General features: G+C 62.2%; 109 protein-coding genes, 4 tRNA genes and 2 pseudogenes. 68 read left to right on the top strand and 47 right to left on the bottom strand.

From position 1 onward, the window contains the following. Window positions 1-782: 782 nt before the first annotated feature. Together AC0L2P_RS11810 and AC0L2P_RS11805 are read right to left on the bottom strand one after the other, a co-directional pair. A tRNA-Gln gene (locus AC0L2P_RS11810) sits at window positions 783-856 on the bottom strand. Window positions 857-975: 119 nt separating this feature from the next. Continuing rightward, entirely contained in the window at window positions 976-1,908 is a 933-nt protein-coding gene (locus AC0L2P_RS11805; protein WP_473501366.1) for a putative bifunctional lysylphosphatidylglycerol flippase/synthetase, read from the bottom strand. Window positions 1,909-2,429: 521 nt separating this feature from the next. Between AC0L2P_RS11805 and AC0L2P_RS11800 the strand changes: the two genes are divergently transcribed. Next, window positions 2,430-3,815, top strand: coding sequence for a Ppx/GppA phosphatase family protein (locus AC0L2P_RS11800; protein WP_473501365.1), 1,386 nt, complete (start codon window positions 2,430-2,432; stop codon window positions 3,813-3,815). Further along, on the top strand, window positions 3,812-4,507 hold the full coding sequence (locus tag AC0L2P_RS11795) for an RlmE family RNA methyltransferase (protein WP_473501364.1): 696 nt from the start codon (window positions 3,812-3,814) through the stop codon (window positions 4,505-4,507). The genes AC0L2P_RS11800 and AC0L2P_RS11795 overlap by 4 nt, the downstream gene beginning before the upstream one ends. A 167-nt stretch (window positions 4,508-4,674) precedes the next feature. Here the strand turns inward: AC0L2P_RS11795 and AC0L2P_RS11790 are convergent, their stop codons facing one another. Then, complete coding sequence (locus AC0L2P_RS11790) at window positions 4,675-6,096, bottom strand: MFS transporter (RefSeq protein WP_473501363.1); 1,422 nt, start codon at window positions 6,094-6,096, stop codon at window positions 4,675-4,677. 295 nt (window positions 6,097-6,391) lie between these two features. On the opposite strand from AC0L2P_RS11790, the gene guaB reads away from it, so the two are divergent. Genes guaB through AC0L2P_RS11775 form a run of 3 tightly spaced genes read left to right on the top strand, consistent with a single transcriptional unit; the run spans window position 6,392 to window position 8,913 of the window. Beyond that, window positions 6,392-7,894, top strand: coding sequence for an IMP dehydrogenase (gene guaB, locus AC0L2P_RS11785; RefSeq protein ID WP_473501362.1), 1,503 nt, complete (start codon window positions 6,392-6,394; stop codon window positions 7,892-7,894). A 31-nt stretch (window positions 7,895-7,925) separates the two neighbouring features. Next, the gene (locus tag AC0L2P_RS11780) at window positions 7,926-8,465 is read left to right on the top strand and encodes a hypothetical protein (protein WP_473501386.1); all 540 of its coding nucleotides are present in this window, start codon (window positions 7,926-7,928) and stop codon (window positions 8,463-8,465) included. A gap of 28 nt (window positions 8,466-8,493) precedes the next feature. Then, window positions 8,494-8,913 carry an MAPEG family protein gene (locus tag AC0L2P_RS11775; RefSeq protein ID WP_473501361.1) on the top strand — a complete coding sequence of 140 codons (420 nt, stop codon included), beginning with the start codon at window positions 8,494-8,496 and terminating at the stop codon, window positions 8,911-8,913. 11 nt (window positions 8,914-8,924) lie between these two features. Here AC0L2P_RS11775 and rnd read toward each other — a convergent pair whose 3' ends face one another. Then, on the bottom strand, window positions 8,925-10,076 hold the full coding sequence (rnd, locus tag AC0L2P_RS11770; RefSeq protein WP_473501360.1) for a ribonuclease D: 1,152 nt from the start codon (window positions 10,074-10,076) through the stop codon (window positions 8,925-8,927). Between the two features lie 73 nt (window positions 10,077-10,149). Beyond that, the gene (locus tag AC0L2P_RS11765; protein ID WP_473501385.1) at window positions 10,150-11,397 is read right to left on the bottom strand and encodes an MFS transporter; all 1,248 of its coding nucleotides are present in this window, start codon (window positions 11,395-11,397) and stop codon (window positions 10,150-10,152) included. A gap of 290 nt (window positions 11,398-11,687) precedes the next feature. Between AC0L2P_RS11765 and AC0L2P_RS11760 the strand changes: the two genes are divergently transcribed. The 4 genes from AC0L2P_RS11760 to aspS all read left to right on the top strand — a co-directional run bounded on the left by AC0L2P_RS11760 (window position 11,688) and on the right by aspS (window position 16,746). Further along, window positions 11,688-12,956: an ABC transporter substrate-binding protein gene (locus AC0L2P_RS11760; protein ID WP_473501359.1), complete on the top strand. Its 1,269-nt coding sequence runs from the start codon at window positions 11,688-11,690 to the stop codon at window positions 12,954-12,956. Between the two features lie 68 nt (window positions 12,957-13,024). Further along, on the top strand, window positions 13,025-13,897 hold the full coding sequence (locus tag AC0L2P_RS11755) for a carbohydrate ABC transporter permease (protein WP_473501384.1): 873 nt from the start codon (window positions 13,025-13,027) through the stop codon (window positions 13,895-13,897). 19 nt (window positions 13,898-13,916) lie between these two features. Beyond that, window positions 13,917-14,741 carry a carbohydrate ABC transporter permease gene (locus AC0L2P_RS11750; RefSeq protein WP_473501383.1) on the top strand — a complete coding sequence of 275 codons (825 nt, stop codon included), beginning with the start codon at window positions 13,917-13,919 and terminating at the stop codon, window positions 14,739-14,741. A gap of 214 nt (window positions 14,742-14,955) precedes the next feature. After that, complete coding sequence (gene aspS / locus AC0L2P_RS11745) at window positions 14,956-16,746, top strand: aspartate--tRNA ligase (RefSeq protein WP_473501382.1); 1,791 nt, start codon at window positions 14,956-14,958, stop codon at window positions 16,744-16,746. A 72-nt stretch (window positions 16,747-16,818) separates the two neighbouring features. On the opposite strand, the gene AC0L2P_RS11740 is transcribed toward aspS, so the two are convergent. After that, the gene (locus tag AC0L2P_RS11740) at window positions 16,819-18,012 is read right to left on the bottom strand and encodes a hypothetical protein (protein WP_473501358.1); all 1,194 of its coding nucleotides are present in this window, start codon (window positions 18,010-18,012) and stop codon (window positions 16,819-16,821) included. A gap of 268 nt (window positions 18,013-18,280) precedes the next feature. Here AC0L2P_RS11740 and parC point away from each other — a divergent pair, with 268 nt between their 5' ends. Beyond that, on the top strand, window positions 18,281-20,533 hold the full coding sequence (gene parC, locus AC0L2P_RS11735) for a DNA topoisomerase IV subunit A (protein WP_473501357.1): 2,253 nt from the start codon (window positions 18,281-18,283) through the stop codon (window positions 20,531-20,533). A gap of 274 nt (window positions 20,534-20,807) precedes the next feature. Next, window positions 20,808-22,028 carry an AI-2E family transporter gene (locus tag AC0L2P_RS11730; RefSeq protein ID WP_473501356.1) on the top strand — a complete coding sequence of 407 codons (1,221 nt, stop codon included), beginning with the start codon at window positions 20,808-20,810 and terminating at the stop codon, window positions 22,026-22,028. Here AC0L2P_RS11730 and AC0L2P_RS11725 read toward each other — a convergent pair. The 3 genes from AC0L2P_RS11725 to AC0L2P_RS11715 all read right to left on the bottom strand — a co-directional run bounded on the left by AC0L2P_RS11725 (window position 22,016) and on the right by AC0L2P_RS11715 (window position 24,417). Further along, window positions 22,016-22,912 (bottom strand): DMT family transporter, encoded by an 897-nt coding sequence (locus AC0L2P_RS11725; RefSeq protein WP_473501355.1) that lies wholly within the window; start codon window positions 22,910-22,912, stop codon window positions 22,016-22,018. The genes AC0L2P_RS11730 and AC0L2P_RS11725 overlap by 13 nt on opposite strands. A gap of 131 nt (window positions 22,913-23,043) precedes the next feature. Then, window positions 23,044-23,808, bottom strand: coding sequence for an arginyltransferase (locus AC0L2P_RS11720; protein ID WP_023717252.1), 765 nt, complete (start codon window positions 23,806-23,808; stop codon window positions 23,044-23,046). A gap of 138 nt (window positions 23,809-23,946) precedes the next feature. Then, on the bottom strand, window positions 23,947-24,417 hold the full coding sequence (locus AC0L2P_RS11715) for an RDD family protein (RefSeq protein ID WP_473501354.1): 471 nt from the start codon (window positions 24,415-24,417) through the stop codon (window positions 23,947-23,949). Window positions 24,418-24,628: 211 nt separating this feature from the next. On the opposite strand from AC0L2P_RS11715, the gene sthA reads away from it, so the two are divergent. Then, window positions 24,629-26,017 (top strand): Si-specific NAD(P)(+) transhydrogenase, encoded by a 1,389-nt coding sequence (gene sthA, locus AC0L2P_RS11710; protein ID WP_473501381.1) that lies wholly within the window; start codon window positions 24,629-24,631, stop codon window positions 26,015-26,017. Window positions 26,018-26,026: 9 nt separating this feature from the next. On the opposite strand, the gene AC0L2P_RS11705 is transcribed toward sthA, so the two are convergent. After that, on the bottom strand, window positions 26,027-26,701 hold the full coding sequence (locus AC0L2P_RS11705) for an alpha/beta hydrolase (RefSeq protein WP_473501353.1): 675 nt from the start codon (window positions 26,699-26,701) through the stop codon (window positions 26,027-26,029). A 206-nt stretch (window positions 26,702-26,907) separates the two neighbouring features. Here AC0L2P_RS11705 and AC0L2P_RS11700 point away from each other — a divergent pair, with 206 nt between their 5' ends. Further along, window positions 26,908-28,083: an OpgC family protein gene (locus AC0L2P_RS11700; RefSeq protein ID WP_473501352.1), complete on the top strand. Its 1,176-nt coding sequence runs from the start codon at window positions 26,908-26,910 to the stop codon at window positions 28,081-28,083. 24 nt (window positions 28,084-28,107) lie between these two features. On the opposite strand, the gene AC0L2P_RS11695 is transcribed toward AC0L2P_RS11700, so the two are convergent. Next, entirely contained in the window at window positions 28,108-29,190 is a 1,083-nt protein-coding gene (locus AC0L2P_RS11695) for a LacI family DNA-binding transcriptional regulator (protein WP_473501351.1), read from the bottom strand. 161 nt (window positions 29,191-29,351) lie between these two features. Here AC0L2P_RS11695 and AC0L2P_RS11690 point away from each other — a divergent pair, with 161 nt between their 5' ends. Beyond that, window positions 29,352-29,495 (top strand): hypothetical protein, encoded by a 144-nt coding sequence (locus AC0L2P_RS11690; protein ID WP_473501350.1) that lies wholly within the window; start codon window positions 29,352-29,354, stop codon window positions 29,493-29,495. Between the two features lie 63 nt (window positions 29,496-29,558). Continuing rightward, a complete protein-coding gene (locus tag AC0L2P_RS11685) occupies window positions 29,559-29,702 on the top strand; it encodes a hypothetical protein (protein ID WP_473501349.1) in 144 nt (47 codons plus the stop codon). A gap of 69 nt (window positions 29,703-29,771) precedes the next feature. Here AC0L2P_RS11685 and AC0L2P_RS11680 read toward each other — a convergent pair whose 3' ends face one another. Both AC0L2P_RS11680 and AC0L2P_RS11675 read right to left on the bottom strand, forming a co-directional pair. Continuing rightward, entirely contained in the window at window positions 29,772-30,143 is a 372-nt protein-coding gene (locus AC0L2P_RS11680; RefSeq protein ID WP_473501348.1) for a DUF423 domain-containing protein, read from the bottom strand. A gap of 53 nt (window positions 30,144-30,196) precedes the next feature. After that, window positions 30,197-31,456 carry a multidrug efflux MFS transporter gene (locus AC0L2P_RS11675; RefSeq protein ID WP_473501347.1) on the bottom strand — a complete coding sequence of 420 codons (1,260 nt, stop codon included), beginning with the start codon at window positions 31,454-31,456 and terminating at the stop codon, window positions 30,197-30,199. Window positions 31,457-31,654: 198 nt separating this feature from the next. Between AC0L2P_RS11675 and AC0L2P_RS11670 the strand changes: the two genes are divergently transcribed. Both AC0L2P_RS11670 and AC0L2P_RS11665 read left to right on the top strand, forming a co-directional pair. Then, window positions 31,655-32,317 (top strand): GntR family transcriptional regulator, encoded by a 663-nt coding sequence (locus tag AC0L2P_RS11670; RefSeq protein WP_473501346.1) that lies wholly within the window; start codon window positions 31,655-31,657, stop codon window positions 32,315-32,317. A gap of 123 nt (window positions 32,318-32,440) precedes the next feature. After that, window positions 32,441-32,671, top strand: coding sequence for a DUF982 domain-containing protein (locus AC0L2P_RS11665; protein ID WP_473501345.1), 231 nt, complete (start codon window positions 32,441-32,443; stop codon window positions 32,669-32,671). A 48-nt stretch (window positions 32,672-32,719) separates the two neighbouring features. Here the strand turns inward: AC0L2P_RS11665 and AC0L2P_RS11660 are convergent, their stop codons facing one another. Then, on the bottom strand, window positions 32,720-32,896 hold the full coding sequence (locus AC0L2P_RS11660) for a hypothetical protein (protein WP_473501387.1): 177 nt from the start codon (window positions 32,894-32,896) through the stop codon (window positions 32,720-32,722). A gap of 98 nt (window positions 32,897-32,994) precedes the next feature. Beyond that, window positions 32,995-34,038: an aldo/keto reductase gene (locus AC0L2P_RS11655; protein WP_473501344.1), complete on the bottom strand. Its 1,044-nt coding sequence runs from the start codon at window positions 34,036-34,038 to the stop codon at window positions 32,995-32,997. A 278-nt stretch (window positions 34,039-34,316) separates the two neighbouring features. Between AC0L2P_RS11655 and ppk2 the strand changes: the two are divergent. Then, a pseudogene (ppk2, locus tag AC0L2P_RS11650) lies at window positions 34,317-35,234 on the top strand (polyphosphate kinase 2). A gap of 50 nt (window positions 35,235-35,284) precedes the next feature. On the opposite strand, the gene AC0L2P_RS11645 reads toward ppk2, so the two are convergent. The 3 genes from AC0L2P_RS11645 to AC0L2P_RS11635 all read right to left on the bottom strand — a co-directional run bounded on the left by AC0L2P_RS11645 (window position 35,285) and on the right by AC0L2P_RS11635 (window position 38,231). Continuing rightward, window positions 35,285-35,932 carry a dihydrofolate reductase family protein gene (locus tag AC0L2P_RS11645; protein ID WP_473501343.1) on the bottom strand — a complete coding sequence of 216 codons (648 nt, stop codon included), beginning with the start codon at window positions 35,930-35,932 and terminating at the stop codon, window positions 35,285-35,287. A 355-nt stretch (window positions 35,933-36,287) separates the two neighbouring features. Beyond that, the gene (gene hemB, locus AC0L2P_RS11640) at window positions 36,288-37,319 is read right to left on the bottom strand and encodes a porphobilinogen synthase (RefSeq protein ID WP_473501342.1); all 1,032 of its coding nucleotides are present in this window, start codon (window positions 37,317-37,319) and stop codon (window positions 36,288-36,290) included. An 87-nt stretch (window positions 37,320-37,406) separates the two neighbouring features. Further along, window positions 37,407-38,231, bottom strand: coding sequence for a DUF2066 domain-containing protein (locus AC0L2P_RS11635; RefSeq protein WP_473501341.1), 825 nt, complete (start codon window positions 38,229-38,231; stop codon window positions 37,407-37,409). A 145-nt stretch (window positions 38,232-38,376) separates the two neighbouring features. Here AC0L2P_RS11635 and AC0L2P_RS11630 point away from each other — a divergent pair, with 145 nt between their 5' ends. From AC0L2P_RS11630 to AC0L2P_RS11550, 17 genes are all read left to right on the top strand, one after another. After that, window positions 38,377-39,420 carry an enoyl-CoA hydratase/isomerase family protein gene (locus AC0L2P_RS11630; RefSeq protein ID WP_473501340.1) on the top strand — a complete coding sequence of 348 codons (1,044 nt, stop codon included), beginning with the start codon at window positions 38,377-38,379 and terminating at the stop codon, window positions 39,418-39,420. Beyond that, the gene (locus AC0L2P_RS11625) at window positions 39,417-39,839 is read left to right on the top strand and encodes a DUF6163 family protein (RefSeq protein WP_473501339.1); all 423 of its coding nucleotides are present in this window, start codon (window positions 39,417-39,419) and stop codon (window positions 39,837-39,839) included. Before AC0L2P_RS11630 ends, AC0L2P_RS11625 begins: the two co-directional genes overlap by 4 nt. A gap of 203 nt (window positions 39,840-40,042) precedes the next feature. Beyond that, complete coding sequence (gene ldtR, locus AC0L2P_RS11620; protein WP_023674486.1) at window positions 40,043-40,558, top strand: transcriptional regulator LdtR; 516 nt, start codon at window positions 40,043-40,045, stop codon at window positions 40,556-40,558. Between the two features lie 336 nt (window positions 40,559-40,894). After that, window positions 40,895-42,148: a L,D-transpeptidase family protein gene (locus tag AC0L2P_RS11615; RefSeq protein ID WP_473501338.1), complete on the top strand. Its 1,254-nt coding sequence runs from the start codon at window positions 40,895-40,897 to the stop codon at window positions 42,146-42,148. A gap of 293 nt (window positions 42,149-42,441) precedes the next feature. Next, a complete protein-coding gene (gene glyA / locus AC0L2P_RS11610; RefSeq protein WP_473501337.1) occupies window positions 42,442-43,755 on the top strand; it encodes a serine hydroxymethyltransferase in 1,314 nt (437 codons plus the stop codon). 73 nt (window positions 43,756-43,828) lie between these two features. After that, window positions 43,829-44,410, top strand: a complete 582-nt coding sequence (locus AC0L2P_RS11605) for a hypothetical protein (protein ID WP_473501336.1) — start codon at window positions 43,829-43,831, stop codon at window positions 44,408-44,410. A gap of 153 nt (window positions 44,411-44,563) precedes the next feature. After that, window positions 44,564-45,073: a transcriptional regulator NrdR gene (nrdR, locus tag AC0L2P_RS11600; protein ID WP_473501335.1), complete on the top strand. Its 510-nt coding sequence runs from the start codon at window positions 44,564-44,566 to the stop codon at window positions 45,071-45,073. A gap of 2 nt (window positions 45,074-45,075) precedes the next feature. Beyond that, window positions 45,076-46,206: a bifunctional diaminohydroxyphosphoribosylaminopyrimidine deaminase/5-amino-6-(5-phosphoribosylamino)uracil reductase RibD gene (gene ribD, locus AC0L2P_RS11595; protein ID WP_473501334.1), complete on the top strand. Its 1,131-nt coding sequence runs from the start codon at window positions 45,076-45,078 to the stop codon at window positions 46,204-46,206. Window positions 46,207-46,236: 30 nt separating this feature from the next. Continuing rightward, the gene (locus tag AC0L2P_RS11590) at window positions 46,237-46,854 is read left to right on the top strand and encodes a riboflavin synthase (protein ID WP_473501333.1); all 618 of its coding nucleotides are present in this window, start codon (window positions 46,237-46,239) and stop codon (window positions 46,852-46,854) included. Continuing rightward, window positions 46,851-47,075 carry a hypothetical protein gene (locus tag AC0L2P_RS11585; RefSeq protein WP_473501332.1) on the top strand — a complete coding sequence of 75 codons (225 nt, stop codon included), beginning with the start codon at window positions 46,851-46,853 and terminating at the stop codon, window positions 47,073-47,075. The genes AC0L2P_RS11590 and AC0L2P_RS11585 overlap by 4 nt, the downstream gene beginning before the upstream one ends. Window positions 47,076-47,101: 26 nt before the next feature. Further along, window positions 47,102-47,596, top strand: coding sequence for a 6,7-dimethyl-8-ribityllumazine synthase (gene ribH / locus AC0L2P_RS11580; RefSeq protein WP_473501331.1), 495 nt, complete (start codon window positions 47,102-47,104; stop codon window positions 47,594-47,596). After that, window positions 47,593-48,093 (top strand): transcription antitermination factor NusB, encoded by a 501-nt coding sequence (gene nusB / locus AC0L2P_RS11575; protein ID WP_352456584.1) that lies wholly within the window; start codon window positions 47,593-47,595, stop codon window positions 48,091-48,093. The genes ribH and nusB overlap by 4 nt, the downstream gene beginning before the upstream one ends. Further along, window positions 48,090-49,307, top strand: coding sequence for an MFS transporter (locus AC0L2P_RS11570; RefSeq protein WP_473501330.1), 1,218 nt, complete (start codon window positions 48,090-48,092; stop codon window positions 49,305-49,307). The genes nusB and AC0L2P_RS11570 overlap by 4 nt, the downstream gene beginning before the upstream one ends. 159 nt (window positions 49,308-49,466) lie before the next feature. After that, entirely contained in the window at window positions 49,467-50,378 is a 912-nt protein-coding gene (gene osmF / locus AC0L2P_RS11565) for a glycine betaine ABC transporter substrate-binding protein OsmF (protein ID WP_473501329.1), read from the top strand. A 43-nt stretch (window positions 50,379-50,421) separates the two neighbouring features. Then, a complete protein-coding gene (locus tag AC0L2P_RS11560; RefSeq protein WP_473501328.1) occupies window positions 50,422-51,597 on the top strand; it encodes an ABC transporter permease in 1,176 nt (391 codons plus the stop codon). Beyond that, window positions 51,594-52,532 carry an ABC transporter ATP-binding protein gene (locus AC0L2P_RS11555; RefSeq protein ID WP_473501327.1) on the top strand — a complete coding sequence of 313 codons (939 nt, stop codon included), beginning with the start codon at window positions 51,594-51,596 and terminating at the stop codon, window positions 52,530-52,532. Before AC0L2P_RS11560 ends, AC0L2P_RS11555 begins: the two co-directional genes overlap by 4 nt. Further along, window positions 52,529-53,278, top strand: coding sequence for an ABC transporter permease (locus AC0L2P_RS11550; protein WP_473501326.1), 750 nt, complete (start codon window positions 52,529-52,531; stop codon window positions 53,276-53,278). The genes AC0L2P_RS11555 and AC0L2P_RS11550 overlap by 4 nt, the downstream gene beginning before the upstream one ends. Window positions 53,279-53,304: 26 nt before the next feature. Here the strand turns inward: AC0L2P_RS11550 and AC0L2P_RS11545 are convergent, their stop codons facing one another. Further along, window positions 53,305-53,538 carry a hypothetical protein gene (locus tag AC0L2P_RS11545; protein WP_473501325.1) on the bottom strand — a complete coding sequence of 78 codons (234 nt, stop codon included), beginning with the start codon at window positions 53,536-53,538 and terminating at the stop codon, window positions 53,305-53,307. Between the two features lie 78 nt (window positions 53,539-53,616). On the opposite strand from AC0L2P_RS11545, the gene AC0L2P_RS11540 reads away from it, so the two are divergent. Beyond that, the gene (locus AC0L2P_RS11540) at window positions 53,617-54,117 is read left to right on the top strand and encodes a DUF2165 family protein (RefSeq protein WP_473501324.1); all 501 of its coding nucleotides are present in this window, start codon (window positions 53,617-53,619) and stop codon (window positions 54,115-54,117) included. A gap of 253 nt (window positions 54,118-54,370) precedes the next feature. Further along, window positions 54,371-56,512 (top strand): sodium-translocating pyrophosphatase, encoded by a 2,142-nt coding sequence (locus tag AC0L2P_RS11535; protein WP_473501323.1) that lies wholly within the window; start codon window positions 54,371-54,373, stop codon window positions 56,510-56,512. Window positions 56,513-56,630: 118 nt separating this feature from the next. On the opposite strand, the gene AC0L2P_RS11530 is transcribed toward AC0L2P_RS11535, so the two are convergent. Beyond that, complete coding sequence (locus AC0L2P_RS11530; protein WP_473501322.1) at window positions 56,631-57,164, bottom strand: outer membrane protein assembly factor BamE; 534 nt, start codon at window positions 57,162-57,164, stop codon at window positions 56,631-56,633. A 114-nt stretch (window positions 57,165-57,278) separates the two neighbouring features. Here AC0L2P_RS11530 and AC0L2P_RS11525 point away from each other — a divergent pair, with 114 nt between their 5' ends. From AC0L2P_RS11525 to AC0L2P_RS11485, 9 genes and pseudogenes are all read left to right on the top strand, one after another. Then, entirely contained in the window at window positions 57,279-57,818 is a 540-nt protein-coding gene (locus AC0L2P_RS11525) for a ubiquinol-cytochrome C chaperone family protein (protein WP_473501321.1), read from the top strand. A gap of 41 nt (window positions 57,819-57,859) precedes the next feature. Then, on the top strand, window positions 57,860-58,408 hold the full coding sequence (locus AC0L2P_RS11520; protein WP_473501320.1) for a YceD family protein: 549 nt from the start codon (window positions 57,860-57,862) through the stop codon (window positions 58,406-58,408). A gap of 122 nt (window positions 58,409-58,530) precedes the next feature. Next, window positions 58,531-59,601 (top strand): phosphate acyltransferase PlsX, encoded by a 1,071-nt coding sequence (gene plsX / locus AC0L2P_RS11515; protein ID WP_352449317.1) that lies wholly within the window; start codon window positions 58,531-58,533, stop codon window positions 59,599-59,601. 9 nt (window positions 59,602-59,610) lie between these two features. Then, the gene (locus AC0L2P_RS11510) at window positions 59,611-60,582 is read left to right on the top strand and encodes a beta-ketoacyl-ACP synthase III (protein ID WP_473501319.1); all 972 of its coding nucleotides are present in this window, start codon (window positions 59,611-59,613) and stop codon (window positions 60,580-60,582) included. A 104-nt stretch (window positions 60,583-60,686) separates the two neighbouring features. Next, a complete protein-coding gene (locus tag AC0L2P_RS11505) occupies window positions 60,687-61,010 on the top strand; it encodes an integration host factor subunit alpha (RefSeq protein WP_023674510.1) in 324 nt (107 codons plus the stop codon). Window positions 61,011-61,253: 243 nt separating this feature from the next. Beyond that, window positions 61,254-61,796, top strand: a complete 543-nt coding sequence (locus tag AC0L2P_RS11500) for a MerR family transcriptional regulator (RefSeq protein ID WP_473501318.1) — start codon at window positions 61,254-61,256, stop codon at window positions 61,794-61,796. A gap of 75 nt (window positions 61,797-61,871) precedes the next feature. Then, on the top strand, window positions 61,872-62,213 hold the full coding sequence (locus tag AC0L2P_RS11495; RefSeq protein WP_473501317.1) for a hypothetical protein: 342 nt from the start codon (window positions 61,872-61,874) through the stop codon (window positions 62,211-62,213). A 277-nt stretch (window positions 62,214-62,490) separates the two neighbouring features. Then, window positions 62,491-62,769 (top strand): helix-turn-helix domain-containing protein, encoded by a 279-nt coding sequence (locus AC0L2P_RS11490; protein ID WP_473501316.1) that lies wholly within the window; start codon window positions 62,491-62,493, stop codon window positions 62,767-62,769. A 119-nt stretch (window positions 62,770-62,888) separates the two neighbouring features. Continuing rightward, window positions 62,889-63,348 (top strand): annotated as a pseudogene (locus tag AC0L2P_RS11485) (YbaK/EbsC family protein). 38 nt (window positions 63,349-63,386) lie between these two features. Here AC0L2P_RS11485 and AC0L2P_RS11480 read toward each other — a convergent pair. From AC0L2P_RS11480 to AC0L2P_RS11435, 10 genes are all read right to left on the bottom strand, one after another. Continuing rightward, window positions 63,387-63,581, bottom strand: coding sequence for a hypothetical protein (locus AC0L2P_RS11480; RefSeq protein ID WP_473501315.1), 195 nt, complete (start codon window positions 63,579-63,581; stop codon window positions 63,387-63,389). A gap of 146 nt (window positions 63,582-63,727) precedes the next feature. Further along, complete coding sequence (locus AC0L2P_RS11475) at window positions 63,728-63,958, bottom strand: hypothetical protein (RefSeq protein WP_473501314.1); 231 nt, start codon at window positions 63,956-63,958, stop codon at window positions 63,728-63,730. Window positions 63,959-64,570: 612 nt separating this feature from the next. Continuing rightward, on the bottom strand, window positions 64,571-64,759 hold the full coding sequence (locus AC0L2P_RS11470) for a hypothetical protein (RefSeq protein WP_473501313.1): 189 nt from the start codon (window positions 64,757-64,759) through the stop codon (window positions 64,571-64,573). A gap of 9 nt (window positions 64,760-64,768) precedes the next feature. Further along, window positions 64,769-65,038, bottom strand: a complete 270-nt coding sequence (locus AC0L2P_RS11465) for a hypothetical protein (RefSeq protein WP_473501312.1) — start codon at window positions 65,036-65,038, stop codon at window positions 64,769-64,771. Between the two features lie 379 nt (window positions 65,039-65,417). Continuing rightward, window positions 65,418-65,723 (bottom strand): hypothetical protein, encoded by a 306-nt coding sequence (locus AC0L2P_RS11460; RefSeq protein WP_473501311.1) that lies wholly within the window; start codon window positions 65,721-65,723, stop codon window positions 65,418-65,420. A gap of 1,075 nt (window positions 65,724-66,798) precedes the next feature. Then, window positions 66,799-66,875: transfer RNA gene (locus tag AC0L2P_RS11455), tRNA-Pro, on the bottom strand. A 36-nt stretch (window positions 66,876-66,911) separates the two neighbouring features. Further along, window positions 66,912-68,201: an O-antigen ligase family protein gene (locus AC0L2P_RS11450; RefSeq protein ID WP_473501310.1), complete on the bottom strand. Its 1,290-nt coding sequence runs from the start codon at window positions 68,199-68,201 to the stop codon at window positions 66,912-66,914. Beyond that, the gene (locus AC0L2P_RS11445; RefSeq protein ID WP_473501309.1) at window positions 68,198-69,733 is read right to left on the bottom strand and encodes an undecaprenyl-phosphate glucose phosphotransferase; all 1,536 of its coding nucleotides are present in this window, start codon (window positions 69,731-69,733) and stop codon (window positions 68,198-68,200) included. The genes AC0L2P_RS11450 and AC0L2P_RS11445 overlap by 4 nt, the downstream gene beginning before the upstream one ends. A gap of 123 nt (window positions 69,734-69,856) precedes the next feature. Continuing rightward, the gene (locus tag AC0L2P_RS11440; RefSeq protein ID WP_473501308.1) at window positions 69,857-70,981 is read right to left on the bottom strand and encodes a glycosyltransferase family 4 protein; all 1,125 of its coding nucleotides are present in this window, start codon (window positions 70,979-70,981) and stop codon (window positions 69,857-69,859) included. Window positions 70,982-70,993: 12 nt separating this feature from the next. Then, window positions 70,994-71,557, bottom strand: a complete 564-nt coding sequence (locus tag AC0L2P_RS11435; protein ID WP_473501307.1) for a polysaccharide biosynthesis/export family protein — start codon at window positions 71,555-71,557, stop codon at window positions 70,994-70,996. 255 nt (window positions 71,558-71,812) lie between these two features. Between AC0L2P_RS11435 and AC0L2P_RS11430 the strand changes: the two genes are divergently transcribed. Further along, window positions 71,813-74,062: a GumC family protein gene (locus AC0L2P_RS11430; protein WP_473501306.1), complete on the top strand. Its 2,250-nt coding sequence runs from the start codon at window positions 71,813-71,815 to the stop codon at window positions 74,060-74,062. Window positions 74,063-74,083: 21 nt separating this feature from the next. Here AC0L2P_RS11430 and AC0L2P_RS11425 read toward each other — a convergent pair whose 3' ends face one another. Beyond that, a complete protein-coding gene (locus AC0L2P_RS11425; RefSeq protein ID WP_473501305.1) occupies window positions 74,084-75,313 on the bottom strand; it encodes a GNAT family N-acetyltransferase in 1,230 nt (409 codons plus the stop codon). An 89-nt stretch (window positions 75,314-75,402) separates the two neighbouring features. On the opposite strand from AC0L2P_RS11425, the gene AC0L2P_RS11420 reads away from it, so the two are divergent. Continuing rightward, window positions 75,403-76,461 (top strand): polysaccharide deacetylase family protein, encoded by a 1,059-nt coding sequence (locus AC0L2P_RS11420; RefSeq protein WP_473501304.1) that lies wholly within the window; start codon window positions 75,403-75,405, stop codon window positions 76,459-76,461. On the opposite strand, the gene AC0L2P_RS11415 is transcribed toward AC0L2P_RS11420, so the two are convergent. Continuing rightward, a complete protein-coding gene (locus tag AC0L2P_RS11415) occupies window positions 76,458-76,685 on the bottom strand; it encodes a DUF2842 domain-containing protein (protein WP_352865657.1) in 228 nt (75 codons plus the stop codon). The genes AC0L2P_RS11420 and AC0L2P_RS11415 overlap by 4 nt on opposite strands. Before the next feature lie 151 nt (window positions 76,686-76,836). Between AC0L2P_RS11415 and AC0L2P_RS11410 the strand changes: the two genes are divergently transcribed. Continuing rightward, complete coding sequence (locus tag AC0L2P_RS11410) at window positions 76,837-77,925, top strand: COX15/CtaA family protein (protein ID WP_473501303.1); 1,089 nt, start codon at window positions 76,837-76,839, stop codon at window positions 77,923-77,925. A 134-nt stretch (window positions 77,926-78,059) separates the two neighbouring features. Here the strand turns inward: AC0L2P_RS11410 and argC are convergent, their stop codons facing one another. Continuing rightward, entirely contained in the window at window positions 78,060-78,986 is a 927-nt protein-coding gene (gene argC, locus AC0L2P_RS11405; protein ID WP_473501302.1) for an N-acetyl-gamma-glutamyl-phosphate reductase, read from the bottom strand. Between the two features lie 29 nt (window positions 78,987-79,015). Next, a complete protein-coding gene (speB, locus tag AC0L2P_RS11400) occupies window positions 79,016-80,023 on the bottom strand; it encodes an agmatinase (RefSeq protein ID WP_473501301.1) in 1,008 nt (335 codons plus the stop codon). A 304-nt stretch (window positions 80,024-80,327) separates the two neighbouring features. Here speB and AC0L2P_RS11395 point away from each other — a divergent pair, with 304 nt between their 5' ends. Next, the gene (locus AC0L2P_RS11395; protein WP_473501300.1) at window positions 80,328-81,386 is read left to right on the top strand and encodes a glycerophosphodiester phosphodiesterase family protein; all 1,059 of its coding nucleotides are present in this window, start codon (window positions 80,328-80,330) and stop codon (window positions 81,384-81,386) included. A gap of 106 nt (window positions 81,387-81,492) precedes the next feature. Here the strand turns inward: AC0L2P_RS11395 and AC0L2P_RS11390 are convergent, their stop codons facing one another. Beyond that, entirely contained in the window at window positions 81,493-82,365 is an 873-nt protein-coding gene (locus AC0L2P_RS11390; RefSeq protein ID WP_473501299.1) for an aldo/keto reductase family oxidoreductase, read from the bottom strand. Between the two features lie 94 nt (window positions 82,366-82,459). Between AC0L2P_RS11390 and AC0L2P_RS11385 the strand changes: the two genes are divergently transcribed. Beyond that, window positions 82,460-83,362, top strand: a complete 903-nt coding sequence (locus tag AC0L2P_RS11385; RefSeq protein ID WP_473501298.1) for a LysR family transcriptional regulator — start codon at window positions 82,460-82,462, stop codon at window positions 83,360-83,362. 111 nt (window positions 83,363-83,473) lie between these two features. Here AC0L2P_RS11385 and rpsI read toward each other — a convergent pair whose 3' ends face one another. The 5 genes from rpsI to AC0L2P_RS11360 form a co-directional block, all read right to left on the bottom strand. Continuing rightward, window positions 83,474-83,956 (bottom strand): 30S ribosomal protein S9, encoded by a 483-nt coding sequence (gene rpsI / locus AC0L2P_RS11380; protein WP_473501297.1) that lies wholly within the window; start codon window positions 83,954-83,956, stop codon window positions 83,474-83,476. A gap of 1 nt (window position 83,957) precedes the next feature. Continuing rightward, window positions 83,958-84,422, bottom strand: coding sequence for a 50S ribosomal protein L13 (gene rplM, locus AC0L2P_RS11375; RefSeq protein ID WP_473501296.1), 465 nt, complete (start codon window positions 84,420-84,422; stop codon window positions 83,958-83,960). 256 nt (window positions 84,423-84,678) lie between these two features. Continuing rightward, the gene (locus AC0L2P_RS11370) at window positions 84,679-85,077 is read right to left on the bottom strand and encodes a type II toxin-antitoxin system HicB family antitoxin (RefSeq protein WP_473501295.1); all 399 of its coding nucleotides are present in this window, start codon (window positions 85,075-85,077) and stop codon (window positions 84,679-84,681) included. A 27-nt stretch (window positions 85,078-85,104) separates the two neighbouring features. Further along, window positions 85,105-85,290 carry a type II toxin-antitoxin system HicA family toxin gene (locus AC0L2P_RS11365; RefSeq protein ID WP_473501294.1) on the bottom strand — a complete coding sequence of 62 codons (186 nt, stop codon included), beginning with the start codon at window positions 85,288-85,290 and terminating at the stop codon, window positions 85,105-85,107. A 54-nt stretch (window positions 85,291-85,344) separates the two neighbouring features. Continuing rightward, complete coding sequence (locus AC0L2P_RS11360) at window positions 85,345-85,800, bottom strand: PaaI family thioesterase (protein ID WP_473501293.1); 456 nt, start codon at window positions 85,798-85,800, stop codon at window positions 85,345-85,347. 150 nt (window positions 85,801-85,950) lie between these two features. On the opposite strand from AC0L2P_RS11360, the gene AC0L2P_RS11355 reads away from it, so the two are divergent. The 5 genes from AC0L2P_RS11355 (at window position 85,951) to AC0L2P_RS11335 (ending at window position 89,608) form a co-directional block, all read left to right on the top strand. After that, window positions 85,951-86,772, top strand: a complete 822-nt coding sequence (locus tag AC0L2P_RS11355) for an enoyl-CoA hydratase (protein WP_473501292.1) — start codon at window positions 85,951-85,953, stop codon at window positions 86,770-86,772. Between the two features lie 9 nt (window positions 86,773-86,781). Next, window positions 86,782-87,204: a VOC family protein gene (locus AC0L2P_RS11350; protein ID WP_473501291.1), complete on the top strand. Its 423-nt coding sequence runs from the start codon at window positions 86,782-86,784 to the stop codon at window positions 87,202-87,204. A 73-nt stretch (window positions 87,205-87,277) separates the two neighbouring features. Then, window positions 87,278-87,799, top strand: coding sequence for a CoA-binding protein (locus AC0L2P_RS11345; protein WP_473501290.1), 522 nt, complete (start codon window positions 87,278-87,280; stop codon window positions 87,797-87,799). Window positions 87,800-87,971: 172 nt separating this feature from the next. Further along, window positions 87,972-89,252, top strand: coding sequence for an O-acetylhomoserine aminocarboxypropyltransferase (locus AC0L2P_RS11340; RefSeq protein ID WP_473501289.1), 1,281 nt, complete (start codon window positions 87,972-87,974; stop codon window positions 89,250-89,252). 5 nt (window positions 89,253-89,257) lie between these two features. Then, window positions 89,258-89,608, top strand: a complete 351-nt coding sequence (locus tag AC0L2P_RS11335; RefSeq protein ID WP_473501288.1) for a cupin domain-containing protein — start codon at window positions 89,258-89,260, stop codon at window positions 89,606-89,608. Between the two features lie 34 nt (window positions 89,609-89,642). On the opposite strand, the gene AC0L2P_RS11330 is transcribed toward AC0L2P_RS11335, so the two are convergent. Then, window positions 89,643-90,890, bottom strand: a complete 1,248-nt coding sequence (locus AC0L2P_RS11330; RefSeq protein WP_473501287.1) for a cytochrome P450 — start codon at window positions 90,888-90,890, stop codon at window positions 89,643-89,645. Window positions 90,891-91,084: 194 nt separating this feature from the next. Here AC0L2P_RS11330 and AC0L2P_RS11325 point away from each other — a divergent pair, with 194 nt between their 5' ends. Next, complete coding sequence (locus tag AC0L2P_RS11325) at window positions 91,085-92,299, top strand: NAD(P)/FAD-dependent oxidoreductase (protein WP_473501286.1); 1,215 nt, start codon at window positions 91,085-91,087, stop codon at window positions 92,297-92,299. Here AC0L2P_RS11325 and AC0L2P_RS11320 read toward each other — a convergent pair. Further along, window positions 92,296-92,886: a hypothetical protein gene (locus AC0L2P_RS11320; protein WP_473501285.1), complete on the bottom strand. Its 591-nt coding sequence runs from the start codon at window positions 92,884-92,886 to the stop codon at window positions 92,296-92,298. The genes AC0L2P_RS11325 and AC0L2P_RS11320 overlap by 4 nt on opposite strands. Window positions 92,887-93,231: 345 nt before the next feature. Here AC0L2P_RS11320 and AC0L2P_RS11315 point away from each other — a divergent pair, with 345 nt between their 5' ends. The 4 genes from AC0L2P_RS11315 (at window position 93,232) to AC0L2P_RS11300 (ending at window position 98,588) form a co-directional block, all read left to right on the top strand. Further along, window positions 93,232-93,861 (top strand): ATP-dependent Clp protease proteolytic subunit, encoded by a 630-nt coding sequence (locus AC0L2P_RS11315; RefSeq protein WP_023674655.1) that lies wholly within the window; start codon window positions 93,232-93,234, stop codon window positions 93,859-93,861. Window positions 93,862-94,165: 304 nt separating this feature from the next. Further along, window positions 94,166-95,440: an ATP-dependent Clp protease ATP-binding subunit ClpX gene (gene clpX, locus AC0L2P_RS11310; protein WP_006332719.1), complete on the top strand. Its 1,275-nt coding sequence runs from the start codon at window positions 94,166-94,168 to the stop codon at window positions 95,438-95,440. A gap of 267 nt (window positions 95,441-95,707) precedes the next feature. Then, window positions 95,708-98,119, top strand: a complete 2,412-nt coding sequence (gene lon, locus AC0L2P_RS11305) for an endopeptidase La (RefSeq protein WP_473501284.1) — start codon at window positions 95,708-95,710, stop codon at window positions 98,117-98,119. A gap of 196 nt (window positions 98,120-98,315) precedes the next feature. Then, window positions 98,316-98,588 carry an HU family DNA-binding protein gene (locus AC0L2P_RS11300; protein WP_006201846.1) on the top strand — a complete coding sequence of 91 codons (273 nt, stop codon included), beginning with the start codon at window positions 98,316-98,318 and terminating at the stop codon, window positions 98,586-98,588. Between the two features lie 74 nt (window positions 98,589-98,662). Here AC0L2P_RS11300 and AC0L2P_RS11295 read toward each other — a convergent pair whose 3' ends face one another. Next, on the bottom strand, window positions 98,663-99,685 hold the full coding sequence (locus AC0L2P_RS11295) for an aldo/keto reductase (RefSeq protein WP_473501283.1): 1,023 nt from the start codon (window positions 99,683-99,685) through the stop codon (window positions 98,663-98,665). Between AC0L2P_RS11295 and AC0L2P_RS11290 the strand changes: the two genes are divergently transcribed. Genes AC0L2P_RS11290 through AC0L2P_RS11280 form a run of 3 tightly spaced genes read left to right on the top strand, consistent with a single transcriptional unit; the run spans window position 99,686 to window position 101,186 of the window. Continuing rightward, window positions 99,686-99,874, top strand: a complete 189-nt coding sequence (locus AC0L2P_RS11290) for a hypothetical protein (protein WP_473501282.1) — start codon at window positions 99,686-99,688, stop codon at window positions 99,872-99,874. It abuts the gene before it with no gap. Continuing rightward, window positions 99,871-100,437: an SIS domain-containing protein gene (locus AC0L2P_RS11285; RefSeq protein ID WP_473501281.1), complete on the top strand. Its 567-nt coding sequence runs from the start codon at window positions 99,871-99,873 to the stop codon at window positions 100,435-100,437. The genes AC0L2P_RS11290 and AC0L2P_RS11285 overlap by 4 nt, the downstream gene beginning before the upstream one ends. A gap of 5 nt (window positions 100,438-100,442) precedes the next feature. Beyond that, window positions 100,443-101,186, top strand: coding sequence for a creatininase family protein (locus AC0L2P_RS11280; RefSeq protein WP_473501280.1), 744 nt, complete (start codon window positions 100,443-100,445; stop codon window positions 101,184-101,186). Window positions 101,187-101,230: 44 nt separating this feature from the next. Here the strand turns inward: AC0L2P_RS11280 and AC0L2P_RS11275 are convergent, their stop codons facing one another. The 3 genes from AC0L2P_RS11275 to AC0L2P_RS11265 all read right to left on the bottom strand — a co-directional run bounded on the left by AC0L2P_RS11275 (window position 101,231) and on the right by AC0L2P_RS11265 (window position 105,076). Further along, the gene (locus tag AC0L2P_RS11275; protein ID WP_352449354.1) at window positions 101,231-102,148 is read right to left on the bottom strand and encodes a carbohydrate ABC transporter permease; all 918 of its coding nucleotides are present in this window, start codon (window positions 102,146-102,148) and stop codon (window positions 101,231-101,233) included. A gap of 13 nt (window positions 102,149-102,161) precedes the next feature. Continuing rightward, entirely contained in the window at window positions 102,162-103,283 is a 1,122-nt protein-coding gene (locus AC0L2P_RS11270) for a carbohydrate ABC transporter permease (RefSeq protein WP_473501380.1), read from the bottom strand. A gap of 128 nt (window positions 103,284-103,411) precedes the next feature. Next, window positions 103,412-105,076: an ABC transporter substrate-binding protein gene (locus AC0L2P_RS11265; protein ID WP_473501279.1), complete on the bottom strand. Its 1,665-nt coding sequence runs from the start codon at window positions 105,074-105,076 to the stop codon at window positions 103,412-103,414. Window positions 105,077-105,369: 293 nt separating this feature from the next. On the opposite strand from AC0L2P_RS11265, the gene AC0L2P_RS11260 reads away from it, so the two are divergent. From AC0L2P_RS11260 to rbsK, 3 genes are read left to right on the top strand one after another with little or no spacing between them, the layout of a single operon-like run. Continuing rightward, window positions 105,370-106,428, top strand: coding sequence for an ABC transporter ATP-binding protein (locus tag AC0L2P_RS11260; RefSeq protein WP_473501278.1), 1,059 nt, complete (start codon window positions 105,370-105,372; stop codon window positions 106,426-106,428). A gap of 31 nt (window positions 106,429-106,459) precedes the next feature. Then, the gene (locus tag AC0L2P_RS11255; RefSeq protein ID WP_473501277.1) at window positions 106,460-106,912 is read left to right on the top strand and encodes an RbsD/FucU family protein; all 453 of its coding nucleotides are present in this window, start codon (window positions 106,460-106,462) and stop codon (window positions 106,910-106,912) included. A gap of 4 nt (window positions 106,913-106,916) precedes the next feature. Next, window positions 106,917-107,843 (top strand): ribokinase, encoded by a 927-nt coding sequence (gene rbsK / locus AC0L2P_RS11250; protein WP_473501276.1) that lies wholly within the window; start codon window positions 106,917-106,919, stop codon window positions 107,841-107,843. Window positions 107,844-107,935: 92 nt separating this feature from the next. Here the strand turns inward: rbsK and AC0L2P_RS11245 are convergent. Then, window positions 107,936-108,012: transfer RNA gene (locus AC0L2P_RS11245), tRNA-Asp, on the bottom strand. A gap of 217 nt (window positions 108,013-108,229) precedes the next feature. Here AC0L2P_RS11245 and AC0L2P_RS11240 point away from each other — a divergent pair. Next, window positions 108,230-108,305 (top strand) — tRNA-Val (locus AC0L2P_RS11240). Window positions 108,306-108,744: the final 439 nt, after the last annotated feature.

Below are 108,744 nucleotides of genomic sequence, written 5' to 3'. Positions count from 1 at the left end.
GAAGTCTATTGGCTCTCAACAATGTCCACAATCCACCCCCTCGAGCTCATTTCCACGTTTATGAGTTCACGACCTAGCAGATACGTAACGGAGAACATCAAACTGGAAACTGCATTCGCTAAATTCCCTATTATGTTGGGAGATGGGCGTCAGCAACCGTCACTGAATGTGGGATTGAAAGCGCCCTGGTCTTTTTGGCAGTTTACGGACAGAGCTGCCGTAGATGGGATCTCTGGGCCCGTCGCTGCGAGGGTATTTTTCGGAAACTCCTCGCAGCTTGTGGGGCTGGAACGTGGCAAAAACGTCGCATTGCTAGCGGTGGATGGCAAGAAACCGAGATCTGTCAATCGGAATGCTGTCTCCACCCCGCGTTCTCGAACAGTTGGCGTGGCTCGAAAATCAAAGTCAGTTAGCCAGGCCTCAATTCTCTCGAAGACTGTCACCAAACCGAAGTCGAAGCCATCAAACGTGCCCAGCGGTCAAGGGGGGGCGAATAACGGGGGTCGGTCAAGTGCTGGCGGGCAAGGGGGACAAGGGAAGGGAGGCGAATCTGAAAGCAGCCGATGAGCTGACAATGCCGGTGACGACATGGCCCAGCTTGACGTCACGTCGTGTGCACAGGCCGCTGCTGAAGTACTGCAAACGCTATAAACCAACTCATACGCGCCAATTTTTGTTTGGTCGGAAATGTGTAAGCGCCTATTCAAGGGTTTGTGTTGCAACGCATTCCACCCTAGCAACATCGTGTTGAGGGGTCCGGTAGCTAGGTCATTGAATTTTTGTGGCTGGGGAACCTGGATTCGAACCAGGACTAACGGAGTCAGAGTCCGTGGGTCTACCGTTAACCTATTCCCCAGCAGGCGCGGCTGTTGAAAACCGCGCGGGCAGGGCGACGATGTCGCCGCGCGTGCCTTGTAGCCGCCGCTGGAAAATAGTCAACCCTGTGTCTGGGCTCAATCGTCGGCTTCCGGCGCGTCAACTCTCACTGCGGCTGTATTGCGAGTGCTCGAAATAGAGCACTACGCCGAGCGCGATCAGCAGCGGGATGATCAGGTAGAACAGCCGGAACACCAGCAGCGCCGCCAGCACGCCGACCTGATCCATATGCGACAGTCCGGCAAGGAACACCACCTCGAAGACGCCGAGCCCGCCCGGCGCATGCGAGATCTGCGCGATCGAGAACGACACCAGGAAGACGCCGAGCACGACGAAATAACCGGGATTGCCGGTGGCGGGCAGGGCGAAGAAGATGATCGCCGCCGCCGCCAGCAGCTCGATCGGGCCGACCAGCAATTGCCGCGCCACGATCGGCAGTGCCGGATAGTGCAGCTGAAAGCTGCCGATCCTCAGCGGCCTCAGATGCAGCCAGCTGCCGAAGACATAGGCCGCCACCACGAGCAGCATGGCGAGTCCTGCCGCTTGCGACAGCTTGTGATGCGGCGTCCCGGAAAACCGGTCGATCACCTCGGGCTCGAGCAGCAGGACGATGCTTGAGACAAACAGCGTCGACAGCACGAATGTGATCCAGCAGATCGCCACCAGAATGCCGACATCCTGCCCGGTCAGGCCCCTGGTGCCGTAGGCTCGGTAACGGATCACCGCACCGGAAAATACCGAGCCGCCGATATTGTGCGACAGCGCATAGGTGGTGAACGAGCAGAAGGTGACGAACAGCCACGAGACTTTTTTGCCGATGTGCAGCAGTGCGATGTGGTCGTAACCGGCGAGCGAGGCATAGGCGATGACCGAGCTCAGCGCCGCCAGCACCCAGCCGCGCGCCGGGATGGCGACGATGCCGTCCCAGACGTCGTCGAGCGAGATGCCGCGCAATTCGTGCAGCAGCAGCCACAGCGAGAACACCACCGCGGCGATGCCGATGACGGGCCAGAAATAGCGCCTCCAGTTCATGGCGTGAGGATCATGCGTTGCAGCCTGTCCCGTTTTCCGGTTCGCAGCAGGAAAACCGCCCGCGGTCCCGAATGGTTCATTTCAGAAATGCCTCATTGAAGCCGGCTATTCAACCGGGAAGGCGCGTTGCGGCGCTGGCGCCTTCCCTTCTCCCCTTGTGGGGCCCGAAGGGCGGGCGAGGCCCGTGACTCGCCCCGGGCGGTGGATCGGCGCGCAGCGCCGAGCCGGATGAGGGGTGCCGGAAGAAACTCGGCTCGAAAAAATCGAATGACTTGAACGGATTACATCTTCAACGCCGCGATCCGTCCAGCACCCCTCATCCGACCGAGCTTCGCTCGGCCACCTTCTCCCACAAGGGGAGAAGGGGTCACCGACGTCGCCGCCTTCACGCCGCCGGCAAAATTCGCCGCGAGCACTCTTGGTGATCCGGCCCGGCGCTGATAGTCTGGCCGCAACTTGAAACATGTAAAAGCGCCTGCTGCGTCCGGTCTCCGGTTCGCGCGGCGCCGGAAGGAACGACAGTGGAAGACCACGACGCCGGCGCCGGCGCGCCGGAAGTGGGCGTGTCCAGGGGTTCGCCGCTGCCGTCCGGCCAGGCAAGCGCCGGACGCTACGGCCGTCAGGTGCAGCCCCGGTCCGGCAATGGACAGGCTGGCGACACGTCCCACGATCATAGGGGCCAGAACGGCCCGCATCAGAACGGCAAACCCAAGAAGCGGCGCAAGCGCCGGCGCGGGCGCAAGGTTTTCGCACGCGACGAGGCTCGTCCGCTGGCGGCCGGCGCCTCGGTGCCCGCCGCCAGCGAGGCCCCGGCCGCGCGCACGCCCCTGCCAGCGGCTTACGCGCCTCCGCCCTCAGCCCCGGCAACGTCGCCAAGGCCGGGGCAAGGCGCCCGCACGCCGCCACCGCTGCAGGAATTGCCGGTCTTTGCCGCGCTCGACCTCGGCACCAACAATTGCCGTCTGCTGGTCGCAGTGCCGACGCGCCATGGCCAGTTCCGCGTCATCGATGCCTTCTCGCGCATCGTCAGGCTGGGCGAGGGCCTTACTGCCAATGGCCGGCTCGGCGAGGCTGCAATGGATCGCGCGGTCGAGGCGCTGAAGATCTGCGGCGACAAATTGCGCAACCGCAAGGTCAGGAAGGCCAGGCTGATCGCCACCGAGGCCTGCCGAACCGCCGCCAACGGCGTCGAGTTCCTCAGGCGCGTCGAGCGCGAGGCCGGCCTGAAGCTCGAAATCATCGACCGCCAGACTGAGGCGCGGCTGGCGGTGTCGGGCTGCGGCTCGCTGGTCGAGCGCGACACGCAAGGCGTCGTGCTGTTCGACATCGGCGGCGGCTCGTCCGAAATCGCGCTGATCGACCTCACCGGTCAGCGCTCGCCAAGGCTTGCCAACCATATCGTCTCGTGGACCTCGCTGCCGGTCGGCGTCGTCTCGCTGGCCGAGCGTTTTGGCGGCCGCACGGTTACCCGCGAGATCTTTGGCGCGATGGTCGAGGATGTCGCGATGCGGCTGCGTGCCTTCGACGGGCGCGACCGTCTGAGCCACCTCCTGTCCAGCCCGAAATTCCATTTGCTCGGCACTTCGGGCACGGTGACGACGCTGGCCGGCGTCCATCTCGATCTCGAACGCTACGACCGCCGCCGCGTCGATGGGCTGTGGATGGATCGCGACAGCGTCGACCGCATGGTCGAAAAGCTGGTCGGCTGGGATTTCCAGCAGCGCGTCGCCAATCCCTGCATCGGCGCCGACCGCGCCGACCTGGTTCTGGCCGGCTGCGCCATACTGGAGGCGATCCGTGCCGTCTGGCCGTCGGAGCGGCTGCGTGTCGCCGACCGCGGCCTGCGCGAGGGCATATTGAGCGAGTTGATGGCCGATGACGGCGTCTGGCGGCGAGGCCGGCAATGACCAAGAAACCGGAAAGACCGAGTTCGGCCGGCATTCGCGTGCTGAAGACGAAGATCAAGAAGAAAAGCGGCTTGAAGGAATCGTCGCGCCGCTGGCTGCAGCGCCACATCAACGATCCCTATGTCCAGCGCTCGAAGGCCGACGGCTATCGCTCGCGCGCGGCCTACAAGCTGATCGAGATCGACGACAAGCACCATTTGCTCAAGCCAGGCATGAAGGTGATCGACCTTGGTGCGGCACCCGGCGGCTGGTGCCAGGTCTCCGCCGCACGTACGAAATCTACCGCTGAACACCCGAACGTCGTAGGCATCGACTATCTGGAGATGGACGCGGTGCCGGGCGCGCCGGTGCTGCTGATGGATTTCCTCGATCCCCAGGCGCCTGAGAAGCTGGCCGAGGCGCTGGGCGGGCCGCCGGACATCGTGCTCTCCGACATGGCCGCACCCACCACCGGCCACAAGCGGACCGACCACATCCGCACCATGCATCTGTGCGAAGTGGCGGCCGATTTCGCGCTGTCGGTGTTGAAGCCTGGTGGACATTTCCTCGCCAAGACCTTTCAGGGCGGCGCCGAGAACGAATTGCTGGCCAGGCTGAAGCGGAATTTCCGCTCGGTCCATCACGTCAAGCCGCCGGCCTCGCGTGATGAATCGGTGGAGCTGTATTTGTTGGCGAAGGATTTTAAGGGGTAGCGCCTTGTCCTTCTCCCCTTGTGGGAGAAGGTGGCCGAGCAAAGCGAGGTCGGATGAGGGGTGTTCCAGGGAACGCCGACGCCTCATTTCTTTCAACACCCCTCAACCGTCTCGGCGCTGCGCGCCGATCCACCTTCTCCACAAGGGGAGAAGGGAAGGGTTGTTCCTCAACTCCCCGGCGGGCTCACCGGCTCCAGCGTATTCGGCGGTGTCAGTCGGCCATGTCCCGAGACGGCATTGCCGGCGTCCGGCGCCAGCCGCATGAATGACAGCGAGGCCGCCGCCGATACCGCCGCTACGATGAAGAAGGCGGTGTGGAAGTCACTCAGCGTCAGTGGACCGCCATGGATCTTGGTCGACACTTCCAGGATGCCGCCGGCCAGCGCCACGCCGAGCGCGATCGCCAACTGCTGGAACACCGCCGTGATCGGCGTCGCCTTGCTGGTGTCGGCGGCCGAAATCTCGGCATAGGCAAGCGCGTTGATGCCGGTGAAGAACATCGACCGGATGAAGCCCCCGGCGAGCAGCATGGCGAGGATCAGCCCATAGGGCGTGTCGGGTGTGAACAGGCCGTTGATGGCGATGGACGCGGCAGCGATGAGCGAGCCCAATATCAGCACACGGCGGAAGCCGGCGACCCTGAAGATCAGGGCAGTGACGAATTTCATGCCTATGGCGCCGATTGCCGAGACGAAGGTGATCATGCCGGACTGGAACGGCGTCAGCCCGAAACCGATCTGGAACATCAGCGGCAACAGGAAAGGTACGGCACCGATGCCAATGCGGAACAGTCCGCCGCCGAGCACCGACGAGCGGAACACCCGATTGCGAAACAGCTCGAGTGCCAGCAGCGGATTCTTGGCGCGGCGCGCGTGCAGCAGGTAAAGTACCGCCGATGCCAGCCCAACGGCAACGGTGATAAAGCCGGCAGCGGGCGGCAGAGCCGGCAGACTGACCACCGACAGGCCGAACACAATGCCCGATGCCGCCAGCCCGCTCAGCACGAAGCCGATGAAATCGAGCGGCGGCGTCTCGGCAGGGTCGGTCTTCGGCAGGAAACGCGTGGCCAGCCAAATGCCGATCAGCCCAATCGGCACGTTGATCAGAAAAATCCAGTGCCAGGAGAAATAGGTCGTGATGAAGCCGCCGACCGGCGGACCGACCAGCGGGCCGACCAGAGCCGGAACGGTCAGCCACGACATGGCGGCGACGAGCTCGCTTTTCGGCGTCGCGCGTACCAGCACCAGGCGTCCGACCGGCGTCATCATGGCGCCGCCAATGCCTTGCAGGAAGCGTGAGACCACGAAAGCCGGCAGCGAATTGGACATGGCGCACGCGACCGAACCGATGATGAACACGGCGATCGCGGCACGGAAGACATTCTTGGCGCCGAAGCGGTCGGCCATCCAGCCGCTGATCGGAATGAAGATCGCCAGCGATACCAGATAGGCGGTCAGCGCCAGCTTCAGGGCGATCGGGCTGGTGTGGATGTCGATGGCGATCGCCGGCAACGATGTCGCAATGACGGTCGAATCCATGTTTTCCATGAATAGAGCGACCGCCAGGATAAGCGGAATGGTGCGGTTCACGATGGATCCGGCCTTGAAATATGCGTCCCGATTTTCTTGCCGGCCTTGGGGCCTAAACCGACACGTAGGGCGGTTAGCATGGCTTGGCCCGCATGTCGCATTAATTTGCCGTCACGTTTGTGCGACCGCAAGTCTCGCAGCACCTGGGGCAAAATGCATGGTCGCCACTACGCAACCATCGGCTTTTCAACGCCCACGGGACGTGTTACGAGCCAGCGCCAATCCTGAAAGGGAAGAAGACGAGTCGGCGCTGTCCATCAGGGCGAGCGCCTTTCATGTATTCCGAGGACTGGCCATGGCAAAAATTATCGAGACGTCCACCGGCGCACTGGCGCTGACCTTTGACGACGTGCTGCTGCAGCCGGGTCATTCCGAGGTCATGCCCGGCGAGACCGACATCCGCACCCGCATCGCCGGCGACATCGACCTCAACGTGCCGATCCTGTCGGCCGCCATGGACACCGTCACAGAAGCGCGGCTCGCCATCGCCATGGCTCAGGCCGGCGGCATCGGCGTCATCCACCGCAATTTCTCGCCGGCCGAACAGGCCGAGCAGGTGCGGCAGGTGAAGAAATTCGAATCCGGCATGGTGGTCAACCCCGTCACCATCGGTCCCGAGGCGACGCTTGCCGATGCGCTGGGTCTGATGCGCACCTACTCGATTTCGGGCATCCCGGTGGTCGAGAACGGCGGCACCGGCGGCCACACGGTCGGCCGGCTCGTCGGCATCCTGACCAACCGCGACGTCCGCTTCGCCTCCGATCCGGCGCAAAAGGTCTATGAGCTGATGACCCGCGAGAGCCTGATCACGGTCAAGGAGAACGTCGATCAGGACGAGGCCAAGCGGCTGCTCCATCAGCACCGCATCGAGAAGCTGGTTGTAGTCGACCGGGACGGCAATTGCGTCGGGCTGATCACGGTCAAGGACATCGAGAAGTCGCAGCTCAACCCGCACGCCACCAAGGATGCGCAGGGACGCTTGCGCGCCGCTGCCGCCACCAGCGTCGGCGATGACGGTTTCGAGCGGGCCGAGCGCCTCATCGACGCGGGCGTCGACCTTCTGGTGATCGACACCGCGCACGGTCATTCGCAGCGCGTCCTGGATGCGGTGACGAGGGCCAAGAAGCTTTCCAATTCGGTTCGCATCCTGGCCGGCAACGTCGCCACCGCGGAAGGCACCTTGGCGCTGATCGATGCCGGCGCCGACGCGGTCAAGGTCGGCATCGGACCAGGCTCCATCTGCACCACCCGCATCGTCGCCGGCGTCGGCGTGCCGCAGCTCTCGGCAATCATGTCGGCGGTCGAGACGGCGCAGAAATCGGGTGTTTCGGTCATTGCCGATGGCGGCATCAAATATTCGGGCGATCTCGCCAAGGCGCTGGCCGCCGGCGCAAGCGCGGCGATGATCGGTTCGCTGCTGGCCGGCACCGACGAGAGCCCCGGCGAGGTGTATCTGCATCAGGGCCGCTCGTTCAAAGCCTATCGCGGCATGGGCTCGGTCGGTGCCATGGCACGCGGCTCCGCCGATCGTTACTTCCAGGCCGAGGTGCGCGACACGCTGAAACTGGTCCCGGAAGGCATCGAAGGGCAGGTGCCGTACAAAGGACCTGTGTCTGGCGTGCTGCACCAGCTTGCAGGCGGCCTGAAAGCCGCTATGGGTTATGTCGGTGGCCGCGACCTTGCCGATTTCCGCGAGCGCGCCACTTTTGTGCGGATATCCAATGCCGGACTTCGTGAAAGCCACGCCCATGACGTCACGATTACCCGCGAAAGCCCGAATTATCCTGGCGGAGCCTGACCGTCATGCGTTTTGGCGCAATCTGGCGGCAATGATCCTGCGGCTGTCGCGCCACGCCGCCGCACTCAGTGTCGCCACCGTGGCGGTTTTCATTGTCATGACGGCGATGGAGTTCCTCTATTTTCGCCAATTGAGCGGCGGTCTGCCGTCGCTCGACATGCGCTATGCCGGTTTCACTCCGGATGAGGGCATGGCCTGGCTGACCGCGCTCGGCCGGCGCGGCAGCGAGATCATTCTCGTCTGGCATTACCTGACCTTCGACCTGGTGTTTCCGGCGCTGCTGTCGCTGACGATGGTCAGCCTGATCCTGGCCACGGGGCGGCGGCTGAAGAATTTCCGTGCACTGCCTGCCCAAACCCAGGCGATATTCGCAGCTGTGCTGGTGCTGCCTTACACGCTTGCCGACTATGCCCAGAACATCGCCGTGGCTCGTCTTTTGTCCGATTTTCTGTCGGCCAATCCGGATTCGCTATCCCTCGCCTCGGCGCTGATCGTCACCAAATTCGCCCTGCTGGCGATACCGGTGATAGTCATTGCGGCTTTCACTTTGCTGGCTCAGAAACGGCCTTGAAGGCTGGGTGACAACGACAGGGGGCGTCTTGAACCAGACCGCGATCTTCTGGCCGATGCTGGCGCAGGTGCTGCTGGTCTATGTCGTCTATGTCGTAATGGGCCGGCGCCGCTATGGTGCGGTCAGATCGGGCGAAGCCAAGACCGGCCAGTTCAGGACGCGCTCGACGGAGCCTGGCTCCAGCATCACCGTCGCCAACAATCTGAGCAACCAGTTTGAACTGCCAGTCCTTTTCTACGTCTTATGCCTGACGCTGCACGTGACCAATGGCGTCAATTATCTGACCTTGGCACTGATGTGGATATTTGTCGTCTCCCGCTATCTTCACGCATCGGTCCACTTGACTAGCAATCGGCTAATCCTGCGCAGCAGGGCATTCTACCTGGGCGCGGTAGTTCTCGCACTTGGCTGGATATGGCTGGCGCTGCATCTGCTCGGCTTGGTCTGACCAGATCAAGACTATACCTCGAACACCGCGATCTTGCGTTTGTCGAACCTGATGGCGAGTTCACCGTGCACCAGCTTGAGCGCGGCCTCGCCAAAAACGGCGCGCCGCCAACCTTGCAGTGCAGGCACGTCGGCTTCCTCGCCCTCGGCAGCGATGCGGTCGATGTCGTCGCTGGAGGCGAGTACCTTGGATGCGACGCCTTCCTTTTCGGCAACGATCCGCAGCAGCACCTTCAGCAACTCCGCAGCGGCGCTCGATCCCTCCGGCGGCTGGAAGCTCTTCGGCAGCTTCGGCATCTCTTCCCTGGGCAGGGCAAGGGCGGCGTTTACCGCGCCAAGCAGTGCCGTCGCCGTCGACGAGCGCTCCCAGCCCTTCGGCGTGGTGCGCAGCTTGCTCAGCGCCGCCGCGTCGCGCGGCGCCTGCTGCGCCACTTCGTAGATCGCATCGTCCTTGAGCACCCGGCCGCGCGGCACGTCGCGCTCGCGCGCTTCGCGTTCGCGCCAGGCGGCCACCGCCTGCACGATCGCCAGTTCCTGCGGCTTGCGCAGCCGCATCTTGAGCCGCTTCCAGGCATCCTCTGGATGCGGATCGTAGGTCTCGCGCGAGGTCAGCACGTCCATCTCCTCGTTCAGCCAGTGGGCGCGGTTTTCCCGCACCAGCTCGGCGCTGAGATGCTTGTAGACCTCGATCAGGTGGGTGACGTCGGCGAGCGCGTAGTCGAGCTGCTTTTCGGACAGCGGACGGTGGCGCCAGTCGGTAAAGCGCGAGGACTTGTCGAGCCGCGCGCCAGTGATGCGCTGCACCAGCTGGTCGTACGAAACGCTGTCGCCGAAGCCGCAGACCATCGCCGCGACCTGGGTGTCGAACACCGGATGCGGCACCAGATCGCCGAGATGCACGATGATTTCGATGTCCTGGCGCGCCGCATGGAAGACTTTGACGATCGCCTCGTTGGCCATCAGCCTGAAGAACGGTTTCAGGTCGATGTCGGGCGACAGCGGATCGATCAGCGCCGTCACCCCGGGCGCTGCCATCTGGATCAGGCACAGGATCGGCCAGAAGGTGGTTTCGCGGATGAATTCGGTATCGACTGTGACGAATTCCGCCTTTTCGAAAGCGGCAATAGCGGTCTCGAGTTCTTTCTGGGTGGTAATGACGTGCATCAAATCGCTTTTGGCAAGAAATAGGGTCTCTTTCAATTTCAGCCGCGCGCGCTTTCGTCAAGCGCAAGCACCTCTATCGAGGCTTTGCGGGTTCGTCGGGATCAGCATTCCGCTTCGCCAACCGGGCAAAAACCGTCGATGTGCGCAACAGCGCCGTAAAACGGCTGCGATGGCTTGCCGGCACAGCGGAGCGCGCCTGCATTCGGTAGAGAATAACGGCCACGAAGATCGCATAGACGGTGGCGCTGAACACGAAAAGCGCGCTCGGCCCGAAAAATTGCATCGCAGTCGAGGCGGCGAACGGCCCGCCAATGGCACCGAACGAGTAAAACAGCATCAAGGCAGCGTTGATCAGCACGAACTCGCCCTTGTCGGCGCGGTCGTTGGAATGCGCCGCCGACAGCGAATAGAGCGGCATGGCGAAGCAGCCGAAGATGAAGACGAGCAGGAAGTTGAGGAACGGACTGCCGCCTGCCACGAACGCCAGCGCCAGTGCCGCCACCATCGCACAGCACGTCGTCATCAGCAGCACCGAGCGCCGGTCCCAGCGGTCGGAGAGATAGCCAAGCGGGTACTGGATGATGGCGCCGCCGAAAATGCCGACGCTGACAAAGGTGACGACGTCGGCGACCGACATGCCGATCTGCTCGGCATAGACCGGCGACAGGGTGCGGAAGGCGCTGTTGGTTACGCCGACGGCGATACAGCCGAAGCAGCCGAGCGGCGAGATCCGCCAGACGCGCGCCAAATCGAGCTTGACGTCTTCCGGCGGCGTAGGGTTGGAGCGGTCGCCGAGCGAAACCGGCACCAGCGAAACGGTGATCATCATCGACATGATGGCGAAGATGGCAAAGCCGCCGGCGCCGAAGATCGGGATCAGGAACTGGGCGCCCGTCACGGAGCCGATGTCGACCATCCGGTAGATGGCAAGCACCCGCGCCCGGTCGGTGTTGGTGACGCCGGAATTCAGCCAGGCTTCCATGATGGTGAACAGGCCGGCGAAGCAGAACCCGCCGGCAAAGCGCACGGCGCACCACATCACCGGATCGATGACCAGCACCAGAAGCAGCGTCCCGGCCGAGGCGATTGCCGCAAGTGCCGAAAAGGCGCGCACATGGCCAACGGACTTCATGATGCGGGTAACGGCAAGGCAGCCGAGCAGGAAGCCGGCGAAATAGAACGTGCCCATCAGGCCGATCGAGGAAGCGGGAAAGCCTTCCTGCGCACCACGCAGCGCAATCAAGGTGCTCTGCAGGCCATTGCCGCCGAGCAGGATGCCGGCGGCGATCAGGAGGGGGATCAGCGGGCGGATGGAAGACATGAAGGAAAGCCTGTCGTTGATCCTTTCTTGAACCATTGCCTTCGCCAATGCCAGCGGCAATTCCCGGTGGCGTTGGGGCCAGCCGGGACCTTGGGTGCACTAACGAGGTGGGGAGCTTGCGCTGCCGCGTGGGTCCGGACACTCCGTGTTGGGAACCAAGGCGTATCTTTGTAGTTCAGTGCAGGTGGGCGAATACGCGTTTTGTGAGCTGCCGGTGCGCGGAGACGGTGCCGGGCCATCGACGTCCGTTCTGCTGCCCGGCCTGAAGCTCCAAAGGGAGGTCCGCCATCATGAAATTTCGTCCCGCATTTGCTGCATTTGCCGTGGCCGCGGTTCTGGCGGCCGGGCCGGCGCGGGCTGTCGACCTCGCCATGGTGTCCGGCGACACCGGCAACGGCCAGAGAATCCTTCGCGAGATCCTCGATCAATACGAAAAGAAGACCGGCAACAAGGTTAGCGTCGTTCCGCTGCCGCCCTCGGCGACGGACCAGTTTGGCCAATACCGGCTCTGGCTCGCAGCCGGAAGCAGCGACGTCGACGTTTATCAAACAGACATCATCTGGGCTCCCCAGCTTGCAAGGCAGTTCATCGACCTGACCGAAGCGACCAAGGATGTTGTTGGCGCCCATTTCCCATCGATCATCAAATCGCAGACCGTGGACGGCAAGCTGGTCGCCTTGCCGATATTCACCGACGCTCCGGCGCTCTACTACCGCAAGGATCTCCTCGACAAATACGGCGCCAGGGTCCCGGCCAGCTGGGCAGAGCTTGCCGACACCGCCAAGCTTGTCATGGACAAGGAGCGCGAGGCCGGCAACAGGGACATGTGGGGCTTCGTTTTCCAGGGCAACGCCTATGAGGGGCTGACCTGCGATGCACTCGAATGGGTGAAGTCGAACGGCGGCGGCCAGATTATCGAGCCGGACGGCAGGATCTCCATCAACAATCCGCAAGCAGCTGCGGCGCTGGAAATGGCGAGGAGCTGGGTGGGAACCATCTCGCCGCCCGGCGTTCTGGCCTACCAGGAAGAAGAGTCGCGCGGTGTCTGGCAGACCGGCAACGCCGTCTTCATGCGCAACTGGCCCTACGCCTACGCGCTTGGCAACAGCGAAAGCTCTCCTATCAAAGGCAAGTTCGAAGTGACCACGCTGCCGCCGGGATCGGGTGAGGGCGCCCGCCCGGCAGCGACGCTTGGCGGCTGGAATCTCGCGGTTTCCAAATATTCGAAGAACCCGGATGCAGCGATCGAGCTGGTCAAATGGATCGCCTCGCCTCAGATGCAGAAGTACCGCGCCCTGAAGGGGGCATATCTGCCGACCATTCAGGCGCTCTATGACGATGCCGACATCGCCGGCGCCCAGCCGGTTATCCCGCGCTGGAAGGAAGTCGTCCTCAACGCGGTGCCGCGTCCCTCGGCCCAGGCCAAGACCAGGTATAATGAAGCATCGAGCGAGTTCTGGACCGCCGTCCACAACACCATGTCCGGCGAAGGCACGGCCGCCGACAACCTTGCCGATCTGGAGTTCTCTTTGACCAGGCTCAAAGGCACCGCCTGGTGACCTCGCCGCGCTCAGGCTCGCTGCTGGCGCGTCAGCGTGCGCGCTCGGCATGGCTGCTCCTTGCCCCGATGCTCATCGTGCTCGCCGCCGTTGCCGGCTGGCCGTTGATGCGCACGATCTACTTCGGCTTCACCGATGCCTCGCTCGCCGACCTCGAAGCCCGCCGCTGGGTTGGTGTCGCCAACTATTTCTCCGTCCTGCAAATGCCGAGCGGCCGCGTCGTCTATGACGGGCTGCTCGCCGATCCGGTCTGGTGGCGCGCGGTCTGGAACACGGTGCGCTTCGCGGTGATTTCGGTGACCTGCGAGACGGTGCTCGGCATGATCGTCGCCCTGGTGCTCAACACCAGGTTTCGCGGCCGCGGCATCGTGCGCGCCGCCATCCTCATCCCTTGGGCGATCCCGACGATCATCTCGGCGAAAATGTGGCAGTGGATGCTCAACGACCAGTTCGGCATCATCAACGACGTCCTGCTCAAGCTCGGGCTGATCAGCACCAAGATCGCCTGGACGGCCAGCGCCGACACGGCGATGGTCGCCGTCCTCGTTGTCGATATCTGGAAAGCGACCCCTTTCATGGCGCTTCTCATTCTCGCCGGCCTCCAGATGCTTCCACAAGAAATCTACGAGGTCGCCAAGCTCGATGGCGTCGGCGCGTGGAGAGTTTTCTGGAAAATCACCTTGCCGCTTATCCGGCCGGCGTTGATGGTGGCCATGATGTTTCGCGGTCTCGATGCCCTGCGCATCTTCGATCTGATCTACGTGCTTACGCCAAACAACATACACACCAAGTCGATGTCGGTGTTTGCCCGCGAGCGCCTGTTTGAGTTCGACAAGTTTGCCTACGGCTCCGCCGCCTCGACGCTGCTCTTCCTCATCCTCGCTTTGCTGACCATGCTCGTTCTGTGGCTCGGCCGGATAAGACTGGACAAGGACTATTGATCATGTGGGGCTGCTGACCATGTGGATCGTCAAGCGCACGGCTTTCTACCTCCTCATCGCCGTCATCGTCGTCGTCGCGGTGTTCCCGTTCTACTACGCCATCATCACCAGCCTGAAATCCGGGACGACGCTCTTCCAGATCGACTATTGGCCGACGACGATTACCTTCAGCAACTACAGGACCGTATTCACCGAGGGGACCTTCCTGCGAAACCTCGTGAACTCGCTGTTGATCTCGAGCGCCGTCGTCTTCATTTCGCTGTTTCTGGGTGTCACCGCCGCCTATGCGCTGGCGCGCATCCGCTTCAGAGGCCGTTCGGCTCTGCTCCTCATCATCCTGTCCGTCTCGATGTTCCCGCAATTGGCGGTGCTTGCCGGTCTTTTCGAGCTGATCCGCACCTTCGGCCTCTACAATTCGCCGTTCGCGCTGATCTTGTCCTACATGATCTTCACCTTGCCGTTCACCGTCTGGGTGCTCACCGCCTTCGTTCGCGACCTGCCGATCGAGTTGGAGGAAGCGGCGATCCTCGATGGCGCCACGCCCTGGATCATCATCAGCCGCGTCTTCCTGCCGCTGATGTGGCCGGCACTGGTGACCACCGGGCTTCTCGCCTTCATCGGTGCGTGGAACGAGTTTCTGTTCGCCCTGACGTTTACCTCCAGCAACGAGCAGCGAACCGTGCCGGTGGCGATCGCGCTGCTCTCCGGCAACTCGCAGTTCGAGATCCCATGGGGCAACATCATGGCCGCATCGGTGATCGTCACCGTGCCGCTCGTCGTCCTCGTCCTGATCTTCCAACGCAAGATCATCTCCGGCCTCACCGCGGGCGGGGTCAAGGGATGAGGTGCGTAGTTGAACTGCCGGCACAGAGCTGCGAACTCGGATTGACGCCTCGGGCATAAATTGATGCCGGTGGGATAGGGGCGGGAAGAACGCGAACTCGACCCAGCTGCTGCTTGCCTTGACAAATGCACCCTCTCATGTGCTTTTCGCGCAAATTTTCGGGCTGGGCCATCATGCCCCGGCCGCAACCCAACATCCGGACCTAGCAATGACAATGCATCGTTACCGCAGCCATACCTGTGCCCAATTGAGGAAGGCCGACGTCGGCTCCTCCGTTCGTCTGTCGGGTTGGGTGCATCGCGTGCGCGACCATGGCGGCCTGTTGTTCATCGATCTGCGCGATCATTACGGCCTGACCCAGATCGTCGCCGACCCGGATTCTCCGGCCTTCAAGATTGCCGAGACCCTGCGCGGCGAATGGGTCGTCCGCGTCGACGGCGAGGTCAAGGCGCGCCTCGCCGAGACCGTGAACCCCAATTTGCCGACCGGCGAGATCGAGATTTTCGCGCGCGAGATCGAGGTTTTGTCGGCGGCCAGGGAATTGCCGCTGCCTGTCTTCGGCGAGCCGGATTACCCAGAGGACATCCGCCTCAAATATCGCTTCCTCGATCTGCGCCGCGACACGCTGCACAAGAACATCGTCGCGCGAACCAGGATCATCGCCGAGATGCGCAAGCTGATGGGCGAGGTGGGCTTCACCGAATTCTCGACGCCGATCCTGACTGCCTCGTCGCCGGAAGGGGCGCGCGACTTCCTGGTGCCATCGCGCATCCACCCCGGCACTTTCTACGCGCTGCCGCAGGCACCGCAGCAATACAAGCAGCTGATCATGGTGTCCGGCTTCGATCGCTACTTCCAGATTGCGCCGTGCTTCCGCGACGAGGACCCGCGCGCCGACCGTTTGCCGGGTGAATTCTACCAGCTCGACGTGGAAATGAGCTTCGTCGAGCAGGAGGATGTGTTCAACACCATGGAGCCGGTGATGCGGGGGGTTTTCGAGACCTTTGCCGCCGGCAAGCCGGTGACGCAAAAGTTTCCGCGCATCACCTATGATGTCGCCATGCGCAAATACGGCACCGACAAGCCGGACCTGCGCAACCCGATCGAGATGCAGGCCGTCTCCGATCATTTTCGCGATTCCGGCTTCAAGGTGTTCGCCAACATCCTTGCCAACGATCCGAAGGCCGAGGTCTGGGCTATTCCGGCCAAGACCGGCGGTTCGCGCGCCTTCTGCGACCGCATGAACTCATGGGCGCAAGGCGAGGGCCAGCCAGGGCTGGGCTATATCTTCTGGCGCAAGGAGGGCGAGAAGCTCGAAGGCGCCGGGCCGCTGGCCAAGAACATCGGCGAGGAGCGCACCGAGGCGATCCGCCAACAACTCGGCCTTGCCGATGGCGATGCCGCCTTTTTCGTGGCCGGCGACCCGAAGAAATTCATCGCCTTCGCCGGGGCGGCGCGCAGCCGCGCCGGCGAGGAGTTGAATCTTGTCGACCGTGATCGCTTCGAATTGTGCTGGATCGTCGACTTTCCGTTCTTCGAATGGAACGAGGAGGAGAAGAAGATCGACTTCGCGCACAATCCGTTCTCGATGCCGCAAGGTGGCATCGATGCGCTTAACGGCGAGGATCTGCTCGGCATCAAGGCGTTCCAGTACGATATGGTCTGCAATGGTTTCGAGATCGCCTCAGGCGGCATCCGCAATCATCTGCCCGAAACCATGGTCAAGGCGTTCGAAACCGTCGGGCTGGACCGCGCAACGGTTGAGGAACGCTTCGGCGGCCTTTATCGCGCCTTCCAGTATGGCGCGCCGCCGCATGGCGGCATGGCGGCCGGCATCGACCGTGTCGTCATGCTGCTGGTCGGCGCCAGGAACCTGCGCGAGGTGACCATGTTCCCGATGAACCAGCAAGCCTACGACCTGTTGATGAACGCGCCGTCGGAAGCCAGCCCGCAGCAGCTTCGCGAATTGTCGCTGCGCGTCGTGGCAACGAAGAAAGACGTTTAGGAAGCTCCGACCGGTTCTATTGATTCAGAAAAAAGCCCGGCATCGCTGCCGGGCTTTTGCTTGGAAGCTCGGTCAGTCTTCGTTCGCCGTAACCGTCACGCCGAGCGTTTTCGGCAGGTCGAGCGGGTTGGACATGGCGCCCGCCATGATCAGCGCGAACGGCACCGCTGCCGGCGGCTCGGCCGAGACCTCGATGCTTTGCGGATCGTCGAGGAACTTGTTGACCGCGGCCGAAACCTGCGCCGTCAGTTCCGGATTGTTGAGCTGCGCCATGCCGAAGGGCACGATCGCCCTGGCCTGGTTGGCAATGTCCTTGCCGGACATGCCTTGCTGCTTGCCGGCATAATCGAGCACCTTCTTGGTCAGCGAATCGTCATCGAAGCGGATCGAGGCGCTGTTGAACGAAAGCTGTTGCAACAGCCCGAGCATGGCCATGCCTTGCGCCGAATTGTCGGCGCCTTCGGGCTGCGTTGCCATCTTCTTCTGCATCTCCTGCATTGATTTGATGACGTCCAGCGTGTAGCCGCCGAGATCGAAGGTCATGCCGAGCGTGCCGGCATTGTCGACCGATATTTCGTATTTAGACAAGTCCATCCTGCCGTCGGTAGGCTGCCAGGTACCTTCCATCTCAAGATTGCCCGATATGTTCTGGTAGCCGAGCGCGTTGATGACTTCCTTGGACTTCGGATCTTCGACCAGGGTCAGGTCGGCCGAGAATTTTTCCGTAGTGCCGGAAAACTCCAGGGCCTTGCCGTCAGCGGGCGGCGTGATCGCGATGGCAAGCCCGTCCATCGAGAACGCGGTCTTGTCGGCCACCTTGACGGTCATGTTTTCGAGCTCGGCCGATTTGTACATCATCAGCGAGCCCAGCGGACCGGTTGCTCCTTCGGCCGGAACCGTCATGTCGTGAATGACGAAGGGGCTGAGATTGAGCGTGACGCCATCCTCGCTGTGTTCGAACGGCGACGTCGATACGGTTGCGATTTGATAGCCGCCATTGGCTTCGGTCACACCTTCGAGCTTGACGTCGCCGATCTTCAGCGCCTCTTTTTCGGCCGCCGGTTTGACCGCTACCCCTTGCAGAACCATGCTGGAGGTGTCGCCGGTTACTCCGGTCCAGGAGAGGTCCACGCCCTGGGCGGCGAGGGCAGCCTTCAGCCGGTCGGCCACCGCGGTATCCTGCGCGAACGCCGCATTCAGCGGCAGCGTCAGCAAAAAGGTCGAAAAAGCCAGGCTTTTAATAAGTGTCGAGTGTCTGATCGTCATCGAGAGCTCCCCTGAGAGTGTCCTGAAATTCTTTTCAAATCGTCGCGCCGTCACCATTCAGCGACGAACTGGACCGGAAAAAGGCGGGCCTCGGCACAACGGTCGAAAATCGCGGCCAAAGGCAAACCCGATCCATCAAGCTTGCGATAGATGCCCGATGTAACGGGTTGATGTTGGCGGGCGTTGCGACGCTTCCAATTGCTGTTGCATAGGAGGACGTATGTTGGGGCCTCTTGCCGCGAATCACCCGCTCGGCTAGTGCCAGCCCATGGGAAAAAGGCTTTTGCCGCCCGAGAGTGGCGGCGGCGACAATATCGAGCCGGTCGATCTGAAGAAGGCGCTGGAAGAGCGCTATCTCGCTTACGCGCTGTCGACCATCATGCACCGGGCGTTGCCGGACGTACGCGACGGGCTGAAACCGGTGCATCGTCGCATCATGCATGCCATGCGCCTGTTGCGGCTCAACCCCGACCAGGGCTTTGCCAAATGCGCCCGCATCGTCGGCGAGGTGATGGGTAAATTCCATCCGCATGGCGACCAGTCGATCTACGATGCATTGGTGCGGTTGGCGCAGGATTTTTCTATGCGCTACCCGCTGGTCGACGGGCAGGGCAATTTCGGCAATATCGACGGCGATAATGCCGCCGCCATGCGCTACACCGAAGCGCGCATGACCGAGGTGTCGACGCTGCTTTTGGAAGGCATCACCGAGGACGCGGTCGATTTCCGCCCGACCTACAACGAGGAGGACGAGGAGCCGGCGGTGCTGCCCGGCGCCTTCCCGAACCTGCTCGCCAACGGCTCGTCCGGCATCGCCGTCGGCATGGCGACCTCGATCCCGCCGCACAATGCGGCCGAGCTTTGCGACGCCGCGCTTCACCTGATCGATCATCCGGATGCGCCCGTCACCAAGCTGATGGATTTCGTACAAGGTCCGGATTTCCCGACCGGCGGCATCATCGTCGACAGCCGAGCCTCGATCCTCGAAGCCTACGAAACGGGTCGCGGCGGCTTTCGCGTGAGGGCGAAATGGAGCCAGGAGGACCAGGGCAGGGGCACCTGGAACATAGTCGTCACCGAAATCCCCTATGGCGTCCAGAAGGCTAGGCTGATCGAAAAGATCGCCGAGCTCTTGATGGCGCGCAAGCTGCCGCTGCTCGAGGATATCCGCGACGAGAGCGCCGAGGACATCCGCGTTGTGCTGGTTCCGAAGAGCCGCTCGGTCGATCCCGGCATCATGATGGAATCGCTGTTCAAGCTAACCGAGCTCGAAAGCCGCTTTCCGCTCAACATGAACGTGTTGTCGCGCGGCAAGGTGCCGAACGTGCTGTCGCTGAAAGGTGTACTCAAGGAATGGCTGGAGCACCGCCGCGACGTCCTGATCCGCCGCTCCAAGCACCGCCTCGGCGAGATCGAGAGGCGGCTGGAGATCCTCGCCGGCTATCTGATCGCCTACCTCAACATCGACGAGGTGATCAGGATCATCCGCGAGGAGGACGAGCCCAAGCAAGTGATGATGGCCCGCTGGTCGCTCACCGACACCCAGGCTGAAGCCATCCTCAACATGCGGCTGAGGGCGCTGCGCAAGCTCGAGGAATTCGAAATCCGTGAGGAATTCAACAGCCTGACCGGCGAGAAGAAGCAGATTGAGGCACTGCTTGCGTCCGACGCCAAGCAGTGGGCGACGATCAAGTGGGAAGTCGCCAATGTTCGCCAGAAATACGGGCCCGAGACCGAGATCGGCAAGCGCCGGACCGAATTCGCAGATGCGCCCGAACATGATCTGACCGATATTGCGCACGCCATGATCGAGCGCGAGCCGGTCACCGTCGTCGTTTCTGAAAAGGGCTGGCTGCGGGCCATGAGAGGTCATCTGACCGACCATTCGGCCCTGACCTTCAAGGAAGGCGACAGCCTCAAGCTCGCCTTCCACGCCCAGACGACCGACAAGGTGCTGGTCTTCACCACCGGCGGCAAGTTCTACACGATCGGCGCCGACCGGCTGCCGGGTGGGCGTGGCCATGGCGAGCCGATCCGCATCATCGTCGACATGGACAACGACCAGGATATCGTCACCGCCTTCGTCCATGATCCCAAGCGCAAGCTGCTGCTGGTTTCGCATGACGGCAATGGTTTCATCGTGCCGGAAGAAGAAGTCGTCGCCAACACCCGCAAGGGCAAGCAGGTGATGAACGTCAAGGCGCCCGACGAGGCCCAGCGCTGCGTGAGCGTCGCCGGCGACCATCTCGCCATTGTCGGCGAGAACCGCAAGATGCTGGTGTTCCCCCTGTCCGAGATCCCCGAGATGGCGCGCGGCAAGGGCGTGCGCCTGCAGAAGTACAAGGATGGCGGTGTCCTTGACGTCAAGACCTTTACGCTCGCAAGCGGCCTGTCCTGGCAGGATTCGGCAGACCGCACCTTCACCAAATCGCGTGACGAGCTTGCCGAGTGGATCGGCGCCCGCGCCTCGGCCGGCCGCATGGTGCCGAAGGGGTTCCCGCGTACGGGGAAATTTGGGTGAAGCCGCTTATCTCCCCCCTCGAGGGGGAGATGTCGCCGAAGGCGACAGAGGGGGTCGGCACGTGCTGACGCGACCTGCTATTGTGGACTGAGGACGCCGGCGCTTCACGCGCGGCGACCCCCTCTGGCCTGCCGGCCATCTCCCCCTCAAAGGGGGAGATTCCAATCATTTGGACTATCGTCACGATTGCTGCACTATATCGGTGCATATGCTTCGCCATGGGAAATCGCGGGGATACCGCATCTAGACGACACGGCTTGGGGGAGGTAGTCGCTTGAAGGAGGTCAGGATCCAGAAACCGGAGCGGCAGCAGCGCCTGTTTGGCCTGTCGACGCCGCTCAGGGCCGCTGTCATTCCGCCGCTGTCGGCGGCACGCTGGCTCCTGGTGCTGATCGTCGCTGCAGGCGTTTATTTCTTCCATGGCTTCCTGTTTCCGGTCCTTGCCGCCCTGGTGATCGCTTTCGCCAGTTGGCCGCTCTATCGGCGGCTGCTCGGCGGCGTCGGCGGCAACCGCACGATCGCCGCGACGCTTGCGATCCTGTTCATCCTGACCTTCCTGGTGGTGCCGATCGCGCTTGCCGGCACCTACGCCATCAATGAGGTGCGCGAATGGGTCGGCTGGGCCATCGAGACCAACCGCTACGGCGCGCCGACGCCGCACTGGATCGCCACGCTGCCTGTAATCGGCGAATGGCTCAATGAACAATGGACGGTCAACGTTGGCCACCCAGGCGGTATCGGCGAATTGATCCAGCTGATCAGCGGCGCCAATATCGGCAGCATCTATCGCGGCGCGCTCGCCGCCGGCGGCAGCGCTTTCGGCCTTTTGCTGACGCTGCTGTTCATGATGATCGCGCTGTTCTTCGCCTATCGCGACGGTGAGCATTTCGCCGGACAGGTCGATCGCCTCGGCGAACGCATCCTGCCGGCCAGATGGGAACGGATCTCACGCGTGGTGCCGGCGACCATCTCCTCGACGGTGACCGGCATGACCGTCATCGCCATCGGCGAAGGGCTGGTGCTGGGCATCGCTTACTGGCTGGCCGGCGTGCCGTCGCCGGTGACGCTTGGCGCGCTCACCGGGATCATGGCGCTGATCCCAGGCGGCGCGCCGCTGTCGTTCACGCTGGTCTCGATCTATCTCGCCGCCAGCGGCTCGCCGATGGCCGGGCTGGCACTGTTCATCTGGGGCGCCGTCGAACTCTTCATCGTCGACAAGACATTGCGCCCGAAGCTGGTTGGCGGGCCGATAAAGCTGCCCTTCCTGCCGACTTTTTTCGGCCTGATCGGCGGCGTCAAGACAATGGGCTTTCTCGGCCTGTTCATCGGCCCGGTGCTGATGGCGCTCCTGGTCGCGATCTGGCGCGAATGGCTGCGCGAAGTGGAACTGACCGATGAGCTCGCTGCCGCCGAACCGGAGGAGCACGATGACGCGCCGCCGCAGATCGAAATTGTCGCCGAACGCGCCGCCGCGAAAACGAATCAGGCCGGGTGACTGACGGCGAAGGTGGCGCGGCGCTTGCGCCCCTCGTGCAACTGCCAGAGCGAATGGCCGATCAAGGTCATGATGAGGATTGCGCCGCCGATCAGGCTGTTGCGCGACGGCGCTTCGGCGAAGATCATCCACACCCAGACCGGTGCCAGCACGGTTTCGAGCAGGTAGAACATCGCCACCTCCGGCCCGGAGATGTATTTCGGGCCGTTGGCGAGGCAGAAGAACGAGATCGGCATGATGACGGCACCGTTGAAGACGATCCACCATGGCGCGTTGACGTGAAAACCCACCTTGGAAACCATCAGGGCGGCGACGGCCAGCGGCAGGACCACTCCGATCAGCGCCGTGAAACCCATGTCCTTGCCGCTGGCGCGCGAGATGGTGATGGCCAGTGCGATGAAAAAAGCCGAGCACAGCGCCAAGAAATCGCCGAACAGGTGCCCCGTGCCGATCGAATCGCCGAGGATGATCGCGACGCCGACGATCATGATCAGCATCGCCACCACCGTGACCAGTCGCGGCCGCTCCTTCAGGAACACCCAGGACAGCAGCGCCGCGAACACGGCGTTGAAGGCCAGGATGAAGACCAGATCGGCGGTTGTGGTGTAGAAGACGCTGGTGATGAAAGTGACTGAAGTCAGCCCGTAGCATATGGCGACGACGAGGCCCGGCCAGCCGGGGATGAGCTGCGGCGCGTTCCTGCTCAACGCGCGCCAGACGCCCCAGATGATCAGCGCCGCGACCAAGGTGGTGCCGGTGCGCAGCAGGAGGATCGTCCACGGGCCGCCGTCGGCGAGCCGGATCAGTGGAATGTCGACGGTCAGCGTCAGCCCGCCGATAGCGGTGATGAGAAGGCCCTTCTGGTGGTCGATGTGAGATGACATGCGGCAATTCTCGCACTGAATTTGGAGGCAGGCGCAAATTGGCCCAGCGTCTATCCTTCCAGCCAAGCGGCCGAAAAAGCCAGCGGCATCCTCCTCGAAACGGTTTTAAGGATGATTGGCGAGAGAGCGGATCAGCGCGAGACCGCTTCGTGATTGTAGCGTTCCCAGCCTTTCGGGCCGAGATGCTCCTGCGGCTGGAAGCGCATCTTATAATTCATCTTGCGCGAGCCGTTGACCCAGTAACCCAGGTAGACATGGGGCAGCCCCATCGCCCTGGCGCGGGCGATGTGGTCGAGGATCATGAAGGTGCCGAGCGAGCGGTCCTCGAAGTCCGGGTTGAAGTAGGAATAGACCATCGACAGGCCATCGGCCATCTTGTCGGTGAGCGCCACGGCGATCAGCTCGCCCTGGCCCTTGCCGGTGATGAAGCTGTCGGGTCCGCGGCGACGATATTCGATGACCTTGGTGTCGACATGGGTATCCTCGACCATCATGGCGTAGTCAAGCACAGTCATATCGGACATGCCGCCACGGCGATGGCGAGCATCGAGATAGCTGCGGAACAGCGAATACTGCTCGGTCGAGGGTTCAGCGTCGTGCATGGCGCCGACCAGATCCGAATTATGCTGTATGACCCGTTTCATGTTGCGGCTGGCGGTGAATTCCTGCGCCAGGATGCGCACCGACACACAGGCGCGGCAGGTCTCGCAAGCCGGCCTGTAGGCGATGTTCTGCGACCGCCTGAAACCGCCCTGTGTCAACAGATCGTTCATCTCAGGGGCCTTGTCGCCGACCAGGTGTGTGAACACCTTGCGCTCGAACTGGCCCTCGAGATAGGGACATGGCGAGGGCGCGGTCAGAAAGAACTGCGGCGACTGGGTCGGGTGCTGCGTCATCGAGCCTTGGAAACACTCCTGCGAATCGCTCTACCTTTGGCGCGGACGCCGAAAAATTCAACAGGATTGTGAAAGCCTGGTTGATTGGACGTCTTCACATTTCTGCGCAAGGGCTGTGGCCGCGCTTTAAAAGTCTGCTCAGCGGCCGCTGCGGCTGACGACGGTGCCGAGCAGCAGGTCATGCAGCGTGCGCTTGCGATCGGAAAACAGGCTCACCAGCAGGACCAGCGGCGAAAGGATGACATTGCCGGCCCAAAACAGCACCGAATGCACGACGGCGGTCAGCCCGTCGATGGGGCTGCCGTCGAGCCGGTCGAGCCGGATGCCCATCACCTTCATGCCGGTGGTGGCCTGGTCTGTACTGCCGAGCGTGTTCCAGATGTAGAGGATGGCGACGGCCGGCACGAGAATGGAAAACAGCATCCAGCCGAGGCCGAGCGTCAACAGCCCGAACAAGAACACCAGGATCGCGAATGGAATGGTGAGCAGCGCCACGATGAAATAGTCGATGACGAAGGCGAGAATGCGCCGCGTGCGCACGCCCTCATAGGCGCGGACATTTTCGAGCCTGCTAGTGATGATTTCGCCGTCGAGAACGCGAGCGTTCATGTCATTTCCTCGTAATGGAACCCGGGTTAATGCAGGGGGTCGCTTCTTGGTGAAATGGTGAAGGTTCGCGGCGGAATCAAGATCGAGCCTTTCGCCGCCATGTAGCCGGCGACGGAGTGCCTGGTGCCGTCTGACTTGTTGAATTCATGGCGCGGATAGCGTTAGCTTGCTGCGGCGCAACAAGGGCGCCGAGCCGAGGGGACAGGGCGACATGGACTACGACATGCTGGTCATCGGCAGCGGCCCATCCGGGCGCCGCGCCGCGGTGCAGTCGGCCAAGCTCGGCAAGTCGGTGCTGGTGGTCGACAGAGGCCGGCGTCTCGGCGGCGTGTCGGTGCATACCGGCACCATACCGTCGAAGACGTTGCGCGAGACCGTGCTCAACCTCTCCGGCTGGCGTGAGCGCGGCTTTTATGGACGCGGCTACCGCGTCAAGCAGGACATTTCGGTCGGCGATCTGATCGAGCGTCTGCACAAAACCCTCGACCATGAGGTCGAGGTGCTGCAGCACCAGTTCATGCGCAACACGGTCAAGAGCGCGCGCGCCGCGGTAAAATTCCTCGGCCCCAACAAGGTCAGCCTGACCACCGACACCGGCGATCACAGCGAGGTCGGCTTTGCCCATGCGCTGATCGCGGTCGGCACCCGGCCGCACCGGCCGCGCGACGTGCCGTTCGACAAGACGCGGATATTCGACAGCGACGAGATGCTGGAACTCGACCGCCTGCCGCGCACCTTGACGGTGATCGGCGCCGGCGTCATCGGCGTCGAGTATGCGACGATCTTTTCGGCGCTCGACGTTCCGGTGACGCTGGTCGAGCCGCGCAACACAATGTTGGATTTCGTCGACCGCGAGATCGTCGACGACTTCATCCATCAGATGCGCGACCGCGGCATGACGATCAGATTGGGCAGTGCCGTCAAGGAGATCGCCTCGAAACCCGACTACGCCGAGGTGACGCTGGCCGACGGCCGCACCATACGTTCCGAAATCGTGCTATATGCTGCAGGGCGTACCGGCAATGTCGGCAGTCTTGGGTTGGAGGCGGTTGGCATCGAGGCCGATTCCAGGGGCCGCATCAAGGTCGACCCGCAGACCTTTCAGACCAGCGCGCCCAACATCTATGCCGCCGGCGACGTCATCGGCTTTCCGAGCCTGGCCTCGACCTCGATGGAGCAGGGCAGGGTGGCCGCATGCCATGCGTTCGGCGTGCCCTTGCCGCCGTCGCCCGAAACCTTTCCCTATGGCATCTACGCCGTGCCGGAAATCTCCACCGTCGGCAAGTCCGAGGAGCAGGTACGCGAGAGTGGTGCTGCCTACGAGGTCGGCGTGGCGCGGTTTCGCGAGACATCGCGCGGCCACATAATGGGCGTCAATACCGGCTTCCTGAAGCTTCTGTTCTCGATCGAAACACGCCGTTTGCTTGGTGCACACATCGTCGGCGAGGGCGCGACCGAGCTCATCCACATCGGCCAGGCGGTGATCAATCTCGGCGGCACCGTCGACTTCTTCGTCAACAACACCTTTAACTATCCGACGCTGGCCGAAGCCTACAAGATCGCCGGCCTGGACGCCTGGAACCGCATGGGGCGAGGGTAGCTTCGAGGCTCATCGATCTGAAGCTGCAACGGCGACTGCAGAATCCGCCAGCCATTGCCTGACGATCTCGGCGTCCGGATCGCCGATTTCATGGCCGGAGGCGACGGTGTGGGCTTCGACCTTGGCGCCATGGCGGGTGAGCAGTCCGACCAGCGCGAGTGCGAAAGGCCGGTAAGTCAGGTCGTCGGCGCCGGATATGATTACCACCCGTGCCTTGCTGAGATCCGCCGGCGGCACCTCATCCAGAACCGGCATCGGGCGCAGCAAAGCCGCTTGGGCGATGAGCCGCGGATGCAACAGCATCACGCTTGAAACCAGGTTGGCGCCGTTGGAATAGCCGACAAAGATGGCCCGGGCGAGATCGAGCTCGTGGCGTTTCGCGGCCTTCGGCATGAAGTCCGCGAAGGCGTCCGCCTCTTTGCGGATGCTGTCCTGTTCGAATCGTATCGGCGAAATCCGCCTGAACCAGCGGAAACCCTCTTCCTGGGCGATGCGGCCACGCACGGCCACCAAGGTTGCGTGCGGCGCGACTAGGCGCCCCAGCGGCACCAGAGTCGTCTCGTCGACACCCGATCCATGCAGCAGAAAGAGGCATTCTCCGGTTGGTGCTGCGGGCCTGTAAACGCGGTAGAAAAACGGCAGGTCACGCCGCAAAAAGTCATCTTCCGGAGATTTTTCGACCATAGTTGCATCCTTTTGTTTTCACGATGTTTTCATTCATTTGCCGGCTTCAAAACGGAATATTTTCAAGCTCTGCGAAAGTTGATTGAACCGGGCACATTTCAGTCTGTTTCTTCGCCGATATAATTCCCGCGGGAGGGATTCGAAGCAGTGTGCGCCGGGTGGTCGCATTGCCGGGCATGAACAACCAGCTTTAAGGCCTTTTATCGATGACCATGCCAGTTTCGCCGGAACGCGATACCCGTATCGATGTGTTCCGGGCTCTCGCCCTCCTGACCATATTCGTCGACCACGTGCCCGGCACCGTTTTCGAAACCCTGACCTATAAGAATTTCGGGTTTTCCGATGCGGCCGAGGCCTTCGTGCTGATCTCCGGCATGTCCGTCGCTCTCGCCTACGGCACTAAATTCCAGCCGGCAAACCGGCTGATTGCAACGCTGAAAATGTGGCGCCGTGCCGGCGTGCTCTACGTCACCCACATCGTCACGACGATGGTGGTCATGGCCATCTTCTGCGCGGCGGCGGTGTTTGCGAAACGGCCGGACCTTCTGACACTGATCAACATCGAGCCGCTCGTCAGGAACCCGCCACAAGTCCTGGTCGGCATCGTCACGCTCGGCCATCAGCTCGGTTATAACAACATACTGCCGGTCTATGCGGTGCTGCTGTTGATGGCGCCGGCCTTCCTGCTGTTCATCAGCTATCGGCCACTGGCGGCGCTTGCCGTATCCGCAGCCCTTTGGCTGATCGTCGGAATCTACCAGATCGCGCCGCCCAACTACCCTGAGCCCGGGTTTTGGTTCCTCAATCCGCTGTCATGGCAATTGCTGTTCAATATCGGCATGGCCAGCGTGTTGCATGTGCGGCGCGGCGGCACTATCCCGGTCAATCGCTGGCTGGTCGGCGCGGCGGCCGCCTATGTACTCACGGCGCTCGTCTGGGTGCACAGCCCGCTTTGGGGACAGGTATCATGGCTGAATCTGCCCGTGGTGCTGACCGGATTCGACAAGACCTTCCTGTCGCTGCCGCGGCTGCTGCATATCCTGGCGGTGAGTTATCTGGTCGTCGCCTTGCCTTTCGTCTCGAACCTGTTCCGCACCGGCCGTGACAATCCGCTCGCCATATTGGGCAAACGCTCGCTGCCGGTTTTCATTGCCGGCACGGTGATTGCCATGGGGGCGCAAGTGATGAAGCTGATCAACCCGGGCGGCTTTGCCTATGACAGTCTGCTGCTCGCCGCCGGCATCGCCATGCAGTTCGCGCTCGCCTTCTATCTGGAGTGGCTATCCGCCATCGGCTGGTCCGGCAAGGGCAAGCCGGTCCGCAACGGGGCGGCCCGCTCGTCTTTTGAAATCGGGCCGATGGCCGCACAAGCGAACCGATAGACCTCGACGGTCGATCTACCGGCCTCAAGCTATACGCGGCGGCGGTCCGGACGATGCCCTGACGACAAGTTCGACGTCGAGCGTTTCTCGCCGCACCATGCCGTCGAAGTCGAGGATTCTTCGCGCTGCCCGGCGGCCGATCTCGGCGATGGGCTGGGCGATGGTGGTGAGCGAAGGCTCGCAAATTGCGGCTTCAGGCACGCCATCGAAGCCGACGACGGAAACATCGCGGGGAACCGCGATGCCCCGTGCGTCGAGCCATTCCAATGCCACCATCGCGATCCGGTCCGACATCGCCAGGATAGCGGTCGGCGGCTCCGCCGAGGCGAAGATGGTTTCGAGACCAGCCCTTGTGCTCGCCTTGTCGTTTTCGGTCTCGTAGACCGGCACCTTGGCGGCCTCGACACCAAACCGGGAAAGCTCGTCGAAATAGCCGAGGAGGCGGTCACGGGTTCCGGTGTAGGACGCCGTCCGGACCTGCTCGGGCGAGACAAGACCGGTGCTGTCGTCGGCGAAGGCCAGCGACAACACGGCGAAGCGGCGATGTCCAAGTTCCGCCAGATGGCGCGCCGCGAGCCGGCCGCCGGCGACATTGTCGATACCGATCGCGGAGACTGTGTCGTCCTGCGAGCCGAGCTCGAGCGCGACGAAGGGGAGCTTTCGTTCGCGCGTCAGCTCAACGAGACGCGGACCGCCCTCGATGCAAAACAGGATGAAGCCGTCCACGAGGGCGCTCTGGATATTCCAGGCAAGTTTTTCCTCGTTGCCAGCCGACACGAGGGCTATTCCCGCTCCGGTGGCATCGCAGGCTTCCGAGATGCCGGCCATCATCACGCGGGCAAACGGGTCGTCGAAGAAATAGGACAGCGGCTCAGTTGTGGCGACGCCGATTGCATTGACCTTGCCGGCGCGCAGCAGGCGGCCCTTGGGATCCGGCCCGGCGTAGCCCAGCGCCTCGGCCGCCGCCTTGACCCGCTCGCGGACTTCCTCGCGCACGATTTCGGGACGGCTGAAGACATTGGAGGCGGTGCCGTGCGATACGCCCGCGGCTTTGGCGATGTCCGCCAGCCGTATGGGCCTTCTGCCGCCTTCGGTGAGTGATGCCATTTGTTTGTCTCCAGGACTCCTGTCCAACGGTATCGCCAATGACCTAACACCTTCGTTGGATCGATTCAAATTTTGCTTGACTTGCATGGCGCAATGCCTATGATTTGAATCGATCCAACGAGCTTCCTCCACGGGTTGGATCGATACAACAGGAGAGTGCCATGCACCCGGTCAATTATTTATTCGAGGATATTTACCGCAACGACTGGAGCATCCGTTCGAACGCGCAGGCCCGGAAGCGGCGAGACACCGTTGGTCCGTGGATTCGCGACCTGCGTTTCCTGGTGAGTCGCAAGCGGAGCTGATTGTCAGGCTATTTTTTCGCCTGTTGATTGGATCGATTCAAATGAGCAAGAGGAGATTAGGCCATGCACCCGATCAAGCATCTATTCGAAGACATCTATCGCAATTATTGGGGCATCTCACCGGCCACCGAACGGCCGGAGCGACGGCGTGTAGTCAAGACGACCAAGCGCGATGGCCAAGTCCGGCCCGAACATCGGCAAGATTGAGCTGGCAAGACCGAGCTCGTGGATCGAGGGCGGCTGGCGAAAGAGCAGCGGCCGCCATTGGTTGCCGCATCAGTGGCGGCGCGGACGTACTAGCGCCGAGACGGCCAGCACCAGCCAGCCGCCGATGAGCAACGTGCCGCCGATTGGCGCCGACATCGGGAACAGTCGCGAGCCAAGGAAGTCGCGGGCCAAAAGATCTCCCGAGAACAGCAAAAGCCCGACGAGAAGGATGAGGCTTCCGGTTCGCAGGAAGCTATTGCCACCGAGCAGCCCGACGGTAAGGAAGACCGGCGCATGCATGAGCAGGAAGGATGCGGCCGTACTAACAAAAACGCCGCCGAGATGCGCCGCCGCTGCCGAAAGCGCCACGCCGGTTGCGCCGCATAGGCCGCCGGCAAGAACAAGAATGCGACTGCCCGCCGTCTGTTCAGCCATGCTCATTTCCATGCCTCCGTGATTCCTGGCGACCGCCTGAGGTAGTGCTGCAAACCGTGTCAGGATTTGCCGGCTTGCGCCAGCATGTCGCGTCCGCGGCGTGACTGGACCAGCCAGTTACAGGCCGCTCCGCCCGCCATCAGCACGGATGTGCCGAGAAACACCGAGCGCATACCGAAATGGCCGCCGACGAAGCCGCCGAGTAACGGTCCGGCGACCTGCCCGACATATTGCGCCGAGATCGACAAGCCCAGCACATTGCCGCCGACGCCGTCGGGCACATTGTGGCGAATGACGCTGGTGATGCAGGGCAAAAGGCCGCCAAGCGCCAGGCCCATCAGGAAACGCAGGCCGACGAGTTGCCAGCCCTGCGTAACGAAAGCCTGCGGGATCAGCAGCAGCGCCGAGACTGTGAGTGCGGCAACGATGACGTTCCAGTGGCCGATACGGTCGGCGAGCTTGCCGAGCCGCGACGCCGACAGGATGGCGCCGAGCGCTGCCGCCGACATGACGATGCCGGAGACCAGCGTGACCTGGCTCTGATCTTCGATGAGCTGTTGGACATAGACGGTGATGATCGGCTCGATCGACATGGTGGCGAAATTCAACAGCATGCCGGTCGCCAACATGGCGACGATGGGGCGCTTGTCGGGAATTTGCGACCAGCCGCCTTTCGCTTTTTCTTCTGACGCGGCCTTGGCGGCAACCGGGCGAGGTGCCTCCTTGATCAGCAAGGTGGTTGCCAGAAAGGCCAGGAAAATGACCCCGCCGGCGAGCAGGAATGTGGCCCGGATGCCAATCAGCGGCGGCAGCGCGCCGCCAAGCAGCGGACCGACCAGGGCACCGGCGGTGATTCCGGCCGACAGCACGCCCAGCGCCCAGCCGGAGCGATCCTTTGGCGTCTGCATGGCAACCAGGATGGTCGAGCCCGAAGAATAGCCGCCGGCAAACCCGATCAGCAGGCGCAAGAGCACCAATTGCCAGACGGTCTGCACCATGCCGGTCAGCGACATGCACAGCGCCATGCCGAAACTGGCGCGCACCAGCATCAGTTTGCGGCCGTAGCGGTCGCCTAGCCGCCCCCACAGCGGCGCGACCAGCGCGGCAGCAAGGAAGGTGGCGCCGTAGGCGATGCCCGACCACTGCACGATCGCCGCATGGCCCTCGGCGCCCAGCTGCTCGACGTATAGCGGCAGGAAGGGCAACAGCAGCGTCATCGCTACAAGCGTGCTGAACGAGCCGGCAACACACACGGCGAGATTACGGCGCCAGTGGACGTTGTGCGTGCCTTGCGTGGCGAGGATGGCGTCTTGCGGCATGTCCTGTCCTGTCCGGCCAGCTCGTGCGAAAACTTGCTGCGGATACCATTTTGGGATACCAAGCTGGTATCTGTCGTGGACGCAAGCCCCGTCGCTGTCAATGCGGGCCTCTCAAACATGATCGACAAAGGCCGGCGTGATCGGCCAACGCTGGCCAGTGACCCGATTGCCGGAACAAATGACCTGAACGGAACGCCAATGTCGCAGATGCAGAACGTCGAAAAGCAGCTTCGCGAGATGATCCTCGGGCTCGAGGTCGGTCCCGGCGAACGGCTGACGGAGCGCTGGGTCGAAAGCCGCTTCGGCGCCTCGCGCACGCCGGTCAGGGCGGCATTGCTGCGGCTCGAGACCGAAGGCCTGATCTGCCGCGACGGCCGCGGCTGGACGGTCTCGCCCATCAATCTTGCTGAGCTCGAGCAGATCGCTGTCTATCGCGAGGCGGTCGAGGTCGCGGCACTCAGACTAACTTGCACCTTGCAGGACAGAAGTGCCGTCGAAATCATCGAGGCGATGCTCGATTCCTGCGACGACAAGACGCCGCGCGAGGAATGGCATCGCGTCGGCATGGATTTTCATATCGAGTTGGCGCGTCTATCCAACAACGAGTTCCTGTTCAGAGCGGTTCGCGACGCGATGACACGCCTGTCGCGCGCCCGCTGGCTCGAGGTTCGGGACGAGGCGGCACTTGGCCGTGCCTGGGCCGAACACCATGCCATTCTGTCGGCGGTGCGGGCCGGCAACGCCGATGGGGCCGCCCGCCTGCTTTCGGCCCATATCACCGGCAGCCGCGACCGGCTGGTGACCTCGCTGCGCAACGACCGGCGCGGACTGCGCGCCAGGGGATTTGCCGTCGTCGCTTGAGTGAGGATCGGCTGCCATTGATCACGAAAAGGGCAGATGAGAGAAGAAAGCTACTTTCGGTCTCGCTTCGCAAATGCCGATGGCGTAAGAGCGGCGATGGAAAATAACCGATTTGACACACCCGTGACCGTCAAGGGCGCGGCGGGAAGCAATCAGCTCTTGCGTACGGTCCGCGAGGCTTCCGACTACCTCCTCAACAATTGGCCCGGCAAGCGCAGCCCCAAGCACCGCGAAGCGCTGCAGGCCTGTCATGATGCGCTGGCCGGCGACAAGCCGGCCATGAACGCTAGACGGGCCTTCATTGCCGCCGCTCGTGAAGTGAACGTCTTCGTCAGCGACAAGGCGCCCGCCTGAGGCATAGCGGGATTTGACCTAGGCCCGGACCGCCTGACAGGCCGGGCGTCATCGCTCGGTCGTTTCGGTTTTGGTTTGGGACTCGCTCTCGCCCTCGGGCTTCGATCGCTCCTTGGCCGCGACCCTGGCAGCCTGCTTTTCCGCCTTCTTGGCAGCCTTCTGCCGGTCGCGTTCCTTGCGCTCCTGACCGTAGTTCGGTGCTCGTGCCATATCGGTTCCTTTCATTGTGCTTGGCCTTTGCCTAGGAGCATTGGGCCGCAAACACAACACCGCAAGGCACGATCGGCTCCATATCTCGGCGCAGTCCGGAGAGCCCGGCTTTGTCAGGCGCCGTCCCGGTCGAGGACGAGATCGGCCGGCCCGAACCGGTCCTTTGCCGTGAATTGCTGGTGCCAGTAGGGATAGAGCACGGGCGGCCTGCTGACCACATCGAGCCGTGTGCGCTCCTCATCGGCAAGCACAAGGCTTGCAGCGGCGATATTGTCTTTGAAATGCGCTTCGGTTCGTCCGCCGATCACCAGCGAACTGACAGCGGGCCGGCCGAGTAGCCAGGCAAGCGCCACCTGCGCCGCCGATACGCCGTGGTTATTGCCGATATCGATCAGCACGTCGACGATCCGCCACAGCCGGTCCTCGTCGCGGATCGGCGGTTCCGACCAGCCGCTGAGCTGGCGGGCGGTCGGCTGGTCACGGTGGTATTTGCCGGACAGCAACCCGCCGGCAAGCGGGCTCCAGACCAGCACGCCGAGCCCCTGGTCGACCGCGATCGGCAACAGCTCATACTCGGCCTCGCGCGCCTCCAGCGTGTAATGGATCTGCTGGGTGACGAAGCGCGGCTGGTGATGACGGTCGCTGATCCCCAGCCCCTTCATAACTTGCCAGCCGGAATAATTGGAGCAGCCGACATAACGGACCTTACCCTGCGCGACCAGCGTGTCGAGCGCGGCGATGGTTTCCTCAAGCGGTGTCAGGCCATCCCACTCGTGCAGGAAATAGATGTCGATGACATCGGTCCTGAGGCGCTTCAGGCTCCTTTCGCATTCGCGGATCAGATGATAGCGCGACAAGCCTTCATCGTTGGGGCCCTTGCCGATCCGCATGCGCGCCTTGGAGGCGATCAGCACGTCGCCCTTGCGTTTGCCGCCGAGCGCCTCGCCGATAATCTCTTCCGACACCCCGTTCGAATAGACGTTGGCGGTGTCGATGACATTGACGCCGGCATCGATGCAAAGGTCGATCATCCGGCGCGCCTCGTCGAGGTCGGTTTTCCCGACCGCCGAAAACGCGCCGCCGCCGCCGAACGTCATGGTGCCCATGGTCAGCGTCGAAACCTTCAGCCCGGAACGGCCGAGAGTGCGGAATTCCATGTCGTATCCTCACGATTTATCGGGAAAGGCAGTGCAAACGACGCCCTCAATGAACCGGGCATTTGTAGGATAATTCGTTCTGCTTGTCGCCTGTTCTGCAGGGCAAGCTCGATCACATCTTGCCCATTGAACGCACAGCCGGCGCAGCAGTGGCTGCAATAAAACCGTCATCGCCGGCCTATACTAACATCGGTTCAGCGCTTCGATTTCCGGCCGCCGGGCCGGGCGGCAGAGCGCCTGACAGAGGCCCGACACGGCCTGTAAGCGGAGCAGCGCAAATGACCGAGACAAAACAGAATTCCCCGGCGAGGGACTGGCTGGAAGCGGAACTCGCCGACACGCTCGACGAAGATTATGAGCTGGAAATCTCGGAGCCGGCGCTGTCGATGGAGATCGCCAAGATCTACAGGAATGCGCATCCGCCATCGATCGACCGCCTGCAGTATTTTCGCAATCCCATCACGCTGCAATCCGAATTGATCAAGCTGCAATCCTGGGTCGCCAATCACAAGAAGAAGCTCGTCGTGGTCTTCGAGGGCCGCGACTCGGCGGGCAAGGGTGGCGTTATCAAGCGCATCACCCAGAGGCTTAATCCGCGCATCTGCCGCGTCGCAGCACTTCCGGCGCCGACCGAGCGCGAGAAGTCGCAATGGTATTTCCAGCGCTACGTTCCGCATCTGCCGGCCGGCGGCGAGATCGTGCTGTTCGACCGCTCCTGGTACAACCGCTCGGGCGTCGAGCGCGTGATGGGCTTTGCTCAACCGGATCAGGTCGAGGAGTTCTTCCGCGACGTGCCGGAGTTCGAACGCATGCTCGTCCGCTCAGGCATTACGCTTGTCAAATACTGGTTTTCGATCACCGACGAGGAGCAACAGATGCGCTTTTTGATGCGCATCCACGACCCGATGAAGCAATGGAAACTATCACCGATGGACCTCCGTCGCGCGTGCGCTGGGAGCAGTACACCAAGGCCAAGGAAGAAACCTTCGCCCGCACCAACATCCCGGAAGCTCCATGGTTCATCGTCGAGGGCAACGACAAGAAGCGCGCACGGCTGAACTGCATCGACCATCTCCTCAAGCAAATGCCCTTAGGAGGTGCCGCACGAGGAGATCACACTGCCGGAGCGCGTCTTCAATCCCGAATACGAGCGCCAGGTACTGCCGCGCGAACTGTATGTGCCGGAGAAGTACTGACTTCAGCGGCGATGAGGGCGCTGCCTTCGTGGGCGGCGCCCTGCAACAGGCTAGGCGCGCTCGATGATGACATGCGTGGCCTTCGGCGTCGCCACTTGCTCGCTGCAGCGGTAGCCGAGCTTGGGCATGTCGATGCCGGCAAAAAGGCTCTCGCCGGCGCCTAGCAGTACCGGTGAGATCGCCAGATGCATCTCGTCGATGAGCCTTTCCTGGAGATATTGCCGGATCGTAGAAACGCCACCGCCGAGCCGTACATCCTTGCCGTCAGCCGCTGCTTTCGCCTTTTGCAGCGCTGAGTGAATGCCGTCGGTCACGAAATAGAAGGTCGTGCCGCCCTCCATGACAATGGGATCACGCGGATGGTGCGTGAGCACGAAGACCGGCACGTGGTAGGGTGGGTTGTCACCCCACCAGCCTTTCCAGCTGTCATCCGGCCATTCGCCGCGGATCGGCCCGAACATGTTACGGCCCAGGATCCATGCGCCGACATTTTCGAAGCTGCGCGCCGCGAACGCCTCGTCAGTGTCCGTGGTCCCGCCATCCTTGCCGAGGACCATCTTGCGGAAGGTGCGGGTGCCGAACATCCATCCGTGCAGGGCTTCCCCGCCAACGCCCAGCGGGTTCTTCAGGTCTTGGTCGGGACCGGCGCCGAAGCCGTCGATCGACAGGGTGAAAGCGCTGACGCGAACTTTGGACATGAGAGCCTCCTCGATACCAATTGTGAGATGCAAGCAGTTGTCGGGTTAGCTTAACTGATTGCATTTTGCAAGCGGTATTTTGAATCGCCGGCGAGACAATCGCTTCCAAATCATGCTGCAATAACCAATCTCAATGTCGGCGCCCTCATCCGCCTGGCGGCACCTCCCCGCACGGTGACGGGGCGGGGGGCTGGCCGCAACCTCGGCGATGTTTTTTGCAACGCTGGAGATTGGCGAAAGGGAGAAATGCCCGGCAGGGGAATGAGGGCAGCGCAAGCCTGAAGCGATTGTCCCGCGGCGGCCATGTCGCGCTTTGGGCGAAGGACCGCTACTCGATGTAGACGCTAAAGGCGCATCACCCCTTGAGCATCTCAGCCACTTCCGGCGCGAAATAAGTGAGGATGCCGTCGCAGCCGGCGCGCTTGAAGGCGAGCAGCGATTCCAGCATTGCCTTGTCGCCGTCAATCCAGCCATTGGCGGCGGCGGCCTTGATCATCGAATATTCGCCCGACACCTGATAGGCGAAGGTCGGCATCTGCAACTCGTCCTTCAGCCGGCGGATGATGTCGAGATAGGGCAGGCCGGGCTTGACCATCAGCATGTCGGCGCCCTCGGCGAGATCCTGCTCGGCCTCGCGCACCGCTTCGTCGGAATTGGCGTGGTCGATGTAATAGGTCTTCTTGTCGCCCTTGAGCAGGCCAGCGGTGCCGACCGCCTCACGATAGGGGCCGTAAAAGGCGGATGCGAACTTGGTCGCATAGGACATGATCACTACATCCTGAAACCCATTGGCGTCGAGCGCATCGCGGATGGCACCGATCCGACCGTCCATCATGTCCGAGGGGGCAATGATATCGGCCCCCGCCGCCGCCTGGATGACGGCCGCCGCCGTCACCTGCTCAACCGTTTCATCATTGACGATAATGCCGTCGCGCAAGATGCCGTCATGGCCGTGCGAGGTGAACGGGTCAAGCGCGGCGTCGGTGATGATGCCGATCTCCGGCACCGCGCGCTTGATGGCGCGGGTGGCGCGGTTGATGATGTTTTCCGGATCGAGGATGTGCGAACCGGTCTGATCGCGCAGACCGAGCTCGACATTGGGGAACGTGGCGATCGCCGGAATGCCAAGCTTAGCCGCGCGCTCGGCCTCCTTGACGGCGAGGTCGAGCGACAGGCGGAACACGCCGGGCATGGCGGCGATCGGTTCGCGCACTTGTCTGCCGTCGACGACGAACATCGGCCAGATCAGATCGTCGACCGAGAGCCGGTTCTCCTGGACAAGGCGGCGCGACCAATCGGCCTTGCGCATGCGCCGCAGCCGCCGGCTGCCGGTGATCTCGTCGACGCTACGCGCGCCGGCAGGCTTTGCAGGGGTGAATTTGTTCATCGCAAAAACTCCGGACCGGGCGGCTTTTACCACGAGCCTCCGCCGCTGACCAATGCGACACGATTGTGCCAGCGGTCCTGTTGGGCACTATTCTGGTTGACCATTGCCTGACAGGATCTGCGCAGCACCCCGCATGGCGACGCGGAATGCCTCGTCGAAGGCGACGCCGCGCACTTGCCATTTGTAAGGCTTGCCGTTCACGGCAAGCCGCCAAACGGCGACCCAGCCAAGTTCCTTGTCGCTCCACGCCATGCTGCCGGCGAGCGCCTGGTCGGCGCCGGCCTTCCTCGCAAGCTGGTCCAATGTCGCCATCTCGGCATGACTGAGGCTTTGGTCGTCCAGCTTTGAGGCCGAGAGCAGCGACGCTGCGGGAAATACAATCCGCATGACCAGTGGACCGGTGGCATTGGCAAAGGATTCGCGCATCGCCGCGCCGCGCTGATCGTCGGCAGTCAGCGCGAAATGCCTGGCGCCTTGCTCCGCCTCCAGGAAAATTGCCAGGCGTGGCCGCTCGCCAAGCCAGGGTTTGCTGCCAAGCGCGGCAAGCATCAGATCGATGACTTCGGGCTTATAAAGACAGGTGAGATCATGCGGCCGGTCATGCGTGCCCTGTTCGTCATGGACCGGAATGCCTTCGAGACGATCATGATAGCGGAATTCGGCAACGAAGCTGCCGGCCTTGTTGCGCAGCGCCGCCATCTCAGTTCTCTTCGGCAGCCGCTGATCGCCGGACACACGAACCAGCACCGCATCGAGGCAGGCCTTGAAACCGATCTGCCTGTTGACCTCGCCCTGGCCGGTGACGATGGTCTGCGATTGATAGAGCTCGTCGACGGTTTCGGCCGATACGGGAGGAGTGTTCGCAGCGATCAGGCCGACCACCACAACAGCAACGCGCGGCAACCAAGGCATGGTTCAACCTTCCGGTTCAATGCGCCAGCATTAGCATTGGATGACGCCGACGACCAAGGAGCGGATTGGGCGCCGCCATTGACGGGGCCATGCGCCACGCTTTAGCACTTCACTCCCGGCGGGGCGCGGGAGGGAGTCTCTGACGATGGACTTTGGCGGAGGCGACGAGATTCGCTTCGAAAGATTGGGCAGGGCCGGCGTCGTCACGTTGACGCGGCCGCAGGCGCTCAATGCCGTAACCCACCGGATGGTCAAGGCGCTGGACAAGGCGCTGCGCAGTTGGGAGCGCGACGACGGCGTCCACGTTGTCGTTGTCAAGTCTGAGGGCAGGGCGTTTTCGGCGGGCGGCGACATCCTCCACATCTACGAGGCCGGCCGGGCCGGAAAACCGCCGGTCGAGTTCTTCGCCGACGAATACCGGCTGAACGCCCGCATCGCCCGTTTCAAGAAGCCCTATGTCGCACTGATCGACGGCATCGTCATGGGCGGCGGCGTCGGTATCTCCTTCCACGGCTCGCAGCGGGTGCTGACCGAGAACGCCCAGTTTGCCATGCCCGAGGTCGGCATCGGCTTTTTCCCGGATGTCGGCGCCAGCCACCTGTTGCCGGATCTCGGCGGCCGCTTCGGCATGTATCTGGGGCTGACCGGCAACCGCATCCGCTATGGCGATGCTTTGTGGTCGGGCCTCGCCACCCATACGATCAAGGCGAAGGACCAGGCCGGCTTTCTCGACCGTCTGGCGGAAAGCGGCGAGCCGGAATCAGTGCTGCGCGGCTGCTTCGTCCCGGCCAGGCGCGAGACCGACAGGCCGACGCTGGAAGCCATCGCCCGGCATTTCGCGCAGCCGTCGCTGGCCGATATCGTGGCCAGCCTGGAGCGGGCAGCCGCTGCCGACGAGTTCGCGGCAAAGACGCTGGCCACCATCCGCACCCGTTCACCGACCAGCCTGCATGTTGCCTGGCGCCAGATCAACGCCGGGCAGACGTTGTCGATGGACGAGTGCATGAAAATGGAGTTCCGTATCCTCAACCGCATGCTTGCCGGGCACGACTTCTATGAAGGTATCCGCGCCGCCATCATCGATAAGGGCTCGACGCCGCAATGGCGGCCGGCAGGCATCGATGACGTCAGCACCGCCGACATCGACGCCTATTTCGCACCGCTCGGAGAACGGGAACTGAAGCTGTGAGCGAGGTCGCCTCGAGACGCGTGGTGCTGCAGCCCTCAATGATCGAGGTCATCTTTGCCTGGTTCCAGCGCGTCATCGCCGGCTACTGCCTGCTGTTCGGCATCTTGTACTGGATCCGGCTGATCGGCTTCTATCCCGGCCCGTTGTGGCGCTTCGACCTGATGCCGGTGCACTGGCAGGTGGCGGCGGTGGTGCTGGCGGTGTTCTTTCCATTCGCTGCGGCCGGCCTGTGGATGCTGGCGTCCTGGGGGCCGGTGATCTGGTTCATCTGCGCGGTGACTGAGAGCGTCATGTATGCCGGCTTCCCCCAGCTGTTCGGCCACCGGCCGCTGATCGTCGCCTCGCACCTTGCGGTCGCGCTGCTCTACATAGTGTTCCGCGTGGTGATCTGGATGCAGAAGCGGCAGGCCCGGCGATAGCAATTCCGGTCGAAGATCGTTGGCTAAATCTTTAGGTTAATTATCCTTGCTCGGGTGACCGTCCGTTAAGCCTCTTTCGAAACCCTTTACCGGTAAGCTCTTGTTAGCCTTGGCGTTTAAGTCGAATTTTATGAGTATTCGATAGTGTCGCGATCAAGGTGAAGAACAAAAAATCACCGGGCGACAAACGAGAGGCAAAGACAATGATCAATTCGCGTCCGGCGGCGAAGACCGCCAACGTATCCGATGACCGCCGCGAGGCGATCCGTTCGCTGTACATGGAATCGCTTCAGCTGGTCGAGCGGCTGCATCGCCGTCTGCTTGATGTGATCAAGGACGAATTCGACCGCAACGGCCGCTCCGACATCAACGCCATCCAGGCGCTGCTCCTGTTCAACATCGGCAATTCGGAGCTGACCGCCGGCGAACTGCGCTCGCGCGGCTATTATCTCGGCTCGAATGTCTCCTACAATCTGAAGAAGCTGGTTGATCTCGGCTTCATCAACCACCAGCGCTCGCGCATTGACCGCCGTTCGGTGCGGGTTTCGCTGACGCCGAAGGGCAATGAAGTGGCGGAAGTTGTCGCCGGCCTCTACGAGCGCCATGTCGGCTCGATCGAGCAGGTTGGCGGCATCAACACAGAAGAGTTCAAGCAGATGAACCGCGCCCTGCAGCGGCTGGATCGGTTCTGGAACGATACCATCGCCTACCGGATGTAATCGCATCCGCGGTAAAGATCTGAAGCTGGACCACGGAAGCGCTGCCGCGGAGCAGACCAAAGGCCGGTGCCGAAAAGCACCGGTCTTTCCGTTTCGTCAGGCCGGCCGATCCAAATTCGAGCAACAGCCACGTTGCCGCCATATTCCAATGGAACCGAAGATGCGGGTGATGCTGGGGCCAAAGCCGTGCATTTGTCCTGTGCCCAAATCACTTTCCATGTGTTTTTACACCGAAGTGATGCGGGCCATGGTTGGCTAATTGTTAAGAAGCCAACTCTAGAGTGCGGGCGAGACCGCCCGGTAGGTTGAATCGTAGCAAGAATGTCTGGAACGTCCATGAGAACCAGCCGCCGTTTCTTCCTTTCAGGCGCCTCCGCGCTCGCAGCGGCGATGGTCGCCGGCCGCGCCAGTGCGCAGGATGTGATCGGGGACATCCTGAAATCCTCGGCCCGCGGCAACTGGGACGACCAGTTTGATGCCCGCCCCAGCCAGGGCGGCAAGGTGGCCTCGACGCTGCCGATCTTCAGCCTGCAGACCGTTTCGTTCACCGAGCAGGCGGTCGCGCAATACCAGAACATCGTTGCCCAGGGCGGCTGGGAGCCGGTTCCCGATACCAAGAAATTGCAGCTCGGCGTTGACGATCCCGACGTGGTCCCGCTGCGCAAGCGCCTGATGATTGCGGGCGATCTGGCGCAGAGCGCCGGCATTTCGACAGCCTTCGACTCCTACGTCGACTCCGCGGTCAAGCGCTTCCAGGCGCGCCATGGGCTGCCTGCCGACGGGACGCTGGGCCAATATTCTTATGCGGCGATGAATGTTTCGGCGCCAATTCGTCTCGGCCAGTTGCAGACCAATCTCCAGCGGCTGCGCGAGCGCGCCGGCACGCTTGGGGACCGCTACGTGCTGGTCGACATCCCGGGCGCCCAGATCGAGGCGGTCGAGAACGATCGCGTCGTGCTGCGCCATACCGCCATCGTCGGCAAGATCGACCGGCAGACGCCGATCGTCAATTCCAAGATCAACGAGATCATCGTCAATCCCTACTGGAACGCGCCGGTCTCGATCGTGCGCAAAGACATCATTCCGCTCATGCGGAAGGACCCCAACTACCTCAAGGATAGCCACATCCGCCTGTTCGCGCCGGACGGCAGCGAGGTTGATCCGCTGACCGTCGACTGGTCGACCGACGACGCCGAAAAGTACCGCTTCCGCCAGGATCCGGGTGCTGGCAACGCGATGGCCTCGGTCAAGATCAATTTCCCCAGCCCTGACGGCGTCTACATGCACGACACGCCGCAGCAGAGCCTGTTCGGCAAGATGATGCGCTTCGATTCCTCTGGCTGCGTGCGCGTCCAGAACGTGCGCGATCTCGTCACCTGGATTCTTCGCGATACGCCGGGCTGGAACCGCCAGCACTTCGAGGCCGCGATCAAGAGTGGCGAGAACGTCCCCGTGCAGGTCACCAATCCGGTGCCGGTTTATTTCCTCTACATCTCGGCCTGGTCGACGGGGCCCGGCGTCGTGCAGTTCCGCGACGACATTTACGGCCTCGACGGAGCCAACGAGCTGCAGATCACATCCGCGCTCTAAGCAGCTGAGCTCATTTGCAAAAGGCCGCCGCAAGGGCGGCCTTTTATTGTCGCCGTCGCGCTCCGAGCTTTGCGCATGATTCCGAAAATCAGTTCGCCACGGATCATATGCAAATCATGCGGCGCTGTTCAGGAGATCACGCGAAGCCCTGCTGCTGGCCGGCAGCCGAGGAAATAATGTGCTTTCAGAGAGCTGCCGCAATCCGGCCAGCAAATTTCGCGCTGCAAACGTGGCGGCCCGAAAGCAACTGTGTTAATGGCGCGACAGACCCCGAACCTTGAGGATTTCAGCCCATGGCAACAGCAGCGGCAGTGTCGAACAAATTCGAATCTTTTTTCGAAACCACGCTTGCCGATGCCGACCCCGAGATTTTCGGCGCCATCCGCAACGAACTCGGCCGCCAGCGCCACGAGATCGAGCTGATTGCCTCGGAAAACATCGTCTCGCGTGCCGTGCTCGAGGCGCAAGGGTCGATCATGACCAACAAATATGCCGAGGGCTATCCGGGTAAGCGCTACTATGGCGGCTGCCAATTCGTCGATGTTGCCGAGGAACTGGCCATCGAACGTGCGAAAAAGCTGTTCGGCTGCAATTTCGCCAACGTCCAGCCGAACTCCGGCAGCCAGATGAACCAGGCGGTGTTCCTGGCGTTGCTGCAGCCCGGCGATACCTTCATGGGCCTGGATCTCAATTCCGGCGGACATCTGACGCATGGCTCGCCGGTCAATATGAGCGGCAAATGGTTCAAGGTTGTCTCCTATGGCGTGCGCCGGGAAGATCATCTGCTTGACATGGACGCGATCGAGAAGACCGCCTATGAGACCAGGCCGAAGCTGATCCTGGCTGGCGGCACCGCCTATTCACGCATCTGGGACTGGAAGCGCTTTCGCGAGATCGCCGATTCGATCGGGGCCTATCTGATGGTCGACATGGCTCACATCGCCGGCCTGGTCGCCGGCGGCATGCATCCTTCGCCGCTGCCGCACGCGCATGTGGTCACCACCACGACGCACAAATCGCTGCGCGGGCCACGCGGCGGCATGATCCTTTGCAATGACGAGGACATCGCCAAGAAGATGAACTCGGCGGTGTTTCCGGGCCTGCAGGGCGGGCCGCTGATACATGTCATCGCCGCCAAGGCAGTGGCTTTAGGCGAGGCGCTGAACCCGAGCTTCAAGATCTATGCGGAGAGCGTCGTCGCCAATGCCAAGGCGCTGGCCTCCAGTCTGCAGGAAACCGGTCTCGACATCGTCTCCGGCGGCACCGACAACCATCTGATGCTGGTCGACCTGCGCGCCAAGAACGCCACCGGCAAGCGCGCCGAGGCTGCCCTTGGCCGCGCCAACATCACCTGCAACAAGAACGGCATCCCCTTCGACCCGGAAAAGCCTTTCGTGACCTCGGGCGTTCGGCTCGGCACGCCGGCCGGCACCACGCGCGGCTTCGGCCAGTCCGAGTTCCGCGAGATCGGCAAACTGATCGCCGAAGTGCTAGATGGACTGAAGGTCGCCAATTCCGACGAAGGCAATGCGGCCGTCGAGGCAACCGTGAAGGCCAAGGTGGCGGCATTGACGGATCGTTTTCCGCTTTACCCATATCTAGGTTGACGCAGGGTGTCGTTCCCCCAACTGTGACGGCGCCGATCAACTGGGCACGGCTGCATCTCGGAGACGCTTGACGATGACGCGATTTTTCCGTTTCGCCAGTGTTGGCGCTGCCTTGCTCACCTTAGCCACCTCGCAGCTTCTCGGCGCGGCCTTGGCGCAGACCGAGCCGACGCCGGCAGCACCCAAGACAGAGACCTTCGGCAGGTGGTCCACCACGGTGGACGAGGTCAACACCGGCGAGGATGTGCGCAAGACCTGCGCCGCCTCGACGGTCTTTTTCGACGCTAACGGCACCAGCGGCACCCTTACGCTGGCCATCTCGAACGGCGACGTACTGCCGCCCGGCGGCTATCCGAGCCTCATCATCGCCGTGAGAAACAGTGACTTGCCCAAGGGTGACAACATCCCGGCGGTGTTCCGCGACGTCAACGACAAGATCAAGGCTGGTATTCATCTTATCGCCGACGGACAGTGGATGATGGACAACAAGCCCGAGACCACGCTTGCCATACTGCGTGCCATGCGCCGTACCAGCGCCCTCGATGTCAGCTTCGCCGACAAGCCGGTCGCGACCATATCGATGGACGGCTTCACCAAGGCCTATCGCTATCTCGGCACATCCTGCGGCTTCCCGACCGGCGACGTCGCTCCCTGATCGGCGTATTGCCGTCTAACTGATTGCCGCTCTCGCAATTTTCTTCGTGCCTCGCTATCTCTGAGGCGCGATCGGTCATCGGCCATGCTTTGCCATCGTGGCAAAAACCTCTAAGCCTTTCGCTCCACGAGAATCGCGAACCGAAGGCTCTCCATGCGCTGTCCCTACTGTCAGTCCGAAGATACGCAGGTGAAGGATTCGCGCCCAGCCGAAGACGGTGCAGCGATCCGCAGACGGCGCGTCTGCCCAGATTGCGGCGGCCGCTTCACCACTTTCGAGCGCGTCCAATTGCGCGATCTCGTCGTGGTGAAGAAGTCTGGACGCAAGGTACCGTTCGACCGCGACAAGCTGCTGCGTTCGGTCGAGATCGCGGTACGCAAGCGCAATGTCGATCCCGAGCGCATCGACCGCGCGGTGACCGGCATCGTGCGCCAGCTCGAAAGCTCGGGCGAGACCGAAGTGGCTTCTGGCGAAGTCGGCCGGCTGGTCATGGAGGCGCTTAAGTCGCTCGATGATGTCGCCTATGTGCGCTTTGCCTCCGTCTACCGCAATTTCCGCGAGGCCAAGGATTTTCACGACGTGTTGGGCGAGCTCAAAGGCGACGAGCTCAAAACTGAGGAACCTGGGGGCGAAGAGCTGAAGAGCGAAGAGGACGCCGGCTGAGCATGGCTGGGTCAGAGCGCAGCAGGGCGGAGCAAGAGGTCCTCGATCGCCGTTATATGGCGGCAGCCCTCAGGCTGTCGCGCAAGAATGCCGGCCGGACCTCGACCAATCCTTCTGTCGGCACGCTGATCGTACGCGACGACGGCAACGCGCCGATGATCGTGGGCAGCGGCGTCACCGCCGTCGGCGGCCGGCCGCATGCCGAGACCGAGGCTTTGGCGGAGGCCGGGGAACTGGCGCGCGGCGCCACCGCTTACGTTACTCTCGAACCCTGCGCCCATCACGGCCGCACGCCGCCTTGCGCCAATGCGCTGGTCAGTGCCGGCGTGGCGCGTGTGGTCGGCGCTGCCAGCGATCCGGACCCGCGTGTTTCCGGCAGGGGCTATGCAATCTTGCGTGCCGCTGGCGTCGAGGTGGTGGAAAAAGTGCTGGTGGCCGAGGCCGCGGAGCAGATGGCCGGCTATTTGATTCGATCTCTGAAAAAACGCCCGGAAGTGATCCTGAAGCTTGCGCTTTCGAGCGACAACAAGATCGGCGTGAGAGGCGAGGGGCAGGTCTCCATCACCGGCGACATCGCCCGCCGCGAAGTCTATCTGATGCGCGCCGAAGCCGATGGCATATTGATCGGCATCGGCACGGCATTGGAGGATGATCCGGCGCTGACGGTTCGGCTTCCGGGACTGGAAAGCCGTTCGCCGGCGCGCATCGTGCTCGACCGACAGATCAGGCTACCCGAGACTTCGAAACTGGTCGCAGGTGTCGACCGTGTGCCGCTCCATATCGCCGCCTGCGCCGAAGCCGATCCGCACCGGCGCGCCGCACTCGAACGCGCCGGCGTTCGCTTCATCGGCACTGAGACCTATGAAGGCGATATTGCGTTGCCGGAACTGCTTGAGGATCTGGCGGCGCTCGGTATGGCCAGCGTCTTGGTCGAGGGCGGCGCCAGGGTGGCCAAGGCGTTCCTCGACGAACAACTGGTCGATCGCATCGTGCTGTTTCAGGGGCCGGATGCGATCGGCGAGGGCGGCATTGCATCGCCGATCGATGCCAACAATATACCGCCGGCATTTCGCAAATTGCGCAACATGCGTTTCGGCGAAGACACATATGCGGAATGGATAAGAGACATCTAGGACCGAACTGATGTTCACGGGGTCAAACTAATGTTCACTGGAATCGTCACCGATGTCGGCACCATAGCTGCCGTGAAGCCGCTCAGGGAAGGCGTCGGTTTGCGTATCGACACAGCCTACGATCCGCAGACCATTGCCATCGGCGCCTCGATTGCCTGCGGCGGCGTCTGCCTGACGGTGACGGGATTGCCGGAAGACGGCGCCAACGCACGCTGGTTCGAGGTCGAGGCCTGGGAAGAGGCGCTCAGGCTGACGACCGCGATGGGCTGGAAACCCGGCACGCGCATCAATCTGGAGCGCGCTCTAAAGATCGGCGACGAGCTTGGCGGCCATATCGTGTCAGGCCACGTCGACGGCATGGCCGAGATCGTGGTTCGCAAGGAAGAGGGTGACGCCGTGCGCTTTACCCTGGAAGCGCCGCGCGAGCTTGCCAAATTCATCGCCCCCAAAGGTTCCGTCGCACTCGACGGCACTTCGCTCACCGTCAACAAGGTCGAAGGCACCCGCTTCGACGTGCTATTGATCCACCATTCGCTGACCGTCACCACCTGGGGCGAACGCCAGGTTGGGAACCGCGTCAATCTCGAGATCGACACCATGGCCCGCTACGCGGCGCGACTGGTGGAGGCGGCGAAGGAGGGACTTTGACGGACAAGGCCGGGCGAACTTCCAAACAGGAAGAACGCCTGACGCGCGAAGCATTGGCCGATGTGGACGCCGGCCGTGCGCTTGATCACCGGTTCGTACAGGCCTGGGCCTCGAGCCTTGATACCAGTTATCCGCTTCAGCTGCCGCGCCCGGGAGAAGATGGTTCCGCAGACCTTAGTCACGGCAATCTTCCGCTTGCGATCAAACCGGCTTCGGCCTAAGTCACCGGCGATCCCCGGAGACATCTATGGCAGGTACATCCCAACACGGCAAAGCGTTCATCCGTCCGAAGAAGAAGGCTCACCTTCTTGTTATCGAGGCGCGCTTTCACGACGACCTTGCCGACGCGTTGCTCGAAGGCGCGACCAGCGCGCTCGAGGAAGCGGGCGCGACATATGATGTCGTCACCGTTCCGGGCTCGCTCGAAATCCCGGCGGTGATTTCCTTCGCGCTCGACGGTGCCTCCGAAGGCGGGACCAACTATGACGGTTTCGTCGCCCTCGGCACGGTGATCCGCGGCGACACCTATCATTTCGATATCGTCGCCAATGAATCCAGCCGTGCCCTGATGGACCTGTCCGTGCACGATGCGGTCTGCATCGGCAACGGCATCTTGACCACCGAAAACGACGAACAGGCCTGGACACGGGCCAGGCGTTCGGAAGGCGACAAGGGCGGCTTTGCGGCGCGTGCGGCGCTGACCATGATTGCGCTCAAGCAGCAAATGGGAGAGCGAACGTGAGCGAACCCGCTTCGCCCGGCCAGCCTGCGGTTCGTCACGCCAACAAGCGCGGTGCTGCCCGTCTGGCCGCCGTGCAGGCGCTCTACCAGATGGACGTCGCCGGCAGCGGCGTTTTTGAGATCACCGCTGAATACGAGGCGTTCAGGCTCGGCAAGGAAGTCGACGGCGCGCTCTATCGCGAAGCCGATGCGCAATGGTTTCGCGCCATTCTTGCCGGCGTCGTCGAGCACCAGAAGACCATCGATCCGATCATCCGACAGGCGCTGACCGAGGACTGGCCACTGTCGAGGCTCGATTCGACGTTGCGCGCCATATTGCGCGCTGGCGTCTACGAGCTGATGCAGCGCGAGGACGTACCGGTGGCGGTCATCGTGTCCGAATATGTCGACATCGCCAAGGCATTTTACGAAGAAGACGAGCCGAAACTGGTCAATGCGGTACTTGATCGCGTGTCGCGCCGGGTGCGTGGCGAGGGCCGCGGCAAGGACGCCTCATGACTGCTGTCGTCGCTGTCGAAGCCGGCAAGGAAGCGCGTCGCACCGCCTTCATCCTCGCAGCCTCGCAGGCGATCATCGGCTCGGCCGCACCCATCGCCATTTCCATGGGCGGATTGGCCGGGCAGTACCTGCTCGATGCCGACAAGTCGCTGGCAACCGCGCCGATCACCGGTTTCAATGTCGGCGTGGCGCTCGGTTCCCTGCCGGCCGCGGCGATCATCCGCCGGCTCGGCCAGCGCGACGGTTTCATGACCGGCACGGCGGTGACAGCACTTGGCGGCCTGATCGCCACGTTGGCGCTGTTTCATGCCAGCTTCTGGCTGTTCGCTTTCGGCTTAGCCGTGATCGGGATCGGCGGCGCCTTCGTCCAGCAGTTCCGCTTTGCCGCCGCCGACAATGCGCCGCCTGAATTCAAGGCGCGCGCCATCTCCTTCGTGCTGGCCGGCGGCATCGTCACCGCCATACTCGGGCCGCAGATCGTCATCTTCACCGGCGATCTGTTCTCGCCGGTGAAGTTTGCCGGCTCGTTTGCGTCAATCCTGGTGCTGGCGGCGGTCGGCGCCGCCATTCTCTCTTTGCTCCGCATCCCAGCCAAGGCAACCGAGAAGGTGGAAATCGCCGACACCGACGCCCGGCCGCTCTCAGAAATCGTCGCCAGGCCACGCTTCGTCGCGGCGTTGTTTTGCGCCATCGGCAGCTACGCGCTGATGAGCTTCGTGATGACCGGCGCGCCGCTGGCCATGGTCGGCTGCGGCCTGTCGACCGACGACGCCACGCTTGGCATTTCCTGGCATGTGATGGCTATGTTCGCGCCGAGCTTCTTCACGGGGTCGCTGATCCATCGTTTCGGCGCGGAACGGATCGTGGCCATCGGCCTGGTGCTGCTCATTGGCTGCGGTATTGTCGCGCTGTCGGGGTTGGCACTGTGGCAGTTCTGGACGACGCTGATCCTGCTCGGCCTTGGCTGGAACTTCAGCTTCATCGGTGCCACCGCCATGGTGGCCGACAGCTACCAGCCATCCGAAAAAGGCAAGGTCCAGGGGTTCCACGATTTCGTCCTGTTCGGCTCCGTCGCCTTCGCCTCGCTGATGTCGGGCGCGGTCTACAATGCCTGGGGCTGGGAGATGCTGAACTGGATGATTTTCCCGGTCGTTGCGCTGTGCTTCGTGGCACTGGGCGTGTTGAAGATGACGGGCTTGCGTACGGCCAACTGACGTCACGCTGTCGGGACGAGGCAACAGTGGAGTCACTCGCGTTCGAACAAAATTATTGCGCCCATCCCCCTTGTTATGAAACCGTGTACCCCGACGGGGCATCGAAGCCATGCTCATATGCGGCAGCCGTATTCCGGTTCACAGCAAGGGATTTGTGAGATGTTTTCAATCAAGATTCTGGCCGGCGCTGTACTGGCGCTCGGCATCACGGCAGCCTCGGCAAGCGCCCAGGTGGTGGTGTCGTCGAAGATCGACACCGAGGGCGGGGTGCTCGGCAACATCATCCAGCTGGTGCTGAACGCCAATAATATCCCGACCACCGATCGCATCCAGCTCGGCGGCACGCCTGTGGTGCGCAAGGCGATTGCAGCCGGCGAGATCGACATCTATCCGGAATACACCGGCAACGCCGCCTTCTTCTTCGAGAAGGCCGACGATCCGGTGTGGAAGAATGCCACCAAGGCGTACGAGACTGCCAAGAAGCTCGACTACGACGCCAACAAGATCGTCTGGCTATCCCCGTCACCGGCCAACAACACTTGGGCGATCGCCCTGCGCAAGGAAGTCGCCGATACCAACAAGCTCGTCACCCTTTCCGACTTCGGCAAATATGTCTCGGGCGGCGGCAAGGTGGTGCTGGCGGCCTCCGCCGAGTTCGTCAATTCGGCGGCCGCGCTGCCCGCTTTCCAGAAGACCTATGACTTCACGCTTAAGCCGCACCAGTTGATCACGCTGTCGGGCGGCGACACGGCGGCGACCATTGCCGCTGCGGCCAACCAGACTAACGGCGCCAACGCTGCCATGGTCTATGGCACCGACGGCGGCATCGCGCCTTCCGGCCTCGTCGTGCTTGAAGACGACAAGGGTGTGCAGCCGGTCTATCAGCCGGCGCCGATCATCCGCGAGGCGGTGCTGAAGGAGCATCCCGAAATCGAGATGCTGCTGAAGCCGGTCTTCGCCAAGCTCGATCTCGTCACGCTGCAGGAGTTGAATGGCCGCGTGCAGGTTGGCGGCGAACCGGTCAAGGGCGTCGCTGAGGATTTTTTGAAAAAGAACGGCTTCCTGAGGTAAGGCGATTCCGGCGCTCCGCTTTCGAGGTGCCCCGGATCGGCCGATGGGGGAGGGCGTGCGCATCCGGTTCGACAAGCTCGGCGTGGTCATCGCGGCGATATCTGCGTATGCGGCTTTTGTAGCGCCATTCGCCACCTTCCGCGCCAATCGCATCGTACCCGGCGAGGCGCGCTCGATCCTCGAATCTTTGCCTGCGGCGCTCGGTGCGCTATTGATGGCGATTGTTGTCGCAGCGGCGCTCATTGCATTGCTGAAAACGCCGCTTGCTCTGCGCCTCGCCGCCAGTGTGGTTGCACTTGCGGCGCTGACGCTGCTGATCGGCATTGCCGGCAGCTTCCTGACGCCCGCCGGCAACACCTTCGCCCGTATCTCGCCGGCTTCTGGCTTCTGGCTGCTTATCTTCGCCTTCACGCTTCTGCTCGCCGACGTGCTTACAAGGCTGAACCTGTCGCCGCAGGCACGGGTCGGCGTGCTTGTTGTCGCCGCAGCGGCGATCGGCCTGCTGCTGGTCTCGGGGAGCTGGAACAGCCTGTCGATCCTCAAGGAATATTTCAATCGCGCCGATAGTTTTTGGGCGGAAGGCTCCAAGCACGTGACGCTGGCGTTGGGTTCGCTGGCGGCAGCGTTGATTATCGGCTTGCCGCTCGGCATCCTCTGCCATCGCGTCGAGAAATTGCGGGCCGCCGTGCTCAACGTACTGAACATTATCCAGACCATTCCTTCGATCGCGCTGTTCGGCCTCTTGATCGCACCGCTCGGCTGGGTCGCTTCGCATGTACCGGGTGCTGCCGCGCTCGGCATTCGCGGCATCGGCACAGCGCCGGCTTTCGTCGCCCTGTTCCTGTATTCGCTGCTGCCGGTTGTGGCCAACACCGTGGTCGGCCTTGCCGGTGTGCCGCGTGCCGCCAACGACGCGGCGCGCGGCATGGGCATGACCGACCGCCAGCGGCTGTTCGGCGTCGAGTTTCCGCTGGCCTTCCCGGTGATCCTCACCGGCATTCGCATCGTGCTGGTGCAGAATATCGGTCTCGCCACCATTGCCGCGCTGATCGGCGGCGGCGGTTTCGGCGTGTTCGTATTCCAGGGCGTCGGCCAGACGGCTATGGACCTGGTGCTGCTTGGCGCCGTGCCCACGGTGGCGCTGGCCTTCGCCGCCGCTATCATCCTCGATGCGTTGATCGAAATGACCGCCAGCAAGCGCAGGGTTGAAACGGCATGATCGAGATCGAAGGCATCACCAAGCGCTACGGCGAAACGACAGTTGTCGACGACGTTTCGATAGTAATCGAGCCGCGCAGCATCGCCGTCATCGTCGGCACCTCCGGCTCCGGCAAGACGACGCTGCTTCGCATGATCAACCGGCTGGTCGAGCCGACGTCGGGCGTGATCAAGCTCGACGGCGTAGACAACCGCTCGGTGCCGGATTACGAGCTGCGTCGCAGCATCGGCTATGCCATCCAGGGCCATGGCCTGTTTCCGCATCGCACGGTGGCGCAGAACATCGCCACTGTGCCGGTATTGCTTGGCTGGGATGCCAAGCGCATCAAGGCTCGCGTCGATGAGCTGATGACGCTCTATCAACTCGACCCCGGTGCCTACGGGCCACGCTATCCGCATGAGCTTTCCGGCGGCCAGCAGCAGCGCGTCGGCGTCGCCCGAGCGCTTGCCGCGGAACCCAACGTGCTGTTGATGGATGAGCCGTTCGGCGCGCTCGATCCGATCATTCGCAACAAGGCGCAGGAGGACCTGCTGGCGATCCAGAAGCGCTTCGGCACCACCATCATCCTTGTCACCCATGACATGGAAGAGGCTGTTCACATGGGCCATAAGATCGCAGTGATGGATGGCGGCAAAGTGGTGCAATATGCCCGGCCGGCCGAGATACTGGCAAAACCGGCCAGCGCGTTCGTCGAAACCCTGGTAGGTGCCAGCGAAAAACCGTTCCGGCTGTTGTCGCTTGGCCGGGTTCGCGACGCGGTGGAAAAAGGCACCGCAGAAGGCGAGGCGATCCCCGGTGATGCCAGCCAGCGCGACGCGCTCGCAGAACTCCTGTGGTCGGGCCGGCCGGCGCTGCCGGTGAAAGATACCGACGGCAAGCAGCTTGGCCGCGTCACCGTGGACGGGCTGGTTAAGCGCGCGGCGAGGCCGGCATGAAGGCCTGGCTTCCCTCGCTGCTCAGGCTTGCCCTGGTGGTGGTGCTTATTGCCTTCGTCACCAATCCCGGCTGGTTCGAACCGCTGCTGAAGCCGCTGACAGAGAACAATGCGCCAGTAATCTACAATCAGGGTAGCCTGTTGACGCTAACGCTGCTGCATCTGCGGACCGTGCTGATCGCAACGGTTGCCGCGACAATCGTTGCAGTCGCACTCGCCATTCTGGTCACCAGGCCAGCCGGCGCCGAATTCCTGCCGCTGTCGCGCAGTCTGGTCAATATAGGCCAGACCTTTCCACCGGTGGCGGTGCTGGCGCTTGCCGTGCCGGCGGTCGGCTTCGGCGAGAAGCCGACGCTGATTGCGCTGTTTCTCTATGGCCTGCTGCCGATCTTCGAGAATGCGCTGACCGGCCTGACGACGCTGCCGGCCAACGTCGTCGAGGCGGCGCGTGGCGCCGGCATGACCGGCTGGCAAAGGCTGGTCAAGGTCGAGCTGCCGCTCAGCGCGCCGATCATTCTAGGCGGTATCCGGTTGTCGGTGGTGATCAGCCTTGCCACCGCGACCATCGGCTCGACGGTCGCGGCGAGGACACTGGGCGAGGTGATCATCGCCGGCCTGCTGTCGAACAACCTCGCCTTCATCCTGCAGGGCGGCCTGATCGTCGCCGCCCTTGCCGTGCTGATCTATGATGGGCTGTCGGCGATCGAGCGCTACACGGGCCGGCGCATGGGGCGCGAGGTGGGGTAGCGTCTCGGGGCGAAGTTCGCTCTTTTTCAGTGGCCGGTCGAACGCACCGGATGATCGAGCGTCAGTTCCAGCCTTGTGCCCGTCTCGCTGGCGATCCAGCGGCGGCGGATGATGGCGAAGTCATGCTGTGTGCCGGCTCTAACCACAGAGACCAAGTCGCCCACCGCGCAATCACTGTCGAGATCGAGGGCTTCGACAGTGTCGGCAATGTCTTGCTTGCCGACATAGTGTCTCGCAATGGCTGTGAGCACGATGATCACTAGCCCACCCGTTGCGCGTTCTTCGGGACTCGACGATTGATAAGTGCGATGCCCCGACCTTCAGCAGGAGTTCTTGCCATGACCGCGCGTTTCTCCAAGATCGTGATGTGTTTGTGTCTAGCGGCTTTCGCCTTCCTCGTCGCCTTCGGCAACATCACCGATTACGGCTCAAACTTCGCGTTTGTCCAGCATGTGCTGAGCATGGACACGACCTTTCCCGGCAATGCGCTGATGTACCGCTCGATCACCAGCCCGGCTTTGTGGATGGCAGGCTACTGGCTGATCATTATTGGCGAGGCGCTGACCTGCCTGCTCTACCTGATCGCCGCTTGGCAACTCTGGCAAGCGCGCAACGCCAGCGGACAGGCTTTCAACGACGCCAAGAAGTTCGCCATCATTGCCGCCAGCATGGGTTTCCTCGTTTGGTATTTCGGCTTCATGGTCGTTGGCGGCGAGTGGTTCGCCATGTGGCAGTCTTCGACATGGAATGGTCAGGAGGCGGCGTTCAAATTCTACATGACCATGCTGGTGGTGCTGGTCTTCGTCATCCAGCCAGATGGCGATCCACGCAAAGCCTGACGGTCGTTCGCCGATTTCGATCGATCCAACCAGACGGCAGCGTCGGCCGGCGCACTGCCGTTCGGCCCTTTTGGACGAAACCCGGGATCTTTTGGGCGAAAGCCGGACAGGAACCGAACAATATCTTGACGTTCCGAGCCCTGTTTCGCATAAGCCGCTGCGAAGGGACGGATTCCGGTTTCGGAAAATTCGTCCTTGTCTCAACGGCCCGGGGAGGGGTTCTTTTGGGCCACCAATCGAGGAAAATTCGGCAATGACTATAATTTCAGCTGTCATCGCCTGCGGTCTGCTTTCAGTCCTTTACGCCATCTGGGCGACACGTTCGGTCCTCGCGGCCGATCAGGGCAATGCACGCATGCAGGAAATTTCCGCGGCCATCCGCGAAGGCGCCCAGGCTTATCTGGCGCGCCAGTACACCACCATCGCCATCGTCGGCGTCGTGGTCCTGCTGCTCGCCTGGTGGCTGCTTTCGATCACCGCCGCCATCGGCTTCCTGATCGGCGCCGTTCTATCGGGTGCCGCTGGCTTCATCGGCATGCACGTCTCGGTGCGCGCCAATGTGCGCACCGCGCAGGCGGCTTCCAACAGCCTCGCTGCCGGCCTCGAGATCGCCTTCAAGTCGGGCGCCATCACTGGCATGCTGGTTGCTGGCCTGGCCCTGCTTGGCGTCTCGATCTACTACCTGATCCTGACCCAGTTCATGGGTCTGCAGCCAAACGATCGGGTCGTCATCGACTCGCTCGTTTCGCTCGGCTTCGGGGCCTCGCTGATCTCGATCTTCGCCCGTCTCGGCGGCGGCATCTTCACCAAGGGAGCCGACGTCGGCGGCGATCTCGTCGGCAAGGTTGAAGCCGGCATTCCCGAAGACGATCCACGCAATCCGGCCACCATTGCCGATAATGTCGGCGACAATGTCGGCGATTGCGCCGGCATGGCCGCCGACCTGTTCGAGACCTACGCGGTGACCGTGGTTGCCACGATGGTCCTCGCCGCCATCTTCTTCGGTGGCACCGCCGTTCTCGGCGCGGCCATGCTCTATCCGCTGGCCATCTGCGGCGCCTGCATTCTCACCTCGATCGTCGGCACCTTCTTCGTCAAGCTCGGTTCCAGCGGCTCGATCATGGGCGCGCTCTACAAGGGCCTGATCGTCACCGGCCTGCTGTCGATTGTCGGCCTTGCCGTGGCCACCTCGGCATGCATCGGCTGGGGTGAGATCGGCACCGTCGCGGGCATGGCCATCACCGGCACGAACCTGTTCATCTGCGGCCTGGTCGGCCTTGCGGTGACCGGCCTCATCGTGGTGATCACCGAATATTATACCGGCACCAACAAGCGTCCGGTGAATTCGATCGCCCAGGCCTCGGTCACTGGTCACGGCACCAACGTCATCCAGGGCCTCGCGGTGTCGCTGGAAGCGACGGCGTTGCCGGCGATCGTCATCGTCGGCGGCATCATCTCGACATACCAGCTCGCCGGCCTCTACGGCACGGCGATCGCGGTGACGACGATGCTTGGCCTCGCCGGCATGATCGTCGCGCTCGATGCCTTCGGCCCGGTCACCGACAATGCCGGCGGCATTGCCGAAATGGCCGGCCTGCCCAAGGAAGTGCGCCAGTCCACCGATGCACTCGATGCTGTCGGCAACACCACCAAGGCGGTAACCAAGGGCTACGCTATCGGTTCGGCTGGTCTTGGCGCGCTGGTGCTGTTCGCGGCCTACTCTAACGACCTGAAGTTCTTTGCCGCCAATGGCGACAAGTATCCCTACTTCCAGGGCATGGGCGACGTCTCCTTCGACCTCTCCAACCCTTACGTGGTCGCCGGTCTGATCTTCGGCGGCCTGATCCCGTATCTGTTCGGCGGCATCGCCATGACCGCCGTCGGCCGCGCCGCGGGTGCTATCGTCCAGGAGGTGCGCAAGCAGTTCCGCGAGGATCCGGGCATCATGGCTGGTACCTCGAAGCCGAACTATGCGCGCGCCGTCGACCTTCTGACCAAGGCAGCGATCCGGGAGATGATCGTTCCGTCATTGCTGCCGGTACTGGCGCCGTTGGTAGTCTATTTCGGCGTCTTCCTGATCTCCGGTTCGAAGGCATCCGCCTTTGCCGCGCTTGGCGCCTCGCTGCTCGGCGTCATCGTCAACGGCCTGTTCGTCGCCATCTCGATGACCTCCGGCGGCGGTGCCTGGGACAACGCCAAGAAGTCGTTCGAAGATGGTTTCGTCGACAAGGACGGCCTTAAGCATCTCAAGGGCTCCGAGGCGCACAAGGCTTCGGTGACCGGCGACACGGTCGGCGATCCCTATAAGGATACTGCAGGCCCGGCGGTCAACCCGGCGATCAAGATCACCAATATCGTCGCGCTGTTGTTGCTGGCCGTGCTCGCGCACGGCTAAGCTCGGTCGCGACGGCCTTAAGACAAAACCCGCGGGGTTGCTCCCGCGGGTTTTTCATTGCCTGAGATGTGCCGCTTACACGGAAGCGAATGAACGAATGCCGATACCGTCGGGTGGATCAGGTGCCGCCGAGCGTGCCGCCGCCGCTGCCGCCGGGAAGACCGGGCGCCAGCTTGCTGGCGCCATTGATGATCTGGCTGAGGAAGTTCTGGTCCTTGCCGCCGGTCGGCGTGGTGCGCGATATGAAGTCGAACACCTTGCCGTCCTTCAAGCCGTAATTGGCGATCTGGGTGACGCGTCCGTCATCGCCAAAATAGACCGCCAGCACATGCTGATCGACCAGCCGCGGCTTGTCGAAGGCGACATAGCGCTTGCGCGTCTGCGAAATGTAATAAAAGGCCTCATTGTCGAAGGTCGCCTTCGTCGAGGGAGTGCCGAGCGCCAGCAGCACCTGTTCGCGGCTTGAGCCGACCGGCACCAGGTCGATCGCCTGCTGGTCGATGACGTAGCCCTGCGTCAGCGTCTCGCTCGGATTGAGATCGCCGATCATCTTGGACGAATTGCAGGCGGAAAGCGCCGCGGCAATCACCAGCAGCGAAGCCGCACCGGCGGGCCTGGGCAGAAAAGTCGACTTGAATTTCAGCGCGCGCAACTACAACTCCATAAGCTGGCCGCAACTTGCGCTGGGCCGCAAAACCGGTAAACCAGCTTGCTTGCCGATGCAACAAGGCCACTTCAACAAACGGTCCCGGGAGACCACCCTCAAATGTTCCAGCGCCTCTTTGGCCGCGAACGACATGCCAACCGCGCCATCACCGAGGCGCTGTACGCACAAATCGTGGCGGCGGCGCGGCAAACGGTGTTTTATTCCGCCTGGAACGTACCGGACACGCCGCTCGGCCGCTTCGAGATGCTGTCGTTGCACATGTTCCTTTTCCAGCACCGGTTGCGCGGCGAAGGCGGTGCCGCGGCAGAGGTTGCGCAGGTTTTGATCGACGAGTTCTTCATGGATGTCGAACATTCGTTGCGGGAGTTGGGCATTGGCGACGTCGGCGTGCCGAAGCGCATGCGGAAACTGGCGAAGATGTTCTATGGCCGCACCGCCGCCTATGACGATGCGCTGCAAGGAAACGACCATGATGCACTTGCCGCCGCCCTTGCCCGCAATGTCAGGCCCGATGCCGGCGCCTGGCCGCAAGCGTCGCAACTGGCACTCTATGCCGCCGATGCATCAAGGCAACTCACGGAACAGCCGACCGAATCGATCGTTTCCGGCACGGTGGCATTTCCCATGGCCAATGCTTGAGCGACGGCAGGCCGAGTGAAGGCGGCGAAGTGGAGGCGAAGTTGAAACATCCTGATTCCCACAGCCCAGTGTCATTCCTGGCAAATGTCGCCCGGCTGCCGCAAAAGGGGCTGCCGGTGGTGATCGATGCCGACGCCGGGCAGCGCGCCCTGCTGGCCGTCGAGCACGAGCTGCTTTCGGTCGAGAACTATCGCGCCGAACTGCTGGTCGAGCCCTGGAAGCGCAACGGGGTGAAAGTCAGCGGCCATGTCGAGGCCGATATAAGGCAGGCCTGCATCGTCACCCTCGACCCGGTCGAGGCGCATATCGACGAGCCGGTCGAGGCGCTGTTCCTGCCGGAGCAATCCAAGCTCGGGCGGCAAGGTTTCGACGGCGGCGGTGAGATCCTGCTCGACGCCGAAGGGCCGGACAGCCCGGAAATTTTTTCCGGCGATGCGATCGACGTCGGGGCGCTTGCCGAGCAGTTCTTTGGCTTGGCGATTCATCCATATCCGCGCAAGCCCGGTGCGTCGCTGGAGGCAGCCGGCGATGCCGAGCCTGTGGAGAATGAATTCCAGCAAAAGCTCAGATCACTGCTGGGAAAATCCTGATCGCTGACCCAATTTGAGAAAAGTTGGTTGTGCGGCAGCCCAAAACCGTTATTTTCGCCGAACCTTCGCGAGCCCTGTACCTGGCAAGCCCGCTGGCCAAGCAACCGTGAGATGAACACCGCGTGATCAGGATTTCCATCGATGCCATGGGCGGCGATCACGGGCCAAGCGTGGTCATCCCGGCGCTCATGACTGTCGCAACCCGCCGTCCGGATATACGCTTCGTCATTTATGGGCGCGAAGAAGTGGTACGGCCCGAACTCGCCAAATTCCCCAAGCTGGCGGAAGTGAGCGAGTTCATCCACTGCGAGATCGCGGTCAGGATGGACGACAAGCCGAGCCAGGCGCTGCGCCATGGCCGCTGGAAGTCATCGATGTGGAAGGCCGTCGAGGCGGTCAAGGCAGGCACCGCCGACGCCTGCATCTCAGCCGGCAATACCGGCGCGCTGATGGCGATGTCCAGATTCTGCCTTCGCACCATGGCTACCATCGATCGCCCGGCAATCGCGGCGCTCTGGCCGACATTGCGCGGCGAAAGCGTGGTACTGGACGTTGGCGCCACCATCGGCGCGGATGCGCATCAACTGGTTGATTTTGCCATTCTGGGCACCGGCATGGCGCGCTCGGTTTTCGGCATCGAACGGCCGAGCGTCGGCCTGCTCAATGTCGGCGTCGAGGAGATCAAGGGCCAGGAGGAGGTCAAGGAGGCGGGCCGTATGCTGCGCGAGGCCAACATGGCCTCGATGAACTACCACGGCTTTGTCGAGGGTGACGACATCGGCAAGGGCAGTGTCGACGTCGTCGTTACCGAAGGATTTGCCGGCAATATCGCGCTCAAGACGGCGGAAGGCACGGTCAGGCAGATCGCCGGCTATCTGCGCGCGGCGATGAACCGGACGCTGATGGCCAGGATCGGCTATATCTTCGCCAAGACTGCCTTCGATCGCCTGCGCGAGAAGATGGATGTCGGCCGCTCCAATGGGGGCGTCTTCCTCGGGTTGAACGGCATCGTGGTGAAAAGCCACGGCGGGGCTGATTCGGATGGCTTTGCGGCGGCGATCGAGCTTGGCTATGACATGGTACGCAACAATCTGCTTGACCGCATCGAAGCCGATCTCGACCTGTTCCACGCCCGCAATCCGAATGCCCAGACAATCCGGAAATCCGACGTCGTCATCGACGCAAAGGAATAGGAAAGAGCATTGATCAGATCAGTCGTGCGCGGCACGGGCGCCGCGCTGCCCCGCCGCATTATGAAGAATGCCGATTTCGAAGGAATGGTCGAGACGTCGGACGAGTGGATCGTCCAGCGCACCGGGATTCGCCAGCGCCACATCGCGGCCGACGACGAGACGACGGCCTCGCTGGGCGAGGCGGCAGCGCGCGCAGCCCTCGACAGCGCCGGCCTGATGGCTGACGACATCGACCTGATCGTGCTGGCGACCTCGACGCCCAACAACACCTTTCCCGCGACCGCGGTCGAGATCCAGAACCGGCTCGGCATGCACCACGGTTTTGCCTTCGACCTGCAGGCGGTCTGCTCGGGCTTCGTCTATGCAGTAACGACCGCCGACCTCTATATCCGCGGCGGCTTGGCCAGACGGGTCCTGGTGATCGGCTCGGAAACGTTTTCGCGTATTCTCGACTGGAACGACCGCTCGACCTGCGTTTTGTTCGGCGACGGCGCCGGCGCGATGGTGTTGGAAGCAGGCACGGGGGCAGGCGGCATCGCCGACCGCGGCGTTCTGGCGGCCAGCTTGCGCTCCGACGGTATCCATAAGGACAAGCTTTTCGTCGACGGTGGGCCGTCGACCACAGGAACGGTCGGGCACCTCAGGATGGAAGGCCGCGAAGTGTTCAAGCATGCGGTCGGCATGATCACCGACGTCATCGAGGCGACGTTCGCACAGGCCGGCATCAGCGCCGCCGATCTCGACTGGTTCGTGCCGCATCAAGCCAATAAACGAATTATTGACGCTTCGGCCAAAAAGCTGGGGATAGAGGAGCGGAAGGTGGTGGTGACCGTCGATTTGCACGGCAATACCTCGGCTGCTTCTGTGCCGCTGGCACTGTCCGCGGCCGTCGCCGGCGGTCGCATTAAAAAGGGCGACCTGGTACTGCTTGAGGCGATGGGCGGCGGCTTCACCTGGGGTGCCGTCCTGCTGCGTTGGTAAGTGCCGAACTAACGGGTTCGGGTCCTTGACCTTGACGGATCAATTACTTAGGTTCTGCCGTTGCTTGTATCGATTTATGTTTTTGAGCTGATGGGACGGTTCGTATGGGGGGAAAGACACTTACGCGCGCCGACCTCGCCGAAGCCGTTTACCGCAAGGTTGGGCTGTCGCGTACTGAATCGGCCGAGCTTGTCGAGGCGGTGCTGAATGAGATCTGCGAGGCGATCGTTCGCGGCGAGACGGTGAAGCTGTCGTCCTTCGCGACCTTCCACGTCCGCTCCAAAAACGAGCGGATCGGGCGCAATCCCAAGACCGGCGAGGAAGTGCCGATCCTGCCGCGCCGCGTGATGACTTTCAAGTCGTCGAACGTGCTGAAGAACCGTATCCTGCGCTCCCATCAAAACAGCAAAGTCAAAGGCAGCAAGTAGACGTCCAATCCCCTTTGCCGAGAATCACGCTCCAGGCTTAGGTTGAAAAACGAACCTCTGCTTTTGCGCCGGGCTTGAATATTGTTTCATAAACCGCTGAAATAAGATGCGATTCGGTAGGCCGGATCGGTATTTGGGTGTGATCCGTTCCGGCGGGACGGAAAGGTGCTCTTTGTTAAGCGTGATGTCGCCCGAACCCAGTTCCCGCCTTTCGCGATCATGCTCTAGCGTGAGGATTCGCCCATGGACAAGAGCCCTGATGCTTTCCGCACCATCAGCGAGGTCGCGGAGGATCTGGATTTGCCGCAGCACGTGCTGCGCTTCTGGGAGACGCGTTTCAACCAGATCAAGCCGATGAAGCGCGGCGGCGGCCGCCGCTACTACCGTCCGCAGGACGTCGAACTGATCAAGGGTATTCGCCATATGCTCTACGATCAGGGCTATACGATCAAGGGCGTGCAGAAGCTGTTGCGCGACAACGGCAACCAGTTTCTGATCGCCGTCGGCAGTGGCGACATGGCGGCGGTCGAGGCGATCTCGCAGCGCCGACAGGCTGACACGGTACCGCTGACGCAAGCGGCGCAGCCGCGCGGCCCGGACGACGAAATGCTGGTCGGCCAGCCGAGGGTGAAACCCAGCCGTCGTTTTTTCGGCATCGGCAAGACCGACGAGGAAGGTCCGGTTCCACCGGACACGTCAAAACTTTCCCGTGACAATCGCGCGTTGCTGCAGGAGGCGCTGTTCGATCTCCTTGAATGCAAGCGCCTGCTCGATCAGGTTCGCTAGAGCCCGCCGGCCTGACTGGAACGGTCTTCAGGGTCATGCGTTAGGCTTCCTTCTGCAGGTGAAGGAAGCACAGTCATGGCATCGCTTTCGAGCATCTCCGATACCGATCTGGACAAGCAGGTCGCCGCCTTGACCAGGGAACTGGCCACCTTGAAGAAAGCCGTGTTGAAGCGGGGCGGCGCCTTTTATGAAGACGGGCGCGATACCGCGTCGGACTATTATTCGGATATCGCTGAGCGCCTAGGCGACGCCTTGCCGGCAATCAGAAGGCAAGGCCGGGCGATCGAGAAGACCGCCCGAGATCACCCGGCGACGGCGGCCGCTGTCGGGCTGGTTCTGGTCGGGCTGGTCGCCAGTCTGTTCCTCGGCAGCCGGCAGCAACAAGCACCGCGAGGGCGTTCAAGATCGGCACGTTGAGATAAGCAAATGGGGGTGGTCAGCGGACCGCCGCCATTTTTCGTCGACACGGCAAACCCGGCAAGCGCGCCGCCCTTGATCAAGGACCAGAACGCCTGCTTGCTGGTTGTCCGGCGAGATGTCAGTTCGCCGGCATCCGCCATTCATTCCGGCGTCGGTTCACGATGCCGTGACGCTATCTTTGATGCTTGGCAAATCACCGGCGAACGGGCATTCTCCCGATCGTCTCAGGCAACAACATGATTTGATCTAACTCTTTCATCCCACGGAGTTGCCAATGCCCCAAATAGCAAAACGCGAACCTTACTCCGAACTGGCGGCGAGCGCGGTTACGCCTGAACGCAGTGCGGTCCGAACCGCCCGGGAAGCCCGTAGATACAGCATCGAAGAGCTGTCCCTGGCGTGCGGGCTGGCAGCCTATGAGATTGCCGACATTGAAAGCGGCAAGGATGCCGATCCTTCGAAACGTCGGCGTATTGCCTCCGCGCTTCAACTTCCGGAAAGCGCTCTGTTTGACGAAGCCGTGTTGCCTGCCAAAAGGCGATCCGTGTCGTAGCGGCGTACCATGCTTTTATTCCACGAGCTCGCCATGGGTTGCCCTGGCGAGCTTCGTTTTTCCGGCCACCTGGTGGACTTGCCGGCCACCACGGCGAGGCCAGACGGAAATTGCTGGAGATGAGCCTCGAATCCGTTCGCGCCTTCTTCGCCGCACACGCGCCCGACATTGACGTCATCGTCACGGAGGCAAGCTCGGCGACGGTGCCTCTGGCCGCCGAAGCGCATGGCGTAGCGCCGGCGCAGATTGCCAAGACGATCTGCTTGCGCGCCGGCGACCAGACGATGCTGATCGTGGCCAGCGGGATCTCCAGGCTGGACAATCGCAAATTCAAGGACCGGTTCGGCGGCAAGGCGCGAATGCTGGATGCCGAGCAGGTGCTCGCCGCGACCGGTCATCCCGTCGGCGGGGTGTGCCCGTTCGGCCTACCGGCACCGCTCCCGGTCTACTGCGACATCTCGCTGCGCGCCTTTGACGAGGTCGTCCCCGCGGCAGGTGCGACGAATGCCCGCCGCGCGGCTCAGCCCGCAACGCCTGGCCGAACTCGTCGACGCCGAGTGGGTGGATGTTTCCCAATAGCCATTTATCCGGGTCGTGGGATCCGCTGAGCGTTACCGCTATTCGGTCTTCTGTGGCTCTTCTTTCTTGATCGTCTGAGCGTCTGCGGCAGTCGACATATCGGCCTTCTCGACGCTCGCTGTCCTCGTCTGCGTGTCGACCGATGCCTGGACCTTGGAATGCGCAGGGCAATCCGCAGAGGCAGCTGATATGGACATGGTCAGTGCCGCGGCTATTGCGAGGAAGGTCTTCATGATCATTCTCCTCTTTCGTTCCATGGATAAAGTTAGCCCGTCTGGCACCGGCCGCAAAATCACATTTGTTCACGCGCGCTCTTGCGCGCACGGAAGCTACGCCGGTCCAATAATTCAAATGGTTGCGCGGATCGCCGCTTGCCGTATCAAGACCCACCGGCTCCGGCCGGCGGATTTTTGTTAAAGATCTCGCCGCTAAGAGCCAGTCTCAAATCTTCGGCGCTGAGTTGACCGCTTTCAAATAAATCCATTACCCTGCGGCCGAGCACGTCTCTGCCTGGATCGCCGTCAGCGAGGCCTAGTTCACGGCATCGGGCATCAAGTGCCTTGTTCAACATGGTCAGCTCTGCAGGACAGGCAACTCCTTGAAGCGACATTGCATCTCTCCCGAAAAGGGCGAAAGGGCGTGTCATCTTCGAAGCGTCCGCTCGCCCTTACAACTGCGGACGACGGCAATTCAACTAGAGCCAACCTTTTTCGAACTCAACATTCGAACGTATTAAAAACGCCGCCCGCGCTCCAATGGGAGAATCCTGCTACAATACGGTATGGCCATCCGAATAGCGGTTGTCCTCGCGCTTCTTTTCGCCTTCGCCTACGGTTTCGCAAAACTCGCGGAACATTATGGCAGCGTTGGCGACAGGCCCTCTCCGTGTGAAGAATTGCCCTATCCTGATTGTCCTGATCCAAAAGCTCCTCCCCGGGACGAAACTAAGCCTTGAGCGCGTGCCTGTTCAGGCCAGGCCAGCCGTCGGCAATGAATTAATTTTTTCCAACCGACGGTTGGTGGACGCATTGCAGCTGATGCGCCTAGCGTTCGCCACGATCCGCGCGCACCGGGCATGCCCAACCCCCGAGTCACCCCTGCCTGATGCAAGGCGCCTGATCGAGTCCCGCCGTTCTGGCATGTGCGGCGGGACCTTTTTCATTGAAGCTGAAACACGGGCTCACGGTGAAGGTTGGCGTACGCAGCAAACCTTACCTAGCTACTACCGCGGTTTCTCTGCGGGCTTCTGGCTGGACTTCAGCATCCGTGCCTCGCGCACGAGTGATGCGTGATCAATTCCAATCATTTCGATGAGATCGCGCGCCTGCGCCTCCGTTATGCCGGCCTCATCGGCGAGCAGCCGCGCATGAAGATACTTGATACGCTCGCGGTCGGTCTCGTCCTCGCCCATTGGTGACAATCACCTTATTTGGCAATCAGTTTCGCTTTGCCGCCGTGCGTTCGTGCTCTTTCCTGGCGGATCTCCCTTGCCGTCCGATCGGCTCCGGCCGGCCGCCCGCCGGAGGGCCTTGGTGGCTTCCGCAACGCCCGCGCGGTCGTTGTCATTGGCCCGGATCACTTCGGGGACCTGATCTACGGCGATGCCATTCTGCCGCGCGAAATGCTCCACGTCGTGGTCCTGGCTGGACCGCGGGCGGTCTCGGTCGCGCGTGCTCTTGTCGTCGGCCATGTGGTCCTCCTGGTGGAGCTTCGGATCAATGGCAACGTGGGTAAGCAGCTTTCGTTGCGGCATCAACACGGAAAATGGTTGTGTTTGGGGTGCTCGCCGCAAGTGACTGTTCTGGAAGGACGCGCCGCCTGTTGCCGAGAGCGACGATCGCGAATTGCGCGAGTGGTGCAGATGGAGCGCGGTCGCGTAGGGCCGGATCGGACTTGCTCACATCTATCCGAATACCCAGGGAGGCACTAGGCTGGACTCGTGACCTCGAGTTCCCACTCGTCCGTTCCTCCGCCCCTGTCGGGCTGGAGAACGCTGCACCCTTGGGGCTGTTCAAAGTGCGCTTGCATCTTCCGTACGCCGACAAGAGGAGCCGTTGTATCGCCTAGCGTTAACCCGCCGAAGCCCGGCGGTGCTTTCTCAGCCGAGTGATCGCCGACTTGTCGACGGTGATCACCCCTCCGCAGTCAATCCGCACAGTGAGTTTGTTCGCTCCGCCATCGATGCGGGTGACGTCCCCAACAAGAACCACGCGGTCGCCAGCCCGGACTTTGGGTTGCGGATCAATCGTATAAGGATGGTCATACGAAGGAATACTCACTCTGGCGCGGCCGCTAGGGAGAATCGTGATTACGGTACCTGCCAGCGCAACTTCATCGCCGACCTCAAATCCGCGAGGCATGTCAACATGCAGCATGGTCTTCCTCCCCGATGCTTTCCTAATTAATGCTTTGCTAAATTAATGCCCGGCCACCCAGGTTGGTTGCTTGCAATCCACTTCGTACGGTTCCGCACAATTCAACCTGGAATGGCGACTGCGCAGCCCTCCGGTAGCGGAACGGCGGGCATCGCGACTGCGTTTCGGCCGTGCGGTGTCTTTAATATGCTTGCTGGAATTGACGCTTGAGGCATCGAGCACCGGGGAAGCGGACTGGTGCCCCTAACACCAGAACGTATTGTAGAGCCGCAGGGGGAAACCGATGAGGCGATCGGTGAAATGCTCAACGCGCTAGCGGGGGAAACCTTCGCCGCGCCGGACCGTTTATTCTGAACCAGGAGAGGTCGTTTCATGCCCAGGCGAGATGCAAAAAACCCAACGGCCGGACGGCCAAGGAGCCCTCGTTCGCGTCCCCTGAAAGGCGAGGAGACGGAAGTGAACCACATCGTCGAAACGCAAAGTATATCGCCGACCCAAGCGCGGGAGCTTGTGCGGCGTCACGGAAACGATTGGCGTAAGATCGATGAAGCCGCCAAGTCTTATAAGGACGACAGCTAAGCACTCACAAGACGGGGGTGGCGGTTGTTTGCCCTGCACCTAGTGCAACCACCGAAGTAGGTCAGCGTGCCTGCTTAACCGCCTGAAAACGCGCCCGAGCCGCGGTGAGAAGCATGATCTTATCGGTCATGCCATTCTGGAAAGCCGGCCAAGATCGGCTGCGAGCTTCTCAGCTGCCGGTGAGCCGGGCTCGAAAAGCCCTTCCTCGGACATCTGGAGGAAAACGGAATTTCAGCCTTCCAAGTCGGTCGGGTAAAGGGCTGGGTCAATGTTCATGCGATCAATTATCTGGGCCTCCTCGGCTGACGAGGGGTGAACGGAACGAACCCGGCGGCGCCGATGGTGGCTCGCCTAGATGGCCGGGATCGGCCGGTGGAATGGGTGGCAGAGCGCCAGCCGCGGACGCGGCTTCGGCGGGCTTCATGTTGCGCTGGCGGCAATACGAGTATGTCTGCATAGCCAGTTTGGGGGAACTGGCTAAGCCTTTGGATTTTAATGGTCGGAGTGGCCGGATTCGAACCGACGACCCCTTGACCCCCAGTCAAGTGCGCTACCGGGCTGCGCTACACTCCGGACCGGTCGCGATGTATCGTGATAGACTGGGTCCGGTCAACCGAATTCGGTTGCTGTTCTGCCTGAAGCAACAGCAACGGGGATTGCCGGCTGCTGCGCCGCCCGTAACTGCCACTGGTGGCGGTATTCGAGTGCGACGGCACCCCAGATCAGGCCAAGCAGAAGGTAGACATGGCGCCAGTGGTCGATGTCGATGAAGGTGCCGAGCCCGATATTGCCGATGTAGGCGACATAGGCGCATAGAAAATAAGGCTGCCACGGCCGGTCGCGCAGCAGAATGCGAAAGCCGGCGGCAATCGTCCAGCACGTCAGCGTCAGGAACGATACGAAGCCGAGCCAGCCGTAATCCATCAGCATCTTCAGCCAGATGTCGTGCGTGTCCTCGCCGAACATCTTGCCGAAGACGAGCGGGCCCATGCCGAACGGATGCTCCAGCGCCATCTGAAAGCCGATACTGTAGCGGGCGAAGCGGCCGAGGCGGGCGGTGTCGTAGCTTTGTTCGAGTTGCGCGCGGTTCGAGAACATCTCCGCGACGCCCGGCAGTTGCAGGATGATGATCATCGCGATGACCAGCAGTCCGACGGCGGCGATGGTCATGACGACGACGCGCAGCCTGAACTTGCCGCTGGCGCTCTGCAGGAACAAGGCACCGGTCAGCAGGATCGCCGAAACGGCGAACATGCCCCAGGCGCCGCGTGAAAAGGAAAAGAAGATGCCGCCGGTGATGATCAGCAGCGGCACAGCCAATCGAGGCATGCGGGCGGCCGAGCCGGTAAGCAGCAGATAGAGCAGGTAGATGCCCGGCAGCACCAGGAAAGGCCCGAACACGTTCGGATCCTGGAAGGCGCCGGCGGCGCGGTCGTATTTGGTGAATATCTCCGCTCCTGGAAAGGCATGGAAATAGCCGGCTATGCCGACCAGCGAAGTCAGCACCGCCGACACCACATAGGCGACGAAGATCACCCGATAGAGACTGGGTCGGACGGCCGTTACCGAAGCGAAGAAAACCGCGGTTAAGGCCAGGAACAGCGAGACGGCGAGATAGAGCGGCGTGCCTGTGAGGTCCGACATCTGCGTCATCGAGATCATACCGCCGATGTTCATGACCACCAGCAGCACCAGCAGCGGCACCGCCGCGCGCTGTATGCGCATGCCGAACAACGGCCACACCACGATCAGCCCGATCATATAGAGGTCGTATAGCGCCGGCTCGGCAATGACGAAACCGGACAGGAAGACGCCGAGGAAAACCGCCCCCGACGCAATCAGTGCGATCAGCTTGGCGTTGACGGCCGCCGCCGGCAATTCATAGGCCGTCGCGCTCAATACGCGTTTTCCGTATTGAGCAGGCGGATCGGCGTCAGGAACAGGATTCTTAGGTCGAACAAGAGCGACCAGTTCTCGATGTAATAGAGGTCGTATTCCGTCCGCATGCGAATCTTCTCGTTGGTGTCCATCTCGCCGCGCCAGCCATTGATCTGCGCCCAGCCGGTGACACCGGGCTTGACCTTGTGGCGAGCGAAATAGCCGTCCACCACCTCGTTGTAGAGGAGGTTGTGCGACTGCGCGGCAATGGCGTGCGGGCGCGGCCCGACCAGCGACAGCGAACCGAACAGCGAATTGAAGAACTGCGGCAATTCGTCGATCGAGGTCTTGCGGATGAAGCGGCCGACGCGGGTGACGCGCGGATCGTTCTTAGTCACGGTCTGCTTCGCCGTCGGGTCCGCCTTGTCGGTATACATCGACCGGAACTTGTAGACCTCGATGATCTCGTTGTTGAAGCCGTGCCGTTTCTGGTGGAACAGCACCGGCCCCTTGCTGTCGAGTTTGATCGCGATTGCGGTCGCCAGCATCACCGGCGAGAACACGATGATGCCGATGATCGAGAAGACGATGTCGAAGGCGCGCTTGGCGACAGAATCCCAGTCGTTGATCGGCTTGTCGAAGATATCGAGCATCGGCACAGAGCCGATGTAGGAATAGGCGCGCGGCCTGAACTGCAGCGCGTTCGAATGCGCCGACAGCCGGATGTCGACCGGCAGCACCCATAGCTTCTTCAACAGCTGCAGCACGCGCGATTCGGCGGTCAGCGGCAACGATACGATCAGCATGTCGATGCGCGCGATGCGGGCAAATTCGATGAGCTCGGAAATCGTGCCGAGCTTGGGATAACCGGCGACAACTGGCGGCGAACGCTTGTCGCCGCGGTCATCGAAGATGCCGCAGATGCGAATGTCGTTGTAGGGCTGCTTTTCGACCGAGCGGATCAGTACCTCCGCCGCCTTGCCGCCGCCGACGATGACGGCGCGGCGCTCCATTCGCCCGTCGCGCGCCCAGCGCCGGATCAGCTTCGACATTACAAGGCGGAGGCCCAGGATCAACACGAAACCTACAACGAACCACGTGCCGAAGAGCAGGCGCGAATAGTCTTCCGACATTTTCATGGTGAAGGCGGTCAGCGCCATCAAGGCGAAGGTTCCGGCCCAGACCAGCAGGAGACGGCCGAAATTGGCGATCGGCCGCATCAGCGCGACGATCTGGTAGCAGTCGGTGACGTCGAGCAGAACGACCGCGAGCAGCGAGGTGGCGGCGATCGTCAACGAGTATTGCCAGGCAAGATAGTTGAAAAAGCCGACGTAATAGAAATAGACGGCGAGACCTGACACCAACAGCAGCGCGAATTCCACCATGCGCAGGACGCCGCTCACCATGATCGGCGACATCGTATCGCGCCGGTATTGCGAGGCGACCTGGCGGGCGACGTCGTTCATGCCGCCGGCCGTGTTGTTCTCGGCAGGGGCCTCGAATTTGCGCACCGCGTCTAGCGAAAAACGGCGCGCGGGGTCGATTTCGTTCATGGGGCGTCCGTAGGTTTCCCTCAGGTGAGTAGCAAAAGAGAGCTAAGAAACCCTTGAAACAACAGATGGCTTTGGAGACGCTTTCACCGAGGGCGTTTTGCAGCCGCGTGGAAACCAGTTGCTCTATTGTTTGAGCGCGGCGAAATAAGCCTTTTCGATTTCAGCGGCCATTACATCGGCGCCGAAGCGTGCCTTGAGGTCGGCGAGGCCGGGCATCAGGCCTTTGTAGGTGTCGAGATCCGTCAATGCGGCGCTTATCTTGTCAGCAAGTTCGCGCGGGTCGGGCCGGATCAGCGCAGGCGAGCCGGTGTCGAAGATTTCCGGTATGCCGCCGACCGATGTCGCGACGATCGGCTTGCCGGCGGCGAGCGCTTCCAGAGCGATATAGGGCATGGCTTCCGCGCGCGAGGGAACGACGACCAGCTTGGCCAGCGCGAAGGCGAGCCGGGCTGGCATCGGCGGCAGGAAGCCGACATCCAGGCCGCGCTGATTCACCTGGGCGCGATAGCGCGGCAGGTCGTCGCCATCGCCGACCATCAGCGCCTTCAATGGGCGGCCGAGCCCGGTTGCGGCTATCCCCAGCGCATCGATGAAGATGTCCGGGCCTTTGAGGTCTCGCATCATGCCGATATAGAGGAGGTCAACCGCATTGTGCTCGGTCCGCACCGGCTCGAACTCGGCGGCGCGCAGGCCGTTGTGGACGAGAGCGTTCGGAATGGGCGGCTCGCCGACCTTCCTGCGATAAGTCCGCCGCTCATAATCGGAAACAAACAGCAGGCAATCGGTGAAGCGAACCATGAAGCGCTCGAGCGCGAAGAACAGCTTCCCCATGGCGGTGGTCTCGTCATAGTGGAGCGAGCCGCCATGCGGCGAATAAAGGCGGGCTACGCGAGACCTGGATAGCCGCAACAACGAGCCGAACAGACGGGCATAGACGCCACCTTTGGCGCCATGCCCGTGCAGCACGTCCGGCCGCAATTCTTTTATGATTCTGTAGGTGCGCCGGGCCGAGGCGAGATCGCCTGGCCCCACATGCCGCTGCATCGGTGTGCGGTGAATGCCGAGCGCCAGGCTGTCTTTCATCCGTTCGAACAGTCGTTCCTCAAAATCGCCGCCCGTCGTCGAATCGCAGACGATGCCGACGGCATGGCCGGCGGCGACCTGAGCCTCGGTCAGGTCGCGCACATGCCGGAAGATGCCTCCGACCGGTGATCGAAAGCAGTGGACGATCCTGAGTGTGTCCGCCACTTGGTCAGCACATCAAAACAGGCGTTCGCGAACGTAGACTGTATCGCCGGGCAACAGCGGGTCGGACGTCACCACGCGCCCGGTTATCACCTTGCCGTTGATGTCGCGGGTAATGTCGACGCTTTCCTGGTTGGCGCGCGGCGTGAACCCGCCGGCGATTGCGACGGCCTTCTGCACGGTCAGGCCCGGGACATAGGAATACTGGCCCGCCGCACCCACTTCACCCATGACGAAGATCGGTCGGTAGCGATCTATTTCGACAGAAACGTCAGGATCGCGCAAATAGCCCTGGCGCAGTTTCTCGGCGATCGCGCCCTCGAGCTGCTGGGCGGTGTGGCCGCGCGCCGGCACGTTGCCGACCAGCGGCAGCGAGAGATAGCCGGACTGGTCGACGCTGTAGGTATTGGTCAATCCTTCCTGCTCGAACACGGTTACGCGGACGCGGTCGCCGGCGCCGAGGCGATAGGGCTGGTCGAGAACTTCATGGAATGCGGCCGGCGTCGGCCGGTAGCTGGAGCAGCCCGAAAGCATCGATACGGCAAGCAGCGCGCGGAAAAGGGGAGCAGTGCTTTTCATGAGCGGACACGTACCTTTGAATAACCGGCGACTCTGCGGCAAACCTTAACGATCGAGCTCGGTTATCATCCTGTTAGGGTTAATGGCCGGTAAAGGCGCACGGTCGATGCGGGCCGGATCGACAAATGCAGATGATTTTCAGCCTCTTGTTTGTGGCTTATTAGTAGAGCCTAACGGGTTCTTACCGCGATATTAACGGCTGAGTTACCATAGTTGTTTACGGTGCATGCTGACTCAGTACCGGAGCAGGGATGCATGTCCGTTCAATCCGCGGCCGCAGATGTCGACGTCGATCTCAGGCAGCTTTTCGCCAGCCTGGCGCAAAACTGGCTGCGCATCGTTGTCGTCGCGCTGGTGGTAACCGGCCTGGCCTTTGCGCTCGCCTGGCTTGCAACGCCCGAATACAAGGCGGCAGCCAAGCTGGAGATCGGGCCTCGAGAATCGGAGTTCACGCGGCCAGCCGGGGCCAACGGCAACGAGCGGTCGATTCCCGACGAAGAGGCTGTGGCCACCGAGGTCCAGATCATCTCGTCCCCCGACATCCTCAAGCAGGTGGCGGCGAAGCTCAACCTGGCGAAATTGCCTGAATTTGACGAGGCGCTGAAGATGTCGGTGCTGAGCCGCGCCCTTGTCCTTGTTGGCTTGAAAAGCGATCCGTTCGAGATTCCGCTGGAAGAGCGTGTGCTGGACGCAATACATAGGAAGCTCAACGTCTATGGCGTTGAAAAAACCCGCGCGATCGCAATCGAGTTCTCGTCAGAGGATCCAAAGCTTGCCGCCGCGATCCCGAACGCCATTGCAAACGCCTATATCGCCTCCAAGGGCAACGCCAAGCTCGAATCGAATTCCGCCGCCACCGACTTTCTGGCGCCGGAAATCGCGGATCTGCGGAATCGGGTGAAGGAGGCGGAAGCCAAGGTTGCCGCATTCCGTGCGCAGTCCGATCTTTTGATTGGCGGCAACAATTCGGTGCTTGCCACCCAGCAGCTGTCCGAATTGTCGAGCGAACTGTCACGGGTGCGCGCCAACCGCGCTTCCGCGGAAGCGACCGCTGACGGCGTGCGCAGGGCGTTGCGCAATGGCGGCTCGCTGGATGCCGTTCCGGAGGTGTTGTCTTCCGATCTGATCCAGCGCCTGCGCGAGCGGCAAGTCGAACTCAAGAACAACATCGCCGACCTTTCCACCACCTTGCTAGACAATCATCCGCGCATCCGCGCGCTGAAGTCGCAGCTCGCCGATCTCGACCGCCAGATCCGCAACGAAGCGGAAAAGATCATGAAGGGTCTGATGGCGCAGGCCGAGACGGCGAAGGCCCGAGAGGCTCAACTCGTGGCCGACGTCAACACGCTGAAGGCGGCGTCCGCCCGTGCCGGCGAAGAGCAGGTGGAACTCGATGCGCTGCAGCGTGATGCCGCGACCAAGCGCCAGCAGCTCGATCTCTATTCGTCCAGCTATCTCCAGGCGGCCGCACGCAAGGATCGCAACTACCTGCCTGTCGACGCTCGCGTATTTTCGGAGGCCCAGGTGCCAACCGAACCCTATTTCCCCAAGATCGGTCCGATTGTCAGTGCGGCCTTTGTCGGCTCGTTGCTCATCATGGCGATTGTCACGCTGCTGCAGGAACTGTTTTCCGGCCGCGCCATGCGTCCGGCCGCCGGTGCCCATTTCGAGCGCATCGAGCAGGTTGCGATGCCGGCTGTCCAGGCCGAACGCGTGATGGCCGAGCCCGACCCGCCGGTTGCCCGGCCCGAACCGGCAGCCGCCGAGATCGATGAGACCGACGACGACAAGATTATCGAAACCAAAGTGGAGCCGGAACCCATCGTGGTGACGGAAGCGGCTGCCGAGAAAATCGAACCGGAGTATTCTGAAATGGCTGCTGGAGACATTGAACCGGCACGTTCTATCCTCGGCGAGGTCGACATCGACAAGGCTGCGGAAAAACTGATCGCCACCGGTGCCGCCCGCGCCATATTCGTGTCGCCGGAAGGCGACGAGGCGGCTGCCTCGGCGGTGCTGGTGGCGCGCGCAGTCTCCGATGCCGGGCTGCGCGTGCTGCTGCTTGATCTCACCGCTTCGGGTGCGGCCTCGCGGCCGATGCTGGACAGCGGGCTTTTTCCGGGCATCACCGATCTGCTCGCCTCGCAAGCGCAGTTCAGCGACGTGATCCAGCCCGATCTTTATTCGGACTGCCACGTGATTCCCATCGGCACAGCCGATCCGGTCCGCGCCATGCGCGCCGCCGACCGGCTGCCGATCATCATGCAGTCGCTGACCACCGCCTATGATCTGGTCGTGGTCGAATGCGGACCGGCCGACGCGCAGGGCATCAGCCGCCTGGTGGGCGAGGGGACCGAGGTCTTGCTCTCCATGCTGGAACCGGACGACGAGGTGACGCAGGCCGCGGTCGCGCTCATCGAGAGCGGCTATCCCGACCTGACGCTGGTCACGCCGATCGGCCATGTGGCGCCGGGGCCAATGCCGGGGCGGCGCTCGGCCGCCTGAGGCAGTTTTCTCAAATCGAAATCAGCTGTCGTCTTCGCCTGCGGCCGGTGCTGTCTGCCCCACGGCCTTGCGGCGCAGCAGCTTGGTCAGCCTCCAGACCATTGGACTGTGCTTGATGAATGCCTTCAAGCTTGCGCCGTGCCTGAGCGCAAGCGCCAGCGCGCGACCTTTCAGCGTCAGCGGAACCAGCACCTCGAAATGCTGCGTTTCGAGGTCGCACCACAATCGCTTGTAGGGTTCGTCGCCGACTGAGAAATCATAGATTTCAAAACCCGTCTCGCAGGCTTCCTGTATGTTCTCGAAGAACAGGAAGTCGCCGGGGCTGGTGTGTGCGAGGTCGTCCTCGGCGATCGCTCCGAATTCGCAGATCAGCCGCTTGCCCGAGTGGCTCGATCCGGTGACTGCGCGAAGCTTGCCGGCGACCTCCAGCCCATGCAGGACGAAGGACGGATATTCCTCTTGAAGCGCTTCGGTAAACAGCGAGCGAAAAAAAGCACGCACCTCGGCCTCACCGAAAACATTAGCGATACCCATCTTGCGGAAGCGGAATTCCTTCATCTCGAAAAAGGCGTCGAGCAGCATGTTCACCTCGTCCGCAGTCCTCGCCTCGATGCGACGATAGCTGCCGACGGCCTCTAATTTGCGCGCCTGCGAGCGATGCTTTTTGGGCCTGCGCTTGCCGCTCACGCGAGTGAGCAGTGCATCAAATCCTCCCACAAGACCGGCGGCCAGCGACAGATTGGGGCTCGAAAAATGCGGCAGGGTGGAGAGCGGGTTGGCAACGCCGTCGAGATCGGGCAGCAGCCGCTCCAGCGCAACAAGATCGATGTCGCGCCGCGCCTTGGCAATCACGGCCAGCATCGAACGGATCGCCGCGCTATCGGCATTCGCCAGCCATTGCCGGTCGGCGGCGGCAAAATTGCCGTTGGCATGGCGGCCGCCCATAAAGCGGGCGATGCGGAACACTCCACTGCGAGTGACCTCCAGCGCCAGCGAGAAAACCGGTCTGTCCTCGGCGCGCAGCATCGCAACGACAACGTCGGCGCCGGTATGTGCGGCCCAATTCAGGATCCAGCCTGCGCTCTGCGCCGGGGCAAAAAGCGCCGAACGGCAGAATTCTGCGTACGCCGCCAGCGCCGCACCATCGGCGACCGAGGTTGACAGGCCGGCTTTGCCGGCCGGCAAGGCACACGGCGACGCCTCGCTGCTTGTCAGCCGATTGCCGTCAAATGACGCGGAGGCGTCAACCATACCTCAATCCTTAGGGCGTATTCGTCGCGATTGGGGGTCCGCGCAGGCGCATTCCATGCTTGATGAGCCTAGGCGCAAAAGGTGAATGAATGATCGACGGGGGCGAGGCAATCCGCAAACTGGCGCTCAATCTCGCCCGCTATTCCGGTCTCGCGCCGTTGGCCAAGCCGTTTATCGGCGGCCTCGGCGCCATCCTGATGCTGCATCGGGTCACCGCGACGCCGGAAAAGCCGAACGGCGTCAACCGACACTTGAACATCGCGCCTGGGTTTCTCGACACGGTGATCGCCGACATGAAGGCGAACGGCTACAGTTTCGTCACGCTGGACGAGGCGATTGAGCGCATGAAGGCTGGCGACAAGGACGGCCAGTTTGCGACGATCACCGCCGACGACGCCTATCGAGACAACATGACCGAGGCGCTGCCGGTGCTGGAGAACCATGGGGCGCCGATCACCATCTACGTCGCGCCGGGACTGATCGACGGCGCTGCCGATTTGTGGTGGGACGTGGTCGAGGACATTGTCAACGCGCGCGATCGCCTGACGCTGACGACGCCGGATGGCCCGGTGACGATCGACTGCTCGAGTCCGGGAAAAAAGGTCCAGGCCAATGCGCGCCTGCACGCTCATCTGACGCTGAAGGTGCGCGAGCAGGACCAGCGTGCGGTGTTGCGCGATCTGGCGCGCTCGAACGGCATCGAGCTGGGCGGTCCGCGCCCGAGCATGCTGATGAACTGGGACGAGATCCGCGCCATGGCCGCGCACCCGCTGGTGACGATCGGCGCGCATAGCGTCAATCACTGCAATCTGAAGCGGCTTTCCGAGACCGATGCACGGCATGAGATCGGCGACGTCAAACGCATATTGCAGGCCAAACTCGGCGAGGAACCGCGCCATTTCGCCTATCCCTACGGTTATGCCAGTGCCGTCGGCCACCGCGAAGTCGGCCTTGTGCGCAATGCCGGCTATGCCTCGGCGGTGACGACCCGCCACGGCATACTCCGAGCCGAGCATGCCGGGTTCCTGCATGCCCTGCCGCGCATTTCGGTCAACGGCCGCTATCAGAGCGTCGCCCACATCCGAACAATGTTGTCGGGCGTTACGACGCCGCTGGCCAATGCCGGCAAGACGGTGGTGACGATTTAACTGTTGCCTCGGCTCTTCGGCCGCGGCTCCAGGATCAGCCATTTGATGATGCCCATCGCCGGCAGCACCCACAAAAGCCCGCTGAGCAGGAAGAAGATGAAGTGCGCCAGCGGCCCGGACTGCGACAACTGCGCAACCGCCACTATCGAGGCGACGAGAGCATAGACTATGACCAGCACTACCAGCAGGAAGCTTCCGATCAGCTTTTTCAGGCGAATGGGCATGGCGCGATCTCGTTGATCGCTATCGCTTAGGCCGAACAATCGATGCGCGCAACCCGCCAGAAACGGCGCGACGGCGTGCCGCGCCGTCCAGTCTTGCAAGCCGGGTCGCGATGGTTCACCAATCCGCCACTTCAACTGCCGGAACAAAGCCATGGCTGCTGCCATATCCGATGCCGCGCCTTTCGCCGCCCGCGATCGCGACCTTCGCAACCGCGCGCTGGTGCGCGGTTGGCTCTATGTCGTGCTCCTGGTGCTGTTTGCGCTGGTACTGGTCGGCGGCGCTACAAGGCTCACCAATTCCGGCCTGTCGATCACCGAATGGCAGCCGATACACGGCGTTATCCCGCCGCTCAATGATGCCGAGTGGCAGGAGGAGTTCCTGCGCTACCAGCAGATCCCGCAGTATGCCGAACTCAACAAGGGCATGAGCATCGAGGCGTTCAAATCGATCTTCTGGTGGGAATGGGTGCACCGCATCCTGGCGCGCAGTGTCGGCGTGGTGTTCGCCCTGCCGCTGCTGTTCTTCTGGGCGACGCGCCGCATCGAATGGGGCCTCGGCACGAAATTATCGGGCATCCTCCTGCTCGGCGGGCTGCAGGGTGCGATAGGCTGGTGGATGGTGGCGTCCGGGTTGGTTGACCGGGTTTCGGTCAGCCAATATCGGCTGGCGACGCATCTGACGCTGGCGGCGCTGATCTTCACGGCGACCATGGTGGTCGCACGCGGATTGGCCCCACACTCCGAACCAGCCGCCGACCGCTCGACGCAACGTCTGGCCGGCTTCCTGGTGGTGCTGGCGCTGGTCCAGATATATCTCGGCGGGCTGGTCGCGGGGCTTGACGCTGGCTTAAGCTATAACACCTGGCCGCTGATGGACGGCAAGCCGGTCCCCGACGACCTGCTGCTATTGGAGCCGGCATGGCGCAATTTCTTCGAAAACCCAAAGACGGTGCAGTTCGTCCACCGGGTCGGCGCCTACACGATCTTCGCGGTCGCGCTCTGGCACATGATCGCGACACGCCGGCGTCTGCCGGGCACGACGCATGGCCGACGCGCGACGCTGCTGTTCCTGATTGTCGTGGTGCAGGCGTCCATCGGCATCGGCACGCTATTGACGCAGGCGCCGCTGCACATGGCCCTGACGCATCAGGCATTCGCGCTGGTTCTGCTGGGCTTCGCCGCCGCGCATTGGCGCGGTACCAAGGGCGCTTACCCGCTGCCCCACGAGATTGCTCTCTGAGGCTGAGCCGCACCCCGCCGGATTGCCGCGGCAATCGCCAGCTCGCGGTTTCCGTCGACCGCATTGCGATCTTCATGGTCCCATACATCGGGCGCGCCGACCTTCCAGCGCTTCGAAAATGCCGGCGCATCCATTCAGAGGCCGAGTATCAGATCCATGTTCTGCACGGCGGCACCCGAGGCGCCTTTGCCGAGATTGTCGTAGACCGCAAGCAGCAGCGCCTGCGCTCGATCGTCGTTGGCGAAGACGTAGAGCTTCATCCGGTTGGTGCCGTTGTAGATCTCCGGATCGATGTCAGGCATGCGTTCCTGATGCAGATACGGCGCCACCTCGACCACGCCGCCATTGATGGAAGCGAAATGATCGGCGATCGCCGCGTGAAGCTCGGCGCCGGTCGGCACATGGTCGAGGCCGCCGAGTTGCAGCGGCACCATGGTGATCATGCCTTGCGCGAAATTGCCGACAGCCGGCTGCATGATCGGATCGTGCGAAAGCCTGGCATAGGTCCTGAGCTCAGGCACGTGCTTGTGCTGCAGCGTCAGCCCGTAAGGCAGGAATTCCGGCGCATCCTCGCCCTTGGCGACATAATCCTCGATCATCGGCCGGCCGCCGCCGGAATAGCCTGAAATGCCGTTGACGGTGACCGGAAAATCCGACGGCAGCAGCCCGGCCGCAACCAGCGGCCGTAGCGTCGCGATCGGTCCTTGCGGCCAGCAGCCCGGATTGGCGACGCGCTTCGCCGAAGCGATCTTCCTCGCCTGGTCCTTGTCCATTTCGGCGAAACCATATTCCCAGCCCTCGGCGACGCGATGCGCCGTCGAGGCGTCGATCACCTTGGTGGTGTCATTGGAAATCAGCGAAACGCTTTCCTTGGCGGCCGTGTCCGGTAGGCATAGGATCGCGACATCGGCGGCATTGAGGAGCTCGGCGCGCGCGGCCGTTTCCTTGCGGCGCTCGGTCGGGATGGAGATGATTTCCAGGTCGCCGCGCTCGGCAAGCAGCGCCCTTATCTGCAGACCGGTGGTGCCGTGTTCGCCGTCGATGAAGATTTTCGGTTTCATTGCCTGCCAAAATTCCCGTTATCTTAAAGCTATATGCCGCTTGCCTGATTCAATCCGGCAAGGCTGTGATTGCCCTGGTTCATTTCCTCGAGCCGGGCCTTTCGTTCGGCCAGCAGCCCAAGATAGTGCATGGCCACCATCGAGCCGGCAATTGCCGTTATATCGGCGTGATCATAGGCCGGCGCAACCTCGACGACGTCGGCGCCGACGATATCGACCTGGTTGATCTGGCGCAGTACAGACAGTATCTTTGCCGAAGACGGGCCTCCCGCGACCGGCGTTCCGGTGCCGGGCGCGAAAGCCGGATCCAGGCAATCGATGTCGAAAGTAACGTAGGTCTTCTTGCCGCCGGTACGGTCGACGATGGCATAGGCGATCTCGGACGCCCGCATTTCCTCCACTTCATGGCCATACAGGATCTTGATGCCGAACGTTTCGGGCGCATGGGTGCGGATGCCGATCTGGATCGAGCGGTCGGGATCGATGATGCCCTCCTTGACCGCACGGCCGACGAAGGAGCCGTGATCGAGGCGCTTGCCGTCGTCGGGCCAGGTATCCTGGTGCGCGTCGAACTGCACCAGGGCCAGCGGGCCGTGGATGGCGACATGCGCCTTGAGCAGCGGCCAGGTGACGAAATGATCGCCGCCGAGCGATAGCAGGAAGGCGCCGGATTTCAAGATCTTTGCCGCCTCACGTTCGATCGTAGCCGGCGTCTTCTGGTGGTTGCCGCTGTCGAGCAGACAGTCGCCATAATCGACCACGGCAAGATGTTCGAACAGATCGCGCGAAAACGGATATTGCGGGTCGTTGTCGAGGATGGCCGAGGCGCGGCGGATCGCCTGCGGTCCGAAACGGGCGCCTGGCCGATTGGTGACCGCGGCGTCGAAGGGAATGCCCCACACCACCGCATCGGCGCCCTTCACGTCCTTCGAATATTTGCGCCGCATGAACGACAGCGCGCCGGCATAGGTCGGCTCGAACGACGCACCCGTCCTGGAGCGGGTGGTGAAGGCGTGATCGATGGTCCTTGGCGGCATGAAGCGATCTCCTGTGCGTCGACGCGCAACCTTATTGGACATAATTCTCAGAATTGCGACCCCTGCGGAGGATCATGGCCATTCGATCCGGTCACAAATCCTTGCTCGCCAGGCAAACCCCGCATGGCTGGCCAGGAGATTGCTGGCAAGCAACCGAAAGTGGCCGCCGCCGACTGCTTCGGCCGGCGCTGACCTGATTTTCCGGCACTTTGCAAGCCGGCTTCGTTCACCTGCCTGTCACGGGCATCGCTTAACCGGGGTGCGATCCCGGTACGGAGCGATTCTCGTGCGAACGACTTGTCTCATGCGAACGATTTGGCTGAGCCTTCTGCTTTCCGCGGCGCTGGCGGTCTCCCTTGGCCATGCATCGGCAGGCGAAACACGCGCCAGGCAGATTCTCGACCGCTTCGAGCACGCCAACCAATGGCGCGACCATGTGTTGGTGGCAGCGCACCGCGCCGGCGGCATGCAGGCCGGCAAGACGCTCTATCCCGAAAACTCGATCGCCGCCGTCGAGGCGTCGATCGCAATGGGCGGCGAAATCGTCGAGGTCGACATCAGGCGCTCGAAGGACGGCGAATTCGTCGTCATGCATGACAGCTGGCTTGACCGCACCACGACCTGCAAGGGCGAGGTGGTCAACCGCACGCTGGCCGAACTCAAGACGTGCCGGTTGGTGATCGAAGGCACCGGCGCCGTTACGGGCGAGACGGTCTCGACGTTGCGCGAAATGTTGATGGCGACCAGGGACAGGATTCTCATCAATCTCGACAACAAGCTCGATGTCGATAGCCTGACGGGCATGATTGCGGTTGCGCGCGATCTCGGCATGGCCGAACAGGTGATCGTCAAGGAGAACCTGTGGAATGCCGAGAGGATCGCCACGGTCAGGGCTGCCATGGACGCGATCGGCAGCGGCTTCCAGTTCATGCCGATCATAGCCGATGACGCGGTTCGCGACGCCATGTTTGCCGAGAAAGTCAGCCGGGCCTTCTCGGTGCGCGCGGTCGAGATGATCAACTGGCGCGCAGGATCAGAGACGCTGACCGAGACCGGCGGTCCGCTGTTCAGCCCGGGCATGCGCGCGCTGGCGGTGAGGGGCGACTGGCACATCTGGGCCGACACCTACGCCATCGTCAACAAGCCGGGTGGTTTCCTCGCCGGTGGCCGCGGCGACGAGCTGGCGGTTGCGGCCAGCCTGCCGCGCGAGACCTACGGCTTCTGGGTCGAGCACGGCGCCACCATCATCCAGACCGACGAGCCGAAAGCTGCCATACGCTGGCTGGCGGCGAACGGTTTTCGCGTGCCCTATGCCGGTGAGAAGCGACCTGCCGAGCCGGCCAACACGGCCAGCATCAACTAGACCGGCGGTCGCGCTGCCAATCTCCCCCACGAGGGGAAGATTGGCTCATCACCGCCTTCGCTGGTCTCCAACACCGTTTGGCGGCGCCTCGCGCCTCGTCCGCAGGTCAAGCGGCCTTCGCCATACCATCCAGCTCCTTGACGACCTCGTCCGACAGTTCGAGGTCGGCAGCGGCGAGATTCTCTCGCAGATGCCCAACGGAAGACGTGCCGGGGATCAGAAGAATATTGGCCGCGCGGCGAAGCAGCCAAGCGAGCGCGACCTGCATGGGCGTGGCGCCGAGGTGTGCGGCGACCTTGGACAAGGTCGACGACTGCAACGGGTTGAAGCCGCCAAGCGGGAAGAACGGCACATAGGCGATGCCGTCGCTGGCGAGATCGTCGATCAAGGCATCGTCGTCCCGGTGCGCCAGATTGTACTGGTTTTGCACGGAGACGATCTTGCAAATCCGGCGGCCTTCGGCGATCTGCTCAGCGGTGACGTTGCTCAGCCCGATGTGACGCACGAGGCCCTGTCGCTGCAGCTCGGCGAGCGTCGTAAGCGGCGCCTCGATCGACCCTTCGGCGGGGCCATGCGCGTCGAACATGATCCGAAGATTGACCACCTCCAGCACGTCGCGCCCGAGATTACTCAGATTGTCGTGCACCGCCTTGGTAAGCTCTTCGGTCGAGAAGGCAGGCAGCCACGATCCGTCCTGGCCGCGCCGGGCGCCGATCTTGGTGACGATAACGAGGTCGTCGGGATAGGGTCCGAGCGCTTCGCGGATCAACAGGTTGGTCACGTGCGGGCCATAGAAGTCGCTGGTGTCGATGTGATTGACGCCTTGTGCAACCGCTTCGCGCAGCACGGCTAGTGCGGCGTCGCGGTCTTTTGGTGGGCCGAAGACGCCGGGGCCTGCGAGCTGCATGGCGCCGTAGCCGAGCCGTCCGACTTTGCGGTCGCCGAGGATGAATGTGCCGGACTGGTCGACGCTGGACATGGTCTTTCTCCTTCAGGAACGGTGCACAGATAGACGCTGTCCGATCTCATGATAATTGGGTACAATTCGCACGGGCTGTGCGGAATGACGAACAATGCAGATTGATCTCGGGGATCTGAACGCCTTCGTGGCCGTAGCGCGTGCCAAAGGGTTTCGAGATGCGGCACGCGCCAGCGGCGGCAGTGCGTCCGGCTTGAGCGAGGCAGTGCGGCGCCTGGAGACGCAGCTCGGTGTCAGGCTGCTCAATCGGACGACCCGCAGCGTTGTCCTGACGGAAGCCGGTGAAGGTCTGCTGGCGCGGCTCGGTCCAGCCTTGACCGAAGTGCAATCAGCGCTGGACGTGGTGAACGGCTTTCGCGACAGGCCGGCCGGCTCGCTGCGCCTCAACGTGCCGGTCAGCGCGGCGCGGCTGGTCCTGCCCGGCATCGTCCCGCGGTTCCTTGCCGCCTATCCCGGCATCCGGCTGGAGGTAATCGCCGAGGAGAGCTTTGTCGATGTGCTGGCGGCGGGCTGCGACGCCGGCATCCGCTATGACGAGCGGCTGGAGCAGGACATGATCGCCGTGCCGATCGGACCGCGCGTGCAGCGCTTCGCCACCGCCGCCAGCCCTGCCTACCTGGATCGTCACGGCCGCCCGCAGCACCCGCGCGACCTGCTCGGCCACGCCTGCCTGCGCGGCCGCTTTGCCAGCCGTGCGATGCCGCCGTGGGAATTCGAGCGCGACGGCGAGGTGGTGCGGGTCGACCCAAGTGGGCCGCTTGTCGTGACACTGGGCGGGGCGACCGACCTCAAGGTCGATGCAGCCATCGCCGGCACAGGCATCGTCAGCCTGTTCGAGGATTGGCTGCGCCCTCACTTCGAGAGCGGGGCGCTCGAACCGGTGCTTGAACCCTGGTGGCAGAGCTTTTCCGGGCCGTTCCTTTATTATCCCGGCCGGCGCCTCGTGCCGGCGCCGCTGCGGGCGTTTATCGACTTCATCAAGGACAGCCGGACCTGAGGTTTGCGCCAGGCATGAACCCCGCCGCAGACACTGGTGGGGACATGCCCCTGTACGAAAAGAAAAGGCCACCCGGAGGCGGCCTTTCGATAGTGTCTAATTGCGCAGCGCTTAGCGCTTGGAGAACTGGAAGCTCCGGCGGGCCTTCGCCTTGCCATACTTCTTGCGCTCGACGACACGGCTGTCGCGGGTCAGGAAGCCACCCTTCTTGAGTACGGCGCGCAGCGCCGGCTCGTAGTAGGTCAGCGCCTTGGAGATGCCGTGGCGCACGGCACCGGCCTGGCCGGAGAGGCCGCCGCCGATGACGGTGGCAACGATGTCGTACTGGCCGGCGCGGTTGGCGGCGATGATCGGCTGGTTGAGTATCATCTGCAGGACCGGGCGCGCGAAATATTCTGCGAACACCTTGTCGTTGACGACGATCTTGCCGGAGCCGGGCTTCACCCAGACACGCGCGATGGCGTTCTTGCGCTTGCCCGTGGCATAGGCGCGGCCCGATTTGTCGAGCTTCTGGACATGGATGAGTGCTGCCGGCTGAGTGTTGGTGTTGCCGGTGGCAGTTCCGAGTTCTGCGAGCGAGGAAAGCTCAGCCATCTTACGAAACCTTCTTGTTCTTGGCGTTCAGCTTGGCCACATCGAGCACGACGGGCTGCTGAGCGACATGCGGATGTTCCGTGCCTGCATAGACGCGGAGGTTCTTCATCTGGCGACGGCCGAGCGGGCCGCGCGGGATCATGCGTTCGACGGCCTTCTCCACGACGCGCTCGGGAAAGCGGCCCTCGAGCAGCTGCCGCGCGGTGCGCTCCTTGACGCCGCCGGGGTGGCCGGTGTGCCAGTAATAGACCTTGTCGGTGAACTTCTTGCCGGTGAGCACCACCTTGTCGGCATTGATGACGATGACGTTGTCACCGTCGTCGACATGCGGGGTGAAGGTGGGCTTGTGCTTGCCGCGAAGATGATTGGCGATGACAGTGGCGAGACGGCCGACGACGAGACCCTCGGCGTCGATCAGCACCCACTTCTTCACCACATCCGCAGGCTTCTGCGAAAAGGTTGCCATGGATTGTTGCTTTCGGTTCGGACCTTCAAAAGAAGGCGTTTCTTGTTGCTTGGATTGACTGAGAGCGCTTGCCCGCCGCCAATAACAAAACGGCGGCCTTTGCGGGCCGCTGCTTGGTCACGGCTTATAAGGGAGGGTGCCGACCGCGTCAAGGCGCATGAAATGCTTGCCGGAAGATAAAGTTACATAAAAACAAAGACTTGGGTTAAAGGTATCATTTTACCACATAACGACATGGTTCGGTGTCAGACGGTTCTCAGTGCTTTGCCTCGATTTCCTTGCGAGCTGCGCTGGAGAGGAATGCGGATCGCGTTATGCCTCGGTCGCGCGCTGCCGCGTCGATCGCCCGCAAGACGCCGCGCTCAAAAGTTACATTCGCCCTCACGACGGCACTGTCATTGTCTATGAGTGGTACCGAGACCAGATAGCCTCCTTCAGCAAGTGCTTGGCGTATATCAGCAAGCGCGATGATCGCCTCGTGGCTGGATGGTTCGGGAACAGGCATGTCCTCCGCCCACAATTGCAACGCTTCGACTGCATTTGGTACGATGTCTTCCGCCTTATCCGCTGCTGAAAAGCAGCCGGGAATGTCGGGAAAGCGAATGCCGAACGCGCTGTCGGGATCTTTATCGACCAATGCGAAATAGTTCTTCATCTCAGCCTCCAAGACGCTTCAGGTCGCCTATATCCAGCCCGCTTGCTTGGCGATGGCGCGAGCGGTACCGGTTGGTAGATCCTTCTCCGGATGTGGAACGATCAACACGATCTCGCCCTTTCGGAACTTGTGATGTGAGCCGCGTATCGAAACCAGCTCGAAACCGTCATCCTGGAGACGCTTCACGATTTCGCGGCTATCACGCTCAAGCAAAGATCACCTATGCGCACATATATACACATCATCGAAAAATTCCAATAGAAAGCATCAGGCCGGTGCTCGCTTCGGCGGGATCGAATAGGTGCCCGTTGCGTGCGCTACCGTGTGTCCCTCCGGGCCGGCGACGATGTCGATATCGAACACCATGAGGCTCTTGCCCAGCTTCAGGATGCGGCAATGGCCGTCGATAGGCCCGGCCTCGGCCTTGCGGACAAAATTGATGTTGAGACTGGTGGTAACCGAAAGAGCATCCGGCCCGGCATGCGAGAGCACGCAGACGTAACCGCCTATGTCGGCCAGCGTGAACAGCGACGAACCCGACACGGTGCTGCCGGGACGCAAATGGCGCTCGTCGGCGTTGAGTCGCACGACACAACCGCCTGGAAACACCTCCAACGCCTCATAGAAGGTGAACTGGTCGTTGAGCTGCGGGAAGACGGTCGCCATCAGTGCGTTGATTTCGGCAGCCGTCAGCACTGGCTTGAGATTGCTTTGGGCAGGCATGTCGGTCCCTCGTTTTGCGCCTGCCTGTATGAGCGTAGCGTGCCATTTCTGGCAACAGCCATTCATTGTGGCAGAAGCGGGGTGTTGGACGAAGCGAGACCCGCGACTAGATTAGTCGATCGCCGATCCGGAATCGCGGAGGAACGACCCATGGCCGAAATCGTCGCCATCAAGCCTGCCGTTGCCGAAAGGCCGGTCGCCGCCCGGCTGGACAAGGGCGTGCTGCGCCTGACGCTCGCCAATCCGCCGGCCAATGCTCTTTCGCTTGCGGTGATGGCGGCGATGACGACGGAACTTGACCGCGCCAAGGCCGACAAGTCCGTCCGCGTCATCGTCCTTGGGGCGGCCGGCAAAGTGTTCTGCGCCGGGCACGACCTCAAGGAGTTGAGTACGCACCGGGCCGATGCCGATCGCGGCAGGGCCTTCTTCGAAAAGACGTTTTCCGCCTGCGCCGCGCTGATGCAGGCGATCGTTCGCCATCCTAAGCCGGTGATCGCCGAGATAGACGGACTGGCGACGGCGGCCGGATTGCAGCTGGTCGCCAGTTGCGACCTCGCCATCGCTTCGCACGAGGCGACCTTCTGCACGCCTGGCGTCAACATCGGACTGTTCTGCTCGACGCCGATGGTGGCGCTGTCGCGCAACGTCTCGCGCAAGCACGCCATGGAGATGCTTTTGACCGGCGAAACGATCGATGCCGCAACCGCCAGGGAATTCGGCTTGGTCAACCGCGTCGTGCCGCGCGAATATCTCAATCAGATTGCCACCAAATACGCGCAAACCATTGCGTCCAAATCGTCCTTGGTCGTCAAGATCGGCAAAGAGGCCTTCTACCAGCAGGCGGAACTGGGGCTGGCAGAGGCCTATGATTACACCGGGCGCGTCATGGTCGAGAACATGCTGGCGCGCGATGCGGAAGAGGGAATTGGCGCCTTCATCGGCAAGCGCAAGCCGGAATGGCCGGAGGAATAGGAGGCGGATATGGAACCGCGCATCTCCATCATCACCATCGCCACGGACGATCTCGACCGCGCCACGCGCTTCTATGAGGCGATGGGCCTGACCCGCCATGCCGGGATCACCGACGGCGTTGCCTTCTTCCAGATGGGTGGCGCCATCCTTGCCCTGTTTCCGCGCCCAAGCGCCGAAGAGGATTCGGGCGTTACCTTCTCCAGGGCGCCGTCGGCGGTCTACCTTGCCTACAACACCCGCTCCGACGCCGAGGTCGATGCAGTGCTGGCAATGGCCGAGAAGGCCGGCGGCCGTATCGTCAAGCCGGCGCAACGCGCCTTCTGGGGCGGCTGGTATGGCTATTTCGCCGATGCGGACGGGCATGTCTGGGAAGTGGCGCACAATCCGGCTTTTCCGATCGCGGAAGACGGATCGATTTCGCTGCCGGGCTGAAGGCTTTCCTGGCCCAGTGCAAGCCGTTTGCTCGGCTGTTGGCACCTCACTCTGAAGCGCTGTATGACGAGGCATGAACCACGACGCCTACGACAACGCCTATATCGCCGGCATCCTCAATTCGGTGAAGACAATCGCCATGGTCGGCGCCTCGGCCAATGACGTGCGGCCGAGCTATTTCGTGCTGAAATATCTGCTCGGCAAAGGGTTTTCGGTGTTCCCGATCAATCCCGGCCAGGCCGGCAAGCAGATCCTCGGCCAGATGACCTATGCCAGGCTCGCCGACGTTCCGGGACCTATCGACATGATCGACGTGTTTCGCGCTTCCTCTGCCGTGCCGGGCATTGTCGATGAGGTGTTGCGGCTCGATCCCTTGCCGAAGGTCATCTGGATGCAGCTTGGCATACGCCATGACGAGGCGGCCGCACGCGCCGAAGCCGCCGGCATCAAGGTGGTGATGAACCGTTGCCCCAAGATCGAATATGGCAAGCTGTCCGGCGAGATCGGCTGGACCGGCGTCAATTCAGGCGTGCTGTCGTCGAAGAAGCCGCTGATGCGGCCGGGGTTCCAGAGTTTCGGCGTTCGCCAGCGGTGAAATAGTGAATGGTGAATAGTGAATAGAAGGATTTTTCTGGAAGGCGGCAAGGCGGCACATGAGCCGCTTGCAATCGGGATGGGGCTGGCCAACTCTGCCATTCACCATTCACCATTCACCATTCACCATTCACCATTCACCATTCACCATTCACCATTGAGGGAGGTTTTCGATGGCCCGCACGCCCGGTTTCAACACGCTCGCCGTCCACGCCGGCGCCAAGCCGGACCCGGCGACAGGGGCGCGAGCGACGCCGATCTATCAGACCACCTCCTTCGTCTTCGACGATGCCGATCATGCTGCCTCGCTGTTCGGGCTGAAGGCGTTCGGCAACATCTACACGCGCATCATGAATCCGACTCAGGCGGTGCTGGAAGAGCGCATCGCGGCACTCGAAGGCGGCACGGCAGGCCTTGCGGTCGCCTCCGGCCATGCTGCGCAGGTGCTGGTCTTCCACAATCTGATGCAGCCCGGCGACAATTTCGTTTCAGCGACAAAGCTTTACGGCGGCTCGATCAACCAGTTCGGCCACGCCTTCAAGAATTTCGGTTGGCAGGTGCGCTGGGCCGACACCAATGACATCTCGACTTTCGAGAGCCAGATCGACGACAGGACCAAGGCGATCTTCATCGAAAGCCTGGCCAATCCGGGCGGCGTCTTCGTCGACATCGAGAAGATCGGCGATATTGCCCGCAAGCACGGCTTGCCGCTGATCGTCGACAACACACTGGCCTCGCCCTATCTGCTGCGGCCGATCGAGCATGGCGCCGACATCGTCGTGCATTCGCTGACCAAGTTCATCGGCGGTCACGGCAATTCCATCGGCGGCGCCATCGTCGACGGCGGCACGTTCGATTGGTCGAAGTCGGGCAGTTATCCAATGCTGTCGGAGCCGCGCCCCGAATATGGCGGCATGGTCCTGCATGAAACCTTCGGCAATTTCGCTTTCGCCATCGCGGCCCGCGTGCTCGGGCTGCGCGACATCGGCGCGGCGATTTCGCCGTTCAACGCGTTCCTGATCCTGACCGGCCTGGAGACCTTGCCGCTCAGGATGCAGCGCCATTGCGACAATGCCGCGGCGGTTGCTGGATGGCTCTCCAACCACCCCAACGTGGCCTGGGTGTCCTATCCCGGCCTGCCCGGCGACAAGAACAATGCGCTGCAGAAGAAGTATTCGCCGCTGGGCGCCGGCGCGGTGTTCACATTCGGGTTGAAGGGCGGATACACGGCGGGCATCAAATTCGTCGAGGCGCTCGAACTGTTCTCGCACCTGGCCAATGTCGGCGACACCAAGTCGCTGGTCATCCACCCGGCATCGACCACGCATCGCCAGCTTTCCGACGAGCAGAAGATCAACGCCGGGGCAGGGCCGGACACGGTCAGGCTTTCGGTCGGTATCGAGGACGTCGACGACATAGTCGCCGATCTGGAACAGGCTCTCGCCAAGGTTTGATCGCCATGACCACGCCGAAATTTCTTTCCGTCGGCGTCGACACGGTCGAACCGGAACTTGGCGCACCCGCGCCGGATCGCCTGATTTCGGGCGATCCGAAATTCCGCACCTGGAATGTTGAGGAACAGGACGGCGGCCTCTATGCCGGCGTCTGGGAAGCGACGCCAGGCAAATGGCGCCTCGAATATGACGAATGGGAGTTCTGCCATATCCTGTCGGGCGTTTCAGTGATCGCCGAAGACGGCGGAAGGGCGCGCACTGTCAGAGCCGGCGACAGCTTCGTGCTGAGGCCGGGCTTCAAGGGCAGTTGGGAAGTGCTTGAAACGACTCGCAAGGAGTATGTGATCAAGCTTTGATCGCCCCTGCGGCTGAGCCTGCCGGACCGAATATTCAAAAGCGCACGGCGAGCGTTTCCAGCCCATGGAAATGATAGCTGTCGCAGAAGCGTGGCTGTTCGGCGAGATGCAGCCGCGGCAAGCGTTCGAACAAAGTTTTCAGCGACACCTGCAGTTCGAGCCGGGCGAGCGGCGCGCCGATGCAGAAATGGATGCCTGCGCCGAACGATACGTTCTTCTGGTCGGCGCGGTTCGGCCTGAAGGCGAAGGGCTCGGCAAAGGCCACCGGGTCGTGATTGGCCATGCCGAGCAGCAGGCCGATCGTCTCGCCCGGCTGAACGACGATACCAGGCCCGGCCTCGACCTCCTGATAAGCGTAGCGCGTGAACATGTGCAGTGGCGCATCGTAACGCAGGCACTCTTCGACCGTCGCGGCTGTTGCTTCCGGCGAGACGAAGAAGCGGCGCGGGTCGCCGCCTTGCGCAAGGATCGAGCGCACTGCATTGCCGGTCTGGTGCACCGTTGCCTCATGGCCGGCATTGAGCAAAAGGATTGCCGAGGACACCAGTTCGTCCTCCGACAGTTTCTGGCCGTCCTCCTGTGCCGCAATCAGCAGCGACAGAAGATCCTCCCCCGGCCTCTTTCGCCGCTCGGCGACGTAGCCGCGCAGAAAATCCGAAAAATCCCGCGCCGCGCGATTGGCTGTCTCTTCCGTCTCGCGGGTGCGGCCATGCATGTACATGGCGACCATCCGATGCGACCAGTCGAGCAACTGCGGCCCCATGTCGACCGGCACGCCGAGCATTTCCGTAATGATGGTGATCGGCAAGGGAGCGGCGAACGCCGGCAGCAGGTCGACTCCTCCTGGTTCGAAACGGTCGATCAGTTCGTTTGCCAGCGCCTCGACGCGCGGCCTGAGCCGCTCGACCTCGCGCGAGACGAAGGCGCGGTTGACCAGCGTTCTGAGCCGTGTGTGGACGGGCGGCTCCAGCTCCAGCATCGAATTGGCCTCGACGCCGTCGAGGGCGCTGAGATGCGTGCGATCCTGGCCGATGCCCCTGCTGTCCGGAATGCCGGCCGGGTTCTGGCGGCCGAAGCGGCGGTCGCGCAGCAGACGGTTGACGTCGTCGAAGCCGCCAAAGCACCAGAAACCAAACTCCTCCCAGAAGAAGGCGCTCGATGCACCGTGCAGGAAGGCGTAGGCTTCATAAGGGTCCTGGAAAAAAGCCGGCTCGTGCGGATCGAGCCGCAGGCGACGCGTGGCTGGATCAAAGGCAAGGTAAGGCGGCTTCAATTCGGTCATGCCAGACCATTAGCGCATGACCCCGAAAACCGGAATCGGTTTTCGGAAAGGATCATGCGCAGATTCAGAGTGTTGGAGCGTCCTTTGCGCGTCGAAGGACGCGCGGCGCTCCAAGGCTTGCCAGTCTGGTGCCAGACCGTATGTTGGCCCTCCCGTGGGGCGAGCCGCCGACGCGGTTGCGGAAGGACGGTTTCATGAATGTGATCGTGGTCGGTGCGGGCATTGCCGGGCTTTCGACGGCGTGGTCTCTGGTCAAGGCCGGTCACCTTGTCTCGATCGTCGAGCAGGGGTCGATCCCCAATCCGCTCGCCGCCTCCGGCGACCACCATCGCATCATCCGCCGCGCCTACCGGGCCGAAACGGGCTACGGCCGGCTGATCACCGAGGCCTATGAAGCATGGGATGGGATGTGGGCCGATCTCGGCGAAAGCCATCTCGATCCCCGCGGCTTCATCTGTATTTCGCGCGAGCCGGGAGATGAGGCGGAGGAATACCGCGAAGGCATGGAAGCCGGGAATTATCCGTTCGAATTGTTCGAACCGGACGCTGCGGTGGAACGCTGGCCGTTCCTGCAGCCCGGTTCGTTCCGCTATGCGTATTTTTCGCCGGAAGGTGGCGCGTTGCATTGCCGCAAGATCGCATCTAGCCTCGCCGGATGGCTGCGCACGAACGGCGCCAATGTCTACGAAAACAGCAAGGTGGTCGAGATCGACGCCGACGCCGGACATGTCGTGCTTGCGAGCGGCGAAACGATGCAGGCCGACCGGATCGTCGTCGCTGCCGGCGCGTGGGTGCTGAAACTGTTTCCGGAACTGGATGGCGAACTGAAGACCTGGCGCACCGCGCTCGCCTATGTCGAACCGCCTGTGGATTTGAAGGCAGTCTGGCAGGCAGCACCGGTTATCCTCGAAGTCGGCGGCACCGTCGACGGCTACGCTATCCCGCCCACAGGTGGCGCCGGCATGAAATTCGGCTCGGGCCTGCATAAGGTGCCGACCAGCGATGCCGACTGGAACCGCCAACCGGTTCCAGGCGAGGGTGAGGCGATCCGCAACCTGTTTTCGCCACCGATTGCCCGCATCGAGGAGTACAAGGTCACCGAAGTGGTCACCTGCGCCTACACCTTCACCGCCGACGAGAAGTTCCTGGCCCACCAGGAAGGCAAATGCCTGGTTGTCTCGGCCTGCTCCGGCCATGGCTACAAGTTCGGCGCGGCGGTCGGCAGAAGGGTTGCGGCCTGCCTCGGCAATGGCGATGTCGACGGCCTGAAGAAATGGCTCAGGGCGGAGGCGGCCTGGGCGCCTAATGCATGTCGCGAAAAAGTGTGCAGCGGTTTTGCGATAGCGACATGCATAAAACAAGAACCCAAAGCGCGTCGCATGAGGCCGGTCGAACGCGACACGCTTTAGTATCGGCAATGCCTCGGAATATGCACGCGCCGCCAGCTCGATGAGCCCTCCCTGACCACTACGCGGCGCGCCACTCTCTGGTAGGACGCCGGAATGTCGATGATGCGGCGCTGCTCCGGCCGCACCAGCACCTCTTCGGCGACGCTCTCGTATTCGGCGGGGAGGACAACCCGCCGCCGGCGTTCCGGCTCGATCACGACGATTTCGGCCACGCGTTCATAGCGCGCCTTGTGCCTGACCTTGCACAGCACCTTGCGGCCATTGATGATGCGCCATTCCCAGGAATAGCCGCCGTCATCGACCCTCACGGTGTGATAGATGATGCGGGTGATGGCCGGCACGATTTCATAGCTGACGCGCGCCGGCGCGATCTGCACCACGCGCTCACGCGTCCCGTAGATTGGCGCCTCGTATTCCACCTGCTGGCCGGCTGGGCTGACGAGCACATCTTCATAGACCGTGTCGTAAATGGCCGACCGGTTGACCTGCTCGTAGCATTCGACGGCACGTCCGCCAGCGGCCGTTTCGGACGTCATGCCGAGAACGGTGATGCCGGTAAGGGCCAAGGAAGCAGCTTTCCTGATCATCGCACTCCCCCTGTTTGAACTGCGTGAAGCGAGTTCAACGTTGAGCTGTAGGGTAGGCGGTGGCCGGAAAAAGCGGTTTCACCACTTTTCGTTAAGCGATGCGGTTAAGAACTGCTAAATAACTGCCAGCATGAGCGCGCGTCCTACCGCAGGAGAGGGGCTGCCGGCACGGCGACGGACGAAACTGGCGTAGAAACCTTGATTCGACTTAACCGGATGGCTAGGAGAGGCGGCCTTGCGCTAGGGTGAGCCGGCATCCTATTTACACAATAACGACCCCAGAACCGATTCTGCCCGATTGGAAATCTCCGGCGCCGGAATCCCATCCTCAAAAAGGGATAGTCCATGAAGAACCCCGTCGAAACCTACATGAACCTCGTTCCGATGGTGGTCGAACAGACCAATCGCGGCGAGCGGGCCTACGACATTTTCTCGCGGCTCCTCAAGGAGCGCATCATTTTCATCACCGGCCCGGTCGAGGACGGCATGGCGACGCTGGTCTGCGCGCAGCTGCTGTTCCTCGAGGCGGAGAATCCGAAGAAAGAAATCAACCTCTATATCAACTCGCCCGGCGGCGTCGTCACCTCCGGCATGGCGATCTACGATACGATGCAGTTCATCAAGCCTGCCGTGTCGACGCTGTGCATCGGCCAGGCCGCATCGATGGGTTCGCTGCTCCTGACTGCCGGCCACAAGGACATGCGCTTCGCCACGCCGAACGCCCGCATCATGGTCCACCAGCCTTCCGGCGGCTTCCAGGGCCAGGCCTCCGACATCGAGCGCCATGCGCAGGACATCATCAAGCTGAAGCGTCGCCTCAACGAGGTTTACGTCAAGCACACCGGCAAGAGCTACGATGAGATTGAAAAGACGCTCGACCGTGACCATTTCATGACTGCCGACGAGGCTAGGGATTTTGGCCTCATCGATAAGGTCATTTCGTCACGTGAGCCGGTCGAAGGTATTGCCTTATAGGCCCGTGGTGGCCTGGCGGTGGCAATGAGTGGCGGGATCACGCGCTTTTGGCGCAGCTTGCGGCATTTCGGCCACAATTGGCTGTTCCCTCGACGGGTGCAATTGCCTACGTTAAGGCTATGTTGATTTTCGACGGCTTAGCTTTGCGTGGGGTTGTTCGAATCATTGCCCCGTTTTCCGATTTGTGTTTCGTACGGAATGCGTTGCGGGAGCCGGGGCACTGGCGGCGGCGGGTTGCCGCGATAGATTGAATATGCGCCCTTTCAACCAGACCATCGGCGGGCGGCCATGAAAGGACATGAAAATGAGCAAAGTCGGCAACAACAGCGGTGATTCGAAGAACACGCTTTATTGCTCGTTTTGCGGCAAAAGCCAGCACGAAGTGCGCAAGCTGATTGCCGGGCCGACGGTGTTCATCTGCGACGAATGCGTTGAGCTGTGCATGGACATCATCCGCGAGGAGAACAAGACCTCGATGGTGAAGTCGCGCGAGGGCGTGCCTACCCCGCAGGAAATCCTCAAGGTTCTCGACGACTATGTCATCGGCCAGCCCTACGCCAAGCGCGTGCTGTCGGTGGCCGTCCACAACCATTACAAGCGCCTCGCCCATGCCGGCAAGAACAACGACGTCGAGCTGGCGAAGTCGAACATCCTGCTGATCGGCCCGACCGGCTGCGGCAAGACGTTGCTGGCGCAGACGCTGGCCCGCATCATCGACGTCCCCTTCACCATGGCCGACGCGACGACGTTGACCGAGGCCGGCTATGTCGGCGAGGACGTCGAGAACATCATCCTGAAGCTGTTGCAGTCGGCCGACTACAATGTCGAGCGCGCCCAGCGCGGCATCGTCTATATCGACGAGATCGACAAGATCTCGCGCAAGTCGGACAATCCCTCGATCACCCGCGACGTGTCGGGCGAGGGCGTGCAGCAGGCACTTTTGAAGATCATGGAAGGCACCGTTGCCTCCGTGCCGCCGCAGGGCGGCAGGAAGCATCCGCAGCAGGAATTTCTGCAGGTCGACACCGCTAACATCCTGTTCATCTGCGGCGGCGCTTTCGCCGGCTTGGACAAGATCATTTCGGATCGCGGCAGGAAGACCTCGATCGGTTTCGGCGCCATTGTCGCTTCGCCCGAGGATCGCCGCACCGGCGATGTTTTCCGCCTGGTCGAGCCTGAGGATCTCTTGAAGTTCGGCCTCATTCCCGAGTTCGTCGGCCGTTTGCCTGTCCTGGCGACGCTGGAGGATCTCGACGAGCCGGCACTGATCCAGATCCTGACCGAGCCGAAGAACGCGCTGGTCAAGCAGTATCAGCGGCTGTTCGAGATGGAAAATGTCGACCTGACTTTCCACGAGAACGCGCTCTCGGCCATCGCCAAGCGCGCCATCGAGCGCAAGACCGGCGCACGCGGCCTGCGTTCGATCATGGAAGCGATCCTGCTCGACACCATGTTCGAGCTGCCGGCACTGGAAGGCGTGCGCGAAGTCGTTATTTCGGAAGAGGTGGTGTCAGGCAATGCCAGGCCGCTCTACATCTATTCCGAGCAGAAGGAAAAGAAGGGCAACGTCAGCGCCTGACGTGAGCCGGCAATGGGTTTTTTTGAAACGGCGCCGCAGGGCGCCGTTTTGCTGTCGTACACCGGGTGCTGGCTGTGGATTGGAGGGACGGACCGTGTTGACCCTTGATCTTTACCCCCTGTGCCTCCAACTAAAGGCGGAAGGCCGTGGGCCGAATTCTGTGCTGTAAAACTCCCGTCACAAACGGTGGTAGGCGGAACGATCCCCGGTCGTTAATATGAGATTCGCGGTTGGCCGATTGGCGGCCGCGACATGAAAGGTTGGACAATGGCCAAATTACCCAAGGCTCCCAGCGACGGCGTCTTCGCAGTCCTCCCACTGCGCGACATCGTGGTGTTCCCGCACATGATCGTTCCGCTCTTTGTCGGGCGTGAAAAGTCGATCAAGGCGCTGGAAGAAGTGATGGGTCAGGAAAAGCAGATCCTGCTCGCGACCCAGATGAATGCCGCCGACGACGATCCGGAGCCCGATGCCATCTTTGACATCGGCACGCTCGCCAACGTGCTGCAATTGCTGAAACTGCCGGACGGCACCGTGAAGGTGCTGGTCGAAGGCGCCTCGCGCGCGAAAATCGTCGCGTTCACCGACCGTCCCGACTTCCATGAAGCCCGTGCTGCTGCGCTGGTCGAACCGGATGAGGAAGAGGTCGAGGTCGAGGCGCTGGCACGTTCCGTGGTCACCGACTTCGAGAACTACGTCAAGCTGAACAAGAAGATCTCGCCCGAAGTGGTGGGTGCCGCCAGCCAGATCGACGACTATTCCAAGCTCGCCGACACGGTCGCTTCGCATCTTGCCATCAAGATCCCCGAGAAGCAGGAGATGCTCGCAACGCTGTCCGTCAAGGAACGGCTGGAAAAGGCGATGGGCTTCATGGAAGCCGAAATCTCGGTGCTCCAGGTCGAGAAGCGCATCCGCTCGCGCGTCAAGCGCCAGATGGAGAAGACGCAGCGCGAATACTACCTCAACGAGCAGATGAAAGCGATCCAGAAGGAGCTCGGCGAGGGCGAAGACGGCCGCGACGAGGCCGCCGAGATCGAGGCGCGCATCAAGAAGACCAAGCTTTCCAAGGAGGCCCGCGAAAAGGCGGAAGCCGAACTGAAGAAGCTGCGGACGATGTCGCCGATGTCGGCTGAATCGACCGTGGTGCGCAACTATCTCGACTGGCTGCTGTCGATCCCGTGGGGCAGGAACTCCAAGGTCAAGCAGGATCTGGCCTTTGCCCAGAACGTGCTCGATACGGATCATTTCGGCCTCGACAAGGTCAAGGACCGCATCGTCGAATACCTCGCTGTGCAGAGCCGCCAGAAGAAGCTGAAGGGGCCGATCCTGTGCCTCGTCGGACCTCCCGGCGTCGGCAAGACCTCGCTCGGCAAGTCGATCGCCAAGGCGACCGGCCGCGAGTTCATCCGGATGGCGCTGGGCGGCGTGCGCGACGAGGCCGAGATCCGTGGTCACCGCCGCACCTACATCGGCTCGATGCCCGGCAAGGTTATCCAGTCGATGAAGAAGGCGAAGAAATCCAACCCGCTCTTCCTGCTCGACGAGATCGACAAGATGGGCCAGGATTTCCGCGGGGATCCGTCATCGGCTTTGCTCGAGGTGCTCGATCCCGAGCAGAACTCGACGTTCATGGACCATTACCTCGAGGTCGAATACGACCTGTCGAGCGTGATGTTCGTGACGACGGCGAACACGCTGAATATCCCTGCGCCCTTGATGGACCGCATGGAGATCATCCGTATCGCCGGCTACACTGAGGACGAGAAGATCGAGATCGCCAAGCGTCACCTGATGCCCAAGGTGATCCGCGACCACGCGTTGCAGTCGAAGGAGTTCTCCGTCGGCGAGGACGCGATCCGCGGCATCATCCAGACCTACACCCGTGAAGCGGGCGTCAGGAGCCTGGAACGCGAGCTGATGAAGCTCGGGCGCAAGGCGGTGACCGAGATCCTGAAGACGAAGAAGAAGACGATCAACATCACGGCGGACAATCTTGCCGATTACCTTGGTGTTCCGCGCTTCCGCTTCGGCCAGGTCGAGAGCGACGATCAGGTCGGCGTGGTCACCGGGCTCGCCTGGACAGAAGTCGGCGGCGAGCTGTTGACGGTGGAAGGCGTCATGATGCCCGGCAAGGGCCGCATGACAGTGACCGGCAATCTGCGCGACGTGATGAAGGAATCGATCTCTGCGGCGGCCTCTTACGTCCGCTCGCGGGCCATCGATTTCGGCGTCGAGCCGCCGCTGTTCGACAAGCGCGATATCCACGTCCACGTGCCGGAGGGCGCAACCCCGAAGGACGGGCCGTCGGCCGGCGTGGCGATGGCAACGGCGATCGTCTCGGTGCTGACCGGCATCCCGGTCAGAGCCGATGTGGCGATGACCGGCGAGATCACGCTGCGCGGCCGGGTGTTGCCGATCGGCGGCCTTAAGGAAAAGCTGCTTGCCGCACTCCGCGGCGGCATCAAGAAGGTGCTGATCCCGGAGGAGAACGCCAAGGATCTGGCGGAGATTCCGGAAAACGTGAAGAGCGGCATGGAAATCATTCCGGTCTCACGCGTCGGCGAAGTGTTGCGCCACGCGCTGGTGCGCATGCCGGAACCGATCCAGTGGGTCGAACCCACTAATGCGCCTGCCGTGGTCGATGTCGCAGACGAAGCTGGTAAATCGCTGGCACATTAGTTCTTGCTAAAGTTGCAATGCACAAAGAGAGAGCCGGGCCTTGAGCCCGGCTTTTTCATGTGAAGAACCCCGGATTTCCGGGCTTTTTTCGACTTTTTAAGCGCTTTTTGACTTGGTTGCCGGAGCGCTTCTTTCTAAAGTCCGTTTCCTGCCGGATGAGTCGAATGTTCCGGTTTTCTCATGGAAGGGAATTTTTATGAACAAGAACGAACTGGTGTCCGCTGTCGCCGATGCCGCGAGTATTTCGAAGGGTGACGCGCAGTCGGCGGTTGATGCGGTGTTTTCCGTCATCACCGGCGAACTGAAAAAGGGCGGCGATGTCCGGCTTGTCGGCTTCGGAAATTTCACCGTGTCAAAACGCGCCGCGTCGACCGGCCGCAATCCGCAGACCGGTGCGGAAGTGAAGATCCCGGCGCGCACCGTGCCGAAGTTCTCGGCCGGCAAGGGCCTCAAGGACGCTGTCAACTAAGCGCCTTCTTAAGTCTTTCAGAGAAAAGAAAAGCCGGCATATCCGGTTTTTCTTTTCTGTTGGACAAGGCGGCGCTACGCCGTCGGCGCGTCCGTGCGCATTAAGCCTTCTTTCTTGAGATTGACCCACAGCGCCGATGGCAGCTTCGTGTCGAGCAGCGAGCGATTGCTTTCGACTTCGCCCGGCCGCTGGCCGCCCGGAATTACCGAGACGACCGAGGGATGCAGCAGCGGGAACTGCAGCGCGGCCTCGATCAGGCGCACGCCGTGGCGCTTGCAGACGGCCTCGATGCGGGTAACGCGGTCGATGATATCCTGCGGCGCCTCCGAATAATTGTAATAGGCGCCGGGTTTCGGCCCGGTTGCCAGGATGCCGGAATTATACGGCCCGCCGAGAACGATGCCGATGCCGCGTTGCTGGCATAGCGGCAGGAAAGACTGCAGCGCTTCCTGCTCCAGCAGCGTGTAACGCCCGGCAAGCAGGAACAGGTCGAAATCGCCGCGCTCGGCCAGCGTCTGGGCAACCTGCCACTCGTTGATGCCGCCGCCGAATGCCTTGATCACGCCCTGGTCGCGCAATGCCAGCAATCTGTAGTAGCCGGAGCTCATGAATTCCTGGATGCGCTGATCCGAGGCTTCCTTGCTGCCATGCGTGAAGATGTCGACATCGTGCACGAAGAGGATGTCGATGCGGTCAACGCCGAGCCGTTCCAGCGAGGCTTCGAAGGAGCGCATGACGCCATCATAGCTGTAATCATAAACCTCGCGGCGCGATGGGGTGTCGAAGAATTTGCCGATGCCGGTACGCTGTTCCGGCGGGCAGGCGTGCATGATGCGCCCGACCTTGCTGGACAGCACGTAGTCGTCGCGCTTCTTCGAACGCAGGAACGGATTGAGCCGCGTTTCGGCAAGGCCTAGCCCATAGAGCGGCGCCGTGTCGTAGTAGCGGCAGCCGACCCGCCATGCCGCTTCCAGCGTGGCATTGGCATCCTCGTCGGTCACGGCACGATAAAGATTGCCGAGCGGCGCCGTGCCGAAACCGAGCTCGGTGACGTTGATGCCGCCATTGCCGATGCGGTCGAAATGCCGTGTCTTCATATGCTGCCGGTTCCTCGTTTTGCGATTTGCCATGACACTATCACGGCTGTGGCGCATCAAAAGCACTGCGTGTTGTTGGACACTGATTTTCGCGGTGATAGCATGAATGAAAACAAGCTGTTCGAGGCAAATGTGACCGAGATATTCAAGTGGCTCTCCGGCACCGGCAAGCTCGTGCAAATGTCATGACGGACGCCGGCGAAAACCTGTTTGGGATTGCGCTGACCGAGCTTGGCACCGTGCTGGAGCGTATCGACGCAAGCCGCATCGACGCCGCTTGCGTCATCCTGGCCGGCGCGAAAAAGATTGTCACCTATGGCTGCGGCCGCGAGGCGCTGCAGGTCAAGGGTTTTGCCATGCGGCTCTATCATCTCGGCTTGCCGGTGTCGGTCGTCGGCGACATGACCACACCGCCGCTGGGCGCGGGCGATGTCTTCCTCGCCAGTTCCGGCCCGGGCGAGACGTCGACGGTGCTGATCTTGATGCAGGTCGCGCGCGCGGCCGGTGCCACAGTCCTGCTGCTCACCGCGCAAGCCGACAGCACTGCCGCGAAGCTGGCCGACTTCGCCCTGCTTATCCCGGCTCAGACCATGGCCGACGACCAGGGTCCCGAAAAGACATCCGTCCTGCCGATGGGCTCGGTTTTCGAAGGCGCGCTGTTCGTCCTCTTCGAAGTGATGGTGCTGAAGCTCAGGGATCTGACCGGCGTCTCGCCGGAAGCGATGCGCGCCCGCCACACCAATATGGAGTAGGTGTCATGCGCTACGAATTGATGCTGCCGCACCAGATTCGCAAGGCGATCGCCGAGAACCGGCCGGTCGTGTTGCCGCTCGGTGTGCTCGAATATCATGGCGAGCACATGGCCGTCGGCATGGACACACTGGCGGTGGTCAAGAGCCTGGAATTGTTCGAAAAAGAAGCCGACATCATTATCCTGCCACCCTTCTACTACGGCGCGGCGAGCTATGCGGTTGCAGCGCCGGAAGCCAGCGGCTCGGTGCAGGTCGGCGGCAATGTGCTGGCGCCATTTGCGGAAGAATTGTTCTACAGCCTGCTGCGCATAGGCTTCCGCAACATCCATGCCATCATTCACCACCAGACCGAAAATTTTGCCGCCGGCATGCCAACCGATCTCGCCTTCAAGGCCGCCGGCCGGCAGGCGATCTTCCGCTTCCTGGAGAAAGAACGCGGCGAAGGCTGGTGGGGCTCTGCGGCGATGGCCGACTATTATGCCGAGCACGCCGAGGGCATTAATTTCTTCAACTGGGTGCAGGTGCATCCGCTGATGCCGGCCTCAATGCACAGCCAGTATCCGTTCGACCATGCCGGCGTCGGCGAGACGTCACTGATGCTGGCGTTGTGCCCGGACGCGGTGGATGCCGGCCGCTTCGCAGACAACACCGGCTGGTACACGGCAAGTGCGCCCGAAGCCTCGGCGGAATTGGGGCAAAAAGGGGTTGCCACGATCCTCGAGCATTTGCGGGCAACACTTTCGTGTTAGCGCGTTTTCCCTTCTCGTTGTGGGAGAAGGGAGAGCTGGTGCAGTTATTTCACCGCGCCCGCTGTCATGCCCATGATCAGGTAGCGCTCCAGCGCGATGCCAATGACGGCGAGCGGTGTGATGGCGGCGGTGGCGAGCGCCGCCATCGACCACCAGTTGATGCCTTGCGAGCCGGTCTGGCTCGCCACCATGACAGGAATGGTCTTGGCGTCGGTCGAGGTCAAAAGCGCGGCAAAGAAATATTCGTTCCAGCACAGCACCATCGCCAGGATGAAGGCCGCGACCATTCCCGGCAGCGCGATCGGCATGACGATGCGCAAGAAGGCGCCCCAGATTGACAGGCCGTCGACGAGTGCTGCCTCCTCCAATTCCACGGGAATCGAGTTGAACTGGTCGCGCATGATCCAGATGACGATCGGCAGCACCATCAGGGTGTAGAGCAGGATCAGCCCGACGCGCGTGTCGAGCAGGCCGACTTCCCTGTAGAGCACGAGGAAGGGCAGGGCCAAAACCACTGGCGGCAGGATCAGCTGCGACAGGAAGAAGAAGGAAATGTCCTCGTTCCTGAACCACGCGAATTTGTAGCGGTAGCGGGTCAGCCCGTATGCGGCGAGACTGCCGATGACGATGGCGAGGGTCGACGCGCCGACCGAGGTGATGACCGAATTCATGAAACGCTTGATGAATTCGTCGCGCACCGTCGACGTCCGAAAGATCGAGTCCGGCGACAGGCCGAGCGAACGCCAGCCTTTCCAATCGGGCTGGAAGTCGACAAACGGGATCAGATGGCCCTGGGTGACATCGACCGCGGTCTTGAACGAGGTGGTTATCGTCCAATAGATCGGGAACAGGCAGATGAAGGCCCAGAAGATGAGGGCGCCGTAGATGAAGACACGGTTGGCGACAAAGCTTGCCGGCGAGCGGATTTCGGACGCGGCATAGTCGGTGGTTTGAACGCTCATCTTGCCGGCCCGATCAATTGACATTGCGTACGAACCGGCTGGCGAATTTCAGCAGCCAGGTCACGAAGACGATGATGATGATCAGATAGGCCATCGCCAGCATGGTGCCGTAGCCGACATTCGAACGGTCGCGATATTCGCGGTAGATGAAGCTCGACACCGAATCGGTCGCGCCGCCCGGGCCGCCGGAGGTGACGGTGATGATGATGTCGGCGAGCTTCAGCTTGAAGATAATGCGCAGGATGACCGCCGTCACCGACACCGGCAGCATCAGCGGGAAGGTGACTTGCCAGAAAGTCTGCCAGGCGGTGGCGCCATCGACACGCGCGGCCTCGAGCACCTCACGCGACATCGCCTGCAGGCCGGCGAGCAGCATGATCATCATGAACGGGATGAAAGTCCACGCGTCCAGCACCATGATCGAGATGCGGGCGGTAATCGGGTTGGAGAAGAAGGCCGGGTTTTCCCAGCCGAGATGCCGCGCCAGCGTCGCGGCCGGCCCGAAGCGGTATTCCATCAGCGACTTGCCGATCATCCACGAAACCGCGACCGGCGACAGCATCAGGGGCATGAGAAACACGACACGGAAGAATTTTCGCGCCCGGATCTGCGCGTTGAGCAGCAGTGCCAGGCCGAAGGCGATGACATATTCGACGAACACCGCCAGCACGTAGAGCACCATGTTGAACAGCGCGTTGCGATAATAGGCGTCGTTCAGCATCTGCCAGAAATTGTCGAGCCCGTTGAACTGCCGGCCGCTGAAGGAACTGAGGTTCCAGTCGGTCAGCGCGATATAGAAGCCGAACAGCGTCGGGAAAATCACCATGGCAATGGTGAACAGCAGCGCCGGCAGCAGGAACAGCGCGCGCTGGCCGTCCTCGCCGCGCGTCAGCACCTGGCCGACACCGAGCGCGACACCCCACAGTATGTAGGCGTAGACCACGGGCCGCCAGGTCTCGAAGCCGATAGCGTCGACATCGCTCTTGTAAAGGATCTGCAGCGCGATCACCGCCAGAAGGCCGAGCGTCGCCGCAGCCATCAGCGCCCAGCCAAGCCGTTTGCGGCTCCGCGGTATCAGGTCGGATGGCACGGCGCCTGCGGGCCATTCACTTGTCGACAAAGTCTGGTCAGCCAGGGTCCGGTCAGCCACGCGTCTTGCCCGTTCACAGGAGGCTCGATGACCGGCCGAGCCGGTCGGGGCCAAGTCGGTCAAGGGGAGGTCCGGCGGCTGTGCGCTGCCGGACCAAGTTTCACGATCTCAGCCTACATGCCGAGCGAGGCCTTGTAGAGCTTGATCTGGTTGTCGCGGCCGATCTGGTCGGTCAGCTTCTCCCAGGCGGCTGCGATTGCGTCGGCGCCTTCCTGCGCCTTCATCTTGCCGGCAAAGGTGTTGGCCAAAATGTCCTCGGCGGCGCTGTAATACTGGAAGATGCCAGGGATGCGCGGCTCGATCGCCGCGTTCGGATGGTTGTAGCTGTCGGCTTCCGACTTCAGATACGATGTGATGAACGCTTCGTCGTAGCCCGCCGCCACCCATTCCGGAATGTTGAAGTGCGAGTTGCGATAGGGCTGGAAACCCGATGGATAGGCCGCGCACCATAGCGACAGGTCCTTGCCGCCAAGATGGGCAGCGGCAGACCATGCCGCCTTCTTCTTCTTTTCGTCGCTGTCGACGCGGGCCATGACATAGACACCCCAGCCGAGATAGGCGCAGTTCGGCGCATAGTTCGGGCCGCTGGCGAGCTTGTCCCACTGGCCGGTCTTGGAGTTGTAGACATCATCGGAGCCCGGCAGGATCGAGAAGCCGGTGATGTCGCCGACGACCGAGGAATCGTTGGTCTTGACGTTCGAACCGACGTCGCCCCACCAGGTGACCATCGAACCGGTGCCTGCCAGGAATTGCTGGAAGGCGGTGGTGTTCGGGTCGGCGTTGATCTGGTCGGCAGGTTCGGAGGGCAGGGCATCGATAACGTCCTGGATCGCCCGCACCCAGGCCGGATTGTTGACGCGCGGCTTCATCGTGTCGGCATCGAACAGCCAGGCCTTGTCATCGGGATGCTTCGCGTAGGCGCTGGCGCGGCTGCCGAGGAAATAAAAGCCGAAACCGCCCCAGGGCTTGGGCGCATCGAGATAGCCAAAGACATCCTGGCCGTTCACCTGCTTGCCCTTGAGGAATTTCGTCACCGCCTGCACCTGCTGCCAGGTCTTCGGCACGCCCCACTCACCTTGACCACCGCCGTCCTTCCATGCCTTGGCGAGGTCGGCATCGGCGAACACGTCGGTGCGGTAGTTGAAATTATGCGCGTCGCCATCGACGGTCACGCGATATTGCTTGCCCTCCCATGTGCCGACCGGCGGCTGCAGATAGGCCACGACATCCTTCATGTCGATCTGGTCCTTGACCCAGTCCGGCATCTCGGAGGTGAGACCCTTGCCGCAGACGTCGCCTTCGAACGGTGCTCCCATTTCGATGATGTCGAAATCGACGGTGCCGGTCGCAATCGACTGCTGCAGGCGGGCGTTGTAGTCAGCCTGCGCCAGGTCGATCCAGTTGATCTTGGCGCCGGTATAGGTTTCCCACGGCTTCAGGAAGCCGCGAAACAGCACATTGTGCAGGTTCTGGTTGTTGAGACCCATGAAGGTGAGCTCGACACCGGCGAATTCGCCTTCCTTGACGTTGGCCTTGGTGGCGCCCAGGCAAAGCTCGCCGACCTGCTGGAAATCGGCATCGGTCGGTTGACCCTTGCCCACGCCGGGGATCTGCAGGATCTGTGCGCGCAAATCGTCGGCGGCCGCTGCCGGACGCGTCAAAGCGCCGAGACCGGCGCTGGAGGCCGCAGTGAGGGCGGCCATGCTGGCCGCTCCCTTCAGCACGTCGCGGCGGGTGGCCCCGGCGCGGACAAGTTGGTTATACAGGCTGACTTTCATCTCGTTCCTCCCAGAAGGTCAATTGTGGATTGGTTCAGTTGGTGGAGCGCCGATTATGTTCCCCAACGACAGCGACTCCCGTAAATAGCGGCCCGAATTCTCCCTCCCGCGACGCTTGGCATTCAGTACCGGACAAGCGCACCGGTGCGCCCGGAACAGGGTCATAAGCCGGGCACTGTCACTATTCGCACAACGAAGTGCGGTGTCAACGTGAATGGGTTTTTCACCTATAAGAGACTGACTTGCCCTCGCCGTTTGCGTTGTTTAGCTTCACGGCAACTGAAGGGGGAATGATGGCTCAAGTCGCTATCCGCAATGTGGCCAAGGCGTTCGGAACCGTCAAGGTTCTGCACGATGTCAGCGTCGACATCGGCGACGGGCAGTTCGTGGTGCTGGTCGGGCCTTCCGGATGCGGCAAGTCCACGCTGCTGAGGATGGTGGCCGGGCTGGAAACCGTTTCCGGCGGCACCATCGCCATCGGCGAGCGCGTCGTCAACCATCTGCCGCCGGCCAAGCGCGACATCGCCATGGTGTTCCAGAACTACGCGCTCTATCCGCACAAGACCGTCGAGCAGAACATGGCCTTTGCTCTCAAGCTGCGCAAAACCGACCCGGCGGTGGTCACTGAGCGGGTCAAGCGCGCCGCCGACATCCTCGACCTCAACCCCTACCTCAAGCGCTATCCGCGCCAGCTCTCAGGCGGCCAGCGCCAGCGCGTCGCCATGGGCCGCGCCATCGTGCGCAACCCGCAGGTGTTCCTGTTCGACGAGCCGCTCTCCAATCTCGATGCCAAATTGCGTGTCCAGATGCGCACCGAGATCAAGGAACTGCACCAGCGGCTGAAGACCACCACCATCTACGTCACCCACGACCAGATCGAGGCCATGACCATGGCCGATAAAATCGTGGTGATGCGCGACGGTCGCATCGAACAGGTCGGCGCGCCCCTGGAATTGTTCGACCGGCCGGCCAACCTGTTTGTCGCCGGCTTCATCGGTTCGCCCTCGATGAACCTGCTTAAGGGCGTCGTGCGAAAGGGCGACAAGCCCGTCGCCGAGATCGCCGGGACGCCGTTCCCGATTGCGGCCAACAGTGCCGTGGAAGATGGCCGCAATGTCGTCTATGGCGTGCGGCCCGAGCATCTCGAAATCCATCCCGATGGTGTTCCGGCGAAGATTTCGGTGGTCGAGCCGACCGGTTCCGAGACTTTGGTGTTCCTGCGCTTCGGCGAGGGCGAGATGGTGGCGCTGTTCCGTGAGCGCCACGACTTCAAGCCGGGCGACACACTGCACCTGAAACCGCGGCTCGACCAGGTGCATCTCTTCGACGCAGAGACCGGCAAGCGGCTCTGATTTCGCCCCAGCAAACTTCGCGAGGAATACCATGCTCAAAGGAATCAATCCCCTGCTCAATGCCGATGTGCTGCAGGCGCTGCGGGCGATGGGTCACGGTGACGATCTGATCGTCGCCGACACCAATTTCCCGTCCGATTCGGTGGCCCGCCAGACTGTGCTTGGCACGCTGCTGCGCATCGATGCGTCGGCGGCCGACGTGGTCAAGGCGGTGCTTTCGCTCTATCCGCTGGACACCTTCGTCGACGACGCGGCCGCGCGCATGGAGATCGTCGGCAAGCCGGACGAAATCCCTGTCGTGCAGCAGGAAGTGCAAAAAGAGATCGATGCCGCCGAGGGCAAGGCCTGGCCTATGATCTCGGTCGAGCGCTACGCCTTCTACGAACGCGCCAGGAAGGCCTATTGCGTCATCCAGACCGGCGAGCGCCGATTCTATGGCTGTTTTGCCTTTCGCAAGGGCGTCGTGCCGCCGGATGCGGAGTAGCGGCATGCCGGCGAAACCGATCGTCATATTGGGCGTTTTCGTTGCCGACACCGCCTACCGCGCCGCCCGCCAGCCGCGCATGGGCGAGACGATCCTGGGCACGTCCTTCACGCTCGGCCCCGGCGGCAAGGGCTCGAACCAGGCGGTGGCGGCTGGCCGGCTCGGCGCCGACGTCACCTTCCTGACCCGCCTCGGCGTCGATCCCTTTGCCGATATGGCCAGGCAGACCTGGGCGCATGCCGGCGTAAAGAGCGCCGTCATCGACACGCCGGAAAGCTACACCGGTGCCGCCTATATCTTCATCGAGGAGACGAGCGGCAACAACGCCATCATCGTCAGCCCCGGCGCGGCCATGCTGATCTCGCCCGCCGATATCGAGGCAAATGCCGGCCTGATCCGCGCGGCCGGCGTCTTCGTCACCCAGCTCGAACAGCCGATCGAGGCGGCGCTGCGGGCGCTGGAGATCGCGCGCGGGGCAGGGGTGACCACCATCCTCAACCCGGCGCCGGCGGCAAAGCTTCCGGACCATATCTATACGCTTTGCGACTATGTCACGCCCAACGAAACCGAGGCCGAGGAACTGACCGGCATCAAGGTGTCTTCCATCGACGATGCCCGCCGTGCAGCCGACGGCCTGCTCGAGAAAGGCGTTGGCGCGGTCGTCGTGACGCTCGGCGAAAAAGGTGCGCTGCTGCATACGGCCGATCGTTCCGTGCATGTCGCAGCAGTTGCCGCCGGCCCGGTCGTCGAGACCACCGGCGCCGGCGACGCCTTCAATGGCGGCCTGACCGCGGCGCTGTCGAGGGGGATCGAACCCCTGCAGGCGGTGCGCTTCGCCTGCGCCGTCGCCGGCATCTCGGTGACGCGTCCAGGCACGGCGCCGTCCATGCCGACGCTGCAGGAAGTCGAGGCGCTGCTGGCGAGGGGGTGAGGTCGTGTGGATTACCTCACGAACGAAGATGGTTTGTGACAAATCAACGTCGACATTTCTCCGAGACCAAGGGCCGTGGCCCGAAGGAGAAATGGCGCGAGTGACGGGGCTCGAACCCGCGACCTCCGGCGTGACAGGCCGGCACTCTAACCAACTGAGCTACACCCGCGCATGGACGAGCACGTGTCAGCCGTGTTCGTCGTTGGGCGGTGGATAAGGGGTAAGCCACCGGGTGTCAAGCGGACCCGGACAGCATAACAGCAAACAGCAGAAGGTTTTTTGACAAGCAGAACTTTGTCGCCGAAGCCCAACTCCCGGCCAGGCCGCTGGCCGCTCATTTGGCCTTGCGAAGCCGGTCCTAACTGCTTAAAGGTCCGGCCCGGAGCGGGCGATTAGCTCAGTTGGTAGAGCGCTTCGTTTACACCGAAGATGTCGGCGGTTCGAGCCCGTCATCGCCCACCATTTTTCCGCCAAGTGTTTCGACCAGACACGCTCGTGCGACGTCAGGTTCATGCGAGCATCGTCCAACTGCCGGTTGGTAGACGCAGCCATCTGGCCTCCCTTATCATTCTCCGATCTGCGTGGTGATCGCACCGTCGAATCGAAAGATGCGACGGGCTTGTTTGTTGCCGGAAAAGAGTTGGGACCCGGGCCTTGGTTTTCGCGTCGATGTCTGCCGGGTTTGGAAGTCGGAACGTGAAAGAATTCCCTTGGGAGCCCGATAACAGCCATGCAGCACGCGCTCGTCACACCACCGAACACGGTATCAGACTGATTGAGGAGCTTCGGTATTCGATCGCTCTGTCGCGCCGCCTGATTGAGGTGTCGCATTCACTGCTCAAGAGGTCGCAGGGCCAAAGCAGGCGTCTCGAGGGCGATAGTATCGGGATTGGCTGACACG

The organism is Mesorhizobium sp. WSM4836, from assembly GCF_055811815.1.
This window is presented reverse-complemented; position numbering and strand designations above follow the sequence as displayed.

What these genes read in the sequence shown, in the direction of transcription:
- AC0L2P_RS11265 (WP_473501279.1), bottom strand. Translation starts at nt 105,076, where the DNA reads ATGAAAGTCAGCCTGTATAACCAACTTGTCCGCGCCGGGGCCACCCGC.
- AC0L2P_RS11315 (WP_023674655.1), top strand. Translation starts at nt 93,232, where the DNA reads ATGAAGAACCCCGTCGAAACCTACATGAACCTCGTTCCGATGGTGGTC.
- AC0L2P_RS11410 (WP_473501303.1), top strand. Translation starts at nt 76,837, where the DNA reads ATGGCTGCTGCCATATCCGATGCCGCGCCTTTCGCCGCCCGCGATCGC.
- AC0L2P_RS11740 (WP_473501358.1), bottom strand. Translation starts at nt 18,012, where the DNA reads ATGACGATCAGACACTCGACACTTATTAAAAGCCTGGCTTTTTCGACC.
- AC0L2P_RS11255 (WP_473501277.1), top strand. Translation starts at nt 106,460, where the DNA reads ATGCTCAAAGGAATCAATCCCCTGCTCAATGCCGATGTGCTGCAGGCG.
- AC0L2P_RS11700 (WP_473501352.1), top strand. Translation starts at nt 26,908, where the DNA reads ATGACCATGCCAGTTTCGCCGGAACGCGATACCCGTATCGATGTGTTC.
- clpX (WP_006332719.1), top strand. Translation starts at nt 94,166, where the DNA reads ATGAGCAAAGTCGGCAACAACAGCGGTGATTCGAAGAACACGCTTTAT.
- AC0L2P_RS11570 (WP_473501330.1), top strand. Translation starts at nt 48,090, where the DNA reads ATGACTGCTGTCGTCGCTGTCGAAGCCGGCAAGGAAGCGCGTCGCACC.
- AC0L2P_RS11695 (WP_473501351.1), bottom strand. Translation starts at nt 29,190, where the DNA reads ATGGCATCACTCACCGAAGGCGGCAGAAGGCCCATACGGCTGGCGGAC.
- AC0L2P_RS11350 (WP_473501291.1), top strand. Translation starts at nt 86,782, where the DNA reads ATGGAACCGCGCATCTCCATCATCACCATCGCCACGGACGATCTCGAC.
- AC0L2P_RS11290 (WP_473501282.1), top strand. Translation starts at nt 99,686, where the DNA reads ATGCTGCCGGTTCCTCGTTTTGCGATTTGCCATGACACTATCACGGCT.
- AC0L2P_RS11500 (WP_473501318.1), top strand. Translation starts at nt 61,254, where the DNA reads ATGGACAAGAGCCCTGATGCTTTCCGCACCATCAGCGAGGTCGCGGAG.
- AC0L2P_RS11425 (WP_473501305.1), bottom strand. Translation starts at nt 75,313, where the DNA reads ATGGTTGACGCCTCCGCGTCATTTGACGGCAATCGGCTGACAAGCAGC.
- AC0L2P_RS11525 (WP_473501321.1), top strand. Translation starts at nt 57,279, where the DNA reads ATGTTCCAGCGCCTCTTTGGCCGCGAACGACATGCCAACCGCGCCATC.
- speB (WP_473501301.1), bottom strand. Translation starts at nt 80,023, where the DNA reads ATGCCGCCAAGGACCATCGATCACGCCTTCACCACCCGCTCCAGGACG.
- AC0L2P_RS11430 (WP_473501306.1), top strand. Translation starts at nt 71,813, where the DNA reads ATGTCCGTTCAATCCGCGGCCGCAGATGTCGACGTCGATCTCAGGCAG.
- AC0L2P_RS11490 (WP_473501316.1), top strand. Translation starts at nt 62,491, where the DNA reads ATGCCCCAAATAGCAAAACGCGAACCTTACTCCGAACTGGCGGCGAGC.
- AC0L2P_RS11680 (WP_473501348.1), bottom strand. Translation starts at nt 30,143, where the DNA reads ATGAGCATGGCTGAACAGACGGCGGGCAGTCGCATTCTTGTTCTTGCC.
- AC0L2P_RS11755 (WP_473501384.1), top strand. Translation starts at nt 13,025, where the DNA reads ATGCTCATCGTGCTCGCCGCCGTTGCCGGCTGGCCGTTGATGCGCACG.
- AC0L2P_RS11720 (WP_023717252.1), bottom strand. Translation starts at nt 23,808, where the DNA reads ATGACGCAGCACCCGACCCAGTCGCCGCAGTTCTTTCTGACCGCGCCC.
- AC0L2P_RS11780 (WP_473501386.1), top strand. Translation starts at nt 7,926, where the DNA reads ATGATCCTGCGGCTGTCGCGCCACGCCGCCGCACTCAGTGTCGCCACC.
- AC0L2P_RS11795 (WP_473501364.1), top strand. Translation starts at nt 3,812, where the DNA reads ATGACCAAGAAACCGGAAAGACCGAGTTCGGCCGGCATTCGCGTGCTG.
- AC0L2P_RS11540 (WP_473501324.1), top strand. Translation starts at nt 53,617, where the DNA reads ATGACCGCGCGTTTCTCCAAGATCGTGATGTGTTTGTGTCTAGCGGCT.
- AC0L2P_RS11715 (WP_473501354.1), bottom strand. Translation starts at nt 24,417, where the DNA reads ATGAACGCTCGCGTTCTCGACGGCGAAATCATCACTAGCAGGCTCGAA.
- AC0L2P_RS11275 (WP_352449354.1), bottom strand. Translation starts at nt 102,148, where the DNA reads ATGAGCGTTCAAACCACCGACTATGCCGCGTCCGAAATCCGCTCGCCG.
- AC0L2P_RS11340 (WP_473501289.1), top strand. Translation starts at nt 87,972, where the DNA reads ATGGCCCGCACGCCCGGTTTCAACACGCTCGCCGTCCACGCCGGCGCC.
- AC0L2P_RS11605 (WP_473501336.1), top strand. Translation starts at nt 43,829, where the DNA reads ATGACGCGATTTTTCCGTTTCGCCAGTGTTGGCGCTGCCTTGCTCACC.
- rpsI (WP_473501297.1), bottom strand. Translation starts at nt 83,956, where the DNA reads ATGGCTGAGCTTTCCTCGCTCGCAGAACTCGGAACTGCCACCGGCAAC.
- AC0L2P_RS11420 (WP_473501304.1), top strand. Translation starts at nt 75,403, where the DNA reads ATGATCGACGGGGGCGAGGCAATCCGCAAACTGGCGCTCAATCTCGCC.
- AC0L2P_RS11805 (WP_473501366.1), bottom strand. Translation starts at nt 1,908, where the DNA reads ATGAACTGGAGGCGCTATTTCTGGCCCGTCATCGGCATCGCCGCGGTG.
- AC0L2P_RS11590 (WP_473501333.1), top strand. Translation starts at nt 46,237, where the DNA reads ATGTTCACTGGAATCGTCACCGATGTCGGCACCATAGCTGCCGTGAAG.
- AC0L2P_RS11725 (WP_473501355.1), bottom strand. Translation starts at nt 22,912, where the DNA reads ATGTCATCTCACATCGACCACCAGAAGGGCCTTCTCATCACCGCTATC.
- AC0L2P_RS11475 (WP_473501314.1), bottom strand. Translation starts at nt 63,958, where the DNA reads ATGTCGCTTCAAGGAGTTGCCTGTCCTGCAGAGCTGACCATGTTGAAC.
- AC0L2P_RS11675 (WP_473501347.1), bottom strand. Translation starts at nt 31,456, where the DNA reads ATGCCGCAAGACGCCATCCTCGCCACGCAAGGCACGCACAACGTCCAC.
- AC0L2P_RS11535 (WP_473501323.1), top strand. Translation starts at nt 54,371, where the DNA reads ATGACTATAATTTCAGCTGTCATCGCCTGCGGTCTGCTTTCAGTCCTT.
- AC0L2P_RS11465 (WP_473501312.1), bottom strand. Translation starts at nt 65,038, where the DNA reads ATGGCCGACGACAAGAGCACGCGCGACCGAGACCGCCCGCGGTCCAGC.
- rplM (WP_473501296.1), bottom strand. Translation starts at nt 84,422, where the DNA reads ATGGCAACCTTTTCGCAGAAGCCTGCGGATGTGGTGAAGAAGTGGGTG.
- AC0L2P_RS11435 (WP_473501307.1), bottom strand. Translation starts at nt 71,557, where the DNA reads ATGAAAAGCACTGCTCCCCTTTTCCGCGCGCTGCTTGCCGTATCGATG.
- AC0L2P_RS11630 (WP_473501340.1), top strand. Translation starts at nt 38,377, where the DNA reads ATGGACTTTGGCGGAGGCGACGAGATTCGCTTCGAAAGATTGGGCAGG.
- AC0L2P_RS11360 (WP_473501293.1), bottom strand. Translation starts at nt 85,800, where the DNA reads ATGCCTGCCCAAAGCAATCTCAAGCCAGTGCTGACGGCTGCCGAAATC.
- AC0L2P_RS11345 (WP_473501290.1), top strand. Translation starts at nt 87,278, where the DNA reads ATGAACCACGACGCCTACGACAACGCCTATATCGCCGGCATCCTCAAT.
- AC0L2P_RS11470 (WP_473501313.1), bottom strand. Translation starts at nt 64,759, where the DNA reads ATGGGCGAGGACGAGACCGACCGCGAGCGTATCAAGTATCTTCATGCG.
- AC0L2P_RS11260 (WP_473501278.1), top strand. Translation starts at nt 105,370, where the DNA reads ATGGCTCAAGTCGCTATCCGCAATGTGGCCAAGGCGTTCGGAACCGTC.
- rbsK (WP_473501276.1), top strand. Translation starts at nt 106,917, where the DNA reads ATGCCGGCGAAACCGATCGTCATATTGGGCGTTTTCGTTGCCGACACC.
- AC0L2P_RS11300 (WP_006201846.1), top strand. Translation starts at nt 98,316, where the DNA reads ATGAACAAGAACGAACTGGTGTCCGCTGTCGCCGATGCCGCGAGTATT.
- lon (WP_473501284.1), top strand. Translation starts at nt 95,708, where the DNA reads ATGGCCAAATTACCCAAGGCTCCCAGCGACGGCGTCTTCGCAGTCCTC.
- AC0L2P_RS11280 (WP_473501280.1), top strand. Translation starts at nt 100,443, where the DNA reads ATGCGCTACGAATTGATGCTGCCGCACCAGATTCGCAAGGCGATCGCC.
- AC0L2P_RS11555 (WP_473501327.1), top strand. Translation starts at nt 51,594, where the DNA reads ATGATCGAGATCGAAGGCATCACCAAGCGCTACGGCGAAACGACAGTT.
- AC0L2P_RS11330 (WP_473501287.1), bottom strand. Translation starts at nt 90,890, where the DNA reads ATGACCGAATTGAAGCCGCCTTACCTTGCCTTTGATCCAGCCACGCGT.
- AC0L2P_RS11285 (WP_473501281.1), top strand. Translation starts at nt 99,871, where the DNA reads ATGACGGACGCCGGCGAAAACCTGTTTGGGATTGCGCTGACCGAGCTT.
- hemB (WP_473501342.1), bottom strand. Translation starts at nt 37,319, where the DNA reads ATGAACAAATTCACCCCTGCAAAGCCTGCCGGCGCGCGTAGCGTCGAC.
- ribH (WP_473501331.1), top strand. Translation starts at nt 47,102, where the DNA reads ATGGCAGGTACATCCCAACACGGCAAAGCGTTCATCCGTCCGAAGAAG.
- AC0L2P_RS11655 (WP_473501344.1), bottom strand. Translation starts at nt 34,038, where the DNA reads ATGGAATTCCGCACTCTCGGCCGTTCCGGGCTGAAGGTTTCGACGCTG.
- AC0L2P_RS11690 (WP_473501350.1), top strand. Translation starts at nt 29,352, where the DNA reads ATGCACCCGGTCAATTATTTATTCGAGGATATTTACCGCAACGACTGG.
- AC0L2P_RS11495 (WP_473501317.1), top strand. Translation starts at nt 61,872, where the DNA reads ATGGCATCGCTTTCGAGCATCTCCGATACCGATCTGGACAAGCAGGTC.
- parC (WP_473501357.1), top strand. Translation starts at nt 18,281, where the DNA reads ATGGGAAAAAGGCTTTTGCCGCCCGAGAGTGGCGGCGGCGACAATATC.
- osmF (WP_473501329.1), top strand. Translation starts at nt 49,467, where the DNA reads ATGTTTTCAATCAAGATTCTGGCCGGCGCTGTACTGGCGCTCGGCATC.
- AC0L2P_RS11445 (WP_473501309.1), bottom strand. Translation starts at nt 69,733, where the DNA reads ATGAACGAAATCGACCCCGCGCGCCGTTTTTCGCTAGACGCGGTGCGC.
- AC0L2P_RS11415 (WP_352865657.1), bottom strand. Translation starts at nt 76,685, where the DNA reads ATGCCCATTCGCCTGAAAAAGCTGATCGGAAGCTTCCTGCTGGTAGTG.
- glyA (WP_473501337.1), top strand. Translation starts at nt 42,442, where the DNA reads ATGGCAACAGCAGCGGCAGTGTCGAACAAATTCGAATCTTTTTTCGAA.
- AC0L2P_RS11395 (WP_473501300.1), top strand. Translation starts at nt 80,328, where the DNA reads ATGCGAACGATTTGGCTGAGCCTTCTGCTTTCCGCGGCGCTGGCGGTC.
- sthA (WP_473501381.1), top strand. Translation starts at nt 24,629, where the DNA reads ATGGACTACGACATGCTGGTCATCGGCAGCGGCCCATCCGGGCGCCGC.
- AC0L2P_RS11335 (WP_473501288.1), top strand. Translation starts at nt 89,258, where the DNA reads ATGACCACGCCGAAATTTCTTTCCGTCGGCGTCGACACGGTCGAACCG.
- ldtR (WP_023674486.1), top strand. Translation starts at nt 40,043, where the DNA reads ATGATCAATTCGCGTCCGGCGGCGAAGACCGCCAACGTATCCGATGAC.
- AC0L2P_RS11295 (WP_473501283.1), bottom strand. Translation starts at nt 99,685, where the DNA reads ATGAAGACACGGCATTTCGACCGCATCGGCAATGGCGGCATCAACGTC.
- rnd (WP_473501360.1), bottom strand. Translation starts at nt 10,076, where the DNA reads ATGCACGTCATTACCACCCAGAAAGAACTCGAGACCGCTATTGCCGCT.
- AC0L2P_RS11480 (WP_473501315.1), bottom strand. Translation starts at nt 63,581, where the DNA reads ATGAAGACCTTCCTCGCAATAGCCGCGGCACTGACCATGTCCATATCA.
- AC0L2P_RS11385 (WP_473501298.1), top strand. Translation starts at nt 82,460, where the DNA reads ATGCAGATTGATCTCGGGGATCTGAACGCCTTCGTGGCCGTAGCGCGT.
- AC0L2P_RS11760 (WP_473501359.1), top strand. Translation starts at nt 11,688, where the DNA reads ATGAAATTTCGTCCCGCATTTGCTGCATTTGCCGTGGCCGCGGTTCTG.
- nrdR (WP_473501335.1), top strand. Translation starts at nt 44,564, where the DNA reads ATGCGCTGTCCCTACTGTCAGTCCGAAGATACGCAGGTGAAGGATTCG.
- argC (WP_473501302.1), bottom strand. Translation starts at nt 78,986, where the DNA reads ATGAAACCGAAAATCTTCATCGACGGCGAACACGGCACCACCGGTCTG.
- AC0L2P_RS11550 (WP_473501326.1), top strand. Translation starts at nt 52,529, where the DNA reads ATGAAGGCCTGGCTTCCCTCGCTGCTCAGGCTTGCCCTGGTGGTGGTG.
- AC0L2P_RS11560 (WP_473501328.1), top strand. Translation starts at nt 50,422, where the DNA reads ATGGGGGAGGGCGTGCGCATCCGGTTCGACAAGCTCGGCGTGGTCATC.
- AC0L2P_RS11325 (WP_473501286.1), top strand. Translation starts at nt 91,085, where the DNA reads ATGAATGTGATCGTGGTCGGTGCGGGCATTGCCGGGCTTTCGACGGCG.
- guaB (WP_473501362.1), top strand. Translation starts at nt 6,392, where the DNA reads ATGGCAAAAATTATCGAGACGTCCACCGGCGCACTGGCGCTGACCTTT.
- AC0L2P_RS11685 (WP_473501349.1), top strand. Translation starts at nt 29,559, where the DNA reads ATGCACCCGATCAAGCATCTATTCGAAGACATCTATCGCAATTATTGG.
- AC0L2P_RS11505 (WP_023674510.1), top strand. Translation starts at nt 60,687, where the DNA reads ATGGGGGGAAAGACACTTACGCGCGCCGACCTCGCCGAAGCCGTTTAC.
- AC0L2P_RS11390 (WP_473501299.1), bottom strand. Translation starts at nt 82,365, where the DNA reads ATGTCCAGCGTCGACCAGTCCGGCACATTCATCCTCGGCGACCGCAAA.
- AC0L2P_RS11660 (WP_473501387.1), bottom strand. Translation starts at nt 32,896, where the DNA reads ATGAAAGGAACCGATATGGCACGAGCACCGAACTACGGTCAGGAGCGC.
- AC0L2P_RS11765 (WP_473501385.1), bottom strand. Translation starts at nt 11,397, where the DNA reads ATGTCTTCCATCCGCCCGCTGATCCCCCTCCTGATCGCCGCCGGCATC.
- AC0L2P_RS11645 (WP_473501343.1), bottom strand. Translation starts at nt 35,932, where the DNA reads ATGTCCAAAGTTCGCGTCAGCGCTTTCACCCTGTCGATCGACGGCTTC.
- AC0L2P_RS11370 (WP_473501295.1), bottom strand. Translation starts at nt 85,077, where the DNA reads ATGAAGAACTATTTCGCATTGGTCGATAAAGATCCCGACAGCGCGTTC.
- AC0L2P_RS11705 (WP_473501353.1), bottom strand. Translation starts at nt 26,701, where the DNA reads ATGGTCGAAAAATCTCCGGAAGATGACTTTTTGCGGCGTGACCTGCCG.
- AC0L2P_RS11615 (WP_473501338.1), top strand. Translation starts at nt 40,895, where the DNA reads ATGAGAACCAGCCGCCGTTTCTTCCTTTCAGGCGCCTCCGCGCTCGCA.
- aspS (WP_473501382.1), top strand. Translation starts at nt 14,956, where the DNA reads ATGCATCGTTACCGCAGCCATACCTGTGCCCAATTGAGGAAGGCCGAC.
- AC0L2P_RS11635 (WP_473501341.1), bottom strand. Translation starts at nt 38,231, where the DNA reads ATGCCTTGGTTGCCGCGCGTTGCTGTTGTGGTGGTCGGCCTGATCGCT.
- ribD (WP_473501334.1), top strand. Translation starts at nt 45,076, where the DNA reads ATGGCTGGGTCAGAGCGCAGCAGGGCGGAGCAAGAGGTCCTCGATCGC.
- AC0L2P_RS11750 (WP_473501383.1), top strand. Translation starts at nt 13,917, where the DNA reads ATGTGGATCGTCAAGCGCACGGCTTTCTACCTCCTCATCGCCGTCATC.
- AC0L2P_RS11355 (WP_473501292.1), top strand. Translation starts at nt 85,951, where the DNA reads ATGGCCGAAATCGTCGCCATCAAGCCTGCCGTTGCCGAAAGGCCGGTC.
- AC0L2P_RS11670 (WP_473501346.1), top strand. Translation starts at nt 31,655, where the DNA reads ATGTCGCAGATGCAGAACGTCGAAAAGCAGCTTCGCGAGATGATCCTC.
- AC0L2P_RS11460 (WP_473501311.1), bottom strand. Translation starts at nt 65,723, where the DNA reads ATGCTGCATGTTGACATGCCTCGCGGATTTGAGGTCGGCGATGAAGTT.
- AC0L2P_RS11320 (WP_473501285.1), bottom strand. Translation starts at nt 92,886, where the DNA reads ATGATCAGGAAAGCTGCTTCCTTGGCCCTTACCGGCATCACCGTTCTC.